General features: G+C 41.8%; 115 protein-coding genes and 7 pseudogenes (2 of these 122 running past the window's edge). 74 read left to right on the top strand and 48 right to left on the bottom strand.

The window, feature by feature from the left end; translation table 11 throughout:
* The 8 genes from V7K85_RS06635 to V7K85_RS06600 form a co-directional block, all read left to right on the top strand.
* Positions 1–507, top strand: the 3' end of a protein-coding gene (locus V7K85_RS06635; protein WP_334811996.1) for a chlorophyll a/b binding light-harvesting protein. 927 nt of this gene lie to the left of the window's left edge; the window shows 507 of its 1,434 coding nt (coding positions 928–1,434); its start codon lies off the left edge, out of view; its stop codon occupies positions 505–507.
* A gap of 92 nt (positions 508–599) precedes the next feature.
* Entirely contained in the window at positions 600–1,112 is a 513-nt protein-coding gene (fldA, locus tag V7K85_RS06630; protein WP_334811995.1) for a flavodoxin FldA, read from the top strand.
* Positions 1,113–1,604: 492 nt separating this feature from the next.
* Positions 1,605–2,360: an alpha/beta fold hydrolase gene (locus V7K85_RS06625; RefSeq protein ID WP_334811993.1), complete on the top strand. Its 756-nt coding sequence runs from the start codon at positions 1,605–1,607 to the stop codon at positions 2,358–2,360.
* Between the two features lie 413 nt (positions 2,361–2,773).
* A complete protein-coding gene (locus V7K85_RS06620; RefSeq protein WP_334811991.1) occupies positions 2,774–3,808 on the top strand; it encodes a chlorophyll a/b binding light-harvesting protein in 1,035 nt (344 codons plus the stop codon).
* Between the two features lie 139 nt (positions 3,809–3,947).
* Complete coding sequence (locus V7K85_RS06615) at positions 3,948–4,916, top strand: chlorophyll a/b binding light-harvesting protein (protein ID WP_334811989.1); 969 nt, start codon at positions 3,948–3,950, stop codon at positions 4,914–4,916.
* A 97-nt stretch (positions 4,917–5,013) separates the two neighbouring features.
* Complete coding sequence (locus tag V7K85_RS06610) at positions 5,014–5,289, top strand: hypothetical protein (RefSeq protein WP_334811987.1); 276 nt, start codon at positions 5,014–5,016, stop codon at positions 5,287–5,289.
* Between the two features lie 545 nt (positions 5,290–5,834).
* A complete protein-coding gene (locus tag V7K85_RS06605) occupies positions 5,835–6,248 on the top strand; it encodes a DUF6088 family protein (protein WP_334811985.1) in 414 nt (137 codons plus the stop codon).
* Positions 6,232–7,155, top strand: a complete 924-nt coding sequence (locus V7K85_RS06600; protein ID WP_334811983.1) for a nucleotidyl transferase AbiEii/AbiGii toxin family protein — start codon at positions 6,232–6,234, stop codon at positions 7,153–7,155. Before V7K85_RS06605 ends, V7K85_RS06600 begins: the two co-directional genes overlap by 17 nt.
* A gap of 193 nt (positions 7,156–7,348) precedes the next feature.
* On the opposite strand, the gene V7K85_RS06595 is transcribed toward V7K85_RS06600, so the two are convergent.
* Both V7K85_RS06595 and V7K85_RS06590 read right to left on the bottom strand, forming a co-directional pair.
* On the bottom strand, positions 7,349–7,609 hold the full coding sequence (locus V7K85_RS06595; RefSeq protein ID WP_334811981.1) for a hypothetical protein: 261 nt from the start codon (positions 7,607–7,609) through the stop codon (positions 7,349–7,351).
* A gap of 428 nt (positions 7,610–8,037) precedes the next feature.
* Entirely contained in the window at positions 8,038–9,342 is a 1,305-nt protein-coding gene (locus V7K85_RS06590) for an ABC transporter ATP-binding protein (protein ID WP_334811979.1), read from the bottom strand.
* A gap of 274 nt (positions 9,343–9,616) precedes the next feature.
* Here V7K85_RS06590 and V7K85_RS06585 point away from each other — a divergent pair, with 274 nt between their 5' ends.
* From V7K85_RS06585 to V7K85_RS06575, 3 genes are all read left to right on the top strand, one after another.
* Positions 9,617–10,873: an FAD-dependent oxidoreductase gene (locus tag V7K85_RS06585; protein WP_334811978.1), complete on the top strand. Its 1,257-nt coding sequence runs from the start codon at positions 9,617–9,619 to the stop codon at positions 10,871–10,873.
* Positions 10,874–10,876: 3 nt separating this feature from the next.
* Positions 10,877–11,047, top strand: coding sequence for a hypothetical protein (locus V7K85_RS06580; protein ID WP_334811976.1), 171 nt, complete (start codon positions 10,877–10,879; stop codon positions 11,045–11,047).
* Between the two features lie 122 nt (positions 11,048–11,169).
* Positions 11,170–11,745 carry a single-stranded DNA-binding protein gene (locus V7K85_RS06575; RefSeq protein WP_334811974.1) on the top strand — a complete coding sequence of 192 codons (576 nt, stop codon included), beginning with the start codon at positions 11,170–11,172 and terminating at the stop codon, positions 11,743–11,745.
* A gap of 207 nt (positions 11,746–11,952) precedes the next feature.
* Here V7K85_RS06575 and V7K85_RS06570 read toward each other — a convergent pair whose 3' ends face one another.
* The 3 genes from V7K85_RS06570 to V7K85_RS06560 all read right to left on the bottom strand — a co-directional run bounded on the left by V7K85_RS06570 (position 11,953) and on the right by V7K85_RS06560 (position 12,878).
* On the bottom strand, positions 11,953–12,237 hold the full coding sequence (locus V7K85_RS06570; protein ID WP_334812045.1) for a type II toxin-antitoxin system RelE/ParE family toxin: 285 nt from the start codon (positions 12,235–12,237) through the stop codon (positions 11,953–11,955).
* On the bottom strand, positions 12,215–12,445 hold the full coding sequence (locus V7K85_RS06565; protein ID WP_334812043.1) for a hypothetical protein: 231 nt from the start codon (positions 12,443–12,445) through the stop codon (positions 12,215–12,217). The genes V7K85_RS06570 and V7K85_RS06565 overlap by 23 nt, the downstream gene beginning before the upstream one ends.
* A 256-nt stretch (positions 12,446–12,701) precedes the next feature.
* Entirely contained in the window at positions 12,702–12,878 is a 177-nt protein-coding gene (locus V7K85_RS06560; protein ID WP_334811972.1) for a hypothetical protein, read from the bottom strand.
* Positions 12,879–13,081: 203 nt separating this feature from the next.
* Here V7K85_RS06560 and V7K85_RS06555 point away from each other — a divergent pair, with 203 nt between their 5' ends.
* Both V7K85_RS06555 and V7K85_RS06550 read left to right on the top strand, forming a co-directional pair.
* The gene (locus V7K85_RS06555; RefSeq protein ID WP_334811970.1) at positions 13,082–14,065 is read left to right on the top strand and encodes a hypothetical protein; all 984 of its coding nucleotides are present in this window, start codon (positions 13,082–13,084) and stop codon (positions 14,063–14,065) included.
* Between the two features lie 385 nt (positions 14,066–14,450).
* Positions 14,451–16,337 (top strand): ABC transporter ATP-binding protein, encoded by a 1,887-nt coding sequence (locus V7K85_RS06550; RefSeq protein WP_334811968.1) that lies wholly within the window; start codon positions 14,451–14,453, stop codon positions 16,335–16,337.
* A gap of 304 nt (positions 16,338–16,641) precedes the next feature.
* Here the strand turns inward: V7K85_RS06550 and V7K85_RS06545 are convergent, their stop codons facing one another.
* Positions 16,642–17,040, bottom strand: coding sequence for a DUF6335 family protein (locus tag V7K85_RS06545; protein ID WP_334812040.1), 399 nt, complete (start codon positions 17,038–17,040; stop codon positions 16,642–16,644).
* Between the two features lie 623 nt (positions 17,041–17,663).
* Here V7K85_RS06545 and V7K85_RS06540 point away from each other — a divergent pair.
* The 12 genes and pseudogenes from V7K85_RS06540 to V7K85_RS06485 all read left to right on the top strand — a co-directional run bounded on the left by V7K85_RS06540 (position 17,664) and on the right by V7K85_RS06485 (position 26,336).
* Entirely contained in the window at positions 17,664–18,761 is a 1,098-nt protein-coding gene (locus tag V7K85_RS06540; protein WP_334811966.1) for a DJ-1/PfpI/YhbO family deglycase/protease, read from the top strand.
* A gap of 6 nt (positions 18,762–18,767) precedes the next feature.
* Positions 18,768–18,899, top strand: coding sequence for a hypothetical protein (locus V7K85_RS06535; protein ID WP_334811964.1), 132 nt, complete (start codon positions 18,768–18,770; stop codon positions 18,897–18,899).
* A 4-nt stretch (positions 18,900–18,903) separates the two neighbouring features.
* Positions 18,904–19,602, top strand: a complete 699-nt coding sequence (locus V7K85_RS06530) for an SRPBCC family protein (protein ID WP_334811962.1) — start codon at positions 18,904–18,906, stop codon at positions 19,600–19,602.
* A gap of 30 nt (positions 19,603–19,632) precedes the next feature.
* Positions 19,633–20,153 (top strand): annotated as a pseudogene (locus V7K85_RS06525) (zinc-binding dehydrogenase); the annotation flags it as partial.
* A gap of 134 nt (positions 20,154–20,287) precedes the next feature.
* Positions 20,288–20,605 carry a hypothetical protein gene (locus V7K85_RS06520; RefSeq protein WP_334811961.1) on the top strand — a complete coding sequence of 106 codons (318 nt, stop codon included), beginning with the start codon at positions 20,288–20,290 and terminating at the stop codon, positions 20,603–20,605.
* A 132-nt stretch (positions 20,606–20,737) separates the two neighbouring features.
* Positions 20,738–20,899 (top strand): annotated as a pseudogene (locus V7K85_RS06515) (glutathione-dependent formaldehyde dehydrogenase); the annotation flags it as partial.
* Between the two features lie 398 nt (positions 20,900–21,297).
* Positions 21,298–21,648, top strand: coding sequence for a cupin domain-containing protein (locus tag V7K85_RS06510; protein ID WP_334811959.1), 351 nt, complete (start codon positions 21,298–21,300; stop codon positions 21,646–21,648).
* Positions 21,649–21,978: 330 nt separating this feature from the next.
* A pseudogene (locus V7K85_RS06505) lies at positions 21,979–22,101 on the top strand (transposase); the annotation flags it as partial.
* Positions 22,102–22,838: 737 nt separating this feature from the next.
* The gene (locus tag V7K85_RS06500; RefSeq protein ID WP_334811957.1) at positions 22,839–23,504 is read left to right on the top strand and encodes an oxidoreductase; all 666 of its coding nucleotides are present in this window, start codon (positions 22,839–22,841) and stop codon (positions 23,502–23,504) included.
* 520 nt (positions 23,505–24,024) lie between these two features.
* Entirely contained in the window at positions 24,025–24,360 is a 336-nt protein-coding gene (locus V7K85_RS06495) for a hypothetical protein (RefSeq protein WP_334811955.1), read from the top strand.
* A complete protein-coding gene (locus V7K85_RS06490; protein WP_334811953.1) occupies positions 24,314–24,814 on the top strand; it encodes a toll/interleukin-1 receptor domain-containing protein in 501 nt (166 codons plus the stop codon). The genes V7K85_RS06495 and V7K85_RS06490 overlap by 47 nt, the downstream gene beginning before the upstream one ends.
* A gap of 22 nt (positions 24,815–24,836) precedes the next feature.
* Positions 24,837–26,336 carry a tetratricopeptide repeat protein gene (locus V7K85_RS06485; RefSeq protein ID WP_334811951.1) on the top strand — a complete coding sequence of 500 codons (1,500 nt, stop codon included), beginning with the start codon at positions 24,837–24,839 and terminating at the stop codon, positions 26,334–26,336.
* A 137-nt stretch (positions 26,337–26,473) separates the two neighbouring features.
* Here V7K85_RS06485 and V7K85_RS06480 read toward each other — a convergent pair whose 3' ends face one another.
* Positions 26,474–27,706 carry a methionine gamma-lyase family protein gene (locus V7K85_RS06480; protein WP_334811949.1) on the bottom strand — a complete coding sequence of 411 codons (1,233 nt, stop codon included), beginning with the start codon at positions 27,704–27,706 and terminating at the stop codon, positions 26,474–26,476.
* A gap of 84 nt (positions 27,707–27,790) precedes the next feature.
* Here V7K85_RS06480 and V7K85_RS06475 point away from each other — a divergent pair, with 84 nt between their 5' ends.
* From V7K85_RS06475 to V7K85_RS06450, 6 genes are all read left to right on the top strand, one after another.
* Positions 27,791–28,606, top strand: coding sequence for an acyl-CoA desaturase (locus V7K85_RS06475; RefSeq protein ID WP_334811947.1), 816 nt, complete (start codon positions 27,791–27,793; stop codon positions 28,604–28,606).
* Positions 28,607–28,844: 238 nt separating this feature from the next.
* On the top strand, positions 28,845–29,897 hold the full coding sequence (locus tag V7K85_RS06470) for a fatty acid desaturase (protein ID WP_334811945.1): 1,053 nt from the start codon (positions 28,845–28,847) through the stop codon (positions 29,895–29,897).
* A 217-nt stretch (positions 29,898–30,114) separates the two neighbouring features.
* Entirely contained in the window at positions 30,115–31,194 is a 1,080-nt protein-coding gene (locus V7K85_RS06465; protein ID WP_334811943.1) for a fatty acid desaturase, read from the top strand.
* 582 nt (positions 31,195–31,776) lie between these two features.
* Positions 31,777–32,475, top strand: coding sequence for a LabA-like NYN domain-containing protein (locus V7K85_RS06460; RefSeq protein WP_334811941.1), 699 nt, complete (start codon positions 31,777–31,779; stop codon positions 32,473–32,475).
* Positions 32,476–32,619: 144 nt separating this feature from the next.
* The gene (locus V7K85_RS06455) at positions 32,620–33,330 is read left to right on the top strand and encodes a response regulator transcription factor (protein ID WP_334811939.1); all 711 of its coding nucleotides are present in this window, start codon (positions 32,620–32,622) and stop codon (positions 33,328–33,330) included.
* Between the two features lie 5 nt (positions 33,331–33,335).
* A complete protein-coding gene (locus V7K85_RS06450; protein ID WP_334811937.1) occupies positions 33,336–34,424 on the top strand; it encodes a sensor histidine kinase in 1,089 nt (362 codons plus the stop codon).
* A 527-nt stretch (positions 34,425–34,951) separates the two neighbouring features.
* Here V7K85_RS06450 and V7K85_RS06445 read toward each other — a convergent pair.
* Together V7K85_RS06445 and V7K85_RS06440 are read right to left on the bottom strand one after the other, a co-directional pair.
* Entirely contained in the window at positions 34,952–35,626 is a 675-nt protein-coding gene (locus tag V7K85_RS06445; protein WP_334811935.1) for an O-methyltransferase, read from the bottom strand.
* A gap of 39 nt (positions 35,627–35,665) precedes the next feature.
* Entirely contained in the window at positions 35,666–36,553 is an 888-nt protein-coding gene (locus tag V7K85_RS06440) for an NAD(P)-dependent oxidoreductase (protein WP_334811933.1), read from the bottom strand.
* Positions 36,554–37,187: 634 nt separating this feature from the next.
* On the opposite strand from V7K85_RS06440, the gene V7K85_RS06435 reads away from it, so the two are divergent.
* Both V7K85_RS06435 and V7K85_RS06430 read left to right on the top strand, forming a co-directional pair.
* Positions 37,188–38,069, top strand: a complete 882-nt coding sequence (locus V7K85_RS06435) for a pentapeptide repeat-containing protein (RefSeq protein ID WP_334811932.1) — start codon at positions 37,188–37,190, stop codon at positions 38,067–38,069.
* 338 nt (positions 38,070–38,407) lie between these two features.
* Positions 38,408–39,442 carry a pentapeptide repeat-containing protein gene (locus tag V7K85_RS06430; protein WP_334811930.1) on the top strand — a complete coding sequence of 345 codons (1,035 nt, stop codon included), beginning with the start codon at positions 38,408–38,410 and terminating at the stop codon, positions 39,440–39,442.
* A gap of 281 nt (positions 39,443–39,723) precedes the next feature.
* Here the strand turns inward: V7K85_RS06430 and V7K85_RS06425 are convergent, their stop codons facing one another.
* Together V7K85_RS06425 and V7K85_RS06420 are read right to left on the bottom strand one after the other, a co-directional pair.
* Positions 39,724–40,746 carry an isopenicillin N synthase family dioxygenase gene (locus V7K85_RS06425; protein ID WP_334811928.1) on the bottom strand — a complete coding sequence of 341 codons (1,023 nt, stop codon included), beginning with the start codon at positions 40,744–40,746 and terminating at the stop codon, positions 39,724–39,726.
* Positions 40,747–41,273: 527 nt separating this feature from the next.
* Positions 41,274–42,785, bottom strand: a complete 1,512-nt coding sequence (locus tag V7K85_RS06420) for a BamA/TamA family outer membrane protein (RefSeq protein WP_334811926.1) — start codon at positions 42,783–42,785, stop codon at positions 41,274–41,276.
* A gap of 91 nt (positions 42,786–42,876) precedes the next feature.
* Here V7K85_RS06420 and V7K85_RS36395 point away from each other — a divergent pair.
* The 6 genes and pseudogenes from V7K85_RS36395 to V7K85_RS06390 all read left to right on the top strand — a co-directional run.
* Positions 42,877–43,374, top strand: a pseudogene (locus tag V7K85_RS36395) (sigma-70 family RNA polymerase sigma factor); the annotation flags it as partial.
* A gap of 5 nt (positions 43,375–43,379) precedes the next feature.
* Positions 43,380–43,526 (top strand): annotated as a pseudogene (locus V7K85_RS06410) (DUF1822 family protein); the annotation flags it as partial.
* Positions 43,527–43,599: 73 nt separating this feature from the next.
* The gene (locus V7K85_RS06405) at positions 43,600–44,064 is read left to right on the top strand and encodes a DUF4870 domain-containing protein (protein WP_334811923.1); all 465 of its coding nucleotides are present in this window, start codon (positions 43,600–43,602) and stop codon (positions 44,062–44,064) included.
* Between the two features lie 126 nt (positions 44,065–44,190).
* On the top strand, positions 44,191–44,316 hold the full coding sequence (locus V7K85_RS06400; protein ID WP_334811921.1) for a hypothetical protein: 126 nt from the start codon (positions 44,191–44,193) through the stop codon (positions 44,314–44,316).
* 303 nt (positions 44,317–44,619) lie between these two features.
* Positions 44,620–45,717, top strand: a complete 1,098-nt coding sequence (locus tag V7K85_RS06395; RefSeq protein ID WP_334811919.1) for a Gfo/Idh/MocA family protein — start codon at positions 44,620–44,622, stop codon at positions 45,715–45,717.
* 4 nt (positions 45,718–45,721) lie between these two features.
* Complete coding sequence (locus V7K85_RS06390) at positions 45,722–45,967, top strand: HNH endonuclease (RefSeq protein WP_334811917.1); 246 nt, start codon at positions 45,722–45,724, stop codon at positions 45,965–45,967.
* A gap of 172 nt (positions 45,968–46,139) precedes the next feature.
* Here the strand turns inward: V7K85_RS06390 and V7K85_RS06385 are convergent, their stop codons facing one another.
* The gene (locus V7K85_RS06385) at positions 46,140–48,854 is read right to left on the bottom strand and encodes a DUF3536 domain-containing protein (protein ID WP_334811915.1); all 2,715 of its coding nucleotides are present in this window, start codon (positions 48,852–48,854) and stop codon (positions 46,140–46,142) included.
* Between the two features lie 549 nt (positions 48,855–49,403).
* Between V7K85_RS06385 and cax the strand changes: the two genes are divergently transcribed.
* From cax to V7K85_RS06370, 3 genes are all read left to right on the top strand, one after another.
* Positions 49,404–50,537, top strand: coding sequence for a calcium/proton exchanger (gene cax, locus V7K85_RS06380; protein WP_334811913.1), 1,134 nt, complete (start codon positions 49,404–49,406; stop codon positions 50,535–50,537).
* A 119-nt stretch (positions 50,538–50,656) separates the two neighbouring features.
* Positions 50,657–51,862, top strand: coding sequence for a serine/threonine-protein kinase (locus tag V7K85_RS06375; RefSeq protein ID WP_334811910.1), 1,206 nt, complete (start codon positions 50,657–50,659; stop codon positions 51,860–51,862).
* Entirely contained in the window at positions 51,859–53,031 is a 1,173-nt protein-coding gene (locus V7K85_RS06370; protein ID WP_334811908.1) for a DarT ssDNA thymidine ADP-ribosyltransferase family protein, read from the top strand. Before V7K85_RS06375 ends, V7K85_RS06370 begins: the two co-directional genes overlap by 4 nt.
* A gap of 232 nt (positions 53,032–53,263) precedes the next feature.
* On the opposite strand, the pseudogene gndA reads toward V7K85_RS06370, so the two are convergent.
* Positions 53,264–54,685: pseudogene (gndA, locus tag V7K85_RS06365) on the bottom strand (NADP-dependent phosphogluconate dehydrogenase); the annotation flags it as partial.
* A 216-nt stretch (positions 54,686–54,901) separates the two neighbouring features.
* On the opposite strand from gndA, the gene V7K85_RS06360 reads away from it, so the two are divergent.
* On the top strand, positions 54,902–55,639 hold the full coding sequence (locus V7K85_RS06360) for a Ycf66 family protein (RefSeq protein ID WP_334811906.1): 738 nt from the start codon (positions 54,902–54,904) through the stop codon (positions 55,637–55,639).
* A 137-nt stretch (positions 55,640–55,776) separates the two neighbouring features.
* On the opposite strand, the gene V7K85_RS06355 is transcribed toward V7K85_RS06360, so the two are convergent.
* Positions 55,777–57,360 carry a GmrSD restriction endonuclease domain-containing protein gene (locus V7K85_RS06355; RefSeq protein WP_334811904.1) on the bottom strand — a complete coding sequence of 528 codons (1,584 nt, stop codon included), beginning with the start codon at positions 57,358–57,360 and terminating at the stop codon, positions 55,777–55,779.
* Between the two features lie 298 nt (positions 57,361–57,658).
* The gene (locus V7K85_RS06350; protein WP_334811902.1) at positions 57,659–58,909 is read right to left on the bottom strand and encodes a glycoside hydrolase family 10 protein; all 1,251 of its coding nucleotides are present in this window, start codon (positions 58,907–58,909) and stop codon (positions 57,659–57,661) included.
* A 452-nt stretch (positions 58,910–59,361) separates the two neighbouring features.
* Between V7K85_RS06350 and bchI the strand changes: the two genes are divergently transcribed.
* Complete coding sequence (bchI, locus tag V7K85_RS06345; RefSeq protein WP_334811900.1) at positions 59,362–60,486, top strand: magnesium chelatase ATPase subunit I; 1,125 nt, start codon at positions 59,362–59,364, stop codon at positions 60,484–60,486.
* Between the two features lie 157 nt (positions 60,487–60,643).
* The gene (locus tag V7K85_RS06340; RefSeq protein ID WP_334811898.1) at positions 60,644–60,940 is read left to right on the top strand and encodes a hypothetical protein; all 297 of its coding nucleotides are present in this window, start codon (positions 60,644–60,646) and stop codon (positions 60,938–60,940) included.
* 876 nt (positions 60,941–61,816) lie between these two features.
* On the opposite strand, the gene V7K85_RS06335 is transcribed toward V7K85_RS06340, so the two are convergent.
* On the bottom strand, positions 61,817–64,831 hold the full coding sequence (locus V7K85_RS06335) for a pentapeptide repeat-containing protein (protein ID WP_334811896.1): 3,015 nt from the start codon (positions 64,829–64,831) through the stop codon (positions 61,817–61,819).
* 993 nt (positions 64,832–65,824) lie between these two features.
* On the opposite strand from V7K85_RS06335, the gene V7K85_RS06330 reads away from it, so the two are divergent.
* Positions 65,825–66,151 (top strand): hypothetical protein, encoded by a 327-nt coding sequence (locus tag V7K85_RS06330; RefSeq protein ID WP_334811894.1) that lies wholly within the window; start codon positions 65,825–65,827, stop codon positions 66,149–66,151.
* 26 nt (positions 66,152–66,177) lie between these two features.
* Here V7K85_RS06330 and V7K85_RS06325 read toward each other — a convergent pair whose 3' ends face one another.
* The 7 genes from V7K85_RS06325 to V7K85_RS06295 are packed head-to-tail and all read right to left on the bottom strand — an operon-like array spanning position 66,178 to position 68,815.
* Positions 66,178–66,321, bottom strand: coding sequence for a hypothetical protein (locus V7K85_RS06325; protein WP_334811892.1), 144 nt, complete (start codon positions 66,319–66,321; stop codon positions 66,178–66,180).
* 26 nt (positions 66,322–66,347) lie between these two features.
* Positions 66,348–66,539 carry a hypothetical protein gene (locus tag V7K85_RS06320; RefSeq protein WP_334811890.1) on the bottom strand — a complete coding sequence of 64 codons (192 nt, stop codon included), beginning with the start codon at positions 66,537–66,539 and terminating at the stop codon, positions 66,348–66,350.
* 3 nt (positions 66,540–66,542) lie between these two features.
* A complete protein-coding gene (locus V7K85_RS06315; protein WP_334811888.1) occupies positions 66,543–66,854 on the bottom strand; it encodes a hypothetical protein in 312 nt (103 codons plus the stop codon).
* A 3-nt stretch (positions 66,855–66,857) separates the two neighbouring features.
* A complete protein-coding gene (locus V7K85_RS06310; protein WP_334811886.1) occupies positions 66,858–67,517 on the bottom strand; it encodes a hypothetical protein in 660 nt (219 codons plus the stop codon).
* 2 nt (positions 67,518–67,519) lie between these two features.
* Positions 67,520–67,966: a hypothetical protein gene (locus tag V7K85_RS06305; protein WP_334811884.1), complete on the bottom strand. Its 447-nt coding sequence runs from the start codon at positions 67,964–67,966 to the stop codon at positions 67,520–67,522.
* A 16-nt stretch (positions 67,967–67,982) separates the two neighbouring features.
* Positions 67,983–68,234: a hypothetical protein gene (locus V7K85_RS06300; protein WP_334811882.1), complete on the bottom strand. Its 252-nt coding sequence runs from the start codon at positions 68,232–68,234 to the stop codon at positions 67,983–67,985.
* Entirely contained in the window at positions 68,234–68,815 is a 582-nt protein-coding gene (locus V7K85_RS06295) for a hypothetical protein (RefSeq protein WP_334811880.1), read from the bottom strand. The genes V7K85_RS06300 and V7K85_RS06295 overlap by 1 nt, the downstream gene beginning before the upstream one ends.
* A gap of 248 nt (positions 68,816–69,063) precedes the next feature.
* Here V7K85_RS06295 and V7K85_RS06290 point away from each other — a divergent pair, with 248 nt between their 5' ends.
* A complete protein-coding gene (locus V7K85_RS06290; RefSeq protein ID WP_334811878.1) occupies positions 69,064–69,564 on the top strand; it encodes a hypothetical protein in 501 nt (166 codons plus the stop codon).
* Here V7K85_RS06290 and V7K85_RS06285 read toward each other — a convergent pair.
* From V7K85_RS06285 to V7K85_RS06230, 12 genes are all read right to left on the bottom strand, one after another.
* Positions 69,556–70,485 carry a hypothetical protein gene (locus V7K85_RS06285; protein ID WP_334811876.1) on the bottom strand — a complete coding sequence of 310 codons (930 nt, stop codon included), beginning with the start codon at positions 70,483–70,485 and terminating at the stop codon, positions 69,556–69,558. The two genes, V7K85_RS06290 and V7K85_RS06285, sit on opposite strands and share 9 nt — an antisense overlap.
* Entirely contained in the window at positions 70,454–71,665 is a 1,212-nt protein-coding gene (locus V7K85_RS06280; RefSeq protein ID WP_334811874.1) for a hypothetical protein, read from the bottom strand. Before V7K85_RS06280 ends, V7K85_RS06285 begins: the two co-directional genes overlap by 32 nt.
* Before the next feature lie 445 nt (positions 71,666–72,110).
* Positions 72,111–73,043, bottom strand: coding sequence for a hypothetical protein (locus V7K85_RS06275; RefSeq protein WP_334811873.1), 933 nt, complete (start codon positions 73,041–73,043; stop codon positions 72,111–72,113).
* Positions 73,033–73,785, bottom strand: a complete 753-nt coding sequence (locus V7K85_RS06270) for a hypothetical protein (protein WP_334811871.1) — start codon at positions 73,783–73,785, stop codon at positions 73,033–73,035. The genes V7K85_RS06275 and V7K85_RS06270 overlap by 11 nt, the downstream gene beginning before the upstream one ends.
* Positions 73,786–74,086: 301 nt before the next feature.
* Positions 74,087–74,335, bottom strand: a complete 249-nt coding sequence (locus tag V7K85_RS06265) for a hypothetical protein (RefSeq protein WP_334811869.1) — start codon at positions 74,333–74,335, stop codon at positions 74,087–74,089.
* Between the two features lie 118 nt (positions 74,336–74,453).
* Complete coding sequence (locus V7K85_RS06260) at positions 74,454–74,687, bottom strand: hypothetical protein (RefSeq protein ID WP_334811867.1); 234 nt, start codon at positions 74,685–74,687, stop codon at positions 74,454–74,456.
* Positions 74,688–74,705: 18 nt separating this feature from the next.
* The gene (locus V7K85_RS06255) at positions 74,706–77,351 is read right to left on the bottom strand and encodes an AAA family ATPase (RefSeq protein ID WP_334811865.1); all 2,646 of its coding nucleotides are present in this window, start codon (positions 77,349–77,351) and stop codon (positions 74,706–74,708) included.
* Between the two features lie 200 nt (positions 77,352–77,551).
* Complete coding sequence (locus V7K85_RS06250) at positions 77,552–77,890, bottom strand: hypothetical protein (protein ID WP_334811863.1); 339 nt, start codon at positions 77,888–77,890, stop codon at positions 77,552–77,554.
* Complete coding sequence (locus V7K85_RS06245) at positions 77,887–78,165, bottom strand: hypothetical protein (protein WP_334811861.1); 279 nt, start codon at positions 78,163–78,165, stop codon at positions 77,887–77,889. Before V7K85_RS06245 ends, V7K85_RS06250 begins: the two co-directional genes overlap by 4 nt.
* On the bottom strand, positions 78,162–78,572 hold the full coding sequence (locus tag V7K85_RS06240) for a hypothetical protein (RefSeq protein WP_334811860.1): 411 nt from the start codon (positions 78,570–78,572) through the stop codon (positions 78,162–78,164). The genes V7K85_RS06245 and V7K85_RS06240 overlap by 4 nt, the downstream gene beginning before the upstream one ends.
* 49 nt (positions 78,573–78,621) lie before the next feature.
* Positions 78,622–78,882, bottom strand: a complete 261-nt coding sequence (locus V7K85_RS06235) for a hypothetical protein (protein ID WP_334811858.1) — start codon at positions 78,880–78,882, stop codon at positions 78,622–78,624.
* Between the two features lie 85 nt (positions 78,883–78,967).
* On the bottom strand, positions 78,968–79,171 hold the full coding sequence (locus V7K85_RS06230) for a hypothetical protein (protein ID WP_334811856.1): 204 nt from the start codon (positions 79,169–79,171) through the stop codon (positions 78,968–78,970).
* A gap of 96 nt (positions 79,172–79,267) precedes the next feature.
* Here V7K85_RS06230 and V7K85_RS06225 point away from each other — a divergent pair, with 96 nt between their 5' ends.
* From V7K85_RS06225 to V7K85_RS06175, 11 genes are all read left to right on the top strand, one after another.
* Entirely contained in the window at positions 79,268–79,639 is a 372-nt protein-coding gene (locus V7K85_RS06225; protein WP_334811854.1) for a KGK domain-containing protein, read from the top strand.
* Positions 79,640–79,757: 118 nt separating this feature from the next.
* The gene (locus tag V7K85_RS06220; RefSeq protein WP_334811852.1) at positions 79,758–79,883 is read left to right on the top strand and encodes a hypothetical protein; all 126 of its coding nucleotides are present in this window, start codon (positions 79,758–79,760) and stop codon (positions 79,881–79,883) included.
* 1 nt (position 79,884) lies between these two features.
* Positions 79,885–80,121: a helix-turn-helix domain-containing protein gene (locus tag V7K85_RS06215; RefSeq protein ID WP_334811849.1), complete on the top strand. Its 237-nt coding sequence runs from the start codon at positions 79,885–79,887 to the stop codon at positions 80,119–80,121.
* Positions 80,122–80,242: 121 nt separating this feature from the next.
* Positions 80,243–80,395: a hypothetical protein gene (locus V7K85_RS06210; RefSeq protein ID WP_334811847.1), complete on the top strand. Its 153-nt coding sequence runs from the start codon at positions 80,243–80,245 to the stop codon at positions 80,393–80,395.
* 213 nt (positions 80,396–80,608) lie between these two features.
* Complete coding sequence (locus V7K85_RS06205; RefSeq protein ID WP_334811846.1) at positions 80,609–80,977, top strand: hypothetical protein; 369 nt, start codon at positions 80,609–80,611, stop codon at positions 80,975–80,977.
* 11 nt (positions 80,978–80,988) lie between these two features.
* Positions 80,989–81,162, top strand: coding sequence for a hypothetical protein (locus V7K85_RS06200; RefSeq protein WP_334811844.1), 174 nt, complete (start codon positions 80,989–80,991; stop codon positions 81,160–81,162).
* A gap of 40 nt (positions 81,163–81,202) precedes the next feature.
* Positions 81,203–81,445 carry a hypothetical protein gene (locus V7K85_RS06195; RefSeq protein WP_334811842.1) on the top strand — a complete coding sequence of 81 codons (243 nt, stop codon included), beginning with the start codon at positions 81,203–81,205 and terminating at the stop codon, positions 81,443–81,445.
* Positions 81,446–81,553: 108 nt separating this feature from the next.
* Positions 81,554–81,919 carry a hypothetical protein gene (locus V7K85_RS06190; RefSeq protein ID WP_334811841.1) on the top strand — a complete coding sequence of 122 codons (366 nt, stop codon included), beginning with the start codon at positions 81,554–81,556 and terminating at the stop codon, positions 81,917–81,919.
* On the top strand, positions 81,916–83,163 hold the full coding sequence (locus V7K85_RS06185) for a hypothetical protein (RefSeq protein WP_334811839.1): 1,248 nt from the start codon (positions 81,916–81,918) through the stop codon (positions 83,161–83,163). The genes V7K85_RS06190 and V7K85_RS06185 overlap by 4 nt, the downstream gene beginning before the upstream one ends.
* Before the next feature lie 438 nt (positions 83,164–83,601).
* Positions 83,602–83,883 (top strand): hypothetical protein, encoded by a 282-nt coding sequence (locus V7K85_RS06180; protein WP_334811837.1) that lies wholly within the window; start codon positions 83,602–83,604, stop codon positions 83,881–83,883.
* Entirely contained in the window at positions 83,847–85,049 is a 1,203-nt protein-coding gene (locus V7K85_RS06175; RefSeq protein ID WP_334811835.1) for a tyrosine-type recombinase/integrase, read from the top strand. The genes V7K85_RS06180 and V7K85_RS06175 overlap by 37 nt, the downstream gene beginning before the upstream one ends.
* A gap of 81 nt (positions 85,050–85,130) precedes the next feature.
* Here V7K85_RS06175 and V7K85_RS06170 read toward each other — a convergent pair.
* Both V7K85_RS06170 and V7K85_RS06165 read right to left on the bottom strand, forming a co-directional pair.
* Positions 85,131–86,222: pseudogene (locus V7K85_RS06170) on the bottom strand (nucleotidyltransferase domain-containing protein).
* A gap of 438 nt (positions 86,223–86,660) precedes the next feature.
* On the bottom strand, positions 86,661–86,894 hold the full coding sequence (locus V7K85_RS06165) for a Nif11-like leader peptide family natural product precursor (RefSeq protein WP_334811833.1): 234 nt from the start codon (positions 86,892–86,894) through the stop codon (positions 86,661–86,663).
* 451 nt (positions 86,895–87,345) lie between these two features.
* Here V7K85_RS06165 and rplU point away from each other — a divergent pair, with 451 nt between their 5' ends.
* From rplU to V7K85_RS06130, 7 genes are all read left to right on the top strand, one after another.
* Complete coding sequence (rplU, locus tag V7K85_RS06160; RefSeq protein ID WP_334811831.1) at positions 87,346–87,753, top strand: 50S ribosomal protein L21; 408 nt, start codon at positions 87,346–87,348, stop codon at positions 87,751–87,753.
* A gap of 30 nt (positions 87,754–87,783) precedes the next feature.
* On the top strand, positions 87,784–88,080 hold the full coding sequence (gene rpmA, locus V7K85_RS06155) for a 50S ribosomal protein L27 (protein WP_334811829.1): 297 nt from the start codon (positions 87,784–87,786) through the stop codon (positions 88,078–88,080).
* A 965-nt stretch (positions 88,081–89,045) separates the two neighbouring features.
* Positions 89,046–89,462: a hypothetical protein gene (locus V7K85_RS06150; protein ID WP_334811827.1), complete on the top strand. Its 417-nt coding sequence runs from the start codon at positions 89,046–89,048 to the stop codon at positions 89,460–89,462.
* Positions 89,463–89,580: 118 nt separating this feature from the next.
* Positions 89,581–90,192: a thioredoxin family protein gene (locus tag V7K85_RS06145; RefSeq protein ID WP_334811825.1), complete on the top strand. Its 612-nt coding sequence runs from the start codon at positions 89,581–89,583 to the stop codon at positions 90,190–90,192.
* A gap of 189 nt (positions 90,193–90,381) precedes the next feature.
* Positions 90,382–91,101, top strand: coding sequence for a cytochrome c biogenesis CcdA family protein (locus V7K85_RS06140; protein WP_334811823.1), 720 nt, complete (start codon positions 90,382–90,384; stop codon positions 91,099–91,101).
* A 210-nt stretch (positions 91,102–91,311) separates the two neighbouring features.
* Positions 91,312–91,908, top strand: a complete 597-nt coding sequence (locus V7K85_RS06135) for a cytochrome b/b6 domain-containing protein (protein ID WP_334811822.1) — start codon at positions 91,312–91,314, stop codon at positions 91,906–91,908.
* Positions 91,909–91,915: 7 nt separating this feature from the next.
* Positions 91,916–92,632 carry a molybdopterin-dependent oxidoreductase gene (locus tag V7K85_RS06130; protein WP_334811820.1) on the top strand — a complete coding sequence of 239 codons (717 nt, stop codon included), beginning with the start codon at positions 91,916–91,918 and terminating at the stop codon, positions 92,630–92,632.
* Positions 92,633–93,588: 956 nt separating this feature from the next.
* On the opposite strand, the gene V7K85_RS06125 is transcribed toward V7K85_RS06130, so the two are convergent.
* From V7K85_RS06125 to V7K85_RS06110, 4 genes are all read right to left on the bottom strand, one after another.
* On the bottom strand, positions 93,589–94,503 hold the full coding sequence (locus V7K85_RS06125) for a tetratricopeptide repeat protein (protein ID WP_334811818.1): 915 nt from the start codon (positions 94,501–94,503) through the stop codon (positions 93,589–93,591).
* A complete protein-coding gene (locus tag V7K85_RS06120; protein ID WP_334811816.1) occupies positions 94,497–95,936 on the bottom strand; it encodes an NB-ARC domain-containing protein,Caspase domain-containing protein in 1,440 nt (479 codons plus the stop codon). Before V7K85_RS06120 ends, V7K85_RS06125 begins: the two co-directional genes overlap by 7 nt.
* A 198-nt stretch (positions 95,937–96,134) precedes the next feature.
* Entirely contained in the window at positions 96,135–97,310 is a 1,176-nt protein-coding gene (locus V7K85_RS06115) for a hypothetical protein (protein ID WP_334811814.1), read from the bottom strand.
* Between the two features lie 355 nt (positions 97,311–97,665).
* Entirely contained in the window at positions 97,666–98,079 is a 414-nt protein-coding gene (locus tag V7K85_RS06110) for a hypothetical protein (RefSeq protein ID WP_334811812.1), read from the bottom strand.
* A gap of 465 nt (positions 98,080–98,544) precedes the next feature.
* Between V7K85_RS06110 and V7K85_RS06105 the strand changes: the two genes are divergently transcribed.
* The gene (locus V7K85_RS06105) at positions 98,545–99,111 is read left to right on the top strand and encodes a PadR family transcriptional regulator (RefSeq protein WP_334811809.1); all 567 of its coding nucleotides are present in this window, start codon (positions 98,545–98,547) and stop codon (positions 99,109–99,111) included.
* A 149-nt stretch (positions 99,112–99,260) separates the two neighbouring features.
* Here V7K85_RS06105 and V7K85_RS06100 read toward each other — a convergent pair whose 3' ends face one another.
* Positions 99,261–99,419, bottom strand: a complete 159-nt coding sequence (locus tag V7K85_RS06100; RefSeq protein WP_334811807.1) for a hypothetical protein — start codon at positions 99,417–99,419, stop codon at positions 99,261–99,263.
* 11 nt (positions 99,420–99,430) lie between these two features.
* On the opposite strand from V7K85_RS06100, the gene V7K85_RS06095 reads away from it, so the two are divergent.
* Positions 99,431–100,846, top strand: coding sequence for a carotenoid oxygenase family protein (locus V7K85_RS06095; RefSeq protein ID WP_334811805.1), 1,416 nt, complete (start codon positions 99,431–99,433; stop codon positions 100,844–100,846).
* 379 nt (positions 100,847–101,225) lie between these two features.
* Here the strand turns inward: V7K85_RS06095 and V7K85_RS06090 are convergent, their stop codons facing one another.
* From V7K85_RS06090 to V7K85_RS06080, 3 genes are all read right to left on the bottom strand, one after another.
* Positions 101,226–101,930, bottom strand: coding sequence for a CAP domain-containing protein (locus V7K85_RS06090; RefSeq protein ID WP_334811803.1), 705 nt, complete (start codon positions 101,928–101,930; stop codon positions 101,226–101,228).
* Between the two features lie 339 nt (positions 101,931–102,269).
* Entirely contained in the window at positions 102,270–102,971 is a 702-nt protein-coding gene (locus V7K85_RS06085; protein ID WP_334811801.1) for a CAP domain-containing protein, read from the bottom strand.
* Positions 102,972–103,123: 152 nt separating this feature from the next.
* Complete coding sequence (locus V7K85_RS06080; RefSeq protein WP_334811799.1) at positions 103,124–104,251, bottom strand: acyltransferase family protein; 1,128 nt, start codon at positions 104,249–104,251, stop codon at positions 103,124–103,126.
* Between the two features lie 118 nt (positions 104,252–104,369).
* Here V7K85_RS06080 and V7K85_RS06075 point away from each other — a divergent pair, with 118 nt between their 5' ends.
* Positions 104,370–104,831: a peroxiredoxin gene (locus V7K85_RS06075; protein WP_334811797.1), complete on the top strand. Its 462-nt coding sequence runs from the start codon at positions 104,370–104,372 to the stop codon at positions 104,829–104,831.
* A 142-nt stretch (positions 104,832–104,973) separates the two neighbouring features.
* Here V7K85_RS06075 and hpf read toward each other — a convergent pair whose 3' ends face one another.
* Entirely contained in the window at positions 104,974–105,621 is a 648-nt protein-coding gene (gene hpf, locus V7K85_RS06070; RefSeq protein ID WP_334811795.1) for a ribosome hibernation-promoting factor, HPF/YfiA family, read from the bottom strand.
* A 239-nt stretch (positions 105,622–105,860) separates the two neighbouring features.
* Between hpf and V7K85_RS06065 the strand changes: the two genes are divergently transcribed.
* The 3 genes from V7K85_RS06065 to V7K85_RS06055 all read left to right on the top strand — a co-directional run bounded on the left by V7K85_RS06065 (position 105,861) and on the right by V7K85_RS06055 (position 107,317).
* Positions 105,861–105,998 carry a hypothetical protein gene (locus V7K85_RS06065; protein ID WP_334811793.1) on the top strand — a complete coding sequence of 46 codons (138 nt, stop codon included), beginning with the start codon at positions 105,861–105,863 and terminating at the stop codon, positions 105,996–105,998.
* A gap of 242 nt (positions 105,999–106,240) precedes the next feature.
* The gene (lipB, locus tag V7K85_RS06060; protein WP_334811790.1) at positions 106,241–106,933 is read left to right on the top strand and encodes a lipoyl(octanoyl) transferase LipB; all 693 of its coding nucleotides are present in this window, start codon (positions 106,241–106,243) and stop codon (positions 106,931–106,933) included.
* Positions 106,934–107,116: 183 nt separating this feature from the next.
* Positions 107,117–107,317, top strand: a complete 201-nt coding sequence (locus V7K85_RS06055; RefSeq protein WP_273763239.1) for a hypothetical protein — start codon at positions 107,117–107,119, stop codon at positions 107,315–107,317.
* Positions 107,318–107,448: 131 nt separating this feature from the next.
* On the opposite strand, the gene V7K85_RS06050 is transcribed toward V7K85_RS06055, so the two are convergent.
* Both V7K85_RS06050 and V7K85_RS06045 read right to left on the bottom strand, forming a co-directional pair.
* Positions 107,449–109,011 carry an ammonium transporter gene (locus V7K85_RS06050; protein ID WP_334811788.1) on the bottom strand — a complete coding sequence of 521 codons (1,563 nt, stop codon included), beginning with the start codon at positions 109,009–109,011 and terminating at the stop codon, positions 107,449–107,451.
* Positions 109,012–110,275: 1,264 nt separating this feature from the next.
* Complete coding sequence (locus V7K85_RS06045; RefSeq protein ID WP_334811787.1) at positions 110,276–111,031, bottom strand: amino acid ABC transporter ATP-binding protein; 756 nt, start codon at positions 111,029–111,031, stop codon at positions 110,276–110,278.
* Between the two features lie 239 nt (positions 111,032–111,270).
* Here V7K85_RS06045 and V7K85_RS06040 point away from each other — a divergent pair, with 239 nt between their 5' ends.
* The 3 genes from V7K85_RS06040 to V7K85_RS06030 all read left to right on the top strand — a co-directional run.
* On the top strand, positions 111,271–112,788 hold the full coding sequence (locus tag V7K85_RS06040; RefSeq protein WP_334812038.1) for an ABC transporter permease subunit: 1,518 nt from the start codon (positions 111,271–111,273) through the stop codon (positions 112,786–112,788).
* A gap of 1,248 nt (positions 112,789–114,036) precedes the next feature.
* Positions 114,037–114,921, top strand: a complete 885-nt coding sequence (locus tag V7K85_RS06035) for a lipid kinase (RefSeq protein ID WP_334811785.1) — start codon at positions 114,037–114,039, stop codon at positions 114,919–114,921.
* Between the two features lie 137 nt (positions 114,922–115,058).
* Positions 115,059–115,343, top strand: the 5' portion of a protein-coding gene (locus V7K85_RS06030) for an exopolysaccharide biosynthesis protein (protein ID WP_334811783.1). 321 nt of this gene lie beyond the right edge of the window; 285 of the gene's 606 nt are visible here — the first part of the coding sequence; its start codon is at positions 115,059–115,061; its stop codon lies off the right edge, out of view.

The following is a 115,343-nucleotide window of genomic DNA, read 5'->3' as shown; positions in this document are numbered from 1 at the left end:
GCTGGTCATATCTGGCACGCCTTGAGGGTGCGTGTCATAGCGGCTGGAGTTGATTTTCAGCAGGGAGTTGTCAATCCTGCGGGAATGCCGGAAATAGGGAATTTCGATACTCCAGTGAATGCTTCTGATATCACCCTGAAGTTGTTGGCAAATCTTCCTATTTACCGTCAAGGCTTATCTCCTTTTTCACGGGGGCTGGAAATTGGCATGGCGCACGGCTATTTCTTGATTGGCCCGTTCGTCAAACTAGGCCCGCTGCGGGATACAGAGTTGGCAAATCAAGCAGGGCTACTTGCGACAATCGGTCTGGTATTGATTTTGTCTATTTGCTTGTGGTTGTATGGTAGTGTATCGTTTCAAAAACGCAAACCTGCTCAAGGGGAACTACCGGAAAACATGAAAACGGCTAAGTCTTGGAGCGAGTTTAATGCTGGCTGGACAGTGGGTAGCTGCGGAGGAGCTTTGTTTGCCTTCCTGCTGTTAACCAATAGCAGTTTGTTTTTCTAAGTTGCATCAACTTGTGTGAGGTTTACGTACAGGACGAATCGCCATTGTTGGATAAGTTCTTTTGATCACACAACTATATATCAGGTGACAATATGTCGAAAAAAATTGGTTTGTTTTACGGGACTCAAACTGGCAACACTGAATCTGATGCCGAAAAAATTCGGGATGAGTTTGGTGGTGATGTTGTAACATTACATCCCATTTACGAAGCGGATACTACCACTTTTGATGAGTATGAATTGCTGATTATTGGCTCTCCCACTTGGGATATTGGTCAACTTCAGAGCGATTGGGAAGGCTTTTTCTCTGATCTGGATGAGATAGATTTTAGTGGTAAGCAGGTCGCGTATTTTGGTGATGGAGACCAATATGGCTATAGCGATAACTTCCAGGATGCAATAGGAATTCTAGAAGAAAAAATTTCCCAACGGGGCGGTAAAACTGTTGGCTACTGGCCAACAGAGGGGTATGAATTTGATCAATCTAGAGCTGTGAAAAATGGTAAGTTTGTCGGATTGGCACTTGATGAAGGTAGTCAATCTGAGTTAACAGACGAGCGGATTAAAACTTGGGTTGCTCAGTTGAAGAAAGAATTTGGTTTGTAGAAAGTACGAGATTACATCTGTGCATCTGTGTCAACTTAAAGTGACAACCACTAAGGGATAAAGCTTTGAGAGATTGCCTGATTAAGAATCTTCGACTCTTAATGCCCAGCTGATTAGTGCTATTATCATTACCCACATTCTTGTAACAGTCAAATTGTTGCCAAACCCGTAGTCTGCCTGCGATTCAAATCCTGGGCTGCATAGCATAATTCAGTTTTAACTGACTCTGGTTAACTCAATTGAGTTCGTTGAAACGGACTTTAGCTATTAGCTTTAGAATTTATTCCCAAGCTAATAGCAAGGAAGCAAGAGATTGAAAAGATGTGGGTAATGACGAGCCTAATTAGCGACAGAGCCGTAAGAAAAGGCATTTCCACGTAGAACTGCGAAATGAGGTTTTTTCTGGTGTTTTAGTTGAAGTTGACACCAATAACAGATGTAATTTCTTATTCAAAATTGATAATTCAGAAGTTTTAGGTATGACAGGTATTTATGTCTGATTCATTTGATGTTCTGTGGTTAAATGCTAGTCCTGTATTGAAGCGTTTTGATAAACCATTACTTCAATACCTATCTGGGTATATGAGCATCGCCCAGTGGGAATACCACCAAACTAAAGATGAAGCCAGTTCCATAGATCAAGCTGTGGAGTTGCTGTATGACTTTTTAGAATGGCGCGATCGCCCCGTGCATCTGGCAGGTCATGGGATGGGTGGTGCGATCGCCTTAAGCTATGCTCGTCGATTCCCCCAGAAAGTGCGATCGCTCACGCTGCTGGCTGTAGCATCTCAACCCGCCAACAATTGGCACGCTCACTATTACTTTCAACGACAACTTTTTAGTATCAGCCGTGAACTAATTTTGGCAAGCAGCGTTCGCAGTCTTTTTGGAAATCAATCGCCTCATACCACTAGGAAGTTAGTAGCTGCCTTAGATAAAGATTTAGAACAATCTCCCTCGCCACACTCTTTGTTTAAGTTAGTTTATTTACCCAAGGGTGGAGTTTCTATGCCAATGATGGTATGTGGTAGCAAGAGTGATCCAGTAGTCAACCCACCTGCATTGCATGACTGGTTAAATTGGTTTAAGCCAGAAGATAAACTCTGGGAATGCTCAGAAGGGTATCATTTTTTTCACTACTTCTATCCTCAACAAGTTGGTGAACAGATTTTGAGTTTTTGGCAACGCCATCATCCGCATCTACTGGAAGCATCTGCACTATCCCTAAGCACTTCTACATATTCATAAAGGCAGAAGGCAGAAGAACCAACGCTTAAAAACTAATATTTGCTTGCAGCCAAGAGTAGTTCGAGCGGTGATAGTTAGCATTGTCGCTTTGTTTGTGCTGCCTATTTTTCTTCCAATTTTGATGATTACATTTTGTAAAGAGATCAAGTAAATAAGAATTACTTTCAATAGACTAAGTTTGTAATCTCAATAATTGGTAAGTAGCTTCAATAAGCAGCGCATGTGTCAAGAAGTCATATCTGGCCACAATCGGTAACGCCTGCTGTGAATTGGAAGAAGCTTTTCTGCTTCAGGTAAAAGCTTCGCGTCTACACATGTGGTAGCTGATTTGTTGTACTCAAGCGACATTTAACTGCTGAAACAAGAACTAATTAATTGAGTATTATTGCCAACAACTACTAATTTGTTTAACAATGCAGACATACGGCAATCCCAACGTCAAATTTGATTGGTGGAATGGTAACGCCCGCTTCGCCAACCTTTCTGGCTTATTTATCGGTGCTCATGTGGCACAAGCAGCGCTGACGACGCTCTGGGCTGGAGCATTTACATGGTTTGAAATCTCTCGCTTCAATCCCCAAGTACCTATGGGGGAACAGGGGCTGATTTTGCTTCCCCACTTAGCTACCTTGGGTTTTGGTGTGGGCGCAGGTGGTCAGGTAGTCGATACTTACCCTTATTTCGTTATCGGCGCTTTACACTTAATTTCTTCTGCTGTGCTTGGTGCAGGCGCACTTTTCCACACCTTTAAAGGCCCAAAAAACTTAAAAGACGCCAGTGGTCGCGCTCGGAAATTTCATTTTGCATGGGATGACCCGAAAAAACTTGGGTTTATCTTAGGACATCACCTAATTTTCTTGGGATTAGGTGCTTTACTCTTGGTAGGAAGAGCCATGTACTGGGGAGGACTGTACGACTCGACAATTCACGATGTTCGAGTTGTCACCGACCCCACCCTCAATCCCTTGGTCATTTATGGCTATCAAACCCACTTTGCCAGTGTTAACAACTTAGAAGATTTAGTCGGCGGTCATATCTATGTAGGCTTGTTACTCATTGGCGGCGGTATTTGGCACATCCTCATAGAGCCTTTACCTTGGGCGAAAAAGCTTTTAATCTTCTCCGGTGAAGCCATCCTTTCCTACTCTTTAGGCGGTATTGCCTTAGCAGGATTTGTTGCAGCTTACTTCTGTGCGGTGAATACCTTAGCTTACCCCGTGGAATTTTATGGCCCTATCTTGGAACTAAAACTCGGAGTTAGTCCTTATTTTGCCGACAGCATTAAGTTAGTTAACGGTGGTTATACTTCCAGAGCATGGTTAGCAAATGCCCATTTCTTCTTAGCTTTCTTCTTCTTGCAAGGTCATCTGTGGCACGCCCTACGAGCAATTGGTGTTGACTTTAAGCAAATTGAAAGGGCAATAAATGCCATAGGTAGCGAGTCGTAAAACAATTTTAGATTTTAGATTTTGGATTTTAGATTATGACAACCTAAAATCCGTCTTGGAAAGTTCTGTTCGCCGGAAATCGGCGCTCAGACTTTCCGCAAAATCTCAAAATTTAAAATGCTCATAAGGGTATTTAACTATGACAATTACAACTGATAGAACCTTAGCAGAAGATACCAATTCATCGTGGTTAGTGGGTAATGCCCGTTTAATTGATTTATCTGGTCAATTATTAGGCGCTCACATTGCTCATGCAGGCTTAATTATGTTTTGGGCAGGAGCAATCACAATATCGGAAGTTACACGCTTTGTTCCTAACGTTCCAATGTATGAACAAGGATTGACTTTGTTACCCCACTTGGCAACTTTGGGCTGGGGTGTAGGTGCTGGAGGTGAAGTAGTCGATACCTATCCCTATTTTGTAATTGGCATTTTGCACTTAGTTGCATCTGCTGTATTGGGTGTAGGTGGACTTTTTCATGTTTTTCGTGGTCCAGCGATTTTATATAATGCCGGTGGACAGGCGGCGAAATTTCACTATGAATGGAATGATCCCAAGCAATTGGGTTTGATTTTAGGTCATCACCTAATTATTCTGGGTTTGGGAGCCTTTTTGTTAGTGCTAAAGGCAATGTTTTTTGGCGGAATTTATGATACTAACGTGGGAAATGTCCGCCTAATTAGCAATCCTAATTTAAAGCCAGCAACAATTTTTGGCTATTTAGTTGGTCTGAAAGATGGTAGCTGGACTCCTTTAGGGATGGCAAGTGTTGACAACTTAGAAGATGTCATTGGTGGTCACATTTGGGTTGGCTTCATCTTAATTGCTGGTGGCGCGTGGCATATTATTGTGCAGCCTTTTACATGGGTAAGACGAATTTTGCCAATTGAAAATGGTGAAGAAATTCTTTCTTATAGCTTGCTGGGTTTAGCTTTGATGGCTTGGATTTCTGCCGTGCTCGTGGGATATAACACAACAGTTTTTCCGAGAGAATTTTACGGTTATGAACGTCTGGGAATGGCAGATATTCAGTTCTTCCTTGGTGTAACGGCGTTCTTAGGTTATGTTTGGCACTATTGGCGATCCTCGCGTCAAGGTAATAGTTAATTAAGTTTCGCTCAACCCTAGCTAAATAAAGTCCGATGCCTGTGGTTAACAGCAGTGGACTGCGGGCATTTTTTTGGAATTTTTAGGAGGATAACTAATGTTAACTATGATTTTGTGCGCCTTTTGCACTTGGACAATAATGATTCTATTTATTGGTAGTGTCTGGTTAACCCTAAAAAAAGGGATAATTCATTTAAAAACGCTGCATGAAATTCCCTGTTCTGGTTGCGAATATTTCACCAACGACTACCGCCTCAAATGTACTGTACACCCAAAAAAAGCTTGTTCTGAGGAAGCGATCGCTTGTATTGATTTTGAGCCGAAAACTTCTGCCTGTAATGCTTGCCAAAAGGGACGACGAAAGCTTTGTTAAATTTATTTGATTACTCGTTCAGTAAGATACAAGGGTGCGATCGCTAATTAAAGTAAAGATTTTTTGCTATCAGGCACTACGACTCTACTTTTAGTTAGGAATAGTCCCGAAAAAACGACTATCACGACATGGGGTTAAGAGCGCCAAAAGTAAAGCATTTAGCCCCTGATTGAGTTGGTGCAGGTAGGTTGAATAGGGTGTGGTACGTGTAGTAAGTAGATTTTCAGTCGGTTGTTACTTACACACCATAAAATAATCATTTAAAATACTATACGACTCATATTTGATTTTTGAAATACACGTAGGGTGTGTGTTCGCCGGGAGTACAGCACCAAAACCTTCGGGTGGTGCGTTACCGAAGTCGTAACACACCCTACAGATACTTAGATTTTTTCAAAAATCAAATCGGATTGCTATATTGCAGAATTAAGTTACATAATTCAATAAACCTGCTTTATGATTATGTTGTGAGCCAATAAAAGCCATTCAACCTCTCAATAAGTCTTTACTACTTTACTTAATCCTCGCCAGGGGAGACAAAAAAGATGAAAACCCCTAACACAGTAGAAGACATAATCACTCGTCGAATTGATAGTAGCGATCGTGATGTCTTTATGCGTAAGGATTTTGTAGACATTGCTAGCTACACTCAAATTGGGCGTAGTCTTAAGGAATTAGTAAAAAAAGGTAAAATCGTTAAAATTGGTTACGGGCTTTACGCTAAAGCTGCATTTTCTCCTTTGTCAAAGCGTATAGTTCCCCGTAGAGCGTTACGTGAACTAGCAACTGAAGCTCTAAAGAAATTACAGATAGAGGTTGTTGCATCAAGCTATGATCAAGCTTATAGTCAAGGACGTACAACGCAAGTTCCAACCGGACGAGTTGTTGGCGTTAAAGGACGAGTGTCACGTAAAATTGGTTACGACGGTAAGTATGTAACCTTTGAATACGTTTCTTGACCTAAACCTTGTAGAAGTTATTGCCAGTGATCTTGGTGTTGATCCTTCGTTTGTTGAGAAGGATTGGTACGCTATGCGGATAATTGCATCCTTGATCGCTGTGAATAATTTTGGTGTGCAGTTAGTTTTTTCGGGAGGAACTAGCTTATCAAAAGGGTTTGGACTTATTAAGCGTTTTTCGGAAGACCTTGATTTCAAAGTAATTTTGCCAAAAGCAAATCCTACACGCAATGAATGTAGTAATTACCGAAAGCAAATTGTTGAAGTAATCCGTGGAAGTAGTTCAGAATGGTCATTGGACGAAGAACCAAAATCTGAAAATGCAAATCGTAAATTCACTTGCAACATTCGCTACAAAGAAAATTTTGAGATAACTGCGGCACTTCGTCCTTATATAAAGTTAGAGGTTAATTTTATTGTGCCTACCTTGCCTGTTGAACAAAGGGCTTTACAGCCTTTTATTGCTCAAGCAATGGATCAATTACCAGAAGTTCCTTTAATAGCTTGTGTTTCACCCATAGAAACAGCGGCAGAGAAATTGAGTGCTTTAACCTGGCGAGTGTTATCTAGAAACAGAAGTAGTGAAAAAGATGATCCATCTCTTATTCGGCATTTATATGATTTAACAGCATTACGATGCTTAATTTTTAATTATTCAAATTTTTCGGATTTAGTTGTTAGTGTGATAGCAGAAGATATAGAGTGCAGCAGAAAAAAAATTAAATCATTGGCCAACTCCGAAGTAGAATTCTTGCAAGAAATGGTGCTAACACTAGAAAATGATTCTTTGTATGCTAATGAATACCAGCAATTTGTTACAGGAATGTCTTACGCCGTAGAAGACGAATGCCCCACTTTTAGTGAAGCTATAGACGCTCTTAAAAGCATAATTAGCATAATTAAATGAAAAAAATAACAGTTTAGTTGAACGTGGCACTCGACACTATTTAACAAGAAAAATCTTAATTGTTGAATGCACTATATAGCTTTGAATTCATCTATTTTATTTTTCATAGCATTAGAAGCTTCTTCTTTTGTTGATAAAAATTCTCCTAAAAGAATTGAGTTATAATTTCCCTTCCTATTCTCTTTTGTAAAATCTAAAATACTATAGCCAAGTTTTGCAGTGCTATAGAACTCCAATCTTTATCAATTGAGTCAAGGGATACTATAATAGTCCATCCTTTATAATGCGCCATGTGGTTATTACAGATATGTCCACTTTTTCCTCCAAACTCTATTAACTCATTTTCTTCCCACTCTTCAGGCTCTAATTCTTTATAATTTTGTTGGTTGAAATATTTTTTAAACTCTTGCAAATCATCTTCGGAAGTAATACTTATACAATTTCTCTGAAGCAAGAAATTATTAGGTAGATAGGAAAGATAATCACCTGTTTTAGGCTCATAATTATGTATAGAAATTTCTCTATTCTCAAAAATTTTTAGATCCAGGGGATTTTCAGCAAAAGGATTTACAAGTATATGTAAACCATTAACAACAGTTTCTTCATAGTCTGGTCTTAATTTTAGGAATTGAAATGTATGTATAAATAAAAGCTAATTTACACTGATTTAAATTAGACTATAACCAAAGTGTAAATTAAATTCACATATTTTTATCATATAAGCAATAACCCTAAGTTTAACTTACTGACTCAAGGCATAAGTTATGAAATCTTTTACTGCAAGCGGACATGATATGAGTCCTCACTAGAGACAGACGTATTGGTCAGTGTTGATCAAATCCAATCCAGAGCGCGTATTTTCACAATTAGACGCGGATAGTCTTAAGGAAATATCGCCAACTCAGTTTCCGGGTCAAAAAAGTGAATTTTCTCTAGAGTTAGTGATAACCAAAGTTGCTCACCAACTTGGACAAATCGGTCTGGTGGTATCCGCACTTGTAGGTAATTGGCTGTAGTCGCAGGTTGAGATCCCGGTTCGGCAATCTTAACAGCGAGAAAGGAATCGTTGCCGAGATTCTCTACCAAATCTACTTGCACTGGTAGATTTTTGGTGGCAGGCATACTCAAATTTAAGTGTTCTGGGCGAATCCCTAAAATTAAAGTTTTCCCATCATATTTTTGTAAAGCTTTTCCCCAAACCTCTGGGAGGGTGAAACGTAACTGGGCATGAGTAATCAACTGCGGGGCATGAAATTCTACAGGAATAAAATTCATCGGTGGCGAACCAATGAACTCTGCAACAAAAAGGTTGGCAGGGCGATTGTAAAGTTCTAAAGGAGAAGCAACTTGCTGAATTTTACCCTCAGACATAATCGCAATGCGATCGCCCATTGTCATTGCTTCTGTTTGATCATGGGTAACGTAAATTGTCGTTGTCCCTAGTTGGCGCTGCAACTTCACAATTTGGGCGCGGGTTTCCGCCCGTAGTTTGGCATCTAAGTTAGAAAGCGGTTCATCCATTAAAAACACTTGAGGGTCACGCGCGATCGCTCGTCCCAGTGCAACTCGTTGTCTTTGTCCCCCAGATAGCTGTTTGGGTAAGCGATTCAGCAATGTTTCAATTTGCAACAGTTGGGCAACACTACGCACCTGCTCATCCACCGCCTGTTCTTTGTCAGAAATGTAGCGCAGTCCTTTAGGTAACTTTTTTGTCGCCCCCACAAAAAGATTTTCAGCCCACGTCCGAAGATAGGGAGATGAGGGAGTAATTTCTCCCCCTGCTCCCCCAAAACGGCGGCGTAACCCAAAGGCGATATTGTCATACACCGTCATGTGAGGATAGAGGGCGTAATTTTGAAATACCATTGCGATGTCGCGTTCCTTGGGTGGTAGGTCATTGATCAAGCGATCGCCTACCCAGATATTACCGCCAGTCATCACTTCCAAACCGGCGATTAACCGTAGCAGAGTGCTTTTGCCACAACCAGAAGGGCCCACCAGCACCATAAATTCGCCATCTGCGATCGTCAGGTTAATCCGCCGCAAGACGTTGACACTTCCTGCACGCTCTTGCACTGCATCAGTTTTATCCCCAAGCGTGAGGGGAGATTGGATTTGTGAAGTCACACTTTCCCCTTTACGCGAGGAAAAACTTTTATAAACGTTTTCTAAAACAACTTGGGACACGACTCTTAATTATTGTCATTGGGCATGGGGCACTTGTACTGAGCGACTTGCCTTGAGCGTACTCCTACGGAGAAGCAAGCTACGCGCAGCGTCTCGTAGAGAAGCCGAAAGGAGCCGAAGTATTGGGCATAGGGCATTAGCTTGAAAAAGGGACAAATGACAGTTTAGCGCCAATCATAATACAGGTTCCATGTAAATACGAAAAGTTAAAAAAACAGCTTGGAGCATCAAAAGCAAACTATTCTAAATTTTAGGGCTGTCAAGAGGTGTTGTTATGACTACCGATGTACCTAAAAATCTTTCCCAAGACCCAAGCGTTAACACTGTCCATGACATTGTAGACGTACAAACTACAGATTGTTGCATTGTGGGTGGAGGTCCAGCAGGAGCAGTATTGGCGCTGTTGTTAGCGCGTCAAGGCATTTCTGTGATGCTGCTGGAAGCACACAAAGACTTGGATCGCGACTTTCGTGGCGATACGATTCATCCATCAGTGATGGAAATTATGGAGGAATTGGGACTTAGCGATCGCTTGCTAGGACTTCCCCATACCAAAATGCGCCAAATTAGTATTCAAACTCCTCAAGATACTGTCACATTCGCAGATTTTAGTCATCTGAAAACCCATTATCCCTACATTACAATGCTTCCCCAGGTAAAATTCCTGGAGTTCATCACCCAAGAAGCACAAAAATATCCTAGTTTCCATCTGGTGATGGGTGCGAATGTACAGGAACTAATTGCCGAAAATGGTGTGATTCAAGGTGTCCGCTATCGAGGAGGCGGTGGTTGGCATGAAATTCGGGCAATACTGACAGTTGGTGCAGACGGTCGCCACTCACGTTTACGCCACCTGGGTGAGTTTGAATCAATCGAAACTTCGCCGCCAATGGATGTCCTCTGGTTTCGCCTACCGCGTCAGTCAGAAGACCCTGAAGGGGGAATGGGGCGCTTTGGTCAAGGTAAGCTAATCGCCATGCTTGACCGTGGTGATGAGTGGCAACTTGGCTATGTTATTCCTAAAGGAGGCTATCAACAATTAAGGGCTGCGGGTTTAGAGGAATTGAAAAAATCTGTTGGGGAAGTGGTGCCAGAATTCCAGCAACGCATCCAAAATTTAGATGATTGGTCACAAATAGCTTATCTCTCAGTCGAGTCCAGCCGTGTCAAACGTTGGTATCGTCCGGGACTGTTACTTATCGGTGATGCAGCTCATATAATGTCCCCCGTTGGTGGAGTTGGCATTAATTACGCGATTCAAGATGCTGTAGTCGCGGCAAATGTACTCGGCAAATCGCTCAAAAACCGAGAAGTACAACTTAGCGACTTAGCAAAAGTACAACGTCAACGCGAGTTGCCTACACGTATAATTCAGGCGTTTCAAACTTTTATCCAAAAGCGGGTATTGGCCCCGGTTCTCACCTCAAATCGCACCTTTGTACCACCTGCGTTTTTGCGCTTACCCATCTTGCGCGATCTACCAGCAAGGTTAATCGCCTTCGGTGTTTTTCCATCTCACGTCAAAACTTAATTTTTGCCAAGAATTTTTTCTATTTCATGGATAGATGGTACAATTATACTACTCTATGCAGAATTGAATGCTCAATTTAGTCAAGCGAAGGTAGCGAGTAGCATACTTAATGCTGTTCAAAGCGATCGCTTGGCTTTTATGCTAGAAAGGACTAAAAACTCAGAGTGGATGTAGAAAATTTGTTCAAACATTATTAAAAAATGCAAACAATCAAACATATCTAGATATTAATTGGCACTACATAGAAAAACCCCCTCTTTTTCAATCAGCACTTTTTGCAGTCAGGAGTAATTTTAATGAACAGCTGCGTTTTGATGGCGGAAATTGTTAACGAGCCGCAACTCCGCTATACAGCGGATAATCTAGGAGTCACGGAAATGCTGGTGCAGTTTCCAAATTCCCAGAAACCAGAAGATCCGCCAGCCACGCTGAAAGTTGTCGGCTGGGGGAATTTAGCAACAGAAATTCAGCAAAATTACCACCAAGGCGATCGCGTCATCCTGGTAGGACGTTTAACTATGAATACTGTTGATCGTCAAGAAGGTTTTAAAGAAAAACGCGCTGAATTGACAGTGCAACAAATTCAATCTGTTGGAGGTAGTTTTAATACCGATCCATTGCCCTCAGCAACCGTAACTCCATCATTCACTGAAACTGCTCCACGACAACCATCTTCAGCATCTCGTCCTCCCCAGAAAGATGTTCCCAGTTACGATTCACCACGTCCAGCACCTACCCCAGCGACAAATCCTGTTGGTGTTGCTCCCCAAGCGACAAGTTACGAACCCGTACCTCAACCCACAAATTATGAGCGAACCACTTATCCAGCAGTGAAAGAGGAAGAACCAGATCCAGATGATATTCCCTTCTAAAGTTGCTAGTTGAGCGTGTATTCAATTTACTAACTAACATTACGACTAGACAATTTCTACAAATAGCCATCCTAAAGGATGTGCTATTTTTTTGTTTGCGTTGAGCTTTGCGTCTTGTCGTGAGACATCGCTTAGTTTAGCTATTGATCAGTTAGGGATAGAGAATTTTAATCTCTAAATCATAAGCTTCAGCCTCTATTTGACAATTTAAGAAACTTTATCATGGCTACCAATATCAATCAATAAAATAACCATTTCTAACAAAGTCTCATCCTCAGATAAATTAAAGATAATTCTATAATCATAAGCAACAGAACAAGACCACAAACCCGCTAAATTTCCTGTTAACTTATGAGACTTCAAAAGCGGTGTAAATGGATCATCTGCCAAGAGCCTTAATACCTTAACAATTTGATTCTTTAATTGAGGATTTCTCTTTGTAATCTTCCTAAAAGACCGCTTAAATCCACTACTCCAGACAACTTCTATCATCATCTCCTAGTAAATCAGCGATCAAATCATCAACGCTTTCTCTATAAACAGTGCTATTTTTAAAAGCCTGCATCACTTCCTGAGCATTAGCCAAAATTTCAACCCGCCGATTCTCAATTCGTTGCTGGCGAAGAAACTCAAATAAATACTCTCGATCTTCTGTGGGCAAACTTTCAATAGAATTAATAATTTCTTGTAAAGTCATCATAGAACCTCCTAATAAAGTAAACTCTACCTTTACTAACTCTATTTTAATCTCTAAATCTAAAGCCTCAGCCTCTTGCATTTAGACAATTTATGCAAAAATAGGATACTATATTGGGCGCAGTGGCGACAAATGTTTCTGGAGGACAGAACCAGTGATTAGCGATCACCAGGGCATTAACCTTTCTTCATCTCGGCGTTGCGATAAACAATAAAATAAACCCTTAACTGTTGTATCTAACAATTAAGGGCGTAACTACTTATTTAGACTTAGGTAAACCTCCTCTCAGTGTCAGGTCAACTCCTATCTTTATAGTCGTTGACCGGGAGTCAGAGTTGCTTGTATCGATTACATGGATGTAGAAACTAAAACCAGTAATCGAAGCCAGTAAAGCAGCAATAGCTAAAGGTTCACGCAAGCGTTTGATTGGGGGCATTTTTCCATTGTCATTGGTTGCGTACAATGTGGCTCTAAATCCACTGGTGTACAGTCCCCTTCTAGTCAAGAATATCACAAAAGATTGTAGGGTAGATCAACATCTAAAATTTCTCTTTTTTTGTACAAAATTATACTTAAAATTGGATAAAAAATTGAAAAAAAGCTGATTATGACATTAATGTATGCGAAATGTCGGTTAAAATGGTTGAAATAGGTAATTTTAACGAACTATTTATGCTAAAAATTTATACTCTTTTTAGAAATGTTGATGAGTCAATACTAAAGCTAAACAAATATATCAAAGGATACCAATTTGTAAAATTTGATTTACTTGAGGTTAAAGATAGATTTTTCAAACTTTTTAATCTGCCTAACAATTTTACTTCTCAAGAGTATTTTGTTAATTATACTGGGCAAGAGTTGGATAGATATTTTTGCGATGCAATTAACTGGAGTAAATTATCTGATTCCGGTTTTTTTAATCGATACTATATGATATTTCTCGAAACTATTGATTATGATGTTAAAGTGAAAGTTGATGGTAAAGAATATTTTGCGGGTGATACGAATTCTGTTTTATACGTTACTCACGAATACGTTAAGCATTTAACTCAATGCTTGCGACTTACATTTCCTGGTTATACAGTAGCAACTGTAACTTTTTTAATAAACCTTTCGAGTAAAGAAATTCCTATCAGATTTTATGGGAGCGGTAGTCGTAATGAAGAAAAAATTTTATGTATTGATGAATCAAAATTTGAACAGTTCAATAATTTAATTCAAAAAAAATTACCTATAGAAAATGATTTATTGCTTACCCTTGAATATTTCAATACTTCTTATACACTTGAATATGATCTGGTGAGATTTATTATTCTTATAACTGCTCTAGAGAGTATTTTCAGTTTTAGTCGTGACCAAATAACCCATACTGTAGCTCGACATTCAAGCCTATTAATATCTAATACAAAAGAAGAATTTCAAAATAATTATTCAAAAATAAAAAAGCTTTATGATCAGAGAAGTAGTTTTATTCATGGCACTAAGAATAAAATCAGTCTTTTAGAAGAAGATATTGACTTTACAGAAGAATTAGTAAGAAAAGCAATTATTTTTTGGATAAATTTAGGTGAGAATAAACAACAACTATTCAATTATTTTAATAGATTGGGATATCCTGAATAAATTTTACGTATTATTTGTAACCACCTGCAATACTAATCGCTCAAACCTGCAACCAAGAAATTTTTAAACCAGAATGGCATTGAGCCGAAATTGCAAACATCTTGGCTCAATCCTATCTACTAATTAAACAAGTATTTTCAAATGTATTATTTTTGACCTTTATTTCCAATTCAGTACTACTCCCCCATTGGGAGATTTTTTAGGGCAATGATCGCAATTTCCCCAAATCACAGGCGGTTATACATCGCAATTGCGTGTATATTGTGGAAGTATGCGATGTCATAAAAACTGCCAAGGAGTCTAAAAACCAAATTTACCCACACATACATCAAAACTATTGTTAAAATCCAAATAATTTTAAGTTAGAATTCCTACCCATACTCCTATGAGAGAAACTGTCCTAGAGGTTCGCAATCTCCAAGTTGAATTTCCCAGTGATGGCAACATCGGCAGAGCTTTGGATGGTATTTCCTTTGGGTTGCATCGAGGTGAGACTCTAGGAATAGTAGGAGAATCGGGGAGTGGTAAATCAGTGACAGCCCTGGCTGTGATGGGTTTGTTGCAGACTCCGGGTATAGTTACTGGCGGTGAAATCTGGTTTCGTCCTCAGGAGAATGCCAACCCCATCGATTTGGTAACATTGCCTCCTGAGCAAATGCAGTTACACCGGGGTGGCGACATCGCCATGATTTTTCAAGAACCGATGAGTTCGCTCAATCCAGTTTATAACATTGGGTTTCAGCTAACAGAAGCGATTAGGCGGCATCAGAATGTGTCAGCAGCCCAAGCAAGACAAATTGCGATCGCAGGTCTGCAAGAGGTAAAACTTCTACCTAGCGATGAAGAGATCCAGCAGCAGCATATCGAAACTTGGCATCAAACCAACAGCAATTCATCAAAACTAGATCCATCAAAGTTGGCACAGTTGATTAGGGAACACAAAGAAGCCATGCTGGAACGCTATCCCCATGAACTTTCTGGGGGTCAGTTGCAACGGGTGATGATTGCAATGGCAATTTCTTGTAACCCATTAATCTTAATTGCCGATGAACCAACCACAGCCTTGGATGTGACGGTGCAAGCGACTATTTTGGAGTTAATCCGAGAATTGCAACAAAGCCGTGACATGGCAATGATTTTTATCACCCACGACTTGGGGCTAATTTCGGAAATTGCTGACGAAGTAGCGGTGATGTATAAAGGCAAAGTTGTCGAGTCTGGTGCTTCTGAGCAAATTTTCAGCAGTCCCCACCATCCATATACTAAAGGTTTGATAGCCTGTCGCCCCACACTTGACCGCCGTCCCCAAAAATTACTCACTGTTTCTGACTATATGAGTGCAGAAGAGACACCAACGGGACAAGTAGTAATTCAGGCGAAAGAACCCGCACAATCCATAGAAGTCACTACTGAAGAAATTGCTGCAAGATTGGCAAACTTCAATCAGAAGGAACCTCTGCTGCAAATCCGCAACCTGAAAGTTGGTTTTCCAGTGCGCGGAGTGTTTGGTGGTACAAAACGCTACAATATGGCAGTTAATGGCGTTTCCTTTGATGTCAAACCAGGGGAAACACTAGGTTTGGTGGGAGAATCTGGTTGCGGTAAAACCACCCTTGGCAGAACCTTGTTGCGATTAATTGAACCAATGGGTGGTCAGATTATCTTTGAGAAACAAGATATTACTAGCCTCAAAGGAGAACCGTTGCAAAAACTGCGGCGGGAAATGCAAATAGTCTTCCAAAATCCTTTCAGTTCCCTCGACCCACGGATGAAGGTTGGGGAGGCGGTAATGGAACCATTGTTAATTCACTCCGTTGGTAAGACAAAGCAACAACGACGCCAACGAGTAACCGAACTCTTAGAACGGGTGGGGTTGAGTGCAGATGCAATTAACCGCTATCCCCATCAGTTTTCTGGTGGTCAACGCCAGCGAATTTGCATAGCCCGTTCTTTGGCATTAAATCCTAAATTTATCATCTGTGATGAATCAGTTTCAGCGCTGGATGTTTCAGTACAGGCGCAGGTATTAAATATTCTCAAAGAATTACAACAAGACTTTCAGCTTACCTATATTTTTATTTCTCACGATTTAAGTGTAGTGAAATTTATGAGCGATCGCATTTTAGTCATGAATCGCGGTCAAATTGTTGAAGAAGGCACAGCCGAAAGCATTTACCTAGAACCCAAAGAGGAATACACGCAAAAATTAATTGCTGCAATTCCTACTGGTAGTGTCGAACGTGTGCGAAGCCGTCATCTGAAAGCTTTATAAAAAGTCTACATCAGCAGTGTCTCTCGGACATTTATCACCCGTCCCTTGCGCGTCTGGATCAGCAGCAATACGCTTGGTGTTAGTGATATTTTGCCCATGTCAGTCGCTTATGGGGAGCCAGTCCGTTGCGGAGGTTCCCGAAGCAAACGCTATCCGTTGTCAGAACTAGCGTGGAAAACCCCTATCCCCGTAGTGGCTCCCCAACTCTTAGAGACGCTCCTTGACGTTGGGAAAAGACCGCGCTGGCTCGCCTTTGTGAATATACAGTAGGAAAGTAGGAATACGGCTTCTACTTTTATCGAGCTTATTCTCGCCGATCTTGATAATCTTCAGAAGACTTTGGATCTAACTCCCAGCGATCGCCGTCACGGTCTTCTAAAATATCGTTGGTATGCAGAAACTCAGAATCAGCCATTTCTAGCCCTACGGCTGCTTCTAGGTCTTCAGTTACATTTTTATCAGGAGTGGAAGTACTACCACCAACAGCTTCATCCCCAACTGCATCTGCATCTTGCCAATAAGCATCAACATCGCCACCAGTGAGTTCAGGACTAGTTTCTGTATACTCGCTCCTTTCCTGCTGTATGGAGCGCCCACCAATATTGTATCCTGGCAAGTCTTTCACACCAGTGCCGTAGGATTCGGTAATTTCCTGTGGCAAATCATTGGTTTTAATTTCGTCATTATGATTTTTTTCTGCCATGATCTTAGCCATTTTTTGCATTCCTACAATAACGTTTTCCTGCCGCCAAGTTGTCTAACTAGAGATGTATCTCACCATTGGCGTAATCAAACTCGGAAAGAATTAATTCCCAAACAATGCATGAAAGTATTGCTATATCTAGCTTTGGTCTTTTTAATTAAAATATAGAGCTTGCACTTATCCGATTTTCACAAAAAATATCAGTAGGAATCTGGATATGCCGCGTGCGTTAGCGGAGCTTACCGTAGGTATCGCACTGGGGACTGTCCAAGCATCCATTGGCTATATGGATAAAGGTTTGATGCGTTTAATCCTTTTGCTGTAAGCCTTTTAACCATTTTGATTAATTCTTTATTTCCCGAATCGATTCCGCGAACTATGACGCCAACGATCAGATGTATAGCTTTAGAAATAAAATAATCTATCCCCTTGGTACGAAGCTAAACTAGCGATCGCACCATAGCATTGTAAATATGAATTCATGGTAAAGCAACTTGTAGTTGAAATTTTTAGTTATGAGTTAGAAGTTATCAAACCGAAATTAATCAGTAGCCAACTTCTCACTCATAACTAACTTTTATTAGTTGGCAAAAATAAAAATTTAAGTTTAGGTAATACCATCTATGACTGACCATAACAATCATTCCAGTAATAAAAAAGTTGCCATTCTCATTGAACAGGCAGTAGAGGATGCAGAATTTACAGTTCCCTATAATGGACTAAAACAAGCAGGAATAGAGGTAGTAGTCTTGGGTTCCCGAATGAATGAAAAATATAAGGGTAAACAGGGCAAACTTAGCATCCAAGCTGATGGTACTACGACAGAAGCGATCGCAGCCGAATTCGATGCAGTGGTGATTCCTGGTGGGATGGCTCCCGATAAAATGCGGCGGAACCCTAACACAGTCAGGTTTGTCCAAGAGGCTATCCAACAAGGAAAATTGGTAGCTGCGGTTTGCCACGGGCCACAAGTTTTGATTGAAGGCGACTTGCTCAAAGGTAAACAAGTTACTGGCTTTAGCGCTATTGCTAAGGACATCATTAACGCTGGCGCAAATTATTTAGATGAGCCGGTGGTAGTTGACGGGAATTTGATTACATCTCGTGAACCCGGAGACTTGGCAATTTTCACCACAGCTATTTTAAGCCGTTTGGGTTATGGTGGCAAAGATGCTGCATTACCAAATGAGAAAGACACAAGTGCTGAATGGTGGAAATTGGCTGATGCTTGGGGTGGCTCAACTAAAGGTGATATTGCCAAAGGTTTAAATACTGCCCTTACAGGTGAACGTTATTCGCTAGAAGCATTTGAAAAGTATTTGGAAAAGGAATCAGATAGCGAAGTAAAATCAGTCTTTCAAGAAATCACTGCTAATAAACAGCGCCACAGTGACAAACTGGAAACCTATCTTCAGCGATTGGGCGAAAAACCCTCTTTAGGGGCAAATATTGCCAATCAGTATGCCAAGGTGAAAACTGCCTTTACAGGAAGTGATGATATATATCAGTTACGTTCTGCTTTGGGGGATGTGCAAACTGGTATCGGCGATATTGGCAATTTGTGTGCAATGTACACTGACCCAGTAGCAACTGCTATTTTCAAAGAAATTTACCACGATTTATCAAAATACGAACAGCGATTGGTAGAACTATATCGGGCGCGGATAAGCGATCAGATTCAGCCTCCTAAGCCGACTACAGGGGCTGCTGTGTCAATGTAAGGTTTTTTGAACGAACCGCACACAGAAGTCGCAGCGGCGGCTTCTGCTGTTCTGAACTTCGGTAGCTGGAAAGAACACAGAGATAGAAACAAGAGAGTATTTGCGCCTCTGTGGTTAATTTACTGTGATGGAGATTAAAAAAGTGACTTCAACATCAGGCGATAAACTAAGTACAAGTCAGACTGAAGCTAGTGAAGTAGAGCGTTGGGCATCTCTGATTGGTGGCGGTGCTATGGTGCTGATGGGTTTAAAGCAAGGTTCATTGAGGGGAGCGTTGACGGCTTTAGCGGGTGGCGGTTTGCTCTATCAAGGTGCAACTAAACAAAGCACGATTCAGCAAGCACAAGAAGCAATAGGTATAAACCAATCCATCAAAGTTGAAAAGACGGTAACAATTAATAAATCGGCAGAAGAATTGTATCGCTTTTGGCACAACTTGGAGAATCTGCCCACATTTATGAAGCATCTCAAATCTGTCAAGGTGTACAACGAAAAACGTTCTCACTGGATTGCGAATGCACCTTTAGGTAATAGCGTGGAATGGGATGCAGAAATTCTCGAAGACCGGGAAAATGAATTTATTTCTTGGGCTTCTGTAGAAGGTGCAGATGTTGATAATTCTGGTTTTGTCCGCTTCCAAAAAGCACCAGGCGATCGCGGCACGGAAGTTAAGATTGTTTTGGAGTATAACCCACCAGGTGGAGCATTGGGAGCTACCGTAGCTAAACTTTTTGGTGAGGAACCAAAACAGCAAATTGGTGATGAATTGGGCCGCTTCAAGATGCTAATGGAAGCAGGCGAAATTGCCACCACAGAAGGTCAACCAAGTGGACGCAAGTAGTTATTTGCCCAATGTCCAATGACTAATAACGCCGAAAAAGTGATCGCTATTGATCGCTTTCCCCAACGCCTGGAAATGGCGAAAAAGATTGCCAAAGCAGAAGTGATTAACTACGAAGAAGTTAATGCTGGCGAAACGTTGAAAGAGACGACTGGTGGCCGTGGCCCCGATGCTTGCATCGATGTGGTTGGTTTAGAAGACTTCTACGACCAGACAAAACAAAAGCTCAGGTTGGAAACCGACCGTCCCTACGTTCTGCGGGAAATGATGGTGAACTGTGGTAAAGGCGAGACTTTTTCAATTATGGGTGTTTATGGTGCTTTTGTTGATAAAATACCATTTGGTACAGCCTTCAATAAGGGATTAACCTTTAGGATGGGACAAATGCATAAACAAAAATATATATATTTTTGATTGCAGATGATTTGGGATGGAAAACTTGATCTATCCTTGGTTGTTACCCATCAATTGCCTTTAGAGAAAGCACCCACGGCTATCACATTTTTCAACAAAAAAAGGATAACTGGATCAAAGTTGTTCTTAAACCCTGAATGGTAAATAGTCATTCAGCGTTTTAAATTGTCCACCTAACATAATGTAATTGAGGCTTTTTATGAATCGAGTAATTTCATGGCTGCGGAATATTCGGATCTCCCAAATCCTTGTAGTTTTTCTAGTAGGATTTATGTTTTTATTGGGTCAGGCTTTTAGCTATCCTAACATAGCACAAGCTGATGTTAAAACTCCAGAGGGTACTTATTATAAAGTAATCCCAAATGAGCAAGGTGAAATTAGAAACGATACCCAAACAACAAATTCTCAAAATCCATTAAAAAACGCTGCTGATAATATCCGTGAAAAGCTAAACTTGGATGAAGAAACTCCTAGAGCTACAAAAGAGTTTCTTAAGTCTACAGAAAATAAAGTCGAAAAAACAGTTGAGCCATTGACTGAAACTAAAGAAGGTTATTACCGAACTCCTTCTAGCAAAAAACTGAGATAAAGAAGCTAGACTTGTAGCAAATTTTGAGTCTAAATTTTTGACTCATATATTCTCGTATAAGTTTTGAGCAGTTACTGAGACGCGATAATTATCGCGTCTCAATATCAGAATAAATCCAGTATTTATCTTGATATTAGCGATCGCGTGGTTGTTATCTTCACTATCCCCTGCGGTAATTGCTTTTTCTGCAATCGAGATTTATGGTCACTGTGCGACAACTCTAACCCCAACCCTTGGTTAGTGGAAAAGCAAATGGGCCATTCACCATCAGGTTTATTTGGCTACTCTCACCTAATTTTAGATTTTAAATTTTGGATAATGGAAAAGAAGATTCAAAAGCGTTCGACTGAGCGCTCACGCCGTACCACTTCCCTACGGGACGCTCCGCGAACGTGGAAGCAAGCTACGCGTAGCGTTCCGCAGGAAAGTCCAAAATTTAAAAAGCGCAAAGTCAGAGCGGCGGCTCCCGCCGATGCCTGCGGCAACGCCAAAGGCGAACTGAACTTTGTAAGAGAGGTTTGAGAGCAAGCGAATTTCTACTCGCTCCACGAGAAGCAAGCTACGTGGAATAAATCTAAAATCCAAAATTAAATGACAAGCCCACTTCGGCTACGCTCAGTGCATCGCCTGACTTGATTGCTGAGGTCAATCTAAAATCTAAAATCGGTTTAAAAGTAAAAAAGGCAAAAAATATGTCTGATACATCTGATACAAGCGTTATAAAAGTAGACTCTAGCCATTCCCCTAAAGGTGAACTTGGTCAGAAATATCTTGCATCTGGCAAAAGTCTTTCCATGCGCCTGTGGGAGAATGAGCAACCGAATGAATCTAAAGAGCCAGCAGCGCGAGAATATGAAACTGTTGGTTATGTTATCACTGGTCGTGCAGAATTACATATTGAAGGGCAAACAATTTTGCTGGAGCCTGGGAGTTCTTGGGTGGTACCAAAAGGAGCCAGCCACACCTATAAAATTCTAGAACTATTCACTGCTGTTGAAGCAACAAGTCCACCCGCTGAAGTTCACGGGCGAGACGAAAACTGATTTGCAGTTATCTAAAATTTTGCGATCGCCTACGGCGGGCGCTTGCGCCATCGCAAAAAATTTCTAGCCGCTTTCAATTGCATGAAATATAGAACCCTTACTAGGGGAACAAAAATGTTGTTCCCCTTTTTACTGTCCTTTGCGGCTGAGAAACAATTGCACAAAATCTCAGGCGATCGCACAGGGCAAACGCATCTAAATTACTCAAGATTACAACCAGATTTAAGAACTAACGAAAAAATCAGGATTTCTCGTTTGGTTTGGTTTAAGAGGTTGTTTTAAAAGTTCCCAGTTGAGTAAAAAAAGCTCTCAGGGCGTAAGCTGTAGATACGTATTTTCAGTTGGCTCAACTGGTACCGCCGACTTAGCAAAGAATATGAGCAATTACCCGAAACAACTGAGAGTTTCATTTACCTTGCTATGATTCGGCTTATGGTCAGACGACTTGCATAATTTTTTACTGGCTTTGACTTTTCAAACAACCTCTAAACAATTTCTCGCGGCGATCAATAACAACTATTTAACAAGAGTTTTAGCATTAGCTTCAACTAGTTTGTAAATAATTCAGCTTAATATGCTGCTATAACTTTTCACTTACTTTCAGGGAATAATTTCTTTATCTGTACCAAATTAGTGAGGTTTTCTAGCCTTAATAAAGAGTGGCTCGGCTTCAGATAAGCTAATTTAAAATTTTGGGAGTCATTTGATTTATTGTATTTATATTTAATCAAGTTTTGTGATTATCTAGATAATTTTGAAACATTTATTAGTTTTTGTTAAGAAATAAGATGCGTTTACCCTGGACGATCGCAAAGCTTACTTTGACTTGCTATCTAGTTTAGTAAGGTACAAACTCGTAATAAAATACCCATAGTTGAATGGCACTAAGAAAAGATGAAACTGATAGAGCTAATTATCAATGTATGCCACATTCAAAAACACTGAAGGAAAGACAAAATGACTAATCAAACGAACCTCGGCGGCAGTTTTACACTCCCAGGCACTTCAATGTCTCTCAAGCGTATGGGTTATGGCGCTATGCAACTCGCAGGGCCTGGTGTTTGGGGACCCCCGCGCGATGTTGACGCCGCCATTGCCGTTCTGCGCGAAGCTGTTGCCCTCGGAATCAATCACATCGACCCAGCGATTTCTACGGTCCGCACATTACCAATCAGATTATTCGGCGGGCATTGCACCCCTACCCAGAGGGATTAGTGATCATCACTAAAGTAGGAGCTCGCCGGGACGAGGATAAATCGTGGCCAGTAGCCCTCTCGTCCAAGGAACTCGTCGATGCCGTTCACGATAATCTTCAAAATCTTGGTCTGGAAGCGCTCGATGTCGTGAATCTCCGCCTCCCAGACCAACTGGAATCGGCTGAAGTTTTCATCGAAAAACCGCTTACGGTACTTGCTGACCTGAAGCATCAGGGTCTTATCCGCCATATTGGTCTCAGCAACATCACACCCCAGCAATTCGCAGAGGCTCAGTCGATCACTGAGATTGTTTGCGTCCAGAATCAATACAACTTAGCGCACCGCGACGATGATCCGCTGATCGACGAACTTGCACGGCTCAATATCGCGTTCACGCCATTCTTTCCACTTGGCGGGTTCACGCCGCTGCAATCCTCAGCACTTGAAGCAGCCGCAGCCTCGTTGAAAGCTACACCCATGCAAGTTGCGCTTGCATGGTTGCTTCAGCGCTCCCCTAATATCTTGCTCATCCCAGGCACGTCGTCGGTCGAGCATCTGCGCGAAAATCTTAAAGCCGCGACTCTACAGCTGACTCCAGAAACGATCGCCAATCTGGACTCGATCGCTGCAAACGCTGGGGTGACAGCAGAAATGCACTGAGATCGAGTCCTGAAATCACGCCCGACCGCTGGGGCAGGTGCGTCCATCGCCAGCCGAAGGGCTGACTATAAACGGCAAAGTTGCGTACAAAAGTACTACCTTGGAGTCTCAAACTCTTTATACTACAGGTAATACGCTAAAAAAACCTTGAAGGAATTTTTAGGACTTATTGTTTTTGCCAAGCCTTGGAGAAAAAAGAGTTAATACACCAACTCAGCCTCGTAAATTGGTGTTCGTGTAGCGTGTCCTTTAGGACAAGATATTGTTAATAATAATTGATTCCCTCAATTCTCCTTGTAAAGGAGGGTTGGGGGTATTTTTGCCAGATGAACATGTATCAGCTAGCTAGCAGTCACTTGGTAGTTTGATAGGATGCGATCACTCCTTTAAGTGCTATGCCAAAGTCCTATTCTCTCGTCGCTTATTGACAAGTAATTTTATATAATTATTTAAGACAGTATTTCTACTAGTGTGAAATGTCATGTCTGATTAATATAAAAACTAAAATCTAAGATCCAAAATGGCTAAAAGCTTGAGTACTGAACAGCAGCAGCGGTTGCAGCAACGGTGGAAAACGCTTCATGCTGAGTGGGAACTGCGAAGTGAAAAATTAAAGTGCTTACGAGCGGATTGGGCTATTGAGGTAGGGACGGCGGTAAAGTTTCAATTAGAAAAGCAGATTCAATATGAAGAGGATAAGTTAGACGATATTGATCAGCAGTTAAATGATATTGAAGCAAAATTGCAATTGCCTTCTCATACAAAAATAATCCCAGATAGTATATCTCAGGGAAAAGGATATAAGACTTATGAAGTACTATCAAGCACCAAAGCCATTGAAGTTTTTATATCTTAATTCCCGTGAAGATGAAAAATTGTTAAAGGACTTAGAAAAATATCTCAGTAGTAGTTTGGAGGGAATTAAAATTTGGCATGAAGCTAAAACTATAGGAGGGCAAACCCCAAAAGTTGAGATTGAGAAACATCTGAATTCAGCCGATATAATTCTCCTATTGATTAGTCCGAATTTTCTAAGTGACTATGATAATAAAATTGAAATAAACCTAGCGAAAGCCAGAGAACAACCTATAAAAGCTACTGTTATTCCTGTACTTCTCACCAAAATTATTGGTTGGGAGCGCTATAGTTTTGCTAATTTAAAACTTGCGAATCTTGAGCCTTTACCTCAAAAAGACAAATTTATAACTGATAGAAGGGTCTGGATAAATAAAAATGATGCTTTTTACTTTACTGCTCAAGGTCTTGAGAAAGTCAAGCAAGATAAAACTAGTAGAAATAACCTAAAATAACAACTTTTATTGACTGAGGGTTATGTCTTTATCCCCTAGCTCCACCAAAAATATTCAAATAGTATTTATCTACTCATGTTCTAGTCGTCAAGATGAAAATCTTCGACAAGATTTAGATAAGCACTTGAGTACATTGAAGGACTCAGGTGTGTTTATGGAATGGTGTAAATACTCGCTTGATACATCACATTTTTCTGATGAAAAAAATAATCATAACTTTAACATTTTAAGGACATCTGATGTGGTTGCACTACTTGTTAACCCACAATTGATTTCTCTAATTCAAAATACAACTTCATTTTCTACTGAAATTCAGTGGATATTACAGAAAGGTAAACAGGAAGAAATCATTGTTGTACCTTTGCTCATACGCGAAGTTCATGGCTGGGAGAAAGTATTGGATGATTTCAATCCACTACCGAAATCTAGAATAGCTGTAAAAAAATCATCAGACACTGATGGAGCCTTTGCTAAGATAGCTGAAGGTCTGGAAGAAATAATTGAAAAACTTAAACAAGACTATCAAAAATTACAGGAATATAGGCAGATTTTTTCTACTGCGATTCAGAAGGAGTATCCTCTGAGTGCTCAAACACTAAATACTTTAATCAGTATCAAGCATAATTTAGAATTAAAAAATAAATATATAGAAGTAATAGAACAAGAAATAACTGCCCAAGCCGAACAAGAATATAATCAAAAATTACAACGATATAAACAAGAATTTTTTATGATAATTCGACGAAGTAACAGTGTTAGTGAGCAAGAGCGTGAAAAATTAAAGACTATCCAAAATGATTTAAATCTTAAAGATAAAGTTGTAGCTGTAATCGAGAGTGAAGTTAGTGAAACAATTTATACTCAACCAATTCGGCGACTTATTGGCTATGAAAATCAAGCTACTTCAAACGTCGTCATTGCTATTAGTGTGATTGTAGTTGCTGCACTTTTAGGATTTTGTAACTCTTTTTCAGAGACACAATTTACTAATTTAGAAAATCAAGGAAAAAATAAGCTTGAGATTAATCATAAAAATATTGATTATATGAAACGTGGCAATGACCACTATTTGCAAAAAAATTATCAAGCAGCAATTAAAGATTATACCCAAGCTATTCAAATTGCTCCTAAAAATGTTAACGCTTATATAAAACGTGGTCAGAACCGCCATTTTATCAAAGATTATCAGGCAGCAATTAAAGATTATAACCAAGCTATTCAAATTGCACCTAAAAATGTTAATGCGTACAGGAAACGCGGTGATACTCAATATTCTCTAAAAAAATACCAGGCAGCAATCGACGACTATACCAAAGCTATTCGCCTTTCTCCTAACTCAGTTGATGCCTATAAAAGTCGTGGTTTTGTTTATGAGAATAACTTACAAAATAAACAAGAAGCAATTAAAAGTTATCAGAAAGCAGCAACTCTTTACAAAAAACAAGGAGCAACAGATAAATACAAAAAAATTATTTATAAAATCCAGAAGCTTCAGCAGAGAAAGCCCCAATCTTCCAATTAAATTTATCCTAACCTCTACCAGATCGGATAATGAGAAGAAATAAAAATTACCTTGAACTTGTCACAAGATTAGTAATGCGATCGCTTTCACTAATTTCTCAATAAACCTCATGCGGTGCGGAATATATGCTATAATGATTAACCACCGCTTCCTACTGCATTGATTGCAGCGTCTAATGCGATCGCCACATGAGTCCAATGAGTCCCCCCCTGGCAATAAACCACATACGGCTCACGCAATGGCCCATCTGCCGATAATTCCAAGGTACTCCCTTCAATAAATGTCCCCCCAGCCATGACTACCTGGCTCTCATACCCCGGCATTTCATCTGGAATAGGGTCTAAGTAGGAACCGATCGGAGAATGCTGTTGTATGGCTTTACAGAAAGCAATTAGCTTTTCGGCAGAACCGAGTTTAATTGCCTGAATTACATCCCCACGGGGAGCCAGGGGTGCGGGATTGACTGGATAACCGAGTTTGTCAAATACATAACCAGTAAGATAAGTCCCTTTCATCGCCTCTCCTACCATTTGCGGAGCCAGAAATAGTCCTTGGAACAGCAGGCGATTTTGGTCAAAAGTAGCACCGCCATAACTACCGATACCGGGAGCAGTGAGGCGACAGGCGGCTGCTTCCACTAAGTCGGCGCGACCTGCAACATAACCGCCAGCGCTAACAATGGTGCCACCAGGATTTTTAATCAATGACCCTGCGATTAAATCAGCACCGACGGCTGTAGGTTCCCTGGTTTCGATAAATTCACCGTAGCAGTTATCCACAAAGCAAACGGTGTTCGGGTTTTGCTGTTTGACTAAGTGGACGATTTTTTCAATATCGGCAATTGATAAACTAGGACGCCAAGAATAGCCACAAGAGCGCTGAATTAACACTAAACGAGTGTTTTCAGCCACACTACTACTTAAAGCTTGCCAATCTATAGTTCCTTCGGGCGTTAGCTCCAATTGGCGGTAATTTATGCCAAACTCAATAAGGGAACCTTGACCTTGACCCCGTAAACCAATGACTTCTTCAAGCGTATCGTAGGGAGAACCGACCACTGCTAACATCTCATCTCCAGGACGAAGCACACCAAACAAAGCACAGGCGATCGCATGAGTTCCCGAAACAAACTGCACTCGCACGGCCGCAGCTTCGGAACCCATAACTTCAGCAAAAACTTTATCTAAAGTTTCTCGTCCTAAATCATCGTGACCATAGCCACTTACACCAGCAAAGTGGTGTGCGCCTACACGGTGATTACGAAAGGCATCCAGCACTCGTTTTAGATTATGCTTGACCTGAGTGTCAATTCCAAAAAAAATTTCTAACAGTGCCTGTTCTGCTTGCCGCAGCTGTTCTAAGCTGTTCATCAGTTCCTCGTTCAAAAAAATTATAGATATGCGGATTTTAAAAGCGCACAGACTAGGCTGGAAAATTCAAATTCAGGTTACTGCATGACAATTGCTACCTTAACTAAACCTCAAATTAACTGGGTTAATACCCTCTTTTTCATTGGACTGCACATCGGCGCTTTGTTTGCCTTTGTTCCTGGTAACTTTAGCTGGACAGCAGTTGGTGTGGGTTTCTTGCTGTACTGGGTGACTGGTGGTTTAGGCGTTACTCTGGGATTTCACCGCCTTGTTACCCACCGCAGTTTTCAAACTCCCAAGTGGCTTGAGTATCTCCTGGTTTTCTTCGGCACACTCTCCTGTCAAGGAGGCCCAATTGAGTGGATCGGGACACATCGGATTCATCATTTAAACTCTGATACGGACTCTGACCCCCATGATTCTAATAAAGGCTTCTGGTGGAGCCACATGGATTGGCTGATTCATTATTGTCCGGCTCACGCTCAAGTTCCTCGTTTTACCAAAGACATTGCCGAAGACCCAGTTTATCAGTTTTTAGAAAAATATTTCATTTTGATCCAAGTTGCTCTAGGTGTACTGCTTTTACTTCTGGGTGGCTGGCCTTTTGTTATTTGGGGAATTTTTGTTCGCATTGTCTGGGTTTATCACTGCACTTGGTTGGTAAACAGCGCTACTCATAAATTTGGCTATCAGAGCTATGATTCTGGTGATAGATCGACTAATTGTTGGTGGGTAGCCGTACTAGTTTTCGGTGAAGGCTGGCATAATAACCATCATGCCTTTCAATACTCAGCTCGTCATGGGCTGGAATGGTGGGAAATCGATTTAACTTGGATGACTGTTCAATTGCTACAAGTGCTTGGTCTGGCTACTAATGTGAAGTTGGCAAACAAAAATTAGTGATGAGTTAGGAGTTAGGAGCAAAGCCGGAGACGCTCCGCCTCAGGTTATAAGTTAAAATTTCTATCTTTTTTAACTCATAACTCATCACTTCTAACTTCTCACTTTTCAAAAGTCTATTTACGGGTGCGCTTGTGTCGGTTAGGTTGCTATAATCCGAAGCGCTAATGTTAAGAAATTTTGCGGCAAGTTGCTTTTTGGTGACTTGGTGGAGGAGTTTGTTGTTTTTCAGGTGTTCATGACTACATCAATAATTAACAGCCAGAAATTAAGTGACGAGCCTGGTAATTCCGATCTAAGGCTCAAAGATATTGTCAAAACCCTGCCACGGGAATGTTTTCAGCAGAACCGTCGCAAAGCTTGGACACAAGTAATAATCAGTGTCTTAGCAGTTGCCTTGGGCTATTACAGCCTGGCCATCACTCCTTGGTTTCTTTTGCCCCTAGCTTGGATTTTTACGGGTACTGCTTTAACAGGTTTTTTTGTAATTGCCCATGATTGTGGTCACAGGTCTTTTGCCAAACGTCGTTGGGTAAATGATTTGGTGGGGCATTTTTTCATGATGCCGTTAATTTACCCCTTTCACAGTTGGCGGATTAAGCATAATTATCACCATACTCATACCAACAAACTGGATGAGGATAACGCTTGGCATCCAATCAGACCAGAAGTGTTTGAAAATTGGGATAAAACCCGGCAGTCTGCTTTTGAACTGTTCATGCGTAAACGCTTCTGGTGGGTAGGTTCCATTGGACATTGGGCAGTTGTGCATTTTGATTGGCGGAACTTTAAAACTAAAGACCAATCGAGTATCAAGCTTTCTGTGGCTGTAGTAGTTGTGTTTGCAGCGATCGCTTTCCCGATTCTCATCGCCACAACTGGTATCTGGGGATTTGTCAAATTTTGGCTAGTGCCCTGGATGATTTACCATTTTTGGATGAGTACTTTTACTATTGTTCACCATACTGCCGCAGATGTTCCTTTTGTGACAGCGAACAAGTGGAACGAAGCTCTAGCACAGCTATTTGGCACTATCCATTGCGATTATCCGCGTTGGATAGAAATCCTGTGCCACGATATCAATGTTCATGTCCCTCATCATATTTCCACTGCGATTCCCTCTTATAATTTGCGGCTAGCTTACAGCAGCATCAAAGAAAATTGGGGGACTTATCTGCATGATGATTGTCAGTTTTCTTGGCTTTTAATGAAGCAGATTACAGATCAGTGTCAACTGTACATAACTGATGTTGGCTATAAGACTTTTAACGAATATTACACAGAGCGATAAATAGCGTTGTAATTACACTTACGCTCTTGCACCAACGAGAGCGTTTATCGTGCTGTGTTCAAATAGAATCTGGCAATTGTTTGCTGACTAAAATTTTAGGTAAATTGCCAGAATTTATCCGATTGGATGTTAGCGATCGCTAGTTTCGTGGGCATCCTAAAGGTGAGATTATCTTGTCTCAAATAAAGTTCCGATTTATATCCAACAAAAGAATCCAGTGCAATCAAATATTATCAGGTTCAACAATCCTCTTGACAGTGAAACGTCTGAGGATACGACTAAATTACCTTTCACTCTTCAGGATTTAAAAGCTGCAATTCCTGCTGAATGCTTTCAACCCAATGTGACAAAATCACTTTTTTACTTCTTTCGTGACATCCTGATTATCGGTCTGCTTTATGCAGTAGCTCATTACCTGGATTCTTGGCTTTTCTTCCCGATTTTCTGGTTAATGCAAGGAACGATGTTTTGGGCTTTGTTTGTAGTCGGACATGACTGCGGACACCAATCTTTTTCTAAGCAGAAATGGCTCAATGATTTGATTGGACATCTTTCTCACACACCAATACTTGTTCCTTATCATGGTTGGCGGATTAGTCACAGAACCCATCACAAAAATACTGGCAATATCGATAACGATGAAAGCTGGTATCCTGTGACAGAATCAGAATACAAGGAGATGCCTTTAGCACAAAAGATAGGCAGATATTATGTTTTTTTATTGGCTTATCCTGTGTATCTGTTTAAGCGTTCTCCTAATAAGGAAGGCTCCCACTTTTTGCCCAGCAGTTCGCTTTTCAAACCATCGGAAAAATGGGATGTCATCACTAGTACTGTACTTTTGATTGGTATGGTAGGTTTGCTAGCTTTTCTTACCTACCAATGGGGTTGGATGTGGTTATTGAAATATTACGCTGTACCCTACATTGTGTTCGTAATTTGGCTAGATTTGGTAACATTCTTGCATCATACCGAGCCAGAGCTTCCCTGGTATCGTGGAGAAGATTGGACTTTCCTGAAAGGTGCAGTTTCTAGCATTGACCGTAATTATGGTTTGATCAATCATATCCATCATGATATCGGTACTCATGTTGCTCACCATATATTCCTTAACATCCCTCACTACAATTTGCTGAAGGCAACTGAGGCAATAAAACCAGTGATGGGTGAGTATTTCCACAAATCGGAAGAACCAATTTGGAAGTCATTATGGAATTCATGTATCATCTGCCATTTTGTACCTGATACTGGTAGTAAGGTTTACTACACATCCAATAATAAGTTAGCTAAAGGCTAAGACTCAGATTCCCGACTTCTTTAAAAAGTCGGGAATTTTGTATTTTCATCAGTGCTTTCTGACTATTGAAGGTTGAGCACTCCTTCATTAAGATAAACCTTGATAGAAATTGCATTCCAGATTACCCAAATACCTTAAGAAAACTTACCTTTTGAGGGGCGATCGCATATTACATTATTAGTGCTTCTAACTCTGTCAGTATTTGAGTGTCCTTAGCCTGCCGTAAATTTCAACTTCCTGGCTGTAAGCTTATTAAAATACAGAGGTAAAATAAAAATAGATAGATGACGTTCGCGGATTCTTGCCCCTACCCTGACAGTTAGGATTTATTTTCTCCAAACTCTTGCTGTCTCCGTGGGTAAAGATTAACATATCTGTGGGCAGAGGTAATATCTCCTCAAACCAACCCTGACAACAGTGACAAACCCTTCGGCTGTCTACTTTGAATCCTCTTGGGCGCCAGTTAAGTTTATCTGCATGTAGTGACTTAAGACCATTACCTGCTAGGTTTATAAATCAGCACAGACTATACTATAAACAATTTACCCAAAACTCTTTCCAGCTTTAAAATCAGAGGTATCAATGATTATAACTAATTTTAGCAAACAAAGAAATGAATTTAAGGAATCTAAAGTACTCAAAGCTAAACCACATTGGCAAGGACAAAATTTGAGCGATACTGCTGTCAAAGGTAAAGATACCAAGAAGATGCAAGATACTGCATCTGATAGTTCGATTTTCAATAGCTTCAATCGTGGTCGAGTTGCTATTTTTATTGATGGCTTAAGCCTATTTCATACAGCTTTGCAACTCGGTATAGAAATTGACTACGTTAAATTGCTGTGTCGTTTAACCAACGGTTCAAGACTGTTGCGTGCTTTCTTTTATACTGGGGTTGAGATCAGCAATGAAAAGCAACAGGGTTTTCTATTGTGGATGCGTCGTAATGGCTATCGTGTAGTGGCAAAAGAGCTAGTTCTGCCATCAGAGAATTTCAAAAAATCAAATCTGAACGTAGAAATTGCTGTAGACATGATAACTTTAGCTCCTTATTATGATACTGCGGTTTTAGTCAGTGGGGATGGAGATTTAGCCTATGCTGTGAACGCTGTCAGCAGAATGGGGGTTCGGGTGGAAGTGGTAAGTTTGCAAACGACCACTAGTGAAAGCTTGATTGATGTTGCTGACTGCTTCATTGACTTCGAGAGTATTAAAGCACACATACAAAAAGATTCTCATCTTGGCTATAGTTATCGCACGCCCTCAAATTCAAACCTTTAAAACCCTATTTTAAATCTCTCGAAATCTATACTGAGCTATTGCTTGCCTGTAGAAGGTTTATCAGGTTGGGTGGGGTTTGAATCCCCATCCATACCCGTCTTAGTCCCCAGTTGAATCTGCGTATTTTGCTCGGTCTTAATTGAAATGGATATTTTAATAGTTGAAGATGAACCAGAAATTGCTCATTTAATCGAACTCTCTTTAGAAAAAGAAGGATTTTTTTGTCGCATTAGCCGCGATGGCATGAATGCTTTGCGGATGTTTCAGGAGCAACCACCTGATTTAATCATTCTAGATTTAATGATTCCTGGTTTGGATGGGTTGGAAGTTTGTGCCAGAATTCGCCAGAAACCAGGTGTAAAAGATCCTTATATTTTGATGCTCACGGCTAAGGGTGAGGAAATTGATCGCGTTATTGGTCTATCTACTGGTGCTGATGATTACATGGTAAAACCTTTTAGCCCCAGAGAGTTGGTAGCTAGGGTGCGGGCACTATTGCGGCGGAGCCTCCGCCAAGGGGGACAACATCAAGTCAATCGTACCCAACACTTTATCGTAGATGCAGACCAGCGCACTGCCAGTCGTCAGCTGAATTCCAAAGAAGTTGAAATTTTGGACTTAACTACCCTAGAATTTAACTTGCTAACCACCTTTGTCAGCAATCCTAGTAGAGTTTGGAACCGCACTCAACTAATTGATAAACTTTGGGGAGATAACTTTTTTGGCGATGAACGAGTAGTGGATACTCATGTAGCTCGGTTGCGAAAAAAGATTGAGCCTGACCCGGCAAATCCCACTTTTATTAAAACAGTTGTTGGGGTGGGGTATAAATTTGAAGACCCTCTGGTGGCGTAAATCTTATGAAGATGGGGCTGAGAGGGCGGCTATTTTTCTCCCATTTAGTAGTAATGATTGTGGGGGTAGCTAGTCTGGTTAGCATCAGCAAAATCTCTTCTCCCAGGTTGTTTGTCTTACATTTGGAACGATTAGAAAATCAGGGGTTTGACTTAATTGATGTCCGGACTGAATTAGTTACAGGATTTGAACTTGCTTGGCAGCGAAGCACTCTTTGGTCAGTCTTAGTCGGCACCACCGCAGCCGGAGGATTGAGTTACTGGGTGTCCAGCCGGATTATGCAGCGGTTGACCGAGATGGAACAAATCACCCAAAAATTTGCTGCTGGTCAGATGGATGCGCGACTACCTATGTCTGACATTCCAGAACTCAGTGGATTAGGTGCTAGTTTCAACCTGATGGCAGCCAGTTTAGAAGGGGTAGAAGCGCGGCGGCGAGAAGTGATTGGAGATATGACCCATGAACTACGAACACCGTTAACTGTTGTGCGCGGTTACTTGGAAGAACTGGCTGATGGGGAAATTGAAGCGTCTCCTGAAATTTATCGGCGTTTAGCTAGAGAAACTAGGCGCTTAGAGCGCTTGGTGAACGATTTACAAGAACTATCTAAGGCAGAAGCTGGTTATCTACCAATTAATATACAACGGGTAAATCTGCGTCCGTTGTTAGAGTCATTAGTGGAGAAATTCACCGACCAATTGTTGGAAGATGGGCCAGTTCTGCTCTTGCAATGTCCATCTGTGCTACCTCCTGTATTGGCAGATATTGACCGCACAGAACAGGTGTTGGTAAATCTGCTAGGTAATGCAGTACGTTATACTAACGAAGGTTCAATTACCATTCGGGCTGGGACTGAAGCTTCTCTTCTCTGGATTGCGGTTATGGATACAGGTATTGGTATCGCTCCAGAAAATTTGCCCCATGTGTTTGAGCGCTTCTGGCGAGCTGACCAATCGCGCGATCGCCATTCAGGAGGTACTGGTATTGGCTTAACTATTTCCCGTCGTTTGATTGAACTACAAGGCGGTCAGATTCAAGTAGAAAGCGAATTGGGAGTTGGCAGTACGTTTCGGTTTTTTCTGCCTTTGGCTTAACGTTGAGTAAAAACCCTTTAGATACAAGGCATTGACACAAGGTAGTCATGGCTGTGTCATATCCAATTGCTAATTTGAAAGTATCTAAAATCTTGTTTTTTTGATCGATGCCGAGATTTTTGAATTGTTTGGAATATAAAGTTTATTTGGCATTTGGGTAGAATTCTGTATGTCTACTTTTGTTCTGGCTGCTTTTTTGGTTGGTTTAGTCAGTATTTCAGGTTACGCTGCGATCGCCTACCTATTCCCTCAAAATCGTTCCTAAGATTGAGCAAATAACAATCTCTTGCTATTTTGGGTGATTAGCAGATGATTATTTTGATGTTAAGAAAAAGGCAAAGAACGCAGTGCAATTTAGGTAATCCTACCATCAATGTTTTCCAACAAGCGCTAGATCACCCTGGTCGGGAAGTGACCATACTTCGACTTCCTTCGGCTCCGCTCAGGACAGGTCGCTCAGTAACCTCCAAGCTTAAAGAGCGATTCCAAAAATTCAGCAATAAATTCACGGATATTGGCTCAATACCCTATTGGTCAGCGGTGATAATCGCGATCGCAAAGCCGTCATATCCTTTACTGCCCACGGTTTGGATTGCCGTGGCGTTGACGCGCGGCTCAGAGGCAAGCAGTTCATTGAAGCGGCGCACCCCCTGGATGCTAGGATCGCCGCTGGCAGCATCAATCACCGCTCCGTCACGCACAACATTATCGGCGATGATCAGGCTGCCGCGACGGGAAAGCTTGAGCGCCCACGCGAAGTAATCTGGATTGTTTGGCTTGTGGGCGTCAATGAAGATCAGGTCAAATGGGCTGTGACCCTCGGCGGCAATCTGTGGCAGCGTAGAGAGTGCCTGTCCGAGGCGCAGGTCAACGATGTCGGACAGACCAGCGTGGGCGATATTGGCGCGGGCGACTTCGGCGTGCTTTGGGTTAGCCTCCAGGGTGATCAGACGGCCGTTACTGGGTAGCGCCCGCGCCAGCCAGATAGTACTGTAGCCGCCCAACGTGCCAATCTCCAGGATAGTTCGTGCCCCTTGGATCTGCGCCAACAACAGCAGCAGCTTGCCCTGGTTCGGTGAAACGTTGTGCGGCGGCAGTCCGGCCGCGGCGCTGGTCTGGAGCGCCGTATCCAGCGCCGGGTCTGGTGGCACAAGTAAATCAGTAAAGTAACGGTCAACCGCAGTCCATTGCTCTTGAGTCATAGATTCTCGCTTTTTACCCCATCTATAAAATACTCAAGATTAGGTGTCGGACATTGCTTCATTGGAGAGGATTGTAATGATTTCATCCAACGGGCGATCGCGATCGCATTCTTCTGGTGTTTCCTTACCCAAAGAGGTTTCTTTCACCAAACGGTAAACATCAGCTGCTCCATGAAAAATGTCCTCAGTCAGACCTAACTCTTTAAAGGTTTCTGCAATCTCTTCCATTTCTCCTACCCAACGATGCGCTTTCGGTGTCATCGATGGAATTGAACGGGTTAATATACTAGCAAGTTCCTGTTGGCTACTAGACACTTCATCCCATAATTCCTTATCTAACCCTAAACGATGGGCTGCTATTAGTAATTCTGTGCCGATTGCTGTAAGTCCTTTTGTCAGGGCTGCGTAGGACATTTTCAACCCGGAAGCCTGACCAATTTCATCACCAATCACCCGCACATCCAAGCCATGATCCCGCAGTTGTTGGAGTTGACTGGCCTGTTTTCCGGAAGTATAAATGCGGGTGCGATTGGGAACTCGCGGTGGTGGACCAATAATTGATGCATCTACGAATGTTCCCCCAACTGATTCAATAAGTTGAGCGATATTTATGACTTTTTGGGGTGCGATCGCATTGCAATCAACGTAGAGGATCTGTTTACCAACATTGCTGATCACTTCAGTTACTTGCTTTGCTGCTTGGGTCGCTGCTGCGGGGACTAGAACTGACAAGACTAGATCAGATTCAATTACCAGTTGTCTGAGGGAACCCACATCTTGGATGTTGGCTGCGGCTGCTAATTGCCGAGTTCGTTCACTGCGATCGTCTAAAGCCGCAATAGTTTTCAATCCATGTTGATTGAGAACAGCTGCGATCGCTTGCCCCATATCACCTGGACTTAAAATACCAATAGTTTGGATAGGCATAGAAAATTTTATATTTACTTTGTGGCTGACAAGTTAATTAAGATAATTGAGTTGTCAAGAAACTACGGAAAATTGATATATATGCCGTATTTAAATTAAACCACGGATAAGCTTAATACCATGAACCTTTTAAGCAGCATAATCAATTTCGTCACATTTGCGCCATGAATTTGTCATAGATTTGTCAAACAAATGTGCGAATCTCAGCGTGAATAAGTTTAATCATGTGCATAAGGTGGGATTAGATGCCTTTTACTTATCTTTAAGTTCTCCTCATAACCTCAGCACAGACTTCAGAGGCTTTATTAATTTTCCTTGAATATCTCATTTTAGCATCATAACCCGTGTATGATACAGAGTTTTTGAGGGTTTTATTTATTAAAATCAGCACGATAAAAATGAAACTATTGCCTCAATTAAGAGTCTGTGGGATAATCCAAAATTGATACTAATAAAATTACCAAAGCCAGTAAATCATATTCAGGATTTTTTGGTGTTCTATAATGCATGCCAATGAATCAACGGAGTATTTGCTTCTAGAGAAACAAATAAATGAAGCCAAGGCATTTCAGAAAGAGTAAATTGTCAATCTAGCACAATCGAGTTGAGTTTGTGAGTTTATTCAGTAAGTATCATGGACATACAAAATAATCGCTTTAGGTCGATTGGTTTTGCTTTTATTCCCCTTGTAGCTTTAGTAATATTTGTGGGAATTGTTGTAGTCAGAAAGATCCAAATAAAACTACTTTGGGATAGTGTCGAAGTTGCTCAAGAACAAAAAGACAGTACAGCAAGAATTGAAGCGCTGGAAAAACTGGTTAAGGCTGATAATACCCTGAATAATATTCCATTGAATGATGTCGATTTCTCCAGTGTCAACCTTGAAGATGCCGACCTTGAAGAGGCCGACCTCAAGAGTGCCAACCTCAGCAGTGCCAAGCTGGAACGTGCCGACCTCAAGAGTGCCGACCTCAAGAGTGCCGACCTTAGCAGTGCCAACCTCAGCAGTGCCGACCTCAGCAAGGCCAACCTAACCAGTGCCAACCTTGGCAATGCCAACTTAACCAGTGCTAACCTCAGCAGTGCCAATCTAACCAGTGTCAATCTCAGAGATGCCCACCTTCAAGGTGCTAACCTCAGCAGTACCAACTTCAGTAGTGCTAACCTTCAAGGTGCTAACCTTCAAGGGGCTAACCTTCAAGGGGCTAATATCACGAGTGCAAAACTCAGCAATGTCAACCTTCAGGGTGTCAACCTTGAAGGTGTCAATATCAAGAGTGCCAACCTTGAAAATGCCAACCTTGAAAATGCCAACCTTGAAGATGCCGACCTCAAGAGTACAAATCTTCAAGATGCCAATCTTCAAGATGCCAATCTTCAAGGTGCCAACCTTGAAGATGCTCAAAACCTAACTCTTCAAAAGCTCAAAGCAGCTAAAAATTGGGAGAGAGCTTGCTACGACCGAGAATTTCGCAAACAACTAGGCTTACCTCCAGGAAACCCCAGCCAATGCTGACCAATTTTCTTGTACAGTCGAAGTTTTGTCTAAAGAGGGAAGCTTTCATAAGATTACGGATATCTTTATAATCCCAATGAGTCAACGGATTATTTACTTCTACGAAAACAATTAAGTAAGTGGTCAAGAATAAATTCAACTATCTTATGCAATGTAAATCTAATTAAATTAACTTGTCGTAAGCGCCTCCAGCCTTATTTTGGGGGCTAGAGCCGCTTACTACAAACCTTTAATTATTTACGCCCACTTATTTAAATCAAGTCAAAGTATTTCAGCAGGAGAAAGCTGCAAACCTAGTGCAATCGAGTTGAGTTTGTGAGTTTATTTAGCAAAGTATTATGGACAAAAAAAATAATCGCTTTAAGTCAATTCGTTTTGGTTCTATTCTCCTCGTGGCTTTAGTAATCTTTGTGGGAACTGTTGTATATAAAAAGATAGAAATAAAACAACTTTTGGATACTGTCGAAGCTGTTCAAGGACAGAAAGACAGTACAGCAAGAATTGAAGCGCTGGAAAAACTGGTTAAGGCTGGAAAAACTCTGAACAATATTTCATTGAATGATGCCAACCTTGAAGGTGCCGAGCTTGAAGATGCCAATTTCTCCAGTGCCAACCTTGAAGATGCCAATTTCTCCAGTGCCAACCTCAAAGGTGCCAAACTTAAGAGTGCCAAGCTCAAACGTGCCAACCTCAAACGTGCCAACCTCAATAGTACCGACCTAAGCAGTGCCGACCTTAAGAGTGCCGACCTCAAGAGTGCAAACCTTGAAGATGTTAACCTAAGCAGTGCCGACCTTAAGAGTGCCGACCTCAAGAGTGCAAACCTTGAAGATGCTGACCTCGAACGTGCCAACTTTGAAGGTGCCGACCTCGAACGTGCCAACCTCCAGAGTGTTGACCTCGGACAAAGTACCCAAATCGAAGATGCCAACTTATTTAATGTCAACTTTGAAGGTGCTAACCTCAAGAGTGCCAATTTCTCCACTGCCGACTTCTCCAGTGCCGACCTCAAGAGTGCCCACCTCGAACGTGCCAACTTTGAAAATGCCAAGCTCTCCAACGCCAACTTTGAAGATGCCAAGCTCTCCAACGCCAACTTTGAAAATGCCAACCTTGAAAGTGCCAAACTCTCCAACGCCAACCTTGAAAATGCCAACCTTGAAAATGCCAACCTTGAAGGTGCCAACCTTGAAGGTGCCAACCTTGAAGGTGCCAACCTTGAAGGTGCCAAGCTCAAGAGTGCTAACCTGAAAAGCGCTCGTCACCTAACTTTTCAAAAGTTAAAAGCAGCTGAAAATTGGGATCAAGCCTGCTATAATCCAGAATTTCGCACACAACTGGGCTTGTCTTTAGAAAATTCAAACCAATGCTGAGTAATCAATGTATTCGGTCGTGGTGGCTAAAAACCCTCATAAATTGGGGAAGTGTAGATGTCTTCAGTTTTGAATCTCTAATAGGGATTTAGATGAATTGCAATTGCTTTTCAGAGATCGTGCGGATGACAATTGGGTCATTAGTGGGGTGAAATGCTTGCTGGGATTGAGATAGAAGCACTTTTTTTCGGCTGGGGAATTTATACACCTACCCTTGGGCGCATTTGACATCCAAGAACCTGACCAGAAGGGGACTCATAACGAAGAAATGGCTTGAAACCCTATAATACAAATCGCCGCAATTCAGGAAAAACCTTAGACACCTTACTCAACACATAATCACCATAGGTTCCGCGAAAATCATGAACATTAGCTTTATCCCAGCGATCGCCTATATTATGATTCGCCACTATATTATCTAATTCAATCGGCTTCACTTCTACATCGAAATTGGGATCGAAAAAGAAAGGGAACGAAAGGCGATGATTTTGGGACTGGTTCTGCACACGATGAGGTGTAGAACGATAAAAACCTGCCGTCATCTTGTCTAGCATATCGCCAATGTTGCATACAAAAGAACCGGGAACGGGAGGCGCAGCAACCCAACCTGACTTGGATTTAACCTGTAATCCGCCTGAGTCGTCCTGCTTGAGAATGGTCAAAACGCCATAATCAGTATGTTCGCCAACGCCCCATATCGGTTCACCATCTGACGGTGATAAATTAGGAGGATAGTTGAAGATGCGAAACAGCACTAGCGGATCTGAAGTGTAACGGTCAGCAAAGTAGGATTCTTCTAATCCCAAACTCAGGGCTATACCAGTCATCAGAGTATGTCCCAAGTTTGTCATTGCCTGCATATATTCAAGCACTGTTTCGCCAAATTGGGGGATGTTGGTGGGGAAGAGGTTGCAACCATGCATAGGAGTACCAGCTTGCACTAGTGGGTGTTCCTCTCTCAGTTCGGCGCCAAAGTAAATACCTTCTTTCAAGTCGGGTTTACCGGATGTCAGTTCGCCACCAACCGGGAAATAACCTCGCCATGCAATACCTGCCAAAGCCATGCGGATTTTAAGTTTAGTTTCCAAATCCTGGGCGAAAAACTGACGGCTGAGTTCTTCGAGTCGCTGCTGCAAACTTTCGTCTACACCATGTCCGATAATATAGAAAAACCCCGATTCTCGACATGCTTGTCTAATTTGTGATGCGACGGAATAGCGATCGCCTTTTCCAGAAACCAAGGCGCTGATACCAATAATCGGGACGGATGAAAACCCTTTTTCCACAACTTGCAAGTTTTTCATGTTCAGGTTGGTAATAATATATATTCTTAGCTCCTTTATTTTGGTTATGGCTGAAGCCGAACCCTGTTTATAAAAAATGTAAAGTGATCAAAATCAAGCGATCGCCTTCAAATGAAGATTGATTTTGAAGCAATACAATAGTCATTTCAAAAATGAAAAACGGTATCTTTAAGTGGGTTATCATCTGTGCTTTGTGTACTTTTTTAGCAACTTCGCTCCCCGCCTTTGATCAGGGTAAAAGCATACAGAGTTCCTTTACAAACGAAGCGTCTCAAAGACCAAATCGCAAAGGCGTTTCCCAATTTTCCCTTGGTATACTTTGGCTCGGGAAGGTTTAAGGAAGTGGGCAATCCCCAAAATCAACGGGTATTTTTTAAAACTTATCGCATGACGCTAAACGCGGAAAAGAAGCAATATTGGCGATATTACGCCCTAAAACTGAGGAAGAGAAGATTTAAACGCAGAGGAACGCAAAGGTAAACGCAAAGGAGCGCAAAGTAAAAACTAATTATCAATTACAGTTGGGATTAAAATCGCTGACCTGTAGTAACTTCAAATCTAATTTCTCCTTGGTCGCTAATTGCTAAGTCGCCTCGAATTAGCCCAAAGGATGACTTGACTCGCAATCCTAAACCGTAACCAAAGCCACTTCCAGGTTTGTCTGGCAGCACTCCTGGTTCTCCTAGCACGGTGTCACTAGACCCGAAATCTGAGGCCAAGTCAGTAAAGAGAACTCCTCCTATTGATTGAAAAATTGGGAACCGATATTCCACCGAAGCTAAACCATAACTTCGACCACTGGCAACTTTACCATAACCGTAACCCCTAACAGAATTTAGTCCGCCAATATTAAAGGCATCAGCTGGTGGAAAGTCTCCAATAGTTGTGCCAATTTGTAAATTAATCGCCAACATTTCGGGATTGTCGGTTGTTCTACCATTACCTATCCAACTGACTGGTAAATACTGAATATAGTCTCCCCGTAGGCGGTTGCTGGAAATATTACCCAGTCCAATGGGAATCGCTTGTTCTGTGCTGAAGGTGAGGATTGATCCTTGAGTCGGATTCTCTCGGCGATCGCGTTGATCTTTGGATATTGCAAATGATACTGTAAATAGGTCATCAATGCCAGTACCGCTCACAGATAAGGGACTCCCTAATCTATCGACTTGTGCAACGTTATATTCGTGATCCCGTAGGCTAATTCTGCTATAGTTGAGTGCCACTGATGTATCCCACTCATCAAAAGCTCCTAAAACTCCCACAGAACCGCCAAATCTTCCCTCGCGCACTTTATCGCCGTTAGATAATCTGATATCTTCGTTGAAGGTTCCCGATATATCTCGACGACGAAAAGCTCTAATGCTATAGCCTAAGCGATTTGGTTCTTCAGGACGATAACGACTAGTGAATTGACCATTAAACTGGACATCTTTACTGCTGAACTGCACAGTTGTATCTAATTTATCGTTAAGACCGCTGATATTTGCATCTTTATAACCTACCCGACCGTATAGGCCAACATCATCGTTATTACCGCCTCCTAAGATTAGAGAAGGGAAGTCACGCTCTTTGATTTCATAGATGATATTAACGCTGGAAACATCTTCTTCAGGGTAAACATTGACTTGATTGAATGACTCTAATCTCCTCAATCGTTGCAAGTCCGCTTCAAGTAAATCCTTACGGAATACCTGACCAGGCTTGAGTTTCAGCAGACCAATGATAAAATCTTTCTGAGTCCGCCCTTTAATCGGCTGACCTTTGTCATCGAATAACTTACCTTTTCCATTAATAAAACGAATCTGGATATCTTTGACAACTTTCTGAGAAAATTCCATCGTCTGGGCATTTACTGAAGTCGCTCCTATATAATTACCATATTTGGCAGACCCTCCCTCTTTCTGGATCGTAGCTTCCGGTGTCACAATACTACCAGCCCTATCCTGAGTAGAAGATTGCAAGTCTGCAAGGGCCTCCCGATTTTCCGTACCCACTAACATTACTGCGATCGCAACTACAGTTATTTGAACTCGCATATTGAAAATCCGTTAGTGTTATTAAGTTTACGACATAGAATGGACGGCAGGTTGAGAGAGCTAATTGACAGTTTTGATTTTTCCAATTTTTATGCAACCTCGACAAAGCATCATTGAAATCTTTTCAACTTTTGAGCAATTTGCTGGCGAACGCTTCAGTTGTTGGGCGAGGTAATCAAATTTGCGTCGCCGCATCCAAAGTTGTCTAAACCACACGCCACAAAACACTTCTGAATATTTTTGGGCACTTTATTGGTATAAGTTTTGGCAGCTTCCCGAAACTAAGCCTTTAGCTAGGCAACATCTCATAACTTATTTGCAAGAACCTTGCGATTGAGTATCCCAAAAGACGGTTACTAGTTTCGCCAGTACTTAGTATAAACTGTCAGACTGTTTTCAGATTGCGTAGGCGTAGCCCGTCGTAGACATCGCCCTTGATAAAGTCCTCAAAGGTTTTAACCCCAATCAAGGTTTTTCTTGAAAAAACTACGCTAACGCCATCTTTAGCGGTGCTATCCGCGAAACTTTGCGCCAAAAAAGGGAAGTTGATATTTGTACAGATTGGGGACTGTTGCGAAAAATCACTAAAAACATTTACAGCCCTTTCCCAATAATGAAGATATTGCGATAACTGCCATAGAACAACTTTACGTAGAAGTTGCATTGGAAGCAGGAGATGGCATAGTCTGGGAAATAGAACCTCTTCCCGAAAATTATGACCAAGAAATACTCAGATTTTAAGCTTTTGTTTGGCTTTTTTATAGATAATTACAGTGGAGAATTATTTAGTAAATCCACTTCCATATAAAAAGCTATGAGAGAAAAACCTAAAAAAATGCGTATATGGGCGATGCTGTGTCATTTCTCGGCTTTATTAGGGTGGATATTATTGTTTTTTTTGGTATTTATTGGCATCCCTTTATATTTACCCCTAAATCTTTTGGCTCCACTCCTGATTTGGCGATTTAAAAAATCACAATATCCCTGGATTGATCTCCAAGGAAAGGAATCATTAAATTTTCAAATTAATTGGACATTATATACCTTGATTTTCATGGTAATCTCATTATTTTTAGTATTAACTAGCTTTAGTCTGGCAGTGACTACCAATGGTTCAGTTAATGAAATTAAAATAACTTTAGATAGTTTACTAATTGTGTTTATGTTGTTAATATTATTAATTTTGATAGTACAATCATTTATAGTGACTTTTGCTGCTATTAAAGCTTACAATGGTGAGCATTATCGTTACCCTTTGATAATTAGAGTTCTGCGATAAAAAATTATTAAACCTCTGTTGGTTAATACTTACGATAGCTTTATAAAAATAGACAACGGCAGGCTGTACTTTTTCCACAAACCAATTTGTGATCACGCTCGTGAAAAAGCTGAACAATAATTTACTATGGAACTACAAGCTAAACGTTTCTTAGAAGATATTTTAAAAGTGGTGGCTGATGTATCAAAAACTTTAGATCCTCCTAAATCCTCCGATAAATTGGAGGACTTTGAGAAGGTTATTCCCTGCTGAAAAGGCTTGGTCGGGGGGATCTTGATATAACCGTAGACTTTTCAAACATCCTCTTAGTAAAAAGACTTAATTAAATCAAAGCTCTAGTGAGTTAGGACGGTCTCCCACATAAGCGACTAATTTTCCCGTTAGGTAAGCAGCTTTAGCGCTTGAAAAGCTTATATGCAGCAATAAATCCCTGACTAAGAACAAAATTTTTATCTTACATTTAATTACGTCTATCTACTTTGTAACTGTTTAATGAAGTATCGTAAAACTTATTATGAACAATAAAAATCACATAAATATGGGAATAAAAATTAGATGATTGGAGTTGCGATCGCAGGCACTGGATTTGGTCAAAAAGTTCACATCCCAGGATTCCAAGCACATCCTCAAACGGAGGTAGTTGCTGTTTATCACCAAGATATAAATAAAGCCAAAGCCATAGCAGAATCCCATAATATTCCCCACGCTTACGACTCACTTACAGCTATTGTGGCATTGCCAGAAGTGCAAGCAGTCAGCATCTCTACGCCGCCTTTTTTGCACTATAAAATGGCAAAAACCGTACTGGAAGCTGGAAAACATTTCTTACTAGAAAAACCCACAACCTTAAATGCAGTTGAGGCTAAAGAACTTTATCAGTTAGCTCAAGAAAAAGGTGTGATTGCGACTGTAGACTTTGAATTTCGCTTTGTACCAGCATGGCAGTTATTTGCTGAATTATTATCACAAGACTATGTGGGTGAGTTGCGCCTAATTAAAATTGATTGGTTAGGTTCTTCTCGTGCTGATACTTCACGCCCTTGGAATTGGTATTCTGACAAGGATAAAGGAGGCGGTGCATTAGGGTCTTTAGGTTCCCACGCCTTCGATTATATTCACTGGTTATTCGGGCCAGTCCGTAGATTAAGCGCCCATTTAACTACTGCTATTCCCACACGAGTTGACCCTATTAGTGGGGAATCCAAGTCAGTGGATAGCGATGACAACTGTATATTAACGCTGGAATTAGCGAATGGTACACCTTGCCAACTTTCTATCAGTGCGGTTGTTCATGCACCAAGAACCCATTGGGTAGAAGTATATGGCGATCGCGGTACATTAATTCTGGGCAGTGAAAATCAAAAGGATTATATACATGGCTTTCGTGTTTGGGGTTCCCAGCCAGGTAAACCTCTAACGGAAATAGAAATACCGAATCGGTTAATTTTCCCCAAAAATTATGCTGATGGGCGCATTTGTGCATTTATCCGCGTAGTAGACCAATGGGTGCAAGGAATTGAGCGCAATCAGGAAATTACACCATCGCTGCAAGAAGGAATTTATTCTCAGTTGTTGATGGATTTATCCCATGAATCTCATAAAAAAGCAAGTTGGATAGATGTACCCAGCTTGGAAGGATTTCTTAGCAACTAAGGAAATGAGCAAAACTCCCCGCATTCGTATCCCCCCGGAAGTTAAGAAATATGTTTTTCAACGTGACAAATACCAATGCCGAAGCTGCGGTAAAACTACTATAGAAACTAACCTTAGCATTGACCATATCATTCCCCTCGCCCGTGGCGGTCAAAACGATATCAGCAATCTCCAAACTCTCTGCTTCACCTGCAATCAGCAGAAAACAGACAACATTGATCCCCGTTTCCAACGCCATTTTGATTTATGACGGTTCACACCTCGTTCACATCTCGTTCCTAGTCTCAGACTAGGAATGCTTTCTATGGAGCTGCCGCCTTCCTTACTCGCGGTAGAGCTGCAATGAGGATCATTTCCAGCCAGAGGGTGGAAACGAGGTTTTAGCTGAAGTTGACACCAATGTACGGCGTGTGCCTCTACATCTATCCCAACTCATTTGAGATCATACTGACATCAACGGCTAATTTTTTGCCCAACTTCAGCAACTGAAGACACTGATTATCTGCTTCATTCGCAGGGTTAGTGACACAAACCGGCGCTATCTGACTGTACAGACAACTAAAATATAGTTCTTGCGATCGCTGTAGAGAAATATCGATATTTAATTGATCCCCGACATCAATCAAGCGCTCCAATAGTTGGATATCTGCATTAAAACTACCATTGGCATCATGCAACAATTGCCAAAGCGATCGCGCAATTAACTGTTCTAACATCTGCTTACCGTCGGGAATATTCAGCCGACAACGCAGATGTTTTGCTTCAGTAGCGATCGCCTCCAATTCTAATATGTGATTCCAACTCTTTTGGGGATCAGCTATATCTTGCTCAAGCCATCGCAATGTGATTAGACAACGATGCCCTAAAGCAATATCTGCTGCTACCTGCAATTCTTGTGGCACTTCTATTTCATCTCGATGAAACGCCATCAGCACACCATAATTATCACGGTAGGCTTGGGTATACAACTGTCCTAAACGTGTCAGTGTTTCCTGACTAAGCAGCCGCATAATCCGGTGGCGTTCTTCAGCAAATAGATTTTGCAAGTTGAAAGCTTCTTCCCCAAATAGCTGTGTCATCACCAAGATAGTATGAGCCGCACTAGCTTGTTGTAGTGCCCCAAACAGCTTTTCTTTTAATTGGCTGTAGTCACGCCGCCCAGTAAATTGTTGAATGCAGCAGTGGAAATCCCACCCTCCCAAATGCAGAACAGCAAATACCAAATGCTCACTTTCCCAAGTAATCTCTGATACCAGCTTTAAATTTCCGACAGCCAAAGTTAGCGATCCCATGCGTTGCAGTTGGTAATCTAGCTCATTGGCAGCGTAGCAATAAACCTTTTTGTGGTAACGCTGAGACTGTTTGTCCGCAGCATCTTTTCTCGGCAGAGAATTGCGCGTCTCTACTAGTTTCTGATTGCTAAACAGGGAAGTAATGGCGTAATGGGCTGCTACTTGCTTAAAGCCAAGCTGGGCAGTTAACACGAGTTGCCGATAAATTTCCGCACCGTGTTTGAATTCATCGACATTGCTGGGGGCTAAACCAAGACGTTTGACGAAGCCTTTTTCCAACTGCACACCAGCCACTTCCCCCGCCAATTCCAAAGCACGGGCGGCGTAGCGGAGAATCTGCGTCCCCTCTGGACGGGAAATTTCTTCAAAAAACCAGCCGCAACTAGTGAACATCAATAAAGCGTGACGCTGCATTTCTAACAGGCGCAGGGCGTCTACTTGTTCGGCTGCTGTTAGTTTGTGGGTTTGATGGCGGGAGAGGAAACGGTTGACATTGCCAGCAGAGCGATCGCGCATTACTTGGATATATTCATCTCGTGCTTGCCAGGGATCACGAAATAGCTGCCTACCATGTTCTTCATACACCTCAGTTAGCTGATCCCGCAGCCAATTTAGAGCATTCCGCAAGGGACGACGCCATTTTTGATGCCAAACGCTGCCTTCCCCACCGCAACCACAGTCATCTTCCCATCTGCCGACACCGTGGGCGCAACTCCAGGCTGTGACTGATTTCAATTCCACTTCCCAACTAGGAGAATTTAAGCTGAGGTAGTGGGCGAAGTTCGTCACCGTCCAACCTTGGTGAGGAAACTCTTTGGTAAAGGCGTAGGCTAAAGTTTTCTCAGTTCCCTTCTTGTGGTGTCCAAAGGTTTCCCCATCTGTGGCCACAGAAATCAATTGTGCTGGACGATGATCCCCACGGACTGCTGAACCGATACGTCCGGCAAAGTGAGTGGAATTATAAACGACATCACTAAAACCCATGTCCCGCGATATCGGGCCATCGTAAAAAAAGATATCAATATAAGGTAATTCTTCTGTACCGCTATTCTTGCGGCTAGTGGGGATCGCACTCAGAGGTGAAGATGAACTGCCTAGTGTGGGCTTTAAATAACAACGATAGGGACGGGTGGAATCAATCTGACTACCGCCAACTTCGATCCATTCTGGATTGGGATGATCTTGAGTGGGGAGGGGACGGCAACGCAACGCCTGAGACGGTGCAAGGATAATGAAGCGAATACCTTCAGCAACAAGAGCTTCTACGGTTGCGTAATCTACAGCAGTTTCTGCTAGCCACATACCTTCGGGATCGCGTCCAAAGCGGGAGCGGAAGTCTTCTTTACCCCAGCGAATTTGGGTATATTTGTCGCGTTCGTTCGCCAGAGGCATGATGATGTGATTGTATACTTGCGCGATCGCATTGCCGTGACCATGCAAGCGTTGGCTACTCTTCGTATCCGCCTCTAAAATCCGCTGATAAACCTCCACATCGTAGCGTTCTAGCCACGACATCAGCGTTGGGCCAATATTAAAACTAAAATACTCATAATTGTTGACGATCTCCACCACTTCGCCTTGGTCATTTAAGACTCTGGCAAAGGCATTCGGGCGATAGCATTCCCAATGAATCCGCTCATTCCAGTCATGGAAAGGTGTAGCGCTCGGTTGGCGTTCAATTGCGTCCAGATAAGGGTTTTCCCTTGGTGGCTGGTAAAAATGACCATGCACCGTCACATAAACACCATTGGCCTTTCTCAGGGGATCGGTTTCTTTGGTGTTATTGGGGTCTGAATCTAATGTTAACGTTGAGCCACTAGCTGGCATTTGGTCAGCAGAAGTCATGTATATTTATCCAAAACAAAAAACTTGCAGTTGCACCGAAAAGTTTGTGCATAAACCTTTCTCAAATGGTTTGAACACAAAATCCGGTATAAACAACAACTATGGAATCCAACCTAATTTTTGACAAATCTGTCTTATTGTAGTGGGAAATCTGCGTTATCGCACAGCGCAAAGTCCGTTGGGCGGCTCTGCCGACTTAAAGGAACTTTGCAAGACAGCCCTTTCCCTGAAGGCTCAAAGTAATCAGCCATTGAACAAAACCTCAGTTAGGGGTTTTCTCTTCTTCAGCGCCAATCAAAATTTTAATTGTCTTTTAATATATTAAACCCCATTTCTGGTGTATTATTTTTGCTCAAATTCATACTTTTGCAACAAAAGATTACGAAAACTCCTTAAATCGCAATCTTATTTTACATACACAGCAGTGAACTGAAAACAGTACAATTTCTGAATTGCTCTACAGACGGTTGAGAGTATCCTATGGGAGTGCTGCATTAAAAGTTATTTTTTAATTCAACACTCAAAATTTAAAACTTAGGATTCCTCGCTGTGGATGATACCCTCAACTCAAGACAACAAATGTCAACAAAAAACATTATTCTTCTGGTTTTATTGCTGTTTATCCCGGTTTCCCTAGCAGCCCACTTTCTGGAGTGGGGAGAATTGATAGTTTTCATTACAGCTGGATTAGCAATTCTGCCCTTAGCAGCTTGGATGGGTACAGCCACAGAAGAAATTGCTGTCGTAGTGGGGCCATCATTGGGGGGCTTGTTAAACGCCACCTTTGGCAATGCTACAGAACTAATCATCGCCCTAATCGCGCTGAACGCTGGGTTAATAGATGTAGTCAAAGCTAGTATCACGGGATCGATTATTAGCAACTTACTACTGGTGATGGGTTTTTCCATGCTTTTGGGAGGACTGCGCTACAAAGAACAGACATTTCAGCCAATTGTGGCGCGGGTGAATGCTGCTTCAATGAATTTGGCGGTGATTGCCATTTTGATGCCAACGGCGATGAATTACACTTCTCAAGGAATTAACGAACAAACACTACAAAATCTTTCTATTGCTGTTGCTGTGGTGTTAATTCTGGTTTATGCCCTAACGCTGCTATTTTCAATGAAAACCCACTCCTATTTATATGATGTGGGTTTAGCCGAGGCAGAAGCAGAAGCAGAGGAAATATCAATATCTGATGCTAAACCAAATATGGTGTTGTGGGTTGGCGTGCTGCTCGTCTGTACTTTACTGGTAGCAATTGAGTCAGAACTGCTAGTGGATTCTCTGGAGGTGGCTACATCTCAGCTAGGTTTGACGGCGCTGTTTACAGGGGTAATTTTGGTTCCCATCGTCGGTAACGCGGCTGAACACGCTACAGCAGTCACCGTGGCGATGAAAGATAAGATGGATCTTTCGCTTTCGGTAGCTGTGGGATCAAGTATGCAGATTGCCCTATTTGTCGCGCCGGTGTTAGTTATAGCAGGGCGGATATTGGGTAAACCAATGGATTTGGATTTTAAACCCTTTGAATTAGTAGCTGTGGTTGTGTCAGTGTTGATTGCAAACACTATTAGTTCCGATGGTAGGTCTAATTGGCTGGAAGGCACTTTATTATTAGCTGCCTATACAGTGTTGGGGTTTGCCTTCTACTTTCATCCAGTTATGGAAGGTATGGGGTAGTTAGGAAGCAGTACGTCACCGAACAGCCCGTCGTAGACATCGCTCATAGTTTAACGGATTCGCAAAAGTCCCTACCCTCAACGCCAGTAAAATAAAGACATATAAGAGCGATGGTCTGTATGAGCTACTGCCTTAATCCCCATTGTCCCAAGCCGGAAAATCCTGCTGATGTGAAGTTTTGCCGGACTTGCGGTTCAAAATTACTCCTCAAAGAACGTTACCGTGCTATCAAACCAATCGGACAAGGTGGTTTTGGCAAAACCTTCTTAGCTGTGGATGAGGATAAACCCTCAAAACCACGCTGCGTGATTAAGCAATTTTATCCCCAAGCCCAAGGCACTAACACTCTGGCAAAAGCCGTAGAGTTATTTAACCAAGAAGCGGTGCAGTTAGATGAATTGGGCAAACATCCCCAAATTCCGGAACTACTGGCATATTTTACCCAAGAAGATCGGCAGTATCTTGTACAAGAATTTATCGACGGGCAAAACTTAGCCCATGAATTGGCACATAAAGGTGCTTTCAATGAAATACAAATCCGGCAACTATTAAATGATTTATTATCAGTTTTACAATTTTGCCACGCCAGACAAGTAATTCACCGCGATATTAAGCCAGAAAATATTATTCGTCGATCCCCCCTTAGTCACCCCTTGAAAAAGGGGGAAGAAAATATCGCTCCCCTTAATAAGGGAGGTTGGGGGGATCTAGTTTTAGTAGATTTTGGTGCTGCTAAATCTACCAGTGGCACCGCCTTAAATAAAACTGGTACAAGTATTGGTAGTCCAGAATATGTTGCACCTGAACAAATGAGAGGTAGGGCTGTTTTCGCCAGTGATATTTACAGTTTGGGTGCTACTTGTATTAATTTATTAACTGGGCGATCGCCTTTCGATTCTTATGATACTAATAACGATACATGGGTTTGGCAGCAATACTTGCAAACTCCCATCAGTAATCAATTGAGTCGCATTCTGAACAAGATGCTAGAAAGTATTCCAATTCGGCGTTATCAAACAGTAGATGAAGTTCTCAACGACTTAAATCACCAGCCGCAAGCAGCAGCCACGCAAGCGATAGCGGCAAAACCTATCCCTCAATCACCACAAAATTCTCCACCCGCTTTTGTATCAAAATCTCCTAGTCAAATTGATCAGGAATTAGAGGAAATGAAAACCCAATTTTTGGGTGGCAACAAACCTCAAACAAATAAAATACAGCCACCAAACCCTACATCTCAGCCTCATACTAAAAGCAAAATAGATGAAGAATTAGAAGAATTAAAAGCTAAATACCTTGGGAAGAATAACACACCAAATCAATGATAAAACCAGATATAAAAAGCCTCTATTACATCACACATATTGAAAATCTGCCCTCAATACTTCAAAGAGGTATCTTATCCCACAAAGCAGTTGACGAGTTAGGTGTTTCATATACACCAATCTACGATAGTGGGATTGTTAGCAAGCGAAAAGACAAGTCTACGCCTGCAAGGAGTAGTTTGTGGGAATACGCTAACTTATACTTTCAGCCACGTAACCCAATGATGTATCGGGTGGTTCATGAAAAGGACAAAAGAGATATTGCTGTTGTTGGAGTCAAACCCGATGTACTTGCAGCAGTAGGAGGACTAATTACAGATGGAAATGCTGCCAATGAGCCAACTCAATTTTTTGCTATTAAGGAAGGAATAGAAATACTTCAGAAACAATGGAAAATTATTCAAAATGAGTGGTGGAATGAGCTTGATGGTTCTAAACGAAAGATCATGGCTGAGTGCCTGGTTCCTGAGCAAATTAGCCCAGAACTTGTTCATTCAGTTTTTGTAGCAGACTATAAGGCTAAAGAGCGAGTCGAAACAATTATAGATTCAGCTAAAATACCTGTTGTTCCTGAACCAAATATGTTCTTCCAACCCATATCTGCTGCCCGTATTGGGACTAATATTTCCTTGATTGATGGGGATATGTTTTTTTCAAATATGCAAACGCTGACGATTAGTGTTAATCTTCAAGGCATAATGGGCAAAGGATTAGCGTCACGGGCAAAATATCAGTTTCCTGACGTATATGTAGTTTATCAAGATGCTTGCCGGAATCAACAGCTCACTGCCACAAAACCCTATCTCTATAAACGGGAAGCTTCTTTAGATCAAGAACTAGCTGATCTTAGCCTTCCGCTAGTGTCCTCCAATGCTGTAAAGTGGTTCTTGTCGTTTGCTACTAAAAGACAATGGCGAGAAAACTCTCGTTTAGAAGACATTGAAGGTGGCTTAGACTGGGTTAGAAAAAATTGTCATGATATTGGTATTCAGTCTTTGGCAATGCCAGCTTTGGGTTGTGGTTTAGGTAACTTAAATTGGGCTGAAGTAGGGCCGCTAATGTGTCGTTATTTGCACAATATAGGAATTCAGGTTGCGATTTATCTTCCACGGAAACACCAAATTGATTCCAAATATTTAACTAATGATTACTTGCTAAATCGCTCTTGACTCGCACGTTGCCCTAGATGCCTTTTCTCTAAAATGAAAATATGCAAGTTAAAAGTGCATTAGCTTAACAATGAATAATTAACAGTGATAATTGACAAAAAAAAGTGACTCTCAAAGAGCCACTTTCAAATTTACAATCTAAAACTCTCTAAACTTTTGGAGAAGTTGTAGATGTTGTAGGTGTTGTTGGTTGTGTAGCTTGCATCGGTTGCGGTGTGGAAGTGTGCACGGATGCTTCAGAAATCGGTGTCCATTCGGTGTGAAAGAATCCAGGCTTATCAAGTCGCTCGTAGGTGTGCGCCCCAAAGTAGTCGCGTTGGGCTTGAGTGAGGTTTTGGGGCAAGCGATCGCGTCGATAACTGTCAAAATAATCTAATGATGCACTGAATGCTGGCACTGGAATTCCCAGTTTTGCTGCTGTTGCCAACACTTCGCGCCAAGCTGTTTGTCTGTCGAGAATTGTCTGCCTGAATTCAGGAGCCAATAGCAGGTTAGGTGGTGCTGGATTTTCGCTAAATGCGTTCTTAATCTTATTCAAAAATCCAGCGCGAATAATACAGCCACCCTTCCAAATCCGCGCCAGTTCACCTAAATGCAAGTTAAAATTGTAGGTTTTTGAAGCTGTAGCCAATAATGCCATGCCCTGAGCGTAAGAACAGATTTTCGAGCAATACAGGGCATCTCGCACCATGTTGATAAAGGCTTTAGTATCTCCCTCATACTTGCCAGAAGGACCTGTGAGTATCTTAGATGCTGCTACCCGCTCTTTTTTGAAAGAAGACATGATCCGGGCGTTCACCGCTGCAATCATTGTTGGTACAGCAACTCCCAAATCCATTGCAGTTTGGACTGTCCAGCGTCCAGTTCCCTTTTGCCCTGCAGCATCAACAATCAAATCGACTAAGGGTAGATTTGTATCTGGGTCAATGTAGGGGAAAATCTTTGCTGTAATTTCAATCAAAAACGAATTGAGTTCGTCGGTGGTGTTCCATTCGGTAAAAACTTCATGTAGCTGATTATGGTCTAGTCCAGCAACATTTTTCAGCAAGTCGTATGCTTCTGCAATTAACTGCATATCGCCGTACTCGATGCCGTTGTGTACCATTTTGACGTAGTGACCGGCACCACCAGGACCGCAATAGGTTACGCAAGGACCATCGTCCACTTGGGCAGCAATTTTATTAAAAATTGGTGAGAGATACTCGTAGGAGCTTTCCGTACCTCCAGGCATCAATGAGGGGCCATTTAGCGCACCTTCTTCACCACCACTAACACCCATACCGATAAACCGAAGTCCAGCGGGTTCTAATTCCTGAGTGCGTCGTTCTGTATCTTCAAACCAAGAGTTGCCACCGTCGATAATGATATCGCCTTCGTCTAACAAGGGTTTGAGTTGAGCAATTACCGCATCTACTGGCTTACCAGCTTGCACCATCACTAGGATTTTGCGAGGACGTTCCAATGCAGCGACAAATTCTTCTAGCGTAAAGGCGGCTTTAACGTTCCGTCCTGGCGCACGCTCTGCCATGAATCTGTCGGTTTTATCGCGCGAGCGGTTGTATACTGCGATTGGGAAGCCATTGCGCTCCACGTTTAGAGCGATGTTCTCACCCATAACGGCTAATCCAATCACACCAAAGCTTTGTAGTGTCATAAAAAATTTCTGGCTAACTCTTGCAGATCCTTTTACATTAAGCGTAGTCCGAGATTTTCCGTTCTCTCCTAAAGAAGACCTTAAGAGTTGATCTAAACGAGAAAAATCCACAAGTAACACGGATAATTAATTTTAAATTGTATCTAAATCAACTATTAACTTGCAAAATTTGCAAAATTGAAATAGTCAAAGGACGTAGTAAGGAGTAACCAAATAATGCTGGCATATGTCCTAGCTTTAGTGGTCGGTCTTGGTAGTTTAGCCATTTATATAGCAGCTTTCTTTTTCCCAGAAATCCACCGCAAGAATGACTTTATCTGGAGTGGTGTAGGACTATTCTATGCCTTAGTCTTATGGGTGTTTGCACCACGCATTACTGGGGGTTTGTTGCTGGGTCATGTGGCTAATGTGGCTCTTTTGGTCTGGTTTGGCTGGCAAACTCTATCATTACGTCGGCAACTGACTCCGCAGGCACAACAAACCCAAGTACCCAGTTCTGAGACGGTGAAAACTGGCATTCAGGAGCAGGTGAATAAGTTGTCCCTTCAGGAACGGCTGGGCCAGTTGCAAAAAGGTCTTGGTAGCACCTTCAGTGGCGTGAAAGATAAGGTGCAACAGACTGTGAGTAAAAAGCCATCCACAACCCCCAAATCTGAAGATATTACCTCTGTACTGGCAGAGAAACCTGCTGTTGAGATTATCAACAAAACTACTTCTATACCAAAACAACCAGCAGAGGAGACAGTTACTACCGACACCGAAGCAAAAACCGAGAGTGTACCGGAAGCGATTCCACCAAATCCCCCATCTCCTGAATTGGTGGAAGCAGCGCAAGCAGATTTTGAAATTGAGGATAAGCAACCGATTCCCGTAGAAGAAATTGCGCCGGATGCGGTACTCGCTCCCCCGCCGGAAACGCCACCGGAAGCAATACCGCCTAATCAAGTTAGTTGAATGTTGTGAAACCTAGTTTTAATCTTAGATGATGCTGGGTTTCACTCAACTCATAGTGGTTTTCATTCGAGTTACATAGGGGCTAATTGTAGAAGCAATTTATAAATTGCTTCTACGGTCTACCTGACTCCAATGTATTAATTTTGGATTAATTTTTTAGTAAACTGGACAAGTAATTCTATTCTTTTTTCTAGAAAAGCGTTAAAGTTATCATCGAAGGTATCTGATGTGCATAAAGCTCTGCATAAAATGTCTTTTAAAATATCTCCTTTTGGCGTCATTTTAATATATTCTGATGGTTTTTTAGCTGCTATTTTTTTATTTTCAGAACTATTCAAAAAACAAAAGTAAGCTAGACAATTAATCGAGCTATCATCAAATCGTAAACCTTTTAAAAATGCTTTTGGGTAAATATGATGAAACTCTGTTCTATTATACTTTTGCAAAACTTTATCCAGGTCAATATCTGAGCCTGACAAAAAACTTTTTGGATGATTATTAGCGAGTATTAAAATAAAAGTTTTAGTGTTAACGTTGTCAAAACGAAATCGGTTATTTATAAAAAAATCTCGGTCTATCTTACAGTCAATTTCTCCAAAACTATTATTTTCACCATTTTTTAATTTAATTATTTGTTCAATATCACTTATGATAACTTTCTTAGTTTGAATACTATATCTATTTGTGAAACAAGACCTCCAAAACCATTTTTTTAATTGATTATATACTCTGGTATCATACGAAACTTCTTTCCCATCTGGTTCTGCAAAAAAAGCAGACAGAGGAATTAGAAGCCCAGGATATGGAAGGTTTTTTAGAGCAGTCACTTTCAATTGTTTTCTCATAAAATCAATTGCTCCAAAAATCCCATTCCTAACTTTTGGGAAAGCTTCTCTTATTTGTTGTCCGCTCAATTCTAATAAACTTTCTGGAGTGGTTTCTTTTTTGAGAATAGCTGCCGTACATCTTAATATTAAGTCACAATCTTCCCCTACTTCAGAGAATCCAAATTCTTCTAGTTCTTCTTTCAAATTTTTGAAGTTTTCTAGTAAATCAAAATCCTCATTCCATGTCCATGCTGAAAGTAATTGCAGTGTATCAAGCTTCATTCCAAGTCGATTAACCCGCTCAAAAACAATAGCAACAATAGCTCTATCTTCTGTTTTCAAAATTTGTGCGGGAATAGATACTTCTTTAAACTTTTCTTGTAGTGTATCTAAGCGTATAATTTGTTCTTTAGTACATTTTTCTGTAGCTTCCCTGTATTTTACAGAATCGAATAACACATTCAGAGAAAAATGTTTTCCTGAGATCACTTCTTCACGACGCAATGCATAAAATTGACTTTCTTGGGCATCTTCCTCCGCTTCTAAGTCAAAATATATCCCAGTCCAGTCATATTCTTGTGTTGGTTGCAACTCTGTCTGAAATACAGAGAAAATAGATGTAAGTCTTTGCTGACCATCTAAAACATAATCTATAGGGTAATCTTCCTTTGGGCTTGGAAGAGCAAAAGCCCCAAGTTTTCTTTCAGTTGCAAGTTTAGATTTTGTTTTCCAGAAGAGTAAAGAACCGAATGGGTATTTTTTGTAAATACTATCCATTAAGTATGCCACCCTATCCATATCCCATACAAAACCACGCTCGAAGGCTGGAATTCTAATACTACCACTACTTACGGAATCCAAAAGTTGTCTAATAGAATAAGATTGATACTCCATATTAACTAACGCTTAATAGTTATATCTGACATATAAACTGTATCATCTATTCATTATAAAAGTCAGTAGAGTAATCATACAAAATAGATCAGACTTTAGACTGTATATAGATTTGAGGCTGTTTTTGAGGTATTTTTTGTCTAAGTCCCACTAGTGAAGCAATCCCAGTCTTGACGAGATTACTTTGCTTCTCTTCAAGAGGCTGCGCCAACGCTTGCAATGACAAAAATACTTACCTTTGCGTAAGTCATGAAAGTGAATCTCATTAGCTTCATCGAACTCACATTGAACAGAAAAGTTATTCAACTCTGGCGCGGAGTGCCGGAGCTCGAAAAAGACTTTCAAATCCAGCTTGCCGCTCGTTTAAGGATTCTAAAGCATCGTTCCAAAGACTTTCATAATAAAAGAAGGTTACGCCTAAACCGCGTTCTTGGGCAGCCCGCACCTGAGACTTAATTTGCTGCATGGGAACTGGATTATTTCGTAACCCTGTCATAATGCCAATTCCAGTTGGAATTATTTGTTGCGCTTCTTGAATTTCTGCGCGAGAAATATTTGCCACAAAACTTTGCAGATTCGGACGATAAATTTGCACAATTAACTCGTCCACAATATTTTGCCGCATCCAACTTAGCCAATCTTGCAGGTGAAACTTGTAAGCCAAATCATAGTAATTGGGAGCTACAGAGAAAATCGCCTGGGGTTTTCTCTGCTTCACAGCTTGGTTAAGTTGTACCATGAACGCTGTAATTTTATCTGCCCGCCATTGTACCCATAGCGCATCTTGGGCATCGGTTGGAGGAGCATTATTGGTTTCTTGGGTGTACAAGGCAACTGTATATTGATCGTAGCCAAATTCGTAGGGCAAACTCATATGATCGTCAAACTGAATACCATCGGCATCATATTGGCTAACAGTTTCCAGCACAAGATTGGTGATGAACTGTTGCACTTGTGAATGGAATGGATTAAGCCACATAACCTCACCAGCCCCACTGATCGAAGTTTGGCCACCATCCCGCTTTTGTGTGAACCAATCCGGATAATTTAGTGCTAGTTCTGAGGTTGGGGGAGCCATGAAACCAAATTCAAACCAGGGAATTACTAGCAATCCTTTGCGATGGGCTTGAGTAATCAGGTCTAGGAGAATATCATGCCCATCTGAACCTTTGTAGACAAAAGGTTGAATACCTGCACGTTGTGCTAGGGCACTGGGATACATCACATAGCCAGAATTCCACACCACAGGATAGATTGTGTTGAAGTTCATCCGTTGTAGTTGACTCACCGCATCCTGCACTTTATCGCGACTCTTGAGGGTGTCAAAATCATTGTTGGTCATCCAAACCCCGCGAATTTCCTGACGGGGTAGCTGTGCGATCGCGCTGAAGCGTCCACCTTTGATGATCGCAGGCGTGAAACTATCTACCAGCAATACCGTAACAAAGGATATTAAAATGAGAATCGGAAAAAGATACTTGAGCAATGTCTGACGACAAGCTGCTGTGCATCTACGCCGCCAACTTTGAACAAGAAAAGGTGATTTCATAGATTTGAATGATGCATTAGCTACCTACACACCCCATTGCTCGCTTTGATGATTGAATCTACTAACCAATTCATCTAGTCTATAAGTATTTATGCTTACTACAGGATTAATGGGTTGGTAGTTGTTCGTTCCCTGCTTATGGAACTTTTGCACCAGAAAAACTAAAGCAGACCTAGCAAAGTTATAAGATGCTTGACGCAGCGAGAGGTCATTAGTGCCCAATAGACATTGGAATTGGGCATTGGGCATTGGCCAAACAGGGCATGGGAAGAGACAAAGAAGAAACTTGTTGAGTAATTCTCCCTTGTCATCCTGCTCCCTGCTCCCTACTCCCTGCTCCCTGCCTCTCGTGCTCCCCCTGCTCCTCATCTGCCTCATCTTCACAATCGCCCACGCCCTACCTGTGTCACAATAAAGAACTGTAATAAGAAAAATATTGTTAAGGTAATTTAGTGAGTCCAACTGCTCAATCCACGGCAAGTGCGCGTCGCGTAGTATTTCCTTTTACGGCAATTGTGGGCCAGGAAGAAATGAAACTGGCGCTGCTATTGAACGTGATTGACCCCAAAATTGGTGGTGTAATGATCATGGGCGATCGCGGCACCGGTAAATCCACAACGATCCGGGCGCTGGCGGATCTGCTGCCAGAAATTCCTGTGGTTGCCAATGACCCCTTCAGTAGTGATCCTAGCGATCCGGACTTGATGAGCGATGAAGTCCGCCAACTGTTAGAACAAGGGGCGGAAATTCCTGTAGCTCAGAAAAAAGTCCAAATGGTAGACCTGCCGCTAGGAGCTACAGAAGACCGAGTTTGTGGGACAATCGACATCGAGAAAGCTTTATCTGAAGGTGTCAAAGCCTTTGAACCGGGACTGCTGGCAAAGGCTAATCGGGGCATTCTTTATGTGGATGAAGTCAACTTACTAGATGACCACCTTGTAGACGTGCTACTCGACTCCGCTGCCAGTGGATGGAACACTGTAGAACGAGAAGGTATTTCTATCCGTCACCCAGCACGTTTCGTTCTTGTGGGTTCTGGAAACCCTGAAGAAGGCGAACTGCGCCCCCAATTGCTTGATCGCTTTGGAATGCACGCAGAAATTCACACAGTAAAAGAACCAATCTTGCGGGTGCAAATAGTGGAACAACGGGCGGATTTTGACCAAAATCCTCCAGTATTTCTCGAAAAGTACAAACCCCAGCAAGAAGCATTGCAAGAGCAAATTGTCAATGCTCAACAGCTTTTGCTAGAAGTGAAAATTGATTATGATCTGCGGGTGAAAATTTCTGAAGTCTGCTCAGAACTGGATGTAGATGGTTTGCGGGGTGACATCGTTAGTAACCGTGCCGCCAAAGCCTTAACAGCATTTGAAGGACGCACTGAAGTTACAGTTGATGATATCCACCGCGTAATTACGCTATGCTTGCGTCACAGACTGCGGAAAGACCCCTTAGAATCGATTGATTCTGGCTACAAAGTCGCCAAAGCTTTTAGCCGCGTCTTTGGCGTCGAACTACCAGAAAGTGATACTGCACAAAAAAACGGCACAAGTCAAAAGTTAGGGGCTAGGGGTTAAAAGTTAGGAGTGAGGAGTTAAGAGTTTTGAATGGAAAGCTGCTTGAGAACTCACAACTTTAATTCCTCACTCAGCACTGACTATATAACTCACAACCCCTAACTTCTAACTCTAAACTCCTAACTCCTAACTCAACATTCAACATTCAACACTGCCTATGAGATTTTGGTCTTTTTGGTTCAACAGCTTTATTCTATCTAGCCAATACAACCCGCCCAGGTTTGTAGAATTATTGATGCTTTTATTAGCGATCGCTATGCTGGCAATAGCGAGTATTTTACCCGACAGACCATATTTAATTTTAGGTTTGAGCTTAGTAGTTGGGGCATCTATTTCCATCTTAGTGCGGGAAGCGATCGCCCCCTCACCCCAGACGCGAATTACCCAACTAACAGCATCTCTATTACTGATCATCAGCCTCTATGGCTTTGCTGACTTAATGTACACTCTTTAAAATTAGTTATAAATTATGAGTTATGAGTTATGAGTAAAAAATTATTAATTTTAATTAGAAACTCCAAACTCCAAACTCCTAATACCAATTTTATGTGAGCCTGCATAGAACAGTCCCTTTATTTAGCAAGAATTTCAGGCGGATCATTCTGTGCATCTTCATACAGAATTGGTATAACTCCTAACTCCTAACTCCTAACTTCTTACTCTAAACTCCAAACTCCTAACTTCTAACTCCTAACTCCTAACTCCTAACTTTTTCATTTACCAATTCTGCATTTCCACCAATTCCATACACAATTCAAAAGGATACTTATTTATCAAGCGTTTCACCGGGTCGCGCTACTTTCGCTACTCATTTGCTACTCAAAATAGGCATTTTTACCCCGATTTTTAGCGATCGCAAGTGGCAATCACGCTACTCATTTGCTACTCATTTTTAGCAATCGCACTTACTTCAACTACGGGATGTTTAAGTATTTAGTAATACTGTGTCTATACATACATAAACCTCACTTCAACTTAATAGTTTATGCAAATAAACAGCTACACCCCATTTTTTAATTTCAATCGTAAACTATAGGAATGAGAGTATTAGCTACTGAAAATATAGAGTCTGAGAGTAACAGAAGCAAAATTTCTTGATTAATGAGTTATGACCGAAGATTCCCTCCCTTGATTACATAGATCCAGCTTGGGACAAAATATACTACACATCAACGCAGGTGATTGTTAGTGTGTTTGTTTCTTCAGGCTGAAGGCGGAGTGTTTGGAAGGGGAGAGGGTTGAGCAGTTGAGTTTGCTATAAGCTAATCATCATTCATTTTTCCAGACTGATTCGCTTGTAGTAAGGGCTTCAGCCCTGGTTTTATGCAACTTAAATGCTCATTAGCTTATTAAGTAAGCCTTCAGGTATGTTTTGTGCTTTATCCAACCCTCGCACATCCTTCCAGTTTGTATCCTCATCCCAAGTAATATTGCTAAATTTAGCGCCTTCGAGGTAAGCGCGTGAGAGGTTAGCGCGTGAGAGGTTAGCGCCTGAGAGGTTAGCGCCTGAGAGGTTAGCGCGTGAGAGGTTAGCGCCTGAGAGGTTAGCGCCTGAGAGGTTAGCGCCTGAGAGGTAAGCGCCTTCGAGGTTAGCGCGTGAGAGGTTAGCGCCTTCGAGGTTAGCGCCTTCGAGGTTAGCGCCTTCGAGGTTAGCGCCTTCGAGGTTAGCGCCTTCGAGGTTAGCGCGTGAGAGGTAAGCGCCTTCAAAGTAAGCGCCTTCGAGGTTAGCGCGTGAGAGGTTAGCGCCTTCGAGGTAAGCGCGTGAGAGGTTAGCGCGTGAGAGGTTAACGCCTTCGAGGTTAGCGCCTGAGAGGTTAGCGCGTGAGAGGTTAGCGCCTGAGAGGTAAGCGCGTGAGAGGTTAGCGCCTGAGAGGTTAGCGCCTGAGAGGTTAGCGCCTGAGAGGTTAGCGCGTGAGAGGTTAGCGCCTGAGAGAAAATAACCAACAGTTGCTGAAAAAGTATTTAAAGTAATGCTGTTGCTGTAATTAACAATCCGAAGCAATCGCTGATCATCAAAATTATCACTGTTCTCTTTACCACAGGGATAAAAAACAATATTGTCTTTTAACTCATCTTTATTTTTGGCATAATGATGTAACTCTAAAAGTAAAATAATCACATTCAGACCAGTGTATATATCTACTTCTCTTAATCCCAACGTTATATTTTGTGTTTGAAATTTTCGCGTCTGGGTTAGAGGCAAACTTTCAGACTGTGCATTAATAAATTCTCCTCGATACCAGCATTCATAAAAATATTCCAAGCGTTCAAATAATTTTAGATGCCGAAATTGCTTCTTGTCATCAATTAAAGTAATTAAATAACTAACAACTTCTTGTGTTAATCCACCATGACTTAGTAAGTCATAAATTTCTCTTGCCACCTGCTCATCATCGCTAATGACAAATATTTCCCGCTTCCCTTTCTGTTCTACTTTTATCCATTTTTCAAAACTTTCTGCTATTTTTTGAGCGCATAAAAACTCCCCAAAACTTTTGTGAATAAATTCTACAGCACCCTCTGTTGACTCAGACGCTTTTGCAGGTCGGAGATAAAATGCTGCTAGCGCGTTTCTTAAGGGATTTTCGCCAAGATTCTGTTGAGCTTTCTCCAACATCTTTCGTGCTGATTTATTACTTTTGAGGCGTTCCTCGATTGTTTTAATTGAAGTCCATTCTCTCCCGGATTGAGTAACACATAATCCGGCTTCAGTTAAAATAAGCTGCAAGTTATCTGTATCAAATTCCGTAAGTTGCTGATTGAGTATTTCCGGACGCTGTTTTGTTAAAACCCAATCCAGCGTTTTTTGATAAATTATTATTTTAGCCTGAGTACCGCTAGTACCTTCAAACATTTCAATAGTTAATTTATTATCTCGGTGCATTGCTGCTAAAAGGTATAATAGCAGTGGTTCTTGCCCTAATTCTTGAACACGTTTAGGACAATTGTTAGCTTCTATAAACTTCTGAAATCCTTCTGCATTATCTTGTCCAAATAATGCACCCCACTTTTCTAACCACTGCTTTTTGAGTCGGTCATCCATTAAAGCAATTTCTACCCTTTCTAAATTGGTAGGAATCCGATTCTCAATCCCATGTAAAGCCGATTCTCTACCAGTTACTATAAATTTGTGCCTACATCCTGTTTGTGCTTGGTAATTTCCGACTTGCCCGATAAAATCTTCAATTCCTTTCGCTGTTCTTCCTTCAAAACGTAATTCATCAAAACCATCTAGTATAAATAAATATCGAGTATTGCGATCGCTCAACCAATCATCACGAGTAGTAAAGCTTTCTCTAACAGCCGCACGAAGAGTATTCTCAATATTTGGTTCAAAAGCATCTATATCTCTGAGTCTAATTAATATTGGTGTCCAAACTGGGTAAAGGTGTTCTCTTACCCAATTTGCAAACATTTTACAGAACACACTTTTACCTCGCCCAGGTCCTGCTTGAATAAAAATGACTTGGCGATTTTGTTCAGTTTTGTTCAGTTGGCATCTTACCCAATTCTCTAAATTAACAGCTGATTCATTTTGTTTAGGTTTACCATTGCTATTTAACAACTGAGCTTCCAAAGATACATAAATCTCAGGAATTGTAAAATCTTCACCTATTACCTTCCACCGCTCAATTAGTATTGGATCGCTTGGTGATGTTGATATCTGCTCCTCCAGGTATGACTCTATGCTTGTATATTTCTCATTAGCCCTTATTTCTTGTGCTGCCGTTATAACCAAACTAAAAGTTTGGCGTACATCTTCTGGCTCGTATGATAAAAGTTGTTTTATATAGTTATACGTGTTCCATGCAACCCACCCTGTAATTAGGGAAACAATCTCCAAACTAATTCCTTTTGTTTCTAGGTAAGTGGATAATTCTTGATTTAATGATTGCCCTAATATTGAATTTGGAAAATCCATCAGTGCTTTTTCAGCTTGACTATTACTTAATTCCACTTCTCCCAGTTGATTAAACTGAGGTTTAACTTCCCGATCTTTTATCTCTGCACTAAGCTTACTTTTTAACCAAACATTCCTTTGTATTAAAGCATTAAAACTATTTATATAAGCTAATGGGCAAGCAACAGCTACCCATTCTTCTATTTCAAACTTTTTACTTGTTTTCTCGCGCAGTAATGTCAAGCCTTTTCGGGCAATACCTACAAACGATAACCCCGCAGCTATCACTGGTGCTGATGGGGCAGTAGCTAGTACACCGAGGGCGATCGCAAATTCTAGGACAGCTTGAGAAACCTCTGCCCCAGACTCTACAATATCTCCAGCTTTTTCTAGCTGCTGGGGCTTAGAAATCAAACTCTGCCAAACTTGCTTGATTTTTACCACTGCTCAATTTCCTATGTGAGAGTTTTGCTACTGAAATGCTAGGGAATATTTTACATACATCGTAAGTATGCGCCTTTACGGGCTGTAGCACAACCCGTATGACCACTCCGCATTCCCTAAAATTGTTAGAGTGAAAGCGAAAGTTGCTACAGGCTGCGCGAAACACCAAAACGTGAAAGCGGAAGCTGCTACAGGAAATCCCCAGTGAAATATTTTGGATGAATATCAGTGACCGAGGCAATATGAAATTTTTAGAATCGCTGTTGTAATTCCGTTTCCTAATGTCATCACTCATAAGGTACTACGACAATTGACATGACTATTTTGACCATCAGAACACAACACCGCAGGCACAGTCTTTCAACTTGGGTTAGTAGCAAAACCCCAAAAATCGCTACTAAATTGCTTCTACAAAATGCCCTAAAAGCTTCATTTTCAAGCATTCCAATTTTGATACCTCAAAGCGATCGCAAGTCCCAAGCCTTCTAAGCAAGCGATCGCTTGCCTTTGGGCGGTTACGCCATCGCGCTACCTAATTGCTACTCATTTAGAGCAGTAGACTCTTAATCTATTGGTTGCGGGTTCAAATCCCTCGTCACCCATCCTTTCCAGCCTCAAGATTTTACCCTTGACTAATTCTTGACTAAATTGAGTTGACGGCAACCTCTCAAAGCCGCATCACTCAAGGATAAACGTAACTTTTGCTTTGACTAATTTCAACAAAAACGCCTCTTGTCCACTGGACAGTTAAAATGTGATTTTAAGGGGATTTGATTTATACTTTTAGCCCAAAAACTAGAAATCACTGGCTCAAAATTATACTTCAGTGACAATTAGGGAATTTTGCAAAAATCCATATTATCGATAAAGAAGGATTTCGGTAATATAGATTTCTTCTAAATGGAATCGATAATATGTTGCTCGTCAAATGATCAAAACGGAATTACGGCTGTTCGCGATGAAAAGTACCGTGGCTTACCAAAATTGGAGATTATGCCTATCCAATACTACAAACTAGAAGGTCAGACAGTCGTTGCTGCTGAGTCCTCCACAGATTGGAATTTATGGATGGAAAGAGCCACCTTTGCTGAAACTACAGTTATGTACAACGATTTTAACGACTGCTTGATTTCAACTAAATTTGTTGGCATAGATTTAAACCCTGGTAGCTGCAACTCTGGATCTATGCCGATGGTGTTTGAAACTTTGGTCATGGGTGGGGCACTTGATGGAAAAAGAAACTTTTACCCCACCTGGGATGACGCCATACAGGGGCATCTGAAAATATGTATTTCTGTTTTTAAGCTCTCAAATCGCTAGAGTGAATCCCCGTGCGACTATCTACTTCAAAGTCTCCTAACTCTTTCTAATGTTTCACGAGATTCCCGCCGTCGCCGATCAAGTTCAGCCTTTCTCGCCTTTCTCAATGCTTTAGCTAAAATTTCTTTTTTTAGCCAAGGGGGAGTTTCGTTTGGTTCTAAAATCCTCATAGTGAATCCCCAACCAAAACTTTGGATTACCCTGAATCCCCAGTGAGCTTTTTAGCCTCTTCCCAAGCTTCTATGCAATTCCAGGCTTCTTGGTAGGAATTGTGTATATGGGTGCAAAGCCCACAAGGATTAGTTTTCTCGCCGGATCTAATAGTTAATCGCCATTTACCGGTTTTCTGCCCTTGCAAATTGAGAAGTTCTAAAACTTCAATGATCATAAATTACTCATCATGGTTAGTAGCTCTGTTGCGAATTAAGTAAGCTTCGATTTTCAGCATTAATTCCCGCAAACTATCTATTTGTTCTTCAATATGGTCAAATCCAGTCGCAACGCCTTGGGAAATTTGTTCCTGATTTCTCCGGAGGTGGTTGAAATCACGTTCTTCATTTAACGCTTTCTCAGCAGCCGCTACAGCTTGTTGAGTAGATTGTTGCCTTTCAAATCTTTGTTTATCATTCCACCTGAAAAACCAGCCTGAACCAGCGACAACCAAAGAAAGCACAAAACCAGCCAAGCCCAGGTCAAATTTCATAATTTAAGCATAAAAATATTCAGTAACCTTGACTTTGGCTGCTGCTAAAGCCCCAGAACAAATCCCTACAACAGCATTTTGGCTGAAATTGCTATCAAGAAATTTTTCGTTAGCAGCTAAAGCAAAATCATAATTAGTTGCAGATACAGTTACGGTTGCATCAGTAAGATTTGCTCCTATCGGAGCAAACTTGAAATAAACTGTAGATGCCCCCGTATTGGTAATCAAATAAGAACGCCTACTTGAATCTGTTTTTTCAGGAACAATTGTAGATTTTTGAGTACTGCTAACACTGATGTCGGCATCAGGTAGAGCATTAGTAAACAAACTTTTACTGTTTGAAGAGAAAAACACAGCTTGATAAACCTCTATTTGAATTGACCAGTTAACATCTGTATTGTCTAAACGGATAAATCCTAAACCATCAGCAACAACATCTTTGGGAAAATAAAAAACCTCACGCTCATTTTGTCTATAGCTAAGGCGTTGAGGATTATAAATACTAATCGGATTGCTATCAAAAGCTTTGGCGATAATGGCTTTTAAATATTTCCCGTCATATTGAGTACTGAGAAAATGTCTGACTCGAAATATCTCCCCAGCGGAAGGCACAATTAACCAACTAGTAGTTAAATTAAACGTACCTAATGAGAGCCAAGACATTTTTAAGTGCCATAATTGGAAATATCATCTAGTTTCTGCTCAAGAATTGTTCGGGCATCACCTTCGTATTGATAAACAGCTAAATTACAAGAAAAAAACCATTTAGGCACATTGATTTCTAACTGATAATCGGTTGACAAACTATCAGAAACTACCAGATTAAATCGATTCAAGAACAACGTTTTTGAATCTTCAATGCAAATCTCTCCTAATACTGAACTAGCAAAGCGAGAAAGTCTTCCGGCATATGACCACTGTTTACCAAGAGGAATTGTTGTATTTATCCCAATTCCCAATACTGGCTTATCTAAAATTACGCTAGGACGAATTGGAGCAATCTTAGCGTAATAAATTTTACTCCTAATAGTTGCGATTATTGTTGCCGGAATAGATATTGAGTACATCAATTGCCAGTTGGACTCATTCGTTAAATCCAAATTTCTAGTCATTTGAGGCAATCAAGAATTATCTCATCAACAAGGCCATGTGTTCTTCAACTTCACCGACAAATGCAAGTGGATTAATGCCGTAATGGTCTAGTAACTCAAAATAGGTGTAATCATCCATTACACCAGTCAGCCAAGGTCTAGCAGCACCGTTAATTATGTGCATCCCTTTGAAAGTAGAGTTATCGGCTTGCCCATTGACAGATACAGTCAATAAATCTTCAATATTTTCAGGAAGCCACAAACAATTATTATCAGAGGCAATTGACATTACAAACCTTCCGGTACAAATCGAACTTTATTAAAAGCAGCATTAGTCCCAGTAGTAAAAAAGGCCAGATATTTTGTGTGAGTTTTAATGTGTGCAACTACAGAATCATAATCATCTGCTACTACTTTTTTACCAAATTTTCCGGTAACAGCATCATTTTCGTGTCTGTAGTACATTCTTCCGGTAATCCGTGATGATTCCTTGGTTTTCGCGGTAGTAATGCGCTCAATCAAAGTCATGGTAGCGGGCTTGTATTTAATTTGTGTTAGCCCTACTTCAGTGCCATCAAGAGTTAAATTGCTATACTCACTCAAAATCTCTTTCACCGTTAGGGCCAAATCTTTACCCCTGCCTGATTGTTCCGAACTGATTAATTTGGCTGGTGCATAAATGAGAGTTGTACCAACAGCTGAAAATGGTGCGAGGTAGCCAGATACTCTATCAGTTTGGACTTTATTCCCAAGAGTGGTAACACTAGCGTAAGCCTCTTGACGGGCTTGCGTATCCTTTTCTAGCCAAGCAATGTATCTTGCATGATCTTTAGCAAGACTCACACCGCGAGCAATGTCTCGATAACTCATTTTATTCCTTTTCCAAATTTATTTGCTTACGACTTAACCATCCGCGTCGTTTTGCGTGGTTTAGCGTGGTTTGTAAATGCATACCCTATGGGTCTATGGCAATTTTGGCGTGGTTTGTTTTCAATCCAAAATAGACCTAAACCGATATTAGTTGATAAAAAACTTTTTAGTGTGATATTTTGAAGTGTTTGATAGCACTATAAACCCAAAGGGTTTGCATCTTATTTGAGGATTTGGTAATTACAGTTATGACCTCTATTACACCAGGAACGAATGGCACTCTTAAATCAATCACGGCAGAGAACGCTTTAGTTGAACTTGTGGCAATTCTCAAAAATGGCGAAGCCAATACCACAGTTAATCCTAATAAGCGTAATTACGTAACTTTGGATTTTAATCTAAATACCGGCTCGGTAGCAATTTCATTTAATATTCCTACTATCCCCATAATTACCACTACAGGGAGTATTGAAATAAGTGCTAGCGAATATTTAACAAATTTAGGGTTTAGTTGTGGTATAGGAGGCACTTTCAAAAGTTCTACAGCCGCCCAATCTTTAATAGAAATAGCTTCCTATCTTCAAGCTAAAGAAGCTGATAGCATCAGTAATTCTCAAGGTAATAACTATACAAATTTTAATTACGATGGTGATAGTACTATTTTTGGTGGCAGTGCAACTATCCCGTTTACTATTTCAATTGACAGTAATGGTAAACCAGTAATTGAAACTACAGAATATTTACTTTAAAGGCGTGACGTTTAACACTTCTGTAATAATTGATTGCTTTTTAGTATCAATCGTAGTCTGATATTCCTTGACAATTGGTTGATTGTTTTCGTCGAACTCGATTTCGATTAAATTTTCATTTTTAGCCAAGTTTTTTTGAAATATGTAATTATCCAAAGCTCCGGCGACAACGTAGCCTGCTTCAGTACAAGCCATCCCAAATTCTTGGTAAGCTTGGTCTACTAAGGCGTGAGTTTTCTTGCCCTTAATACTATCAATTCCCTCTTGAATTTTTTGGGAAATCACAAAAGGTTGATGTCTCATCTCCAACTCTTTGGTGATTTTCTCTTGGTTTGCACCAGCGGCTTTTAGGCGATTTTTTAAATCCTCATCATTGCCTCGAAAAGCGCGGCGAATACTACTATAGAGCAAGAGAAAACCACTGTTTAAAAATAGCCTAGCGCTTTGAGTAATAATTGCTGCATATTGTTGTGTTAGTCCTTCTAACAATTCTTCTGTGATTTTTGGAGCGATGGCATCAAAGACAACCGGATTAATCGCTAAAATAGCTAAAGAGGGGAGGGCCCCACAAACAAGATACCCAAGCGTTTTACCTATTCCCTGCCCTACTAGTCCGGCAATAGTAGTGAAATTACTTTCAGCCGAGGCGGCTATTTCAGTATCAGTAACATTGAAATTAAAATTCCAAATAAAACCAACAGCTATACAAAAGCCCGCCCATAATTGTGTGAAAGTCCAGCCCAATATTTTTGATAAAAAAGCCGCTAAAGGTTTTAATAAAGATTTTGCGGCTTCAATAATAAATCCAAAAAAACCACCGCCATCATGACTAGAAGCGTTTGGACTACTAATAATCCTAGTACCTCCAACGACTGCGGCTTTACGAATACTACGGCTGACTAGGTTTATTGTTGATACCATCGTAAACTTTGTCGATATTATTAACGAATGTTTTTATCTGATCTGATAAGCTACCTTGATTTTGATCACCCACTAAACCCATTAAATCTTCTTTCAATTTTTTCACGACGGCCGCTTGCCCTCCCGGCGTTTTGGCGTAGTGGACACCTCGAATAATTGCTGCTGCTTGCAAAAGAGTATGAATTGCTGTTGCTAACGTTTCTTTTTGTGTGTACTTGATTACAGAAACATCTTGAGAAGATTCTTTTAACACTGTGTTAAAAGATTTTTGCCCCGGTGTAAACGTCAGTGGCATCTGCTCAACACTCATTTCTGTATGAAACCCGGCGTAATCTATTAACGCAGTTAAAGCACTGTGATTTTTAAAAGAGGTTTGTTTTATTTGTCCTGACTCCGCTAATATTCTGTTTGCAATATTTAGAATTAATTCATTGTTCATATTAGAATGAATTACCATTGTAAACATTTCAGCAATAGCTTCAGCCAAGTTGGGTAATTTTAGGGTAGTTGATTTATTATCATCACCTTGAATTTGAATATTTATTTCAAATTCTCCCAGAACCTCATCAAATCGTTCGGCAAAATAAGCAATAAAATCTGTAAGACTTTCAACATTTTTATTTTGTATTGGTTGAGTTCCATTTTTGGTTAAATAGCTGTTTGGAACGATTACGGGTAAAGTTCCAATCCGTTTCAAAATTAACTTCAGTAAATCACTTTGTCCGGGACAACATTCCATTTTTGGCGGTTGGGGTGGGGGTGGTGTAGGCGGTTTGCAAAGTCGTTTTTTGAATTTAGTCGCAATCCAATATCCGTTTTCATAATAGGCATTTTCAACATAAGAAGCAAGATTATCATCAGTTAAATAATCGAAGTAAACTTTGGAAATAGTATATTTGCATTCAATATTTCCATCATATCGACTTAAGCGAGTTGGGGGATTATCTAAAGTGGTAAATTCATCATCTGAAATAGTCGTAATTCCCTCTTTTGTAGTTGCTATTTGAAAAAAGGGTAGTGCATCAGTTTGCGGGTGAAAACCTGGATTACCAAAAGGTTCTACAACTGAGCGAATATTTTTAAAAAGCGGGTTTACAGTTGTTCCGTTTGCAGCATCATCCCTTAATCCTTTGACTCTATCTGATGCCGTTGTCATTGCTAAATCATAATTAAAATCCATGATTGTTTGAGAATCAGTGCCAGCCGGGAAATTCCCTGGATTCCCTGCTGTGCCCGGATTTGCGTATGCTGTAGAGAGGACAGTCTTGATAGTAGAGCCATCTCGACAATATAAAACCTCACAATCTTCACCTTTGGGAGTTGGCGGCGCTACAGGGGGAGGCGGGGGGATACATTCAGGATTTCTGTGAACTATTTGGAGAATCGGCAATTTAATAAACCCAAAGGTTCCATGAATTGCTACGCCCAAATTGCAGCGGTCAGCCACTATTTGGGGAGTTATTCTCAAAGGTGCTAAATCTAAAAAACCCCCACTGCAATAGGGACTATTTGGATAGCGATCGCAATCTCTAGGATCAGCCGGGGTATTAGGTGTTGAATAAAAATTCCCACCTAGAGGAACCAGATTTCTTTGACTTTCCGCAAAAAATCCCATGATAAATTTTCTAATTATTGCTTGAAACAGTCGCAAAATTTGGGGTTGTACCGGGAAAGGCGATCCAGCCTTCAGCTTGGGTGAAAAGAATTTTACCGCCTCGCCGGGAGTTATCGACATAAACTTCACTGGGCGCGTGTTGATAACCGAAGAAAAAAGCCGATCCAGCCACGATAAAAACTTGTTTATATCCTTGAAAGTTATTGCTGCAAATAATCTCTACTTCAAATCCTTCAGTCGGATTTACTGGTAGAGTTAAAGCGAAACTTACAACTTCCTCGGTGTCAATTTTTGCAAAAATCCGATCGCGATTAGCTAAGGTGTAATTTGCAGATATAATTTTTAGGGACATTTCCTCATCCTCTGGTGTCGGGTCTGGTGTCGGGTCTGGTGTCGGGTCTGGTGTTGGAGCAGTACCGACAACATTGATTATTATTGGTGGCTGGTCTAGTGTTATTCGCCTAATTAAGTCGGCAAATATTGTGACTTTATCTTGATTAGCTAGTAATCCATAATTGACATTAGCCACCTGGAATCCAATCATGGCATTATTCCCTAGTGTGTGGCTACCTAGTGAATACTCTCTATAAGGGTAAGGATCAGGATTTAATAAGGAAAACGCTTGTAGCTTTTGCCAGTTTGAATTATTGATTTTACACATCACATGCAGTTCAATCCGTGGTGATTTCCATTCCAAATTAATTGCTGCAAGTAATTGTTTTGATTCAGTATCTTCTAATTCAAATACCGGGAAAGTAACCGGATCTAAACTATAAATCCAACTGACTGCCTTTAAATTCCTTATTTCTAAATATTCATCAAGAAAATTGTACCCAACCTTTGCATAAGGAGTATAAGAAAAAAGTGGTACTATGTCGCTACCCGAACTAGCATCAAGTGTAATACACAGCTTTTGTTTGATGATTAATGATTCAAGTGTCATCGGATTCTACTCCTCTAACTCGTAGCGCTTCAGTAATGATAGTTCTAGAATTTGAAGGCTCCTTCTCAACCCATAAGGGAATTTTTTTTGTGCGGCTACGATGAAAATCTCCGGCTAAAGTAGCATTAATCCCCGAATATTCTCGCTGTTCTTCTACGACAACTTTTTTAAAATTAACAACACTGAAAAAAGCTGGATACACTCGTATATCCTCTTTATACATTCTTTTATTTTCAGCCCGTCTACCTTCTTTTTTCTCTTCAGCCACGGTGAGCGTGAGTATCTTGGCAATAGAGAAAGCTGCTAGTGAACGCAGCATGTTTACAGCGATTTCATCACTTCCACCATAGACTTGCATTTGTCTCCCATTATCTAAGTTGGCCGTAGCTCGAAACCGTCCCCAGGTATACCCCTCTGTACCACCACAGGCATTTTTAATCGTTAACCAGTCCAGTTTAGCTTTGTTTGCATCGGGGATATTGTAAGTTGCGCGAACAAATCTAAATCCGCTTCTGGCTTTGAAAGGGGGTTGCCGAAAGTTAAAGAAGAATACGGTTAATTTGATTGTTTCTACTTTGGCTCTAACGTAGTCTTCTATTGGAGTACCAACAAAATCGCCGATATCTCGATTTTCGATTAAAGTTCTATTGGCAATAGCCTGCGAAACAACTGATTTGTAATTATTTCTGTTTACCGCTAGGACTATTTTCTCTTTCCTAGCTAAAACAATTTCACCTGCCATTTATTTGAATACTTTAAGGGAATAATCTAGTTTTACTCTCCTCAAATATTTTCGTAAATGTTCTACTTTTATGTAAAAGTAGAACATTTACTGATTACAAAAGCTTTGCTCAGAGCCAATTACAGCAACTTCACTGATGTACACGAGAAAATATGCTTGTTTAGCCTTTATAGAGGGTAAAACAGGAACTTAAAATTAGAAGTTAGTTTTAAAAAATTAGTGATTATTCGTAGTTAAATTTTGTTGCAAAGATGCAACAAAACAGCTTGTCTTGGGGGAAGTCTAAGCTTCCCCAGGATTTCTAAGCAGCAGCGGTTGCTGTTTGCGAATTCAGCAGCCCAGACAACTGAGTTAGCTTCTCATGCAGCGTTTGAATTTCCGTTTCTTCAGCAGAGGCTGCTGATGTCGCTGTTTTAAGTTGGGATTCCAGTTCAGCTATTCGCTGATCCTTGGATGCTAGCTGTGTTTGATATGCTTGTTTTTGGGTATTAAAAGCCGTGACCAAATTGATAGCATCGTCAACCAGGGAATTAATTTCGGTGAAGTCCATCGTTTTACATTAGAAAAATCACCTTAGTCTTAACACTTCATCAGGTCAATGTGCGATCAGCGAATATCGCAATCGCAGCAGATTATAATTGTGCGCTTTATTAGGTTTACTTAGTTTGTTAGCTTGGATCGTCATCTATTCTTTTTGACCAAGACGAAGGATGTAACCCTAAAGGATGTAACTCTAGCCAGCACCCACCAGTCTGCATTTTGATCCAGCTAATGATTTCGTATTCTATGTCACCAATGAAAAACGTATCGTACATAGAAAGTCCGGCTACCTCAACATCTGGAAGAAAAACTTTAATAATGAAAGCTGTTAGTTCTTTCTCTTTGCAGCGAATTTTTAACATTTACGTCTCTTTAAAGCGTTAGTAAACTAGGGGCATTCCTAATTTATCAGGCTTGACATAGTAGGTTCTGCCGATGCTGGTTTCTATTTCATACTCTCCTTTCTCAGAATCGTACCCATTCACTGTTACTAATTCCCAGCCGTACATAGCAGGTCTGCCTGGTTCAGGCTTCCAGGTTAATGCCGTGAGGTCAGACAGCTTCACACGGATTATCTCTACGTCACCAGCAAGCACGATTTTAGCTTCTGCCTTGGTGACAATTATTTCCTGGATTTTGGCTTGCTTGTTATGAAGGGAGCAGTGGCAGATATCACCTTTTTGTAAAACGGTAAAAGCAGGATTGGTTTTTGATGGAGAACATTTTTCAAATTCTCCGGCCATAAGGTGTAATCCAGATCCAGTCCTAATAGTTCTATCGGCAAGTCTTTCAATGGTTTCTTCCCGTCCGACTAGTTCTGGTCTGCCGGGGCAGGCAGTGATGCGGATTATATCTTTTTCTTTAAAGCCAAGCTCTACTAGTTTTGGTTGATGTAGTACAGGACTGCTGTCATCGAGGCGATCGCATGAGCCTTGATCAACCTCGCGATCGCCTTGGATCACCTTGCGATCGCCTTGAGCGATCGCCTTTGTTACAATTCCTGGATTGCTTGCTGTGTCTACATTATTAGTAGGGGTAACCAAGGAGGTGATCAGGTTATCTGTCTGAGTGTCGATTTTTTCTTCTGATTCCGGATTTGAAAAAACTACGTTTTCTGATGTACTTAGATGATCACCTTCGTTACAATTGAATGAAGATGCTTTCTCTGTATGAACTGTAGAATTGTTAAGAAGGTGATCACTCAAGGTGATCATAGAGGTGATCACAGGTGATCCATCGAAATTATACACATCTTCATTATCGCTGCTATTGCTTGTCTGACAGTCACTTTCGGCATTTTCGGAGGTGATCCGCTGAGATGATGTTACTGTTGCGCTTTGTAACAGAGTTTCTGTACTACAATTTTGGAATTCCCACTCAATGTAGTACAGTTTGCTCGTGCCGCTATTTGTTTTCTCGTCAAGGCTGATAATTCCGTCTCTGGCTAATTGCAAGCAGCAGCGCCTAGCATTGCCAGTGGTGGTGTTGAGGTGGTGGGCTATCTCTTCGGCTTCAAACTTGACGTTTGCGCGTTCTTGCAAAAATTTGACAATGCGGTCTTTGGTAGACAAGTCAGAAGATCCTAGTTCTTGTCCAACTTCTTCTAGGAGGGAGAAGCTAAAATCTTCTTCGTTGAAAAACAGGCGATAGCTTGCGGGGAAGCGGCGAGAGCGAGATTTCTCAATAGTGAGAATTTTCTCTTGGGGGTTAGCGCCGGGGATAGTATCCTTTTCTAGTTTGATAACTTCTGAGACGGCGTTTCTAATTGCTGTTGCCCCCCTTGATTGTCCGTTTTTGTTGGTATGGTGGACAATCACTACAGTTATCCCAGTTTCGGATGCAAACTTGTTTAATTCCAGGATGGGGCGAGAATACTCAGTCCTATTTTCGTCATAAAGAGAGTAGCGATTAGCAAAAGTAAGTGAGTCGATCATCACGATCGCAGGGCGGAACTCAGCAGCATCCTCGTACAAAGTTGGCATTGCGTCAGTATTCCAGCCAAATCTGACTTCTGTCCTCTCACGAACTACTGTGTCTTTCTTAAACCCGCGCTTATTTAAAGCCTGGATCATGTCGGATTTTGATTCGTCTCCCTGATAAATTAAGACCCGTCGCCCGTCAGAGGAGGCGGGGAAACCATTCCAGTTTTGACCAGAGGCTATGCAGTGCAGTAAATCATAAAGCCATTTTGTTTTACCAACTCCACCATCGGCAATTACCAGCGCGGTGGTTGCCTGTGCCAATATTCCCCCCAAAAGCCATTTTCTACCCTCGGTTCCGACTTCTTGTTCAAGCTCATCTAAGGTTTTGCGTTTCTCGACTGTGGCGCATAGCGATTTTATGTACAGGTCTTCAAGTCCTTTAACTCCTCCTTTGATTTCCGGATTAGCATTAGCTAGTGTATTAAGCCTGTATAGTTTCAGACCAGGATTAGATGTTTTTCGATGAATGTTCTCAAGTTCACCTATTAGCTGATTGTAGTGCCAGAGTTCATTCTCTTCTTTTGTTGGTGCTATTGGTGCTGAGAAGATTGTCTTGAATTCTTTTTCAAATGCTACACAGACATCTGTCCATTCTGTCTGTGTATCGTAAGCCAAATGTTCAAGTGTATTAGCAGCCGTAATTGTTTTGCGACGATAAGCGGATATGATAATTAAGCCAGCCAAACCATCAATGTTTATGGCGCTAACCGTTCTATCGACAAGAGTGGCCATTTTATTCCTTCCACCAATTTTTGCTAGCAAATCATGGTCTGATAACCAGCTAGTAACATGCAGCAGTCCTGAACTTCCCCCTGTTGGCAGACCTTTTTTACAAACTTTAAGACATGCTTGATAAATATCTCGGTGTGCGCCAATATAAAAATGTTCTGGTCTTAAAGTGTCTTTGACTCGATAGATAGCGCCTGGATCAATTAATATTCCACCTAACACCGCTTCTTCGGCTTCAATGTTGCATGGTGGTAGCCTGTCATTAACAGGTTTAAAGTTTAGTTCTTCGGTGTAAGAATATGGTGTTACTACCATTTTTCTGTCCCCCAATTAGCTAGCTTTAAGTTATTTGATGTGGTAGAATATGGGAAAATAGCGGATATTCTACCGCTTAATCTTGTTAAGTATTTGTCCATTTATTTTTACTATTTTTTACTTTTGGATTCACTAACTCCTAGTTAGTGAGTTTTTTTTTGCGTGTGATAAATCACTTAGTTGCTATTAAAACATTGGAATTAGAAAGGGTCGATCGCAATTTCGAGGCAGGCGTCAATCCACTGACTAATATCTGCCACGGTAGATATTGTTGTAGCTGATTGTCGGAGCGCTGCTAGCTTTGTAGGAAATCCCCCTGTAGCGTCCCAGCAAGGGGCGTTGATGTAATGCTGGCAGTATTCGGCGAGTAGGCTGATTTCGCTCTCAAAAAGATGCTCACAGCTAAAGTATTTAAAAACTGCATTGGGCAATTCTCCCGATGTTTCATCCCGCCAGTTCAGCGGCAAGCCCAGAGGTGGGCGGTAAACATTAGGTATTCGTTTGGGTTGGTAAATGGTTACTCTGATTTGGTCACTCATTGGCGGTTAGCTCTGATTTTGTGACAATCGATTTTAATTTCAGCAATGAGTTCTGGGTTGCTTTTAAAGAATGCAGGCAACCCGAGTAAGATTGCACCTGCCAGACGAATCGCCTCATGGCGTTCTAGTTCTGGGTCTAAGGTTTGGATGTAGTCCACGAATTTGCACATCTGCCAGCAGACCTTCTCAGTAGCATGGTTAAGCTCTGGGGAAGCGTAGCCAAGAGTATTTGGAAAGACGACGATCGCACCTTTTATCTCTTCTTCTGTGGTCATTGGTTTTGGGGATTGGGAGTTGGAGAATCGGTAAGTTGCAGGTACAGCAGGAAGTTGTCTAATTGATCCAGGGATAGCGAATAGCGCGATCGCACGCCGTAAAATTTTTCTAAATGCTCTCGACCTTGGGCTTGTGTCCAGCGTAATCGCTGCATTTCGGTGTCTGTCTTGTTTATCAGGTCGTCGAACTTTTTGGAGATCATCAATTGGGTAGTGGTTTGTTTGGCACGAGCCATTGACAAAGCACTACTGAAAAACTCTGGCTTTTCTGTAAACAACCTCGGTAGACCCGCGATTATCTGAGCGGCTAACGTTTCGGCGTGCTGGTCAGACGTGATTGCTGGGATCTGGGTTTTGATGTAGTCCATCAAGAGGTGGGTTGATTGGGTTAGGGCTGTATCCGCCATTAGTTAAGAGTTAAGAGTTGAGCGATCGCACTTATCTTTGGGTGGCTTTTTAGTTCATCGAGCCTTGGGCATTGCGACTGACTTGGCGGTTTTTTAAAATTGCCACTACCTTTTTGAGTTCGTCCATTAACAAGGGGTTCTCTAGAAACAGATTTGGTAAGTTATTCAATACAACGGCTGCTACTACTGTGGATTCATTAGGTTTCAATTCTGGGTGAATAGTGCGGATGTAGTCGATAAATTGATCTAATTCGTAGAGGGCTAGAATTCTCGCATCAACTACCTTTGATGAGATTTTTCGTTTAATCATTGGTTATTTAATATTGGTCAAGAGCGATCGCTCTTTTAGGCAGGTACGCCATCGCACTTCAAACAGGGCAGAGGGTGAAGTCAACTTAATACTCTCGCCCTAAGATGAATCGTTCCGTTGCTAGAGGATTGGTGATTTGGAGTGTGATGTTGCCGGCTGGTGTCGCTTGCCAGAAAGTTAGGTTTTCTTCATTGGGTGGGTTGGTGGTTACAGGTGTGAGGATAATTTCTGCTGTCTGGGTCTCGTGGTTGAGGATATTTTGCTGGCAGGTGAATTTAGCTCTGATCATTGGTTTTATTCCTTGGTGGTCACTGGGAAAGATTAGGGAAGGCGGATAAAGTTCGTAGCTTGATCCGCCATGTTGTGTTGAAAAGAGAAAATCGAAATGAGTATCGAAAGATTTGGGTTAGACCCTAACAACAAATTAGGGTTGAGCAACGATGATGCTGTTAACATTCCGTCGAAAGACTTTGGGGTGGAGAAGATGAGTAAGATTTGTCACCTCATTGAAGCGATACAGCGATGGTCTCGCAATAATAAGAACAACATAGGTTCTGAGGCTCAATGGTTCCTAGAACCAGGGCTTCCATGTGAGGTCTTGCGTACAGTAGGCGGAGGCTGGCAAAAGGGGCGATTCCGTTTTCGGCTAGAATTCATCCCTGACAACCCAGAAGCTTTTTTGAAAAATTCACCTCCAGAAGATGAAAAACCACAGTCACCCCTAGATGATCTGCGATCGCAACTCAATCCCGAATAGTCACAGATGCGTCGCCTAGTGCGGGGATTCTCCAGCTAAAAGCACCGGAGAACCCCGCCTTTTTTTAGATTTTGTTTATTTGTCCGGTCATAACATTTTTTCCTAGTTTTACTAACTCATGAGTGGGAATCTAATTGATGGACGGAACCGTTTACCAGACACTTCCGCCCAACGTTCTTTACCCGATGAACCCAGCAAGGTTCCGTTTAAACGGAACCTTGTCAAGGTTCCGCTTTTAGTATAGTATGACGGAAGAGAAAAGGTCACTAACTCCAATGGATTTGAGAAAGCGTGTTGGCTTAACTCAAAGGCAAGTTGCGCTTGTCCTTGATAAAAAAGTCGCAACCATCAGCGATTGGGAAAGAGGAATAACGAAACCTCGGTTAACGTTTTCCGAGACCAAAAAGCTAATGGAGATTTATCAATGCACGCTTGATGAACTTATCAAAGCTTACGAAGAACAGGTGTTACAGCCTGAATAGTTTGCTTTACAAGGCAAAAGGCAGGTTTTCTCTGTCTTTTGCTGCCCACTAATACTGCACCCCAAACCAGGCAGAGATAGCAGCCTGCCCGCAATGAGCGATCGCCAAAGACCTGCTAGGGGTGACAACGGACAACTGCCAACTGCATTCACCCGTAAGTCGTAGCGTCGCGGGGTTAGCGGTTCAAAGTAAAAAGCGACCACTACTCGCCAGCGATCGCCTTTATCAAATGCAAATGGAATCTTATATCAAGGAGATTTTAACCGACTTATGAGACGAGTGACCACCGCAGCGCTAAACACTAAAAGCGCCCAAATCCAGACTAGACAGGGATTAAGCGAATAAAAGCTATCGCTTTAGGGCTTGTTAGAGCGACTTATGAGGTAGACATCATCGACTTACGAGGCATCTATCACCGACTTATCACCGATTGACGAGGCATATATCACCGACTTACGAGGTAGACATCACCGACTTATGAGGCACTATGACCGACCAACAGACCACAGATCGAGCCACTACTAACGGTAAATCAGCCAACCAAGCTGAACCTAAAGCCAGAAAACCGAGAGAGTGGAAAGAAATGTCTACAGATCCACTCTCTGAGGGGTTTGACGTTCATCAAGCTGATTACGTAGTCGGAAGAACTCAAGTAGGGTTTGACACCTTAGCTCCTGGTCAACTTTTCTCTAGGACTAAAAGTGGCAAAAGCCTTTATGTGAAACTCAACGACGGACGCGGAGTTTGTCTTGATACCCGTCAACCCATTGAGGTTAGTCCACAAAAGCGAAAAAACTGGCAGGTATGGCTAGTAACCAACTTCAACTCAACCACTGCATCAAAAGCTGATTATTAAGGAGATGCAAGATGATTAACGAACCAGATTATTCAGATCCCGCTTACTGGGAATCGCAGGGAATAAAGATGATTGTCATCGACCCCGAAAACGAAGAGAGCGTTAGTGCAGGCTTTGAAGAGATTACGCAACGGATAAAAGATGCGGTGACTAAAATCCAAAAAACAGATAGCGCCGATTTTTAGAGGCGATCGCCATCCGCACAGGTTCGCGATCGCCGTTGTCGTGCGGCTACCAAGTAAACCACACACATTCAAGATTATGACAGAAGACATCAACAAATCCTACGTTCAGCGTTACGTTGACAAAGCTAGATCAACAGATAATGAGAACCTGCAAAACAACGCTCTCTACCGTGCCGGGACACAGATGGAAGTAATTCACTGTGACGGCAACGACAAACTGACCGCTCTTCAGAGGCAGACAGTACTGGATGCCGCTGACAAATTGCTAGGGGGGCAGGAGTGAATCAAGCAATGATCCTTATTTGTACTACAGCATCTCTAGTAATTGCTCTAGCCGCTCTTTGCAAGCAAGTCCCTAACCGCCCAATTTACCTCAAAATCGAGGTGCAGTATGGTAGATGAGCAAAAAATTGTTGTCGAGGTTCCTAGCGATCAGGGTGGTTATTCTCGGTTAGCTAATACAGCCGAACTATCGCGGCTAGAGGAATTTAAAAAGGGATGGATTCAGGCGATCGCCCTGCCAGACAATCTGCCAGACTTGGCTTACACCCTTGCCTCAACAGTAGCAATTTCCGCTTTATTAAGTAGCTGTTGGGTAAGTATACCCATGCCTGAATTTATCCGCCTGGGGGTGTTGGGGGTGTTAGTGATGGCGGGGATTGTCATTCTCTACTTGCGGCAAGCCGTGTCAGAGGTCAAAAATGTCCTGCTGTTGCGGGTTGGTTTAGTTGCTGTGGGAGTACTGCTAGGGATATGAGCAGTGATTTACACCCTTCCCAATTACACCAATACTTGCAGATGTACGCAATAGCCAAGTGGTCATTCTGGGTTAGTTTAGCTTTAGGCTGTGGCTTGTTGTTCCTGGGGGCAGATCAGAAACCAGAATCCAAACCTTGGATATTGGGGGCATCTGTTGGCGCTCTGGAAGTCGGGCGTAGACATCGCCAAACAGCCAAACTCCTGCAAGAATCGCTAGGTGATATTGACCGAGCATCACGGCTTAACTTCCAAGCCTGGGCAAGGGCTAACACTCAGCCAACGGCACAGTTAGCGCTCACGGTTGGTGCTATCGATGCCAACTGGCAACCAGAGAACTTAATCACCGATCCGGTTGAGTACATCCACAAGAAACAAAAACACGTCGCTCTGGTTGGCGGGACCGGTGATGGGAAATCGACTTTCACCCAATACTTGTCATCAAAAATTGGTGGACGAGTCGTTGCCTATGATTCCGATGCCAAGCCCGACGATTGGGTATGGCTCTCTCAAGCCGATGTCATTGGCAGAAAAGGCAACTTCAAAGCTATTGACACCGCAATGGGCAACGATTTAAAAACCTTAGAGGAGCTTGTAGAACTGCGTGGAGAGGGAGGAGATAACGCGATCTCCGGTCGGGAACGCTTTCTCATTGCCGAAGAATTCCCCATTTTAGTGGATGAATGCGACAATGCCACCGACTGGATAAAACGCCACGCTAAACGGGGCAGGCGATACAAACAGTTTATTTGTGCGCTGGCCCAAAACGACACCGCAGAAAACTTCGGACTGCAAGGTGACAAGGACACCCTTTACAGCTGCTTTGTCTTGGTGAGACTAGGGCAGTTTGGGCGCGACTACGCCAGGACTAAACTTAAAGATCCTCAGTTAGAGCAGTGGTTAAAGGCAGGTGGTAAAAAACGGTTTCTGGTCGATGACTGTCCGTGTGAGCTTGACTTGAGTAACTGGGGAGCGGGAGCAACGGTGCAAAGCGAAACCTCACAATCCGGGAATCAGCAGGTGCAATCGCCCCAAGACCTTAATGAATATGAGCAAATCATCGTCGCTTGGGGGAAAGACCATCCAGGGGAGATTTTGAAAGCCCGATTACTCCAGCAAGTAAGCCAACCATTTAAGAAAGATGACCCTGAGAACATCAGAATTATCTTTGCTTCCCTTGCTGACAGAGGTTTTGGGGAAATAGTAGATAGTGGCGATCGCCTCGGCTGGAGGTGGTCAAACTAATGTCTACAGTTTGCCTACAGTCCGTCTACAGGCTGTAGGCAATGCTTTACAGGGTCAATTACTTATTAAATAAGCAGTACTAGAGTGGAAGTGCGCTCGCTCAACACCGAGCCGATAATCACTTGAAAGTCCGTCTACACCGCCGACAAATTTTTCGCGCTATTTTTTAGGGTGTAGACGGCTGAAAATATCTCCCAGAGCGGATTTTGGCGACTGTAGACATTTTTTTTTAAAGGCAAGAATGTAAAGAAATTGATGGAAATTGCTAAATCTATACGCCTTCCTTACCAAGCTCATCCAGAAGGAGGATTATTGGTAATTCATGCAATGGCATTAACAGAGGAAGTTACTTTCATTTGCCCCTGCTATTATATATTCCATGATCGGTTCAAATGTTGGCTCATGCCTGCTCTGGACTGCGAGTCAGGAGAGGAATTCATGCCGGCAGTTGAGATACCTGCTGCGGGGGATGAATATTTAAGAGGTTATCTTTACAAGTACAAGCCGTTGCCAGAGCTTCAGCCTGATCAATTTTGGGAGGACGATTTCCTGATTTGTCCTCATGCTGAAGATGACAAAGACAATCCAGAAGACAGGTGGGCTATCGGCGCAGAATTGGACAACAGAAGCCTGTGTGGAAGCTGCGGCGGCGGTGGCTTAATTCAAGAATACGGCGAACTATATTGCTGTCCAAAGTGCGGCGGTTGGGGGAGTATTTAGCTGTGGCGGGTGATGATGACAAATGGATCAGCATTGATCCACGGTCAGACAAACTCTTGCTACGGTTTCGGGTCAAAGGCTTTCCTAGTCAATTTCAAATATCTACGGGGCTAAAAGACCTTAAACGCAATCGCAACATTGTGCGTTTACGTCGGGATGCCATAGCAACCGATATTTCATTGGGGCGCTTTGACCCCACTCTGGAGAGGTACCAGTTTAGACCTAGTGCGATCGCAACTCCCCTAATTTCCCTTCCGCCAAAAGGTGAAGGCGACTTGGGGGAGTTGTGGGAGATGTTTACAGAATTTCAGTCCAGGCAGATAGAAGCAACCACAATCTACTCTACTTATAGAACAGTAAGCAGAACCATTGATCGGCTACCATCTCGCTCACTTTTAGACGCGCCAAAAATCAGAAGTTGGCTAATGGAGAACACAAGCCAGTTTATGGCTTCAAAATATTTACTCCGATTTGACCAATGTTGTCGTTGGGCTTTAGAGGAAGGAATTATCAAAGCTAATCCGTTTGAAAGCCTCAAAAAAATTAAGAAAATCAAGAATAACACCGATGATTGTAGGGCTTTCACTGTTGAACAGCGAGATACGATCATCAAAGCTTTTGAGTCTGACGACCGATACAGTCATTACAGCAATCTTATAAAGTTTCTCTTTTGGACTGGTTGCCGACATGGTGAAGCCTTTGCTCTTACCTGGAACGATGTTTCGAGAGATTGCTTGCGGATCAGTATCTCTAGATCAAAGAACCTTTTAGGGATAGAGAAAGGCACAAAGAACGGTAAAAACAGAATATTTCAGTGCAGCGCCGGAGCTAAATTGCATGAACTACTGCTATCGATGAAACCAACAGCACCAGGCGATTCCCGTCTATTTTCAACAAAAAGATGCTGTCCTCTGAATAGTTCGGCGTTGAGCCATGCCTGGAACCGAGACGGGAAAAACCAGATCGGAGTAGTGAGGAAGTTGTCCAATAAAGGAAAAGTTCCCTACTTGAACCCTTACGCCACTCGACACACTTTTGCGACTTGGGCGATTGCGTCTGGTAACTCCCCTGACAGAGTAGCCTACTGGATCGGAGACGACGTGAATACGGTACTTCGCTATTACGTTCACCCAGAAGCTACTAAGGGTGAATGCCCAGATTTTTGATGATTTTTCTAAATTAAAAGTAGAGCAGCCGCTACTCATCCGCTACTCAAAAATATTTAAAAGCACTCAAAACACAGGCTGTTAATGCCATCCCTGCATTTCCACCAATTCCATACACAATTCATTAATTTGCTCCAAATCAGGTTTGTGAGGTAGGGCAGATTGTTCGTAAACAATTTCCATTTCTGCTACTAAATCTTCTGCCATTTTCATCACCTGCTCATAAGAATACTCCCCCTTTAAAATAGCTTTTAAATCCTCAACATCACCAACTATTCTCCTATCTACAATTACTTCACCTTGCTGCAATATTTCTACTCCACTGCGTAACAATCTAATGCAGTGCATCCCATGTTTGAGGTCAAAACCTGACTTTCTTTCCGTTTCTGCCCTAGCCGGATTTCTATTTTCCTGCCAAGATAAGTAAGCCTTCCATTCTCTTAAAGCTATTTGATAATTTTGACTTTTCTGAAGCAGGCGGATAAAATATTTACGGCTATTGGTTAACTGTTGAGTATATTCCAAAGTTTCGTCAGGTAAAGTATATTGTTTTAACACTCCTTTAAAATCAATATCTGCTGTCAGCAATTGGTATAATTGTTCTGCTTCTTCCAAAAACTCAATCCGTCCTCTGATTAAGTTATAAAGATACTCTAGAAAAGCATTTAGCTCATCTTTGCTGAGGGGTGCTTCGTCTTCTATGGCGAAGTCAGATGGTATTGGTTTTTTTTGCGGTGGCTTTAACAACCATTTCCGATGACTTTCCATCTTTTTGATTTGGGCAAAGGCATAACCAGTGTAAGTATGTTTTATCTTCTTACTCAAAAATAACTGTTTATGATTAATTAAATGCTGTCCGACTGCGCTTAAAAAAGGATAGTTATTTAACCAGAGCAATTCTAAAACATTCGGATTCGCACCCGCTAATAACTGGAGGATTTTTCTTAATTCATATATAACCGTGTCTTTGTTGCCATCTATAAATGGAAATATACCTGGTTCATCCCACCCAGCATCTTTTTATTCTATCCGCTCAAATCCTAAGTAGTACCTTTTGGGTGCGATAAACACTCCCCGATAATCAAAGTCTGAATCTGGACGATTTAAACCATAGCCGTGGCTACCTGCCAAATCAATTAAAATAGTTCTTTGCTCAACTTCTATTCTTTTCATATCACTTGATTAAAATATAGTCATTCTAACTCATGAGTTAAGCAGGTGGGGAGATGGAGAGCAGAGAAAGGATTTTTAACTCTCTTCAGGTATTGCATAGATACTGCCACAGCACAAAGACAGCCGAAGATGGGTACATATAGCCCGACTTAATCATTCGTGAACAACGAGATTCCCGACTTCTTAGAGAAGTCGGGGATCTGAGCCTTGCGATTTGAACAAATTCAAATAGAATTGCTATATGAAAAATGCCAAATTATTAAGTAACCAGATCAGGTCGAAAGTCTCATGTCGAGTTATGAAAAAGAGCAGTTTTAGTAACAGAGTTGCTTAGTTTAACAGAAATGCCCCTAAAGGAGATGATGCAACGGTATCCCCTTGAGGAGCAAAACTTGTCAATTCAGTTATTCCTATACTTTCGCTTTCCTAGAGCAGGAATTATCTAGGATTAATGTGGCGTCTAATCCCCCATCCTGGATTGACAATGCCGGCTAAATCTTCTTCAGACAATTTGTTGATTTCACTGTCCAGTTCTTCGATGGTGAAATCATAGCCACGCTCTTGAGCAATCTTGATGAAAGCTTCTGGATCAGCTGTTGCTTTGAGTCTTTGCTGTAATGCTTGATCTTGTTTTACGGCTTGAAAAAGTCGGGTAGCATTTTGCTGTGTCATGACAGTCTATCTCCTGTTTTAAATATCAGGTTTGAATGTAGTAATTTGACTCCTGTGGATTCACTAAATTCTGTGAATAACTTTTGGATTAAACGTGTAAGTTTAATTTTAAAACAAAGAATAAAAATGTGTTGATTCTGACAAGAAAGTATAAGTTTTAGTTTAAATATTTCTACTATTTTGTAAAAGTCAGCCCTAAGATAGAAGCAGTATTTAACTAAAAAGCATGAATTCTGAATTTTAAATGGACTTTACATTTTTTGGATGGGTGATCAGCGATGACGGCTTTTGGGAAATGAAAGCTTGACTTGACACGTATTTATAAAATAGTATGTTAGATTGTCTGTCTAATTCCTGCTCGGATCAGGTAGACATATTACAAAAGCTGGTAAAAGCATCTCTACAGGAGATAAAAACCAGCTACCTGTACGGCAACCTCAAGGACAATTCCATGACTTACGCAATTATTGAAACTGGCGGTAAACAAATACGAGTAGAGCCAGGGCGGTTTTACGATATTGAACTGCTTACGACTGAACCAGATGAAAAAGTTACAATAGACTCCGTATTACTCGTGCAGCACGATGGCGATGTCACCATTGGACAGCCACTAGTGACAGGTGCGACTGTAGAAGGGACTGTACTGCGACATTTCAGGGGTCGTAAAGTCCTGGTATATAAAATGAAGCCGAAAAAGAAAACCCGCAAAAAGCGGGGGCATCGTCAAGAAATTACCAGACTGATGATTGACTCCATCACTCTTAACGGTGCAGTGTTTGCTGCCCAAGGGGAAACGGAGAAAGAAACCCCCGTTGCAGATGACACTCCTGCCGAAGAAGTTGAAACCGCTGCTGAATAATAAAAAGAAGTAGATACACAAGAGGAAATCATGGCTCATAAGAAAGGAACAGGTAGTACACGCAACGGTCGTGATTCTAATGCCCAACGTTTGGGTGTCAAGCGTTATGGCGGTCAAGTTGTACGTGCAGGAAACATTCTCGTGCGTCAGCGCGGCACCAAATTTCACCCTGGTAACAACGTTGGTATTGGTAGTGATGACACTCTGTTTGCCTTAATCGACGGTGTTGTAACGTTTGAGAGAAAGGGCAAAACCCGTAAAAAAGTTAGTGTTTATTCACCCGTAGCTGCTGCCTCAGCAGGGGCTGCTGAGGCAGTAGCAAGTTAGAGTGTTAGGGTGGGTAACAGTGCCCACCCTAATCACTAGTTAGCGCTGACATGATGGTCAGATTTGCATAAATATTCCCAACACTTGCTTAAAAGCTGCTTTGTTCCTCTGTCGCCCATAGATTAGTATCAGAAGCATCAAAGCGCACAGCTTATTCACTAACAAAATATTACACAAAGAAATTGGATTGCGTAGCTTGCCGCCGTAGGCATGGCCTATGAAGTTTTAGGTATCAATTTTTGTTAGCTTTTGAGTGATTGCATTTAGATGTTCCAAAGTTCAGGATAGCTAGCCAGAGATATGTTTATTCTGAAACTCTGTGGATTAGGTGATGTGGCCTTCTGGGTCTAGTCACAATAACATCAGTGCAATGAAGCCATTCCTAATTATGCTAAGTTGCGTTCATTTACTTCAGAATCAATACGCTTGGGTTGTAGTTTGCTTCCTCGTAGGGGTACGGAGTGAAACCCAACAAAGCACGATAAATGTTGGGTTTCGTTCCTCAAACGCCACTTGCTACCCTGCGGGAACGCTAAGAGCGAACAACGGGGGAAACCCCCGCAACGCAGTGGCTCCCCAACCTACACAGTTTAAGGTTTTTGGCGCTAACCCAAGTGTATTGACTTCAGAATGAGGTTTTGCTGAGAGAATACTTAAATTAGGCTGTGGTTTCGAGCTACCATGATTGTCTGAGAAAATGCTGAGAATCAACTAAATTTTCTCAAGGCATAAATTTATGAAAATCATGGTTTAGTTTCAATAAGCTCTCAGTCCTTATAGAGATACTTTGGATGTTCGGGATAACTCAAACATCACTAGCAAAAACATCAGTAGCAAAAGTTTGATGGAGTCCTCTATAAAAAGGTATCTTCTTTACCCCAATAGCCTTTATAAATCTGCTTGTAGCTTAGTTTCCTCTGAATCAATCAATACAAAAATAATTATCCAAAGGACGAAAGAAAACTATGAACTGGAAAACACTTTCTTTAATTGCTGGTCTGATTTTAACTACTAGTCTCACTGCTTGCTCTAGCACTCCTGCAACCAACAATCAAGTTGCTCCTGAAGCCTCTCCTGCTATGAGTAAAGATGAAACCGGCGATGCTATGGGCAAAGATAAAGCTGGCGATGCGATGAGTAAAGATAAAGCCGGCGATGCGATGAGTAAAGATAAAGCCGGCGGTGCTATGGGTAAAGATAAAGCTGGCGATGCTATGGGTAAAGATAAAGCTGGCGATGCTATGGGTAAAGATAAAGCTGGCGATGCTATGGGCAAAGATAAAGCTGGCGGTGCGATGAGTAAAGATAAAGCCGGCGGTGCGATGAGTAAAGATAAAGCCGGCGATGCAATGAAACAATCGCCTGCTTCCAACAAGCCCTAGCCACAACTAGCTTTGCATCTCACTTTTCTTCTACTGGGTACTAGGGACTGGTTAACCAGGAAAGTCCTGATTCCAATCCCTATACTTTGGCGCTTTGACCTCAACAGGAGAAATTCTGATGAATCACAACCTGCTCCGCCGGCGTCAGTTGCTTTTTTACCTTGGGTTAGGGGTTGTCGGAATCGGTGCAGCCACAACAGCTTTTCCCAACTTCAGAAAAGTGAATGCCCCTTCTATCTCTCCTGCAAATCGTGACAATACGCAAAGCTCGGAAACTATTGTAGTGAAACCTCTGGTAGGCAAGAGTTTGCCAGAGTTTCAGGGGATCAGTCAGTGGCTTAATTCTACTCCTTTGTCGATCGCTGACCTCAAAGGCAGTGTTGTTTTAATCCAGTTTTGGACTTTTGCTTGTATTAACTGCCAGCGTACCCTGCCCTACATCACAAGATGGCATCGGCAGTATGAGTCGCAGGGACTGAAGGTAATTGGCATCCACACACCAGAGTTTGCCTTTGAGCGAGATCCGAACAATATAAAAAAGGCGCTACGACAACACCAGATTACCTATCCGGTTCCGGTTGATAACGAGTATAAAACTTGGAACGCTTACGAAAATCAGTATTGGCCTCACATGTTTTTGGCCGATCGCCAGGGTTTACTACAATATGACCACATTGGGGAAGGGGCATACGAAAAAATAGAGCAAACTATCCGCCAGCTATTGGGGTAGAAAGAATTATGACCGAATTTTAGATTTTAAATTTTGGATTTTAGATTAAAAGATTCAAAATCCAAAATCTAAAAAGGTTTCAGCATCTCTCTCAGTTTTAAGTATGGAAAAATCTAAAATCTCTAACTAGAGCCAATGTCTTAAGGCATAGGGTCAATCTAAAATCTAAAATCCAAAATCCAAAATTGTGTGACGACTTCTACTCTATCAATTAGTCTGGCTTTATTAGGGGGAGTTTTGAATGTGCTTTCACCCTGTGTTTTACCGATTTTACCAGTGCTATTGGGTCGATGTCTGACGACAAGCCGCTCTGCGTCTACGCTCCGATCGCATACTTACGGCCCAGTAGCACTGGTAGCGGGATTAATCGCTGGTTTTGCACTAGCAGGTAGTTTGCTAGGTGTAACAGCAAACTGGTTTACAGGCGTGATTAATTTATTACGGAATGGTGCGATCGCACTCCTTTTATTTTTGGGATTACTGGCAATTTTTCCCACCTGGAGTTACCGAATATTTACTTATATTCCAGTTGGCAAGTGGGCTAAAAAACCTGCACGAATCGGACTTATGGGAGAGTTTTGGCTAGGAACTCAGTTGGGGCTTTTGTGGACTCCCTGTGCTGGGCCGGTTTTAGGAGGAATTTTAGTACTAGCAGCAGTTAATCATCAAGTCGTAGGTGCATTTTGGCTACTGGTTGCTTATGGAATCGGAGCAGGTTTGCCTTTGTTAGCGATCGCTTACGGTGGACGAGTACTCAGCCAACGAATCCTCAATCTCCGTTCTCATAGTGCAGCATTGCAGCGGATTGGTGGCGTAGCGATCATGGCGACAGCGATCGCTATTCTTCTCGGTTGGGATGTGCAGGTACAACTTTGGCTAGCTCCGTTCTTTCCCACTCAACCTCTGTGAGACGTGCCAATTTTAGATTGCCAATTTTAGATTTTGGATTAGAAGACCCAATCCGAAACTTTAACTGGGAACAATATAAGTAGATGGACAAAAATATTTACCGTCATTGTGCAATTAATTCTGTCCAACTACTTAAAAATCTTAAATCCAAAAGTCTGACTGAGAACAATCTAAAAATCCAAAATCCAAAATCCAAAATCCAAAATTGGTATGACCTCATCTAAACGCAAAGTCCGCTCAACACCAAGTCAGACTTTTTTATCAAAGACCTTTCACTGGATTAATATCATCAGTCTGATCTTGATGATCACTAGCGGACTGCAAATCTATAATGCCAATCCGGTATTTGGAGGGCGTGAAGGTTGGCATTTTCCTGATTTTCTGTTGCTGGGAGGTTGGCTAGCGGGTGGCAGACATTGGCATTTCGCTGCTATGTGGCTGTTTTCGCTGAACTTACTTTGGTATGGACTTTATATCTTTATAACTCGTCGTTGGCAACGTCGGTTTGCCGATCGCGGTGACTTAAAAGCATTGCAAGCCAGCCAGAACCCAAAGCGCAAAAATTACGCATGGCATCGGCTAGTTTATACTGCGATCATTCCAGTGCTGCTGCTGGCAATCTTGAGTGGTCTGGCGATGTACAAACCTGCCCAAATGCATTGGCTTTCCGGGCTGTTTGGTAGTTGGCAAAATCTCCGCACTGTTCACTTTATCACTGTTCCCACAGTCATACTGTTTACAATTGCTCATTCCTTACTTGCCTTGAAGGTAGGAAGCATCCGTCTAGTTAAGTCTATGTTCGTGTAGAGGTTCCATGAGTCTGATTCTTCCCAAACACACCCTATCCCGTCGGCGGTTACTGCAACTATCTGGACTTTCAGGGGTAGGCTTTCTTTTAGGTGGCTGTGGGACAAATTTGTTCTCAGATAATGTGTGGCAAATATCTGAGCCACTAAACCAACGTCTGGAAGCACTCCTGCTAACTCAAAAAGCAGTACCTGAATTTCCTGTCAGTGCCATAGAAGCAGACAAATTGCTGATTAATACCTTTGACTTTACCCCGCAAATTGATCCGGCGCAGTTTCGGCTGAAGATTGATGGCGAGGTTAGTAATCCCATGCAATTGAGCATGGGGGATATTCAAAAACTTCCTTTGACTTCAATGGTAATTCGCCATGTCTGTGTTGAAGGCTGGGCTGCGATCGTTGAATGGGGAGGCGTGCGATTACGAGACTTGGTAGCGCTGGTACAGCCTAAGTCAAATGTCCGCTATGTCTACTTCAAATCTGCTGATGGCTATTATGAAAGCTGGGATCTGGCCTCTGCTATCCATCCGCAAACTCTCATGGCTTATCAAAAGAATGGACAACCTTTATCAGTTGATAATGGTGCGCCGATGCGCCTAGCATCCCCAATTAAACTGGGCTACAAGCAAAGCAAGTGGGTGACTCAAATTACCTTCGTCAGCAATTTGTCACCTACTAAAGGCTATTGGGAGGATCAGGGCTATGAGTGGTTTGCAGGGTTATAGTCAGGCGATATGCGACTTATTCTTGTAATATGTCATTGCGATCGCAACGAAGTCGAGTTATAGCTATTTTCAGGTAGATAGACCACGCGGTAGGGGCGCAAGGCCTTGCGCCCCTACGACAGATGTGGTTAAAATACTTGAATTCTGCTGTAAGCAATCGTCAGGGTTTGAGATTGCCACGGTGCGATCGCAATTGATTTGTGTTTAACCGCAGATGGTATGATAGCGATCGCCTCAAGAAAAGCGATCTGTTTTCACCAAAAAAGGCTACAGCATTAATCTGGTAGACTTTTCAAGGTATTTTGTATTCCTGCAAAAGTCGAATGAACTGATGCTGATTAATTGGCTCAGGGTTTTTCAATGAGAACATCAAAGACTCATTAACTTGTGATTGCGGTCGTAATGTAGTGCAGCAAAGCAATCACCAGGACTCAGAGATTGCTTAATTCCGCTTTGCTCCCGCAATGACAATTGGACATTTTTATTACTTGGATTACTCTAACGGAGCTAAAAGCCTCGTTAACGGAGCTAAAAGACTCGTTGACGGAGATAAAATACTCGTTAACGGAGATAAAATACTCGTTAACGGAGATAAAAGACTCGTTGACGGAGTTCAAAGACTCATTAATCTATCTCAATTAGCTCCCTATCCCGTCCAGCACTCAAAGTACTGGGCTAATAGCCTAAGTCCACTCAAGTGGACTGCAATTAATCTCAAAAAATTGCTTAAACCAATTCACAAAAACCCTGATACATATAGATATTTCGTAGGGGCACGGCATTGCCGTGCCCTTACCAACGTATTTGTATCATTATTAAAGTAAATTTGTATTAGTCCTCTTTAGAGGAGTTAAGCTATTAGACTGGAATTTGAATCCCAAGCGGGTAATGCAGCCGATGCAGATTACCTAAATTACTGAAACCAAACGGGAGACAAAAGCAACCATTCTCCTGAATCAAGGCTGACAATTGCGCCGCAAGTCTTCCAGATATTCACGAATGCTTATTGTCTTGGGATGATTTGTCCCCAACCGTTTTTCAGCGCTCGCCAAAGCTTCGATATACAAAGGTTCGGCATCGCTGTACCTTCCCTGTGATTTGTAGAGTCCTGCCAAATTGTTCAGGCTAATTGCCACATCTGGGTGTTCATCCCCCAGCAGACGTTTATACATCTCTAAAGCTTGGATAAACAGGGGTTCGGCATCGCTGTATCTTCCCTGTAAATAGTAGAGTCCTGCCAAATTGTTCAGGCTAATTGCTACATCCAGGTGTTCATCCCCCAAACGTTCTCTAGCATCTAATAAACTTTGCTCACGCCAAGGTAAAGCTTGCGCGTAGGCTCCTTGACCTTGGTAAAATCTACCTAAGCCTACAGAAGGCACGATTAAATCATCATCGCTTAACCAAGCTTGGTAAACTGTGGCAGTTTCCGCAAGGTGAGGGATGGCAGGAGTTGCTTGAGCAATTTCTCTCAATGTGGGTGTGTTAGGAATATCTTTTGCTACTACTACTATTGCTTGACAAAAGCCGCGCTTGAGTTCATCAGCTTCAGCCAAATCTTCTAACTTCTGCTGCAATAATTCCCGAATGCGTTCGTGAACTTGATACGTGTCCTCTGCCAATTCTTGCAGCAAATAACGCTCAACTAAAATAGTGCAGTTAGCTTTGAGGTCAAATTCCAAATCGCTATAACTTGCTGCTGATTCAACCATTGACCAAGGGATAGGAGCCAAGGCAAACAAACTCAACAGACAAGCCAATTTTTGCGCCTCTGGTTCCAAGCTTTGCCAATTCAACTCAAAAGCTGCTGCTACACCAGACTCGCCGTCTGTTGCTTGCTTTTGTAGCTGTGCGAGAATGTCTGCTAGCATAATACTCTCCTTGGCTTACGGCAGATAGCCGCTATTTGGTAAATTCCAATGGCGATATAACCGACATATTCGCAAAGTTTTTTTGCTGTTTCCGTGTCCTGTTGAACATATTCATCCCCCAACAGCTTCGCTAATAATTCTAAGGCTGCCTCTGGTGACAACTCACCTAGCGGCAGTGATGGATATATTAACCCTGTGTTTTGACGAGTGGTAATTAACACCTTAAACCGAGAACCTTTAGGTGGTAGATAAAGTTTAATTTGCATCCAGTCTTTGACATCATCAAATACTAATAAAACTTTGCCAGCTTGCCAATTCTTCCAGCAATAAGCAACTTGACCTGCTAGGCTTAATCTATCCGGTGGATTAAAGTTAGGTAAATTCACAACTCCAAACTCTACTAACTGGGTTCCCAAATCAATACCTTGGGGATTTAACCAACAACACCCGCCAGAATAATCTTCTAAATATTGCCATGAGTATTGAATAGCTAACTCTGTTTTACCCACGCCACCTTGCCCAGTCACATCGGTAATAGCCACAACATCATTTGCTTGCAATAGCTGATGCAATTGTTCTATTTGCTCATCCCTCCCGACAAACTTACGAGCTTGACTCTGTGGGATGTTATGCGGGATATCAAACGGGTTGAAATGAAATTTTTCAATATCTCCATCCCAACTGCGGGAATAAAAATAAGTCGGCAGTTGTTTTTTATCTAAACTGGTAAATCGCTGCTTAACTGCCTCAGTAACTTCCCTCATATCCGGCGGAAAAGTTCCATTAGCTTCAGCAAAAGCCTCTCTCACAGCTTGAGAAAAGTATCCTGTTTTATTTTCAGAATTTACCTCAGCTTTTTCTCCTTCCCGCGTAGCCAGTAACACAAATTGTTGACTATCTTTATGTGGCTGTCCACTCAAAAAAGCTTTGCCACCTAAGTTAGTTGGTTTTCCCTTCGACTCTAAAACATAATTGGCACAAGCATCAATAATACAAATATGATTCCGAATCTGAAATTTATCGGAACCCAACAAAACTAATAAAGAATTCAAATCTAAATTCTGCCAATTCTGTTTATTTGCATCAGCACAAATCAACCGACGCTCTCGTTCTGAGGTAATCAAACCATGTCCCGCCCAAAAAATGTAGAGTAAATCTCCCGACTGTGGGGATAAAAAGTTAGTCACAATGTCGGAGATATTTTGCTCAGTTGCTAACTCTACAGTTAACCCACATTCCCCAATTAACTGATGATTTTCTTCCAGTGCTGATAAACATAACCGAATATTTTCCTTCGGTACACCGCGCCGATGCAGCCAATGAGCAAATTTCAGCGCGTCATCGGCTGGCCCCCCACCCGTCACATTCCAAGCAGTTTCGTGGTACTTTTCAATACCCACAATTAACCCAAAAGTCCGCTCAGATCTAGCCATCAACAGCATGATGACCTAGCCTCTCATGGTTTTTACCCCACCCTAACCCTCCCCTTACAAAGGGGAGGGAACTAGATTTCCGGCTTCCCCCCTTTCCAAGGGGGGATTGAGGGGGGTAATTTGACTTGTGTGTACGCCGTAGCCTTGTAAAGGAGAGGTTTGGAGAGGGGTTTTCTAGATACCGTAAAAAGTAAACCATTATGGCAACCTCGGAATAATCGCCTCCCAGGTTTTAGGATTTGTCCAATAAGCACCGTGGGAACGGGGAAAGGGTTGTCTGCTATCCACTCGCACATCCTGCACTCTATCAGGAAAAATTTTCTTACCAACGTAACTGAGAAAATCCCGTAAATCGTAGATATTCAACCATTCCGGGAAATGCTCTGGCAATAACTGTCCATATTCTAAGCTGTAGAGGGCGTTAATCTCATATAAAAATGGTGCTTGGGAACCAACTGTTACCAATAATTCCACCTGAGAAAACTGCTGCTGCACTAGCAAATCTACACAAGCGATACCTCCCAAACTATGGGCGATTAAAACCACTGGCGATTCTGCTTCTTCAATTTGTTGTTGGATAAACGCCCTGATTTTTTCACCCCGCGTTTGATACAACAAAATATCACCAGGCATAGGCGAAATTTTATCAGTTAACTCAAAGCGGTTTCCTCTGACATAATTGGTTCCGATTGGCAAAGCTAGTTCAATAAGTGGCTTTAATAACCAGCCACCCAATCCTAACTCCGCCTCTCCCAAAGCCAGAGTCAGCAATTCCACAACTTTATCCCGCAATTGGGCATCAGTGAGTATTAAAGGAAATTTTTCTTGTTGTTCGCAAATAAACATTGCTTGAGCGACAAATGCTCTAGCTATTGGTGCATAATATTCACTCAAATCAGATTCAGAAACTGTGAGCAATGCCTGATCATACGGTTCACTGCGAATCACAGCCTCTCGTGCTTCTGGAAATATCTCTGCAATTCCCGCCTCTTGCAACTTAACCTGCAATTCCGATGTCGGCGTGAGACTCGCTACACGAGATTGTAAAACATCCCCTGGATCATCCCCAAAAGCATTTCCTGACTCAATAGGTTTCAAAGACAACAGCCGCAATTCATACAGAGGGTCGCGGTATAATTGCCGCCAGAGTACAATATCTGCATCTTCTTCTAGCTGAGATAAAGCCAGTGTGGCATCCTCCAAGGGTACTGATGCCCGATTATCATTGAACTTTGCACCTAATGCACCCCAAAGACAGGGAGCAACTTTGATGTCAGGACGTTGAGCGTGAATCTTTTGCTCAATTATCTCAAAGGTATCGTTGTATTCTCGTTCTCTAATGCCAGTACCATGTACAAATATTACAGTAGTCATTATTTTAAGGGTGGCTAGCGACTGCAAAGCTTCTCCTCTGTATTATTCATGACCACGTTATCTGATACAACAGGACTTCCCGTGAAAAGCTAGGTATTACAGCGGTTTTAAATCGCGTAGACTACAGCCGAACAGTTCGTCATAAGAGGATAGGCATTGCAATCCCTACTTACTGTGGTCTATTCAGATAAAATCCGCTGTATGGCTATTGAAAATCGCTCTAAGTTACCTTTAAACCAATACGCTTGATGTTACCTAACCCTCCTTAAAAAGGAGGGAATTAAGCCCCCCCTTAAAAGGGGGGTTGGGGGGATCTTCTGGGGCAAAATATCACTAACACCAAGCGTATTGACCCTTAAACCTTAGTCATGAGAAATCTTGATATCTCTGCATGTGCCAACACAGCACCAGGTTCGCGCTGGAGAGCATTGTAATACTTTCTCTCGAAGGTATTGCCTGTTTCTAACGGTATAATCAGCGTGCGGACATTAGCAATCAACTTTTCAAAATCGTCCATCGCTATCGGTTCATCTGCTTCGAGCATTTCATCAACTTGCACAACCACCTCAGAAATACGATGTAGCCAAGCAAATTGTTCATGAGCGATAACTAGCTGAAGTAGTTCTCCGCTTGATACTCGTCCACTAACCTGTTCGTAGGCAATGCGTTCTGTCTCCAGCAACATCTTGTGAAGATGGAGTAATTTGTTTCGTAAATCACGCAGATATTGATGTTGACGTATTCTTTGTGAAAGTGTGTTAGAAGTCAATGTTACCCATCCTGTCATTACAATAGTCTTCAATGGCTTAAATTATTTCTGTGTCGCTATTCATCACGAATAGACTGTAGCGAACAACTGGTTTGTTGAGTGATACACTAGCGATGAGTAGCATATCCAATGGTGGGGTAGACGCTTGCCAGGAGGCTTGCTGCTCTGATCAGAACTTCTCCTTCTCTTGAAGATGCTCCGCTCCATGTAGGCCCCGTATGGGTACGGAAACAGCACTCAACATACATCGTGGCTTACTTACTGTCTTGTGCAAACAGCACCATTAGCCATCTGCCCAACCTCAGTTCATATATTCGGTTTCCTTGCTAAGAAGCATTATAGTCAACATATCTTTTTATAGCCGTTATATCTTATATTCGATTAATCATATATTAGCATAAACTTATAACAAGTACATAGTGTAGAACCTATCGAGAAAATGTCAATTATGGGAAAACTGTCTTCATGTCCCTAGCATATATAATTCTAGGTCTTCTTCAGCAGCAAGAAATGACAGGCTACGACCTCAAAACGAGCTGCTTTGATCAATGCATTGCCCATTTGTGGCCAGCAGACCAGGCACAAATTTACAGAACTCTCGATAAGCTAGTTGAGCAAGGCTGGATTACCTGTAAGATTGAGATTCAGCATGATCGCCCCAACCGTAAAGTCTACAGTGTGACGGAGCCAGGGAAAGCCGAATTCGCCCGATGGCTTGGGACTGATCAACCCTTGCCGACTATCCGAGAACCTTTGCTCGTCCAGTTACATTTTGCAGATCAGTTGTCGAATGAAACTATCATTCACCTACTGGAGCAACAAGTGGCAGATCGAAGCAAAAAGCTTGCTGAATGTGAAACCATCGATTTGCCATCACTCGGTGATGAGTCTGCCGACCGTGAGCAGGTAATGCAAAGGCTTGTGCTGGAGTTGGTGCTCCGAAGAGAACAGACTTACATTGATTGGTTGAAGATAGCGATCAGTGTTATCAGTTACCAAAAGCCATATGCATCACATTACCAGATTCTTTGACACTTGCCAGCACTAAAGCTACGGACATTCCTTTTCAAATATTTCAAACCTTTTCTCACACTATGTTGCATTAGCTGATGCATTGTGAATGGTGAGTAGTCTAATATATTTATCGTATCATGTTCACAACAGTTAAAACTGCTAATCGCTTACATTCCGATGTTTGATACCATTGACAAAAAACTTTGCAACACATGAATGGGCTGTAGGGGCGTACATTTGTACGCCCCTACCCATGTATCTGTATCAGGTATTTCGTAAAATGGTGTAAAGCCGTTGGCTCTAGCTTGTTTTTCTGTAACTCTCATAAATCAAGACAATGGTAACAATAGCAGTCAATCCGTATCTTGATCACAATTTTGCTCCAATCCATGAAGAAATCACCACTGACAAATTACTAGTCATTGGTGAACTACCCCCTGATCTATCCGGGATGTTTGTCCGAAATGGCCCTAACCCTCAATGGGCACCCATCGGTGAATATCATTGGTTTGACGGGGATGGGATGTTGCATGGTGTGCGAATTAGCAACGGCGTAGCTACTTATCGAAACCGCTACGTCCAAACAGCTGGATGGAAAAAAGAACGAGATGCGGGTAAGGCTCTCTGGACAGGATTGTTGGAACCACGGCAGATGGATAACCCCCCCGGCCCCCGCAAAAATACTGGCAACACTGCTCTAGTGTGGCACGCTGGTCAGATGTTGGCGCTGAACGAGGGAGGTAAACCTCACGCCATCAAGCTTCCTGAATTAGAAACCATTGGCGAGTATAGCTACAATGGCAAGCCGGTTTCTGCCTTCACAGCCCATCCCAAGGTAGACCCGGTTACAGGCGAGATGATATTCTTTGGCTACTCTGTGTTAACGCCACCATACCTGCAATATAGTGTGGTTTCAGCACAAGGGGAACTGTTGTGGACAGTGCCAATTGACCTGCCAATCGGAGTGATGATGCACGATTTCGCCATCACAGAAAACTACACGATATTTATGGATTTGCCGCTGACTTTTAGCATCGAGCGAGCGCAACGCGGAGAACCTGTAATGATGTTTGAGCGCGATCGCCCAAGTCGTTTTGGCATTCTACCACGTTACGGTGACAACAGTAATATCCGCTGGTTTGAGAGTCCCTCTTGCTACGTCTTCCATACCCTCAACGCTTACGAAGAGGGAGATGAAGTGGTGCTTATTGCCTGTCGCATGAGTTCTACTACTGTTTTGAGTTCTGATGATTCGCAACCCGACCCAGAAGCAGATATCCCGCGCTTGCATCGCTGGCGGTTTAATCTCAACACGGGGACAGTGCGTGAAGAGATGTTAGACGATGTAGCTTCAGAATTTCCCCGCATCAACGAAAATCTATTGGGGCGAGAAACCCGATATGGCTACAGTAACAAAATGGCTAATAGTCCCCTACCTCTATTTGAAGGGATAATTAAGTACGACTTCAGCAGTGGACAGTCTCAAATCCATAAATTCGGACAGGGGCGGTATGGCGGTGAAGCTGTGTTTGCGCCGCGTCCTGGTGCAATTGCTGAGGATGATGGTTGGCTTATGACTTTCCTCCACGATCAGAATTCAAACACTTCAGAATTAGTAGTGGTGAATGCCCAAGATGTGACCGCTGAACCTGTAGCACGGGTGATAATTCCTCAACGTGTGCCTTATGGCTTTCATGGGGCTTGGGTTGCTGAAGAATATATTGCTTCTCGGTTGAGTTCAATACAGACCTAACCCCCAGCCCCTTCCCTACAAGGGAAGGGGGGTAAGATTCAAAGGCTCTGACGCCACTTTAAGTCGGCAGAGCCGCCCAACGCAGTGGCTCCTCCTTTTAGGAGAGAGGTTTGGAGTGAGGTCAAAGTGTATTGCATACAAACGAGAAGCGCTATAGTGGGTAATTTGACGGATTCGTAATGAACCCTATTGGGTTCATTACCTACTTAAGAATTGTTAGCGTTGATCAACAGGCTTGAGCGAAGCATTATGCATGTTAACAGAGGAAAGGTTGAGAGCAAGTATCTTTTTTGGCAAATCGCCTACAGACGGAATGCTATTTTATCAACAAATCAAAAACCTTGATTCCCTCTTGTAAGAACGATTTTATCGCCTGATCTTATTTTTCTCTATACCCCCCAGCATAGTCAATTACACAAATTGTTCTATATGATTTGTGAGTTCCATAAGCAACGCCAGACACTTTAAAAGCGCCGTTAAAAATGTTTGTTCTATGACCGCGATCGCGCACACCATCATCAATAATTAACTGCATAACAATATCTTGAGCGGTGTTTGGGCCATAACTGATATTTTCACCTGCGGTTGTTTGCCATCTACCATAGCGGTTGATGCGATTAAAGGGGTTGCTACCATCGCTACCATCATGACCTGTAGCACCTTTTGGGCCTTGGTCTTTCACATGATCTTTTGCTCCTAAAGACATACCTTTAGATGCACTCAACGCCCCCACAGGACGTGCTGATTTCAGAAATGCGATCGCTTCATCGACTGCTTCAACTCCTTCTTGGGTTCGCAAATAGCTATTCTTAGAAATTTTGACTTGATTCCCTTGGAAGCGCTTTCTATATTTTTCGATAATCGGCAGATATGCTTTGGGATTCGTCCGTACTTTATTTGTTTCAACAATTACCTGTTGTTCCAGCGGTGAAAGGTAACTCGCTTTTGCTAATAAAGTCGGACTAGTTTGTTGAACTACTGCTGGGTTAGAGTTTGTCACAGATGGGTTAGATTGAAACACTTGATTTGAGCAGCCGAATATTAGGGTAAGTGGCAAAAATACCCAAAATTTCATGGGATGCATTCATTACCTCACAATTTTTTCTATGGATTAATTTAGTGAATTAGAATAAACAATAATTTTCAACACACAGAGAAGTTTGTAGACGCTTCTTGATTCAGAATTGTCAGATATCAGAACTTGGATCATTCCCCTAACAAGAACGGAAATGAGTTGATCGAGAGTATAGATAACGTTGGGATCGTCTTTGTTACTTAAGTTTTAACAATTACTATGTAATACTTGTTAAGACTTAGTTATTAGTGAAACGTAAAGCACAAAAAATAGTTTTACTTTATTACGCCTGATTTTAAGTGCAATAATTCAGAACCTTCGATATTTGTAGCCACTCCCTAACTCCAATTATTTCTCCCTATACCCATCAGCGTAATTAATTACACAAATTGTTCTATATATTTTGTGAATTCCATAAGCAACACCAGACACTTTAAAAGTACCGTTAAAAATGTTTTTTCTATGACTGCGATCGGGCACACTATCATCAATAATTAATTGCATGACGATATCTTGAGCAGTGTTATAGCCATAAATGATATTTTCGCCTTCGATTGTTTGCCATTTACCATAGCGGTTGATGCGAGTAGAGGGGGTGCTACCATCGCTACCATCATGACCTGTGGCACCTTTTGGGCCTTGGTCTTTAACGTGGTCTTTTGCTGCTAAAGACATACCTTTAGATACACTCAATGCTCCCACAGGAGGTGCTGATTTCAAAAATGCGATCGCCTCATCAACTGCTTTGACTCCTTCTTGAGTTTGCCAATAAGTATTATTAGAAATATTGACTAGGTTTCCCTCAAAGCGCTTCCTATAGTTTTCTAAAATCGGGAGGTATGATTGAGGATTTGCTCGTACCTTATTTGTTTCAACAATTACCTCTTGTTCCAACGATGAAAGGTAACTCACTTTTGATAAAGTCGGACTAGTTTGTGGAACTACTGCTGGGTTAGAGTAGGCTACAGATTGGTTAGATTGAAACAGTTGGTTTAAGCAGCCAAATATCAACCCAATTGGCAAAAACACCCAAAATTTAAGGCGACGCATCCATTACCTCACAATTTTTCAGTGGATTAATAGTTTGAATGAATTAGAAAAAATAAATCTGCAAAGACTTCTGTGGCATCTTGTAACCTCGATAATACTAAAATATAAATAATAACAAAAATTTTTTCATTTTCTGATGCCTGCTTGCAAATTTACACTTTGAGAAACCAGTGTTGGCGATACATCAGAACACCAACAGCCCACCATAACAACACGGTGACTAGGGCAAACAACAGGGAACCATTCAGCGCCCCTGCCCAAGATGTAAAAAAATTATGGTATATCCAATTGTAGGTACTGGGAGCGTCTTTGCCTGTGCCGATAGTGGTTTTCACTAAGATTTTAATCAACAAAACGGATGGAACGAAAAGAGCGATCGCATTTAAGCCCATAATTTCAAAAGGTTTACTCCAGCGACGATTCAGCCGGACTTCGATGAGTTCATAACAAGCTGCAAGCAAAAGTAACGCCCAACCGCTGGTAAAGACTACATAGGAACTTGTCCACAGCTTTTTGTTGATGGGGAATGTCCACCCCCACGCCCAACCGATAATTAAGCAACCAATTCCAAATAATCCTAAACCTATACTTGTACGTGACTGTACAGGTTGGCTGCGTATCCATTGTCCAGTGAAGTAGCCAGCGAGGACGCTTACTATCGCAGGAATAGTACTGAACAGTCCCTCTGGATCTCCCATAAAGTTGAAACCATCACCCTTGTATAAATGTGCTTTGGGAATAATCAGGCGGTCAATATAAGCGCCAAAGTTACCTTCCCGCGTCAAAACTCCCGCACCATAATCGGGCACTGGTAGATAGATCATCGTTAGCCAGTAGCCGATAAGTAGTACTGCTGCCAGTATCCATTGACCTTTACGCGGGAGGTTGAGAACAGCTACCGAAGCCAGCAGATAGGTAAGGCTAATGCGCTGCAACACCCCCATAATCCGAATACTACTCAAGTCAAAAGTCCAAATACCCTGATTCCAAAAGCCATTTAGTAGCAATCCCAAGGTAAAGAGAATGGCAGCGCGGCGCAATATCCGCAAGTAAATAGTTGAGGTTGGTTTATTAGCTTCGGTGTACTTTGACAGCGAGAAAGTCATCGCCACACCGACAATAAAAAGAAAGAAGGGGAATACCAAGTCAGTTGGTGTGCAACCGTGCCAATCGGCGTGAGCTAAGGGAGGATATACATCATCTGCGACTCCCGCCATATTGACGAGAATCATACCAGCGATCGTAATGCCGCGAAAAACATCCAGTGAAGTTAGGCGCATAAGCGGAATTTTATGTTAGATGAGTGTCTAAGCTACCCCGCTTGATGCAGGTAATCAAGCAAAATTTCTAGACTAAAATACAAGTTAAAATTTTGTTAAGTAATTACCACGACTCGCTATGCCAATTAAAGTTGGAGATACTGCTCCTAATTTCACTCTACCTGCCCAAAACGGCTCAACAGTTAGCCTCCAAGATTTTCGCGGCAAAAAAGCTGTTATCCTATATTTTTATCCCAAGGATGACACACCCGGTTGTACGACTGAATCTTGCGCCTTTCGCGATCAGTATGAAGTGTTTAAAACCGCTGGTGCTGAAGTTGTCGGCGTCAGTGCTGACTCCAGCGAATCTCACCAACGATTTGCGGCGAAATACAATCTACCTTTTACCCTGTTAACCGACAAAGGCGACCAAGTGCGGAAGCTATATGGCGCAACAGCGGCTTTTGGCTTATTCCCTGGTCGCGTTACTTACGTCATTGACCAACAGGGAGTTGTGCAATATGTGTTTGATTCAATGTTTAACTTTAAAGGTCATGTTGAGGAAGCGCTGAAAACTTTGCAACAACTTGCGGCTAAGTAGGAGTCGTTCAATTTTGGATTTTAGATTTTAGATTTTAGATTTTAGATTTTTTATGCAATCCAAAATCCAAAATTCAAAATCTAAAATTGGTAGAGTTAGGAGTTAGGAGTTATTTCTACCCTATCTCCCTACTCTCTACTCCCTATTTATTCGAGGGCGACTTTTCCGGCATGACAATATTAGCGTGGGTTGACTTGCCATTCTTGCCGTTAGTATGACCGTTACCATTGCGGGGATGAATCACACCATAACCGCCGTGGTTACGTTCGTAAATTACATTAATCTCTCCAGTTTCAGAATTGCGGAACATATAAAAGTCGTGTCCCACGAGTTGCAGTTGTTCTAAGGCTTCTGTAAAGGTCATCGGCGGCATGGAAAAATATTTGGTGCGGACGACTTCGTTGGGTAGTTCGGGGGTGCGATCGCCAATTAAATCTGTGACTACTGATTCTGCAACAACTACTTCTGTTGGTTGGGCTTGAGTTTTCTGGTCTTGACGCCGTTCTTTATATTTCCGCAGTTGACGAGCAATTTTATCTGCAACTAAGTCAATGCTGGCATAGAGGCTTTCGCTGCTTTCCTCGGCACGGATAACGCTACCATTTGCATAAATAGTTACTTCAGCCGCTTGTCTAGGACTAATTCGGGGATTACGGGCTACGCTAAGATGCACATCCACTTCATTTGTAATGCTCTGAAAGTGACTAACTGCTTTTTCAATCTTTTGATGTACATACTCACGAATTGCATCGGTGATTTCAATATTTTTGCCGTGGATGACAAGCTTCATGTAAACTCTCCCGGTGAATATTTGGATGTGTGAATTTGCTTTGTATGAAAAGAAGTTGCGGTAAGATATATTACTTACGCCAAAACAAATTGTGAACTATATTGTATATACTGCTGGTAAGCTGTCTCTAAGCTTGCTGCATCTAAGTTGTTGTCAAGTATACCCTTGATTTCCCTCCTCATCTCTGCGCTGATGTCCAATTGGATGCCCACTTAGAACTCTTGGGTGAGGAAATCTGAGTGGTAGCTCCCGTGACTACCTTCTCCTTTAAAGGAATGCTTACAGAACTGTTGATAGTTGCTCCTTCTGTGTTCGATTCAGGTTTGCTTGCTGTTGTTCAAGAATACAAGTCTTTGTGGAAGTTTGATTCTGTGTGAAATGCAAACAATATAATTAGAGTCATCAGCCAGTACATTCGTTCTTATTGTTTTGGCGTGATGCTTATTGCAGAAAATTCCTCCTAAAACCTATTCAGGTTAATATTCAAGCTAGCACTTTGTTTTTTCTAATGCAGGTTCCCTTGACTTTCCTTTAAAATCCTTTGCAAAGCTTGACATTTGTTAACTCCAATCCTCTAACTTGAAATAGATTTCGTTCCCAATCCCAATTGATTTTTGGCATGATCCATAGTAATGAACCACACAAAAACCGTTGTTTACTGTATAACCAAGGATTAATGCCTTATTTAGAAGCTCATAGATGGCAGCGATCGCTCCTGACTGAGCGTATCCATGACCCCAGTCTAGATGACGTGTTAATTTTGCTAGAACATCCACCTGTCTATACTCTGGGACAGGGAGCCAACTCAGATTTTCTCAAATTTGATATTGACAAAGGGGAATATGATGTGCATCGAGTTGAACGAGGCGGTGAGGTTACTTACCATTGTCCCGGTCAACTGGTGGGGTATCCAATTTTAAATCTGCAACGTTATCGTAAAGACCTTCATTGGTACTTACGGCAACTCGAAGAAGTCATAATTCGTCTATTAGCAATTTATGGATTGCAGGGAGAAAGAATTCCGGCTTTTACTGGTGTTTGGTTACAAGGGCGAAAAGTTGCGGCTATTGGGATTAAAGTTAGCCGTTGGATTACCATGCACGGCTTTGCATTAAATGTTTGTCCTGATATGACAGGGTTTGAGCGCATTGTACCCTGCGGTATTCCTGATAAACCTGTAGGCAGTTTAGCTGAATGGATTCCAGGAATCACTTGCCAAGAAGTGCGTTTTTATCTAGCCCAGTCCTTTGCCGAAGTCTTTGACGTGGAATTAGTCGAGTCGCAGCCTGAAGGATTTTTCCGGTTTGAGTAAATTCAGCTTGTAATTATGTAATAAATACTATAGCAGTCCTATTTAAATTGTGAGACACTCATGAGAGTAGTCCATATTTAATAGTATCAAAATAACTATTTAACTTCGGTTATCAAAGCTATAATCTGATTATTTACAAATTTTTATACTAACTTTTTACGGCTCTCAAGCACAACTTTGCGCGTGAATTACTCAAATAATCTCCAGGTATATGCCCCATCGTTAACGTTTCTGAGAGAAGGTGATTGGATAGCTTTGATAGAACTCTTTGATAGAGACGACGGTGATGAAATTGAAGCCGATATCAACAGTAGTTTATTTTGGCTGATACCTGAACCATGTTGGGAAGATGATCCCTTTGATTTCTTGCGCGAATATCTTTAAATAGTGGTGTTAGTGGATAGCTACACATTTCCCAACTTTTTCTCCAGAAAAAAGCCCCACCGACTGATGGGGATGAAGACTGATAGATTTTTAGCACTTTTCTCTGTTAGGGGTGCGCTTGGCTTTAGTCTCTATCTATTCACTTCTCCTAATGGAGAGCTATCAGGGCTAGGTGATGAACTAATGACATATTCAGGGTAGGCTGGTATGCCATGCTCGTGTAAATCCAAACCCTCCAATTCGCCTTCTTTCGACACACGCAGTGTCCCGGTCAAATTTACCAAATACATCAACCCCATTGCCACAGCGAATGTAGACACAGTAATAATTAGGTTGCCGATAACTTGTGCGCTCAACACCTGTATCCCCCCACCATAAAACAGACCTCTTAATGGCGCAGAGACATCAGGTAAGATGGGGCCACTCGCACCGAATTCACCAGTGGCAAACAAGCCCAGCGACCACGTTCCCCAGATCCCGCAAAAACCATGTACAGGAACTGCACCAATGGGGTCGTCAATCCGAAGCCATTCCAACAGGTCTATGCCTAGAATGACAACTACGCCAGCTACCGCCCCAATGATGATAGAACCTGTCGGATTCACCCAATAGCAAGGGCAAGTAATCGCAACCAAACCCGCCAAGAACCCGTTGACTGTGAAGCTCAAATCCCACTTTTTTGTTTTCGGATATCCGAAAAACAGTGCCGACAGACCACCTGCACATGCTGCCAAGGTAGTATTGGCAGCAACCCGTCCAGTCCCCACAAAGTCCATCGCTGAAAGTGTTGAGCCGGGGTTGAAACCGTACCAACCGAACCACAGAATCAGACCGCCGGAAGCAGCAATTACAAGGTCATGGGGTAACATCGGCCCACCACCGTCGCGCTTGAACCGACGACCCAAACGCGGGCCGAGGGCGATCGCACCCGCTAGGGCAATGAATCCCCCAATAGTGTGAACAACTGTAGAGCCTGCAAAGTCATGGAAGCCAGTTCCCAAGAAGGGCAGGAAACCATCTTTGCTGCCCATCGTTACCAGAAAACCGTCTGGCCCCCAAGCCCAGTGTCCGATAATTGGGTAGATGAATCCAGAAACGCCAAAGCTGTAGAGAAGATCGCCAATAAACCCTGTCCGCCCAATCATCGCCCCAGAGGTAATCGTCGAGCAGGTGTCTGCAAAGGCAAACTGAAACAGCCAAAATGCCAGGAACGCCACACCTGAACTTTCATAGGTGGCAGGAGACCCTTGCAAGAAAAACCAATTCAGTCCAATCAAGCCGTTACCATGACTGAACATGAAAGCAAAGCCCCAGGCATAGAACAATAAACCGCAAAGGCAGGTGTCAACGATGCACTCCATCAAGACATTGACGGTTTCACGAGAGCGACAGAAACCTGCTTCCAGCATCGTAAAACCTACCTGCATTGCAAATACTAGGAAGGCAGCTAGCAGCGTCCAGAGGGTATTAATCGGGTTAACGATGTCATTGCCTTTGAGTACTGGATCAGCTGCTAGAGCTGGCGTTTCTATTAAATTGGGGATGAAGGCAAATACTATGAACAGCATCATGATAGCCATAGCCTTGCCCAGGAGTAGTAAGTAACCGTAGCGTCTCCACTCCGGATCACGTAAACGCTGTCCCAATCGTGCCAACTTGTTAACTTGCTGACTTTGCCCAGCAGTCGTCGGCATTTTCTTCATTGTGATGAATTGCTGATGCTTAAAGAGGAAAAAGCCTTTCTTGACTGGGGTAGATCCCGCCTTCACGAAAAAGATAATAAAGCTTGTTACCAAATAGCCGAATATGTTGAGGCAATTTCGGCTGTTTTTTCCCAAATAACTACAAGTCTTAAATAAGATAGTTTTTAGTCTGTCTCTGTTTTTACCCACTAAGTAAAACCTCCATTAAGGTAAGTATTTTTAAACAACTCCAACCTCAATTGTCAGTCAAGCTGTTGAGGAAGAATCTGAAGGTATTTAGTCAAATCAACTTCAGCATGATTCTCTCAAAATCTACAGCCCATCACGCTAGGATGGTTGCGGCGGCATCATCAACAACAAAGAAGAAGTTTTTCTGTAAGTCTTTAACCACATTTTTCTAATATCAAAAACCCTGATATTGTAAGAAATCTAAATGTTCCTTTACAGGAATAAACTAAGAAATTTGACTAATTGTTTATTTTTGACTGACAATAAACTGTATTAAATAATACAGTTTATTGTCAGATGTCGCATCAAGTTACTCCTGACACATCAGATATAACGACTGTATTCTTTGCAGTACTAGTATTTCCCGATATTAAAATAGAAACATTCAGAATATTATTAATTTTATATACAACAAGTTAATAACTTGTTACTTTTTTTGTTCACAGCCTCATGAATATCGTCACACTTTCGTCATAATTTTGTCATATCTTCGTCAATCTGACCCAACTCAAAACGATTGAATCTCAGTCAAAATTGAATGCTTTTAAAAATCAATTAGGCGAGTATTTACCTAAATAGATAAAAGGGTATCTTAAGTGTGAAGATACCCAGGTGCTTAAGAAAAATAATGTAAACAAGTTATGAATTTACCACACAATATCTGTATAGGACTTGGCGCTGGTGTGTCAGTGGTGTGTATTGGCATGGCGATTTTTGCTAAAGTCAGACTTTAGACTCAACGGCTTGAAAAGCTTCCTTATCATTTTTGGGCAAGTTAGTAAATCAAAAAAGTGCTTTCTGTAATTCTTCTTTATAACGTGTCTAATTTTGCACTTACTTTGTCACGCCCCCGGATGGGCTATCTCCCATAAGTGGGGTAACATTGCTTGAAACTTAACGAAACAAGAGGTGGAGAAATTCCACAAATTCCATAACTTGCTGCTGTTTGTCTGCTGAAAGTACCCGCCACTTTTCTAATAACTCTTGTTCTACATTCAGGTTTTTGGTGCGTTACTACAGTTAGTTTTTAAACTGCTTTGAGACGACTGAGGAAAATACGTAGGCGATCGCTTTGCGGATTGGTCAATACTTCATAAGCTGGACCTTGTTCTGTCACAATACCTTTGTCTAAAAATATCACCTGATCGGCTACTTCCTTTGCAAATTGCATTTCATGGGTGACAACCACCATTGTCATCCCTTCTGATGCCAATTGCTGCATAACTTGCAAAACTTCGCCGACAAGTTCGGGATCTAAGGCGCTGGTGGGTTCGTCAAATAGCATGATTTGGGGATTCATACATAAGCTCCGAGCGATCGCTACTCGTTGCTTTTGTCCGCCAGAAAGTTGTTCGGGATAAGCAGAGGCTTTGTCATGTAAGCCAACTTTTTCTAAATACAATCTCGCTAGTTGGGCGCTTTCCTTCGGTGTTTTACCCAATACTTTCCGAGGGGCGAGTGTCATATTTTCTAGGACACTGAGATGGGGAAACAGGTTGAACTGTTGGAAAACCATACCTACTTGTGTTCGTAGTTGCCGCAGTTGGTTATAGTTGACAGTGGGTCGTGATAAGTTGATCCCGTTGATTATTAAACGCCCCTTGTTAATGGTTTCTAGGCGGTTAAAGCAGCGTAGTAGGGTACTTTTACCACAGCCGGAGGAACCGATAACTGCAACAACTTCTCCCCGATTGATTTCGCCTGTGATTCCTTTAAGGACTTTTAGGGGACCAAAGTTTTTTTCGATATTGTCAAAAATAATGGCGGGGATGGTATTGTTCATTACTTATGTCAAGCTGTTCTACAGTTGATTGTAAGGTTTTTATGTATACGTGCAGTAGTCCTAAAAAACGCCTCAGAATGAATTCTGAGGCTAATAGCTCAAGTCTTCTTTAGAAGACTAAGTAAGGGTTTTAGTCTATTGAAGTAGACTTTAGCTAAAAGCCTGTGAAATTTATTTCTTGGCGGGAACTTGAACAAACCGCAGAGGCGCAGAGAGCGCAGAGGGGGAGAGAAAATAATATGGCTAAATTTAGTTTTATCTGTTGGCTGCGCTGGTGTGTGGTTGTAGGTTTTAGCTGTTTGTTACTGGCTGGCTGTGGTGTGAATCCTAGTGCTGGGAAAACTCTACGGGTTGCTACTGAACCGGCGTTTCCACCTTTTGAGTTTCAAGAACAAGGTGGTAAGTTACAGGGTTTTTCCATTGATTTGATGAATGCGATCGCAGTTGCAGCTAACTTTAAGGTGGATTTTCAAAGTCTGCCTTTTGATGGCATTATCCCAGCTTTGGGAGCCAAAACGGTAGATGCGGCGATTAGTTCGATCACGATTACAGAGGAGAGGGCAAAGACGATTTCTTTTTCCCGCCCTTATTTTAAAGCTGGGTTAGCGATCGCAATCCGCGCAGATAATCAAAATATTACTGGCTTTGACAGTCTCAAAAATAAAAAAATTGCGGTACAAGTTGGTACAACTGGGGCTGCAAAGGCTAAGAGTATTCCTGGAGTGCAAATTCGCAGTTTTGATTCAGCACCTTTAGCCCTGCAAGAATTGCTTAATGCTAATGTGGATGCGGTAATTAATGATGCACCAGTGACTTTGTATGCTATTAATACGGGTAATCTCAAGGGAATTAAAATAGTACAGCAATTGCTGACGGAGGAATTTTACGGGATTGCTACAGCTAAAAATTCGCCGAATTTGGCATTAATAAACAACGGTTTCGATAGGGTGCTGAAAAATGGCACTTATTCCCAAATTTATCGAAAATGGTTTAAAGCCGAGCCGCCATCATTACCAGTTAAATCACCATTTGAGAATCAGACTAGCGCTCGCGCACCTAAAATATTAACCTCAATTGGCGTGATTTTGCAGGCTTTTCCGACTTTATTACAGGGAGCTTTGGTAACGTTGCAATTGACAATGCTTTCTGTAGTGTTTGGTTTAATTGGGGGTTCCTTGATTGGTATTGTCCGCCTTTCTCATGTTGCACTTTTGCGTTGGGTGGCGAGGGCGTATGTGGATTTTTTCCGGGGAACGCCTTTGTTAGTGCAAATTTTTATGATTTACTTCGGTTTACCAGCAATTTTACAAGAACTTGGTTTGACATTTACTTTTGATCGTTTGGTAGCTGGAGTAATTGCCTTAAGTTTGAATAGTGCTGCATACATTGCCGAAGTTGTCCGTGCTGGAATTCAATCAATTGAAACAGGACAAGCAGAAGCTGCACAATCGTTAGGTTTAAGTTCTATGCAAACCATGAGTTATGTAATTTTTCCCCAAGCTTTCCGGCGGATGATCCCACCTTTAGGTAATGAGTTTATCAGTTTGTTGAAAGATACAAGCTTAGTTGCAGTGATTGGTTTTGAAGAATTGTTTCGCAAAGGACAGCTAATTGTCGCCGATAATTATCGCGCTTTTGAAATTTACGCGGCTGTAGCTTTGGTGTATCTATGCTTGACGTTACTTTCTTCACAGGCATTTAGTCGCTTAGAAGTGTGGATGAATCCGGTTAAGCGGCAAAACAAGTACGATACCTAATAATTTTTAAGTGATTTTTCAGACTTACTTTAATTTAGAATTGCCAATGTCAATTAACTTTTAAGGTAAGCACTAAGTACAGTTTTGCGTAAAAGCGTAACGTTTTTAATGCAGCCGACGCATTAACGATGTAAGCTGACACATTAACGATGCAGCCGACACATTAACAATGTAAGCCGATGCATTGACAATGTAAGCTGACGCATTAACGATGTAAGCCGACGCATTAACAATGTAAGCCGACGCATTAACAATGTAAGCTGACACATTGACAATGTAAGCCGACGCATTGACAATGTAAGCTGACGCATTGGCATTGCAGGGTATTGCCCAATCATTTTACCTAGAGCGATCGCACAAAAACTTAAATTCCACCAAACAAGAAGCAAAAACAAGTTTAAACCTCATCTATGTTAAGAACCGTAGTTTTTGCCCTCGCCCTAAATCCCTCTCCCCTTACTTGGGAGAGGGACTTCTTTCCGGCTCCCCTTCTCCCAAATTTGGGAGAAGGGACTGGGGGATGAGGGTTTTTTGTTTTCATACGGAAAGAACTACAATTTTCAAAGTGGACGCGGTTTAATATTGACTAGTACTTACGCAAAATATCTCTCAAACTCTCATTTCTCCGTGTCCTCTACGCCTCTGCGGTTCGTTATTCCATAACTCGTGCGTAAGTCCTATTGACGTTAAAAACTTTTCCCCCACTAGTTAATCGCTATCCTTTGATTATCTTCCTAGCGACAAAAACTCTCTTGTTTATTATCCTTTACAGTATTGCGATCGCAGAACTTGTGATAAATGCGGGATAAATGGTGCCTTCCGAGTCGTAGACAATTTCCAATCTGCCACAGCAGAAATTGATATATATAAATGTCTTCTCAGCCAAAAGTTAAATAATTATAACTATTGATAGTATTTATACAAATATGTATCTATATCAAGAAAAAATATCTTAATTGTTTAGCGTTATTTTCTAGTTACTATAATATTGGCATAAATATCTGTCTTATAAATAAAAATACTTAAATTCAGTCATTTAGTAAATAATTATATTGACGGAATATTAACACACTGAGGCTAATAAAGATAAATTAGATAAAATAGAAATTAAAAATTAGTAATCATAGCATTATAAGTATTGACAAATGAATTGTTGATAAAGGTCATAACAACTTAAACACATAGTCAACTTCAAGCAGAATACATTGATGCGAATAATTGGAACTATCAACTACAAAAGTACTACCCATGAGTTCCCGCGCACTGCTATTAGTAAATCGTCATGCCCGCCAAGGGCAAAAGGGTCTGTTGGAAGCAATTCAATATCTGAAGACACTCGGCTTTGATTTAATTGAGGAGTTTACAGAAGACCCCAAACATCTTGCTGAAGTTATATTTCGCTATCAGTATCAAGTTGACTTGGTAATCATTGGTGGAGGAGATGGGACTCTCAATGCCGCAGTAGATGCTTTAGTTGATACTCAGTTGCCCTTGGGAATCTTGCCTCTAGGAACTGCCAACGACCTAGCGAAGACTTTGGGAATCCCGAATTCCCTCAGCAAAGCTTGCAAAATTATTGCCTATGGAAATTTTCGCCGCATCGACTTGGGTTGGGTGAACGGCAAGCACTTTTTTAACGTTGCCAGTATGGGATTGAGTGTAAAAATTACCCAGCGACTTACCAAACAAGTCAAACGCCGTTGGGGAATATTTGCTTATGCTGCCACTGCATTGCAAGTGATTTGGGAAGCTAGACCTTTTACTGCGGAGATTGTGATCAATGGTGAATCAGTTCGTGTGAAAACAGTGCAAATTGCTGTGGGTAACGGCCGCTATTATGGGGGTGGTATGGCAGTGGCTCACGATGCCACAATAGATGACCAAAGGCTAGACCTTTATAGCTTAGAGATAAAACATTGGTTGCATATTATACCAATATTTCCGGCGATGCGAGAAGGGCGACATATACATTGGCCGAGTGTACGCTCTCTTCAAGGTGAAGAAATAGAGGTGCATACTCACAAACCGCGCCCTATCAATACAGATGGTGAAATCACTACCTACACACCTGCTCATTTTCGCGTTATACCTAAAGTTATAGCTGTTTTAGTGCCTCCAGAAGTCATGAGTTAGGAGTCATTCAATTTTAGATTTTAGATTTTAGATTTTAGATTTTCCTTAATTCAAAATTTAAAATTGGCAGAGTTAGGAGTTATTCTCCCCGATCTTTCTCTGCTCAAAATGTGGGAACTCGCATCAACTCACGCCAAATGCATCTGAGATTTTCTCAAGATATAAAGTCCCTGTTGCAACGCCTAGCTGAACAACCGCTAACTCTAGGCGATATTCTGGCGGAAACCTCAGAACGAGGGTTCAGCCTGGTAATTACATTATTAGTTTTGCCCTTTTTATTTCCTATGCCACCGGGATTAACTGGTCCTTTTGGTGGTGCTTGTTTATTGTTGTCAGTGCAAATGGTTTTAGGGAGGCGATCGCCTTGGCTCCCAAAAAGAATCGCTAACTACAAATTTCCTCGTCCCTTTGCTCAGTTACTT

Source organism: Nostoc sp., assembly GCF_036917615.1.
Lineage (GTDB): Bacteria > Cyanobacteriota > Cyanobacteriia > Cyanobacteriales > Nostocaceae > Nostoc.
Note: the sequence above shows the minus strand (reverse complement) of the source record. Positions and strands in the feature narration are given on the sequence as shown.

What these genes read in the sequence shown, in the direction of transcription:
- V7K85_RS06095 (WP_334811805.1), top strand. Translation starts at nt 99,431, where the DNA reads ATGGTAACAATAGCAGTCAATCCGTATCTTGATCACAATTTTGCTCCA.
- V7K85_RS06360 (WP_334811906.1), top strand. Translation starts at nt 54,902, where the DNA reads ATGCTGGCATATGTCCTAGCTTTAGTGGTCGGTCTTGGTAGTTTAGCC.
- V7K85_RS06395 (WP_334811919.1), top strand. Translation starts at nt 44,620, where the DNA reads ATGATTGGAGTTGCGATCGCAGGCACTGGATTTGGTCAAAAAGTTCAC.
- V7K85_RS06165 (WP_334811833.1), bottom strand. Translation starts at nt 86,894, where the DNA reads ATGACACAGCAAAATGCTACCCGACTTTTTCAAGCCGTAAAACAAGAT.
- V7K85_RS06075 (WP_334811797.1), top strand. Translation starts at nt 104,370, where the DNA reads ATGCCAATTAAAGTTGGAGATACTGCTCCTAATTTCACTCTACCTGCC.
- V7K85_RS06230 (WP_334811856.1), bottom strand. Translation starts at nt 79,171, where the DNA reads ATGATCAGAGCTAAATTCACCTGCCAGCAAAATATCCTCAACCACGAG.
- V7K85_RS06185 (WP_334811839.1), top strand. Translation starts at nt 81,916, where the DNA reads ATGAGCAGTGATTTACACCCTTCCCAATTACACCAATACTTGCAGATG.
- V7K85_RS06205 (WP_334811846.1), top strand. Translation starts at nt 80,609, where the DNA reads ATGACCGACCAACAGACCACAGATCGAGCCACTACTAACGGTAAATCA.
- V7K85_RS06120 (WP_334811816.1), bottom strand. Translation starts at nt 95,936, where the DNA reads ATGGCTAGATCTGAGCGGACTTTTGGGTTAATTGTGGGTATTGAAAAG.
- V7K85_RS06495 (WP_334811955.1), top strand. Translation starts at nt 24,025, where the DNA reads ATGGCTAAAAGCTTGAGTACTGAACAGCAGCAGCGGTTGCAGCAACGG.
- V7K85_RS06300 (WP_334811882.1), bottom strand. Translation starts at nt 68,234, where the DNA reads ATGTCAATTGCCTCTGATAATAATTGTTTGTGGCTTCCTGAAAATATT.
- V7K85_RS06270 (WP_334811871.1), bottom strand. Translation starts at nt 73,785, where the DNA reads ATGGCAGGTGAAATTGTTTTAGCTAGGAAAGAGAAAATAGTCCTAGCG.
- V7K85_RS06310 (WP_334811886.1), bottom strand. Translation starts at nt 67,517, where the DNA reads ATGTCTTGGCTCTCATTAGGTACGTTTAATTTAACTACTAGTTGGTTA.
- V7K85_RS06510 (WP_334811959.1), top strand. Translation starts at nt 21,298, where the DNA reads ATGTCTGATACATCTGATACAAGCGTTATAAAAGTAGACTCTAGCCAT.
- V7K85_RS06445 (WP_334811935.1), bottom strand. Translation starts at nt 35,626, where the DNA reads ATGACTCAAGAGCAATGGACTGCGGTTGACCGTTACTTTACTGATTTA.
- V7K85_RS06250 (WP_334811863.1), bottom strand. Translation starts at nt 77,890, where the DNA reads ATGAGTGACCAAATCAGAGTAACCATTTACCAACCCAAACGAATACCT.
- V7K85_RS06460 (WP_334811941.1), top strand. Translation starts at nt 31,777, where the DNA reads ATGATTATAACTAATTTTAGCAAACAAAGAAATGAATTTAAGGAATCT.
- V7K85_RS06040 (WP_334812038.1), top strand. Translation starts at nt 111,271, where the DNA reads ATGGCTAAATTTAGTTTTATCTGTTGGCTGCGCTGGTGTGTGGTTGTA.
- V7K85_RS06570 (WP_334812045.1), bottom strand. Translation starts at nt 12,237, where the DNA reads ATGATAGAAGTTGTCTGGAGTAGTGGATTTAAGCGGTCTTTTAGGAAG.
- V7K85_RS06425 (WP_334811928.1), bottom strand. Translation starts at nt 40,746, where the DNA reads ATGAAAAACTTGCAAGTTGTGGAAAAAGGGTTTTCATCCGTCCCGATT.
- V7K85_RS06330 (WP_334811894.1), top strand. Translation starts at nt 65,825, where the DNA reads ATGCCTATCCAATACTACAAACTAGAAGGTCAGACAGTCGTTGCTGCT.
- V7K85_RS06220 (WP_334811852.1), top strand. Translation starts at nt 79,758, where the DNA reads ATGAGTGGGAATCTAATTGATGGACGGAACCGTTTACCAGACACTTCC.
- V7K85_RS06575 (WP_334811974.1), top strand. Translation starts at nt 11,170, where the DNA reads ATGAACAGCTGCGTTTTGATGGCGGAAATTGTTAACGAGCCGCAACTC.
- V7K85_RS06485 (WP_334811951.1), top strand. Translation starts at nt 24,837, where the DNA reads ATGTCTTTATCCCCTAGCTCCACCAAAAATATTCAAATAGTATTTATC.
- V7K85_RS06085 (WP_334811801.1), bottom strand. Translation starts at nt 102,971, where the DNA reads ATGCGTCGCCTTAAATTTTGGGTGTTTTTGCCAATTGGGTTGATATTT.
- V7K85_RS06255 (WP_334811865.1), bottom strand. Translation starts at nt 77,351, where the DNA reads ATGGTAGTAACACCATATTCTTACACCGAAGAACTAAACTTTAAACCT.
- V7K85_RS06390 (WP_334811917.1), top strand. Translation starts at nt 45,722, where the DNA reads ATGAGCAAAACTCCCCGCATTCGTATCCCCCCGGAAGTTAAGAAATAT.
- V7K85_RS06045 (WP_334811787.1), bottom strand. Translation starts at nt 111,031, where the DNA reads ATGAACAATACCATCCCCGCCATTATTTTTGACAATATCGAAAAAAAC.
- V7K85_RS06215 (WP_334811849.1), top strand. Translation starts at nt 79,885, where the DNA reads ATGACGGAAGAGAAAAGGTCACTAACTCCAATGGATTTGAGAAAGCGT.
- V7K85_RS06125 (WP_334811818.1), bottom strand. Translation starts at nt 94,503, where the DNA reads ATGCTAGCAGACATTCTCGCACAGCTACAAAAGCAAGCAACAGACGGC.
- V7K85_RS06550 (WP_334811968.1), top strand. Translation starts at nt 14,451, where the DNA reads ATGAGAGAAACTGTCCTAGAGGTTCGCAATCTCCAAGTTGAATTTCCC.
- V7K85_RS06475 (WP_334811947.1), top strand. Translation starts at nt 27,791, where the DNA reads ATGACAATTGCTACCTTAACTAAACCTCAAATTAACTGGGTTAATACC.
- V7K85_RS06440 (WP_334811933.1), bottom strand. Translation starts at nt 36,553, where the DNA reads ATGCCTATCCAAACTATTGGTATTTTAAGTCCAGGTGATATGGGGCAA.
- V7K85_RS06145 (WP_334811825.1), top strand. Translation starts at nt 89,581, where the DNA reads ATGAATCACAACCTGCTCCGCCGGCGTCAGTTGCTTTTTTACCTTGGG.
- V7K85_RS06400 (WP_334811921.1), top strand. Translation starts at nt 44,191, where the DNA reads ATGGAACTACAAGCTAAACGTTTCTTAGAAGATATTTTAAAAGTGGTG.
- fldA (WP_334811995.1), top strand. Translation starts at nt 600, where the DNA reads ATGTCGAAAAAAATTGGTTTGTTTTACGGGACTCAAACTGGCAACACT.
- V7K85_RS06545 (WP_334812040.1), bottom strand. Translation starts at nt 17,040, where the DNA reads ATGGCAGAAAAAAATCATAATGACGAAATTAAAACCAATGATTTGCCA.
- V7K85_RS06180 (WP_334811837.1), top strand. Translation starts at nt 83,602, where the DNA reads ATGCCGGCAGTTGAGATACCTGCTGCGGGGGATGAATATTTAAGAGGT.
- V7K85_RS06560 (WP_334811972.1), bottom strand. Translation starts at nt 12,878, where the DNA reads ATGCCCCCAATCAAACGCTTGCGTGAACCTTTAGCTATTGCTGCTTTA.
- V7K85_RS06245 (WP_334811861.1), bottom strand. Translation starts at nt 78,165, where the DNA reads ATGACCACAGAAGAAGAGATAAAAGGTGCGATCGTCGTCTTTCCAAAT.
- V7K85_RS06100 (WP_334811807.1), bottom strand. Translation starts at nt 99,419, where the DNA reads ATGAGAGTTACAGAAAAACAAGCTAGAGCCAACGGCTTTACACCATTT.
- V7K85_RS06385 (WP_334811915.1), bottom strand. Translation starts at nt 48,854, where the DNA reads ATGACTTCTGCTGACCAAATGCCAGCTAGTGGCTCAACGTTAACATTA.
- V7K85_RS06490 (WP_334811953.1), top strand. Translation starts at nt 24,314, where the DNA reads ATGAAGTACTATCAAGCACCAAAGCCATTGAAGTTTTTATATCTTAAT.
- V7K85_RS06295 (WP_334811880.1), bottom strand. Translation starts at nt 68,815, where the DNA reads ATGAGTTATCGAGACATTGCTCGCGGTGTGAGTCTTGCTAAAGATCAT.
- V7K85_RS06240 (WP_334811860.1), bottom strand. Translation starts at nt 78,572, where the DNA reads ATGGCGGATACAGCCCTAACCCAATCAACCCACCTCTTGATGGACTAC.
- V7K85_RS06450 (WP_334811937.1), top strand. Translation starts at nt 33,336, where the DNA reads ATGAAGATGGGGCTGAGAGGGCGGCTATTTTTCTCCCATTTAGTAGTA.
- V7K85_RS06340 (WP_334811898.1), top strand. Translation starts at nt 60,644, where the DNA reads ATGAGATTTTGGTCTTTTTGGTTCAACAGCTTTATTCTATCTAGCCAA.
- V7K85_RS06130 (WP_334811820.1), top strand. Translation starts at nt 91,916, where the DNA reads ATGAGTCTGATTCTTCCCAAACACACCCTATCCCGTCGGCGGTTACTG.
- V7K85_RS06285 (WP_334811876.1), bottom strand. Translation starts at nt 70,485, where the DNA reads ATGGTATCAACAATAAACCTAGTCAGCCGTAGTATTCGTAAAGCCGCA.
- V7K85_RS06420 (WP_334811926.1), bottom strand. Translation starts at nt 42,785, where the DNA reads ATGCGAGTTCAAATAACTGTAGTTGCGATCGCAGTAATGTTAGTGGGT.
- V7K85_RS06615 (WP_334811989.1), top strand. Translation starts at nt 3,948, where the DNA reads ATGACAATTACAACTGATAGAACCTTAGCAGAAGATACCAATTCATCG.
- V7K85_RS06275 (WP_334811873.1), bottom strand. Translation starts at nt 73,043, where the DNA reads ATGACACTTGAATCATTAATCATCAAACAAAAGCTGTGTATTACACTT.
- V7K85_RS06090 (WP_334811803.1), bottom strand. Translation starts at nt 101,930, where the DNA reads ATGCATCCCATGAAATTTTGGGTATTTTTGCCACTTACCCTAATATTC.
- V7K85_RS06135 (WP_334811822.1), top strand. Translation starts at nt 91,312, where the DNA reads ATGACCTCATCTAAACGCAAAGTCCGCTCAACACCAAGTCAGACTTTT.
- V7K85_RS06225 (WP_334811854.1), top strand. Translation starts at nt 79,268, where the DNA reads ATGAGTATCGAAAGATTTGGGTTAGACCCTAACAACAAATTAGGGTTG.
- V7K85_RS06050 (WP_334811788.1), bottom strand. Translation starts at nt 109,011, where the DNA reads ATGCCGACGACTGCTGGGCAAAGTCAGCAAGTTAACAAGTTGGCACGA.
- V7K85_RS06280 (WP_334811874.1), bottom strand. Translation starts at nt 71,665, where the DNA reads ATGGATTTTAATTATGATTTAGCAATGACAACGGCATCAGATAGAGTC.
- V7K85_RS06035 (WP_334811785.1), top strand. Translation starts at nt 114,037, where the DNA reads ATGAGTTCCCGCGCACTGCTATTAGTAAATCGTCATGCCCGCCAAGGG.
- lipB (WP_334811790.1), top strand. Translation starts at nt 106,241, where the DNA reads ATGATCCATAGTAATGAACCACACAAAAACCGTTGTTTACTGTATAAC.
- V7K85_RS06105 (WP_334811809.1), top strand. Translation starts at nt 98,545, where the DNA reads ATGTCCCTAGCATATATAATTCTAGGTCTTCTTCAGCAGCAAGAAATG.
- V7K85_RS06620 (WP_334811991.1), top strand. Translation starts at nt 2,774, where the DNA reads ATGCAGACATACGGCAATCCCAACGTCAAATTTGATTGGTGGAATGGT.
- V7K85_RS06520 (WP_334811961.1), top strand. Translation starts at nt 20,288, where the DNA reads ATGTTTTTATTGGGTCAGGCTTTTAGCTATCCTAACATAGCACAAGCT.
- hpf (WP_334811795.1), bottom strand. Translation starts at nt 105,621, where the DNA reads ATGAAGCTTGTCATCCACGGCAAAAATATTGAAATCACCGATGCAATT.
- V7K85_RS06375 (WP_334811910.1), top strand. Translation starts at nt 50,657, where the DNA reads ATGAGCTACTGCCTTAATCCCCATTGTCCCAAGCCGGAAAATCCTGCT.
- V7K85_RS06480 (WP_334811949.1), bottom strand. Translation starts at nt 27,706, where the DNA reads ATGAACAGCTTAGAACAGCTGCGGCAAGCAGAACAGGCACTGTTAGAA.
- V7K85_RS06605 (WP_334811985.1), top strand. Translation starts at nt 5,835, where the DNA reads ATGAAAACCCCTAACACAGTAGAAGACATAATCACTCGTCGAATTGAT.
- V7K85_RS06610 (WP_334811987.1), top strand. Translation starts at nt 5,014, where the DNA reads ATGTTAACTATGATTTTGTGCGCCTTTTGCACTTGGACAATAATGATT.
- V7K85_RS06370 (WP_334811908.1), top strand. Translation starts at nt 51,859, where the DNA reads ATGATAAAACCAGATATAAAAAGCCTCTATTACATCACACATATTGAA.
- V7K85_RS06355 (WP_334811904.1), bottom strand. Translation starts at nt 57,360, where the DNA reads ATGGAGTATCAATCTTATTCTATTAGACAACTTTTGGATTCCGTAAGT.
- V7K85_RS06350 (WP_334811902.1), bottom strand. Translation starts at nt 58,909, where the DNA reads ATGAAATCACCTTTTCTTGTTCAAAGTTGGCGGCGTAGATGCACAGCA.
- V7K85_RS06555 (WP_334811970.1), top strand. Translation starts at nt 13,082, where the DNA reads ATGGTTGAAATAGGTAATTTTAACGAACTATTTATGCTAAAAATTTAT.
- V7K85_RS06235 (WP_334811858.1), bottom strand. Translation starts at nt 78,882, where the DNA reads ATGATTAAACGAAAAATCTCATCAAAGGTAGTTGATGCGAGAATTCTA.
- V7K85_RS06405 (WP_334811923.1), top strand. Translation starts at nt 43,600, where the DNA reads ATGAGAGAAAAACCTAAAAAAATGCGTATATGGGCGATGCTGTGTCAT.
- V7K85_RS06585 (WP_334811978.1), top strand. Translation starts at nt 9,617, where the DNA reads ATGACTACCGATGTACCTAAAAATCTTTCCCAAGACCCAAGCGTTAAC.
- V7K85_RS06200 (WP_334811844.1), top strand. Translation starts at nt 80,989, where the DNA reads ATGATTAACGAACCAGATTATTCAGATCCCGCTTACTGGGAATCGCAG.
- V7K85_RS06080 (WP_334811799.1), bottom strand. Translation starts at nt 104,251, where the DNA reads ATGCGCCTAACTTCACTGGATGTTTTTCGCGGCATTACGATCGCTGGT.
- V7K85_RS06290 (WP_334811878.1), top strand. Translation starts at nt 69,064, where the DNA reads ATGACCTCTATTACACCAGGAACGAATGGCACTCTTAAATCAATCACG.
- V7K85_RS06430 (WP_334811930.1), top strand. Translation starts at nt 38,408, where the DNA reads ATGGACAAAAAAAATAATCGCTTTAAGTCAATTCGTTTTGGTTCTATT.
- rplU (WP_334811831.1), top strand. Translation starts at nt 87,346, where the DNA reads ATGACTTACGCAATTATTGAAACTGGCGGTAAACAAATACGAGTAGAG.
- V7K85_RS06150 (WP_334811827.1), top strand. Translation starts at nt 89,046, where the DNA reads ATGAACTGGAAAACACTTTCTTTAATTGCTGGTCTGATTTTAACTACT.
- V7K85_RS06565 (WP_334812043.1), bottom strand. Translation starts at nt 12,445, where the DNA reads ATGATGACTTTACAAGAAATTATTAATTCTATTGAAAGTTTGCCCACA.
- V7K85_RS06305 (WP_334811884.1), bottom strand. Translation starts at nt 67,966, where the DNA reads ATGACTAGAAATTTGGATTTAACGAATGAGTCCAACTGGCAATTGATG.
- V7K85_RS06455 (WP_334811939.1), top strand. Translation starts at nt 32,620, where the DNA reads ATGGATATTTTAATAGTTGAAGATGAACCAGAAATTGCTCATTTAATC.
- V7K85_RS06625 (WP_334811993.1), top strand. Translation starts at nt 1,605, where the DNA reads ATGTCTGATTCATTTGATGTTCTGTGGTTAAATGCTAGTCCTGTATTG.
- V7K85_RS06470 (WP_334811945.1), top strand. Translation starts at nt 28,845, where the DNA reads ATGACTACATCAATAATTAACAGCCAGAAATTAAGTGACGAGCCTGGT.
- V7K85_RS06325 (WP_334811892.1), bottom strand. Translation starts at nt 66,321, where the DNA reads ATGAGGATTTTAGAACCAAACGAAACTCCCCCTTGGCTAAAAAAAGAA.
- V7K85_RS06315 (WP_334811888.1), bottom strand. Translation starts at nt 66,854, where the DNA reads ATGAAATTTGACCTGGGCTTGGCTGGTTTTGTGCTTTCTTTGGTTGTC.
- V7K85_RS06540 (WP_334811966.1), top strand. Translation starts at nt 17,664, where the DNA reads ATGACTGACCATAACAATCATTCCAGTAATAAAAAAGTTGCCATTCTC.
- V7K85_RS06320 (WP_334811890.1), bottom strand. Translation starts at nt 66,539, where the DNA reads ATGATCATTGAAGTTTTAGAACTTCTCAATTTGCAAGGGCAGAAAACC.
- V7K85_RS06260 (WP_334811867.1), bottom strand. Translation starts at nt 74,687, where the DNA reads ATGTTAAAAATTCGCTGCAAAGAGAAAGAACTAACAGCTTTCATTATT.
- V7K85_RS06265 (WP_334811869.1), bottom strand. Translation starts at nt 74,335, where the DNA reads ATGGACTTCACCGAAATTAATTCCCTGGTTGACGATGCTATCAATTTG.
- V7K85_RS06115 (WP_334811814.1), bottom strand. Translation starts at nt 97,310, where the DNA reads ATGACTACTGTAATATTTGTACATGGTACTGGCATTAGAGAACGAGAA.
- V7K85_RS06435 (WP_334811932.1), top strand. Translation starts at nt 37,188, where the DNA reads ATGGACATACAAAATAATCGCTTTAGGTCGATTGGTTTTGCTTTTATT.
- rpmA (WP_334811829.1), top strand. Translation starts at nt 87,784, where the DNA reads ATGGCTCATAAGAAAGGAACAGGTAGTACACGCAACGGTCGTGATTCT.
- V7K85_RS06190 (WP_334811841.1), top strand. Translation starts at nt 81,554, where the DNA reads ATGGTAGATGAGCAAAAAATTGTTGTCGAGGTTCCTAGCGATCAGGGT.